Source organism: Cellulomonas sp. T2.31MG-18 (assembly GCF_964266755.1).
Taxonomy (GTDB): domain Bacteria; phylum Actinomycetota; class Actinomycetes; order Actinomycetales; family Cellulomonadaceae; genus Cellulomonas.
Genome location: NZ_CAXWGW010000001.1, coordinates 113428 through 227016, shown reverse-complemented (window position 1 = coordinate 227016; position 113589 = coordinate 113428). Strand labels below are relative to the sequence as shown.

At 73.9% G+C, this 113589-nt stretch carries 103 protein-coding genes, 1 pseudogene and 1 riboswitch (2 of these 105 cut by a window edge); of the genes and pseudogenes, 48 read left to right on the top strand and 56 right to left on the bottom strand.

Annotation, left to right across the window (positions count from 1 at the left end; translation table 11 throughout):
- Nucleotides 1–2123: the 5' portion of a DUF6049 family protein gene (locus ACFQTY_RS01025; protein WP_378096006.1), read on the bottom strand. 124 nt of this gene lie to the left of the window's left edge; the window shows 2123 of its 2247 coding nt (coding positions 1–2123); its start codon is at nucleotides 2121–2123; its stop codon lies off the left edge, out of view.
- Complete coding sequence (locus ACFQTY_RS01020) at nucleotides 2120–2674, bottom strand: NUDIX hydrolase (protein ID WP_378096003.1); 555 nt, start codon at nucleotides 2672–2674, stop codon at nucleotides 2120–2122. Before ACFQTY_RS01020 ends, ACFQTY_RS01025 begins: the two co-directional genes overlap by 4 nt.
- Before the next feature lie 71 nt (nucleotides 2675–2745).
- Between ACFQTY_RS01020 and ACFQTY_RS01015 the strand changes: the two genes are divergently transcribed.
- Nucleotides 2746–4221, top strand: coding sequence for a CCA tRNA nucleotidyltransferase (locus ACFQTY_RS01015; RefSeq protein ID WP_378095999.1), 1476 nt, complete (start codon nucleotides 2746–2748; stop codon nucleotides 4219–4221).
- On the opposite strand, the gene ACFQTY_RS01010 is transcribed toward ACFQTY_RS01015, so the two are convergent.
- From ACFQTY_RS01010 to ACFQTY_RS00995, 4 genes are all read right to left on the bottom strand, one after another.
- On the bottom strand, nucleotides 4212–5975 hold the full coding sequence (locus tag ACFQTY_RS01010) for a SpoIIE family protein phosphatase (RefSeq protein ID WP_378095996.1): 1764 nt from the start codon (nucleotides 5973–5975) through the stop codon (nucleotides 4212–4214). The genes ACFQTY_RS01015 and ACFQTY_RS01010 overlap by 10 nt on opposite strands.
- The gene (locus tag ACFQTY_RS01005; protein WP_378095993.1) at nucleotides 5972–7282 is read right to left on the bottom strand and encodes an MFS transporter; all 1311 of its coding nucleotides are present in this window, start codon (nucleotides 7280–7282) and stop codon (nucleotides 5972–5974) included. The genes ACFQTY_RS01010 and ACFQTY_RS01005 overlap by 4 nt, the downstream gene beginning before the upstream one ends.
- A 170-nt stretch (nucleotides 7283–7452) precedes the next feature.
- Nucleotides 7453–8547, bottom strand: coding sequence for an inositol-3-phosphate synthase (locus ACFQTY_RS01000; protein WP_378095990.1), 1095 nt, complete (start codon nucleotides 8545–8547; stop codon nucleotides 7453–7455).
- Complete coding sequence (locus ACFQTY_RS00995) at nucleotides 8544–9209, bottom strand: PadR family transcriptional regulator (RefSeq protein ID WP_378095987.1); 666 nt, start codon at nucleotides 9207–9209, stop codon at nucleotides 8544–8546. The genes ACFQTY_RS01000 and ACFQTY_RS00995 overlap by 4 nt, the downstream gene beginning before the upstream one ends.
- A 321-nt stretch (nucleotides 9210–9530) precedes the next feature.
- Between ACFQTY_RS00995 and ACFQTY_RS00990 the strand changes: the two genes are divergently transcribed.
- The 5 genes from ACFQTY_RS00990 to rplI all read left to right on the top strand — a co-directional run bounded on the left by ACFQTY_RS00990 (nucleotide 9531) and on the right by rplI (nucleotide 13823).
- Complete coding sequence (locus ACFQTY_RS00990; RefSeq protein WP_378095984.1) at nucleotides 9531–11948, top strand: transglycosylase domain-containing protein; 2418 nt, start codon at nucleotides 9531–9533, stop codon at nucleotides 11946–11948.
- Between the two features lie 214 nt (nucleotides 11949–12162).
- The gene (gene rpsF, locus ACFQTY_RS00985; protein ID WP_291760311.1) at nucleotides 12163–12456 is read left to right on the top strand and encodes a 30S ribosomal protein S6; all 294 of its coding nucleotides are present in this window, start codon (nucleotides 12163–12165) and stop codon (nucleotides 12454–12456) included.
- 66 nt (nucleotides 12457–12522) lie between these two features.
- Nucleotides 12523–13053: a single-stranded DNA-binding protein gene (locus ACFQTY_RS00980; protein WP_378095980.1), complete on the top strand. Its 531-nt coding sequence runs from the start codon at nucleotides 12523–12525 to the stop codon at nucleotides 13051–13053.
- A gap of 69 nt (nucleotides 13054–13122) precedes the next feature.
- A complete protein-coding gene (gene rpsR, locus ACFQTY_RS00975; protein ID WP_263731870.1) occupies nucleotides 13123–13359 on the top strand; it encodes a 30S ribosomal protein S18 in 237 nt (78 codons plus the stop codon).
- Between the two features lie 14 nt (nucleotides 13360–13373).
- A complete protein-coding gene (gene rplI / locus ACFQTY_RS00970; protein WP_378095977.1) occupies nucleotides 13374–13823 on the top strand; it encodes a 50S ribosomal protein L9 in 450 nt (149 codons plus the stop codon).
- A gap of 108 nt (nucleotides 13824–13931) precedes the next feature.
- On the opposite strand, the gene ACFQTY_RS00965 is transcribed toward rplI, so the two are convergent.
- From ACFQTY_RS00965 to ACFQTY_RS00945, 5 genes are all read right to left on the bottom strand, one after another.
- Nucleotides 13932–14651, bottom strand: coding sequence for an ABC transporter ATP-binding protein (locus ACFQTY_RS00965; RefSeq protein WP_291760320.1), 720 nt, complete (start codon nucleotides 14649–14651; stop codon nucleotides 13932–13934).
- On the bottom strand, nucleotides 14638–15642 hold the full coding sequence (locus ACFQTY_RS00960) for an ABC transporter ATP-binding protein (RefSeq protein WP_378095974.1): 1005 nt from the start codon (nucleotides 15640–15642) through the stop codon (nucleotides 14638–14640). The genes ACFQTY_RS00965 and ACFQTY_RS00960 overlap by 14 nt, the downstream gene beginning before the upstream one ends.
- The gene (locus ACFQTY_RS00955; RefSeq protein WP_378095971.1) at nucleotides 15639–16862 is read right to left on the bottom strand and encodes a branched-chain amino acid ABC transporter permease; all 1224 of its coding nucleotides are present in this window, start codon (nucleotides 16860–16862) and stop codon (nucleotides 15639–15641) included. The genes ACFQTY_RS00960 and ACFQTY_RS00955 overlap by 4 nt, the downstream gene beginning before the upstream one ends.
- Complete coding sequence (locus ACFQTY_RS00950; RefSeq protein WP_378095969.1) at nucleotides 16859–17902, bottom strand: branched-chain amino acid ABC transporter permease; 1044 nt, start codon at nucleotides 17900–17902, stop codon at nucleotides 16859–16861. Before ACFQTY_RS00950 ends, ACFQTY_RS00955 begins: the two co-directional genes overlap by 4 nt.
- Before the next feature lie 99 nt (nucleotides 17903–18001).
- Nucleotides 18002–19246 carry a branched-chain amino acid ABC transporter substrate-binding protein gene (locus ACFQTY_RS00945; RefSeq protein WP_378095966.1) on the bottom strand — a complete coding sequence of 415 codons (1245 nt, stop codon included), beginning with the start codon at nucleotides 19244–19246 and terminating at the stop codon, nucleotides 18002–18004.
- A gap of 653 nt (nucleotides 19247–19899) precedes the next feature.
- On the opposite strand from ACFQTY_RS00945, the gene ACFQTY_RS00940 reads away from it, so the two are divergent.
- A complete protein-coding gene (locus tag ACFQTY_RS00940) occupies nucleotides 19900–23799 on the top strand; it encodes a replicative DNA helicase (RefSeq protein ID WP_378095963.1) in 3900 nt (1299 codons plus the stop codon).
- A 75-nt stretch (nucleotides 23800–23874) separates the two neighbouring features.
- Here ACFQTY_RS00940 and ACFQTY_RS00935 read toward each other — a convergent pair whose 3' ends face one another.
- On the bottom strand, nucleotides 23875–24231 hold the full coding sequence (locus ACFQTY_RS00935) for a YciI family protein (RefSeq protein WP_378095960.1): 357 nt from the start codon (nucleotides 24229–24231) through the stop codon (nucleotides 23875–23877).
- A 206-nt stretch (nucleotides 24232–24437) separates the two neighbouring features.
- On the opposite strand from ACFQTY_RS00935, the gene ACFQTY_RS00930 reads away from it, so the two are divergent.
- Both ACFQTY_RS00930 and ACFQTY_RS00925 read left to right on the top strand, forming a co-directional pair.
- Nucleotides 24438–25520, top strand: coding sequence for a cytochrome c oxidase assembly protein (locus ACFQTY_RS00930; protein WP_378095957.1), 1083 nt, complete (start codon nucleotides 24438–24440; stop codon nucleotides 25518–25520).
- Between the two features lie 72 nt (nucleotides 25521–25592).
- On the top strand, nucleotides 25593–27725 hold the full coding sequence (locus tag ACFQTY_RS00925; protein WP_378095954.1) for a penicillin-binding transpeptidase domain-containing protein: 2133 nt from the start codon (nucleotides 25593–25595) through the stop codon (nucleotides 27723–27725).
- Nucleotides 27726–27819: 94 nt separating this feature from the next.
- Here ACFQTY_RS00925 and ACFQTY_RS00920 read toward each other — a convergent pair whose 3' ends face one another.
- The 5 genes from ACFQTY_RS00920 to ACFQTY_RS00900 all read right to left on the bottom strand — a co-directional run bounded on the left by ACFQTY_RS00920 (nucleotide 27820) and on the right by ACFQTY_RS00900 (nucleotide 30541).
- Nucleotides 27820–28137, bottom strand: a complete 318-nt coding sequence (locus ACFQTY_RS00920) for a hypothetical protein (protein ID WP_378095951.1) — start codon at nucleotides 28135–28137, stop codon at nucleotides 27820–27822.
- A gap of 6 nt (nucleotides 28138–28143) precedes the next feature.
- The gene (locus ACFQTY_RS00915) at nucleotides 28144–28641 is read right to left on the bottom strand and encodes a hypothetical protein (RefSeq protein WP_378095949.1); all 498 of its coding nucleotides are present in this window, start codon (nucleotides 28639–28641) and stop codon (nucleotides 28144–28146) included.
- Nucleotides 28642–28714: 73 nt separating this feature from the next.
- On the bottom strand, nucleotides 28715–29248 hold the full coding sequence (locus tag ACFQTY_RS00910) for a GNAT family N-acetyltransferase (protein ID WP_378095946.1): 534 nt from the start codon (nucleotides 29246–29248) through the stop codon (nucleotides 28715–28717).
- A 131-nt stretch (nucleotides 29249–29379) separates the two neighbouring features.
- Entirely contained in the window at nucleotides 29380–30003 is a 624-nt protein-coding gene (locus ACFQTY_RS00905) for a YbhB/YbcL family Raf kinase inhibitor-like protein (protein WP_378095943.1), read from the bottom strand.
- A 64-nt stretch (nucleotides 30004–30067) separates the two neighbouring features.
- Nucleotides 30068–30541, bottom strand: coding sequence for a MarR family winged helix-turn-helix transcriptional regulator (locus ACFQTY_RS00900; protein ID WP_378095940.1), 474 nt, complete (start codon nucleotides 30539–30541; stop codon nucleotides 30068–30070).
- A gap of 86 nt (nucleotides 30542–30627) precedes the next feature.
- Here ACFQTY_RS00900 and ACFQTY_RS00895 point away from each other — a divergent pair, with 86 nt between their 5' ends.
- The 3 genes from ACFQTY_RS00895 to ACFQTY_RS00885 all read left to right on the top strand — a co-directional run bounded on the left by ACFQTY_RS00895 (nucleotide 30628) and on the right by ACFQTY_RS00885 (nucleotide 34892).
- Nucleotides 30628–32145, top strand: a complete 1518-nt coding sequence (locus tag ACFQTY_RS00895; protein WP_378095937.1) for an MFS transporter — start codon at nucleotides 30628–30630, stop codon at nucleotides 32143–32145.
- Between the two features lie 106 nt (nucleotides 32146–32251).
- Complete coding sequence (locus tag ACFQTY_RS00890) at nucleotides 32252–33388, top strand: 6-phosphofructokinase (RefSeq protein WP_337974098.1); 1137 nt, start codon at nucleotides 32252–32254, stop codon at nucleotides 33386–33388.
- Nucleotides 33389–33626: 238 nt separating this feature from the next.
- Nucleotides 33627–34892, top strand: a complete 1266-nt coding sequence (locus tag ACFQTY_RS00885) for a hypothetical protein (protein WP_378095933.1) — start codon at nucleotides 33627–33629, stop codon at nucleotides 34890–34892.
- On the opposite strand, the gene ACFQTY_RS00880 is transcribed toward ACFQTY_RS00885, so the two are convergent.
- The gene (locus ACFQTY_RS00880; protein WP_378095931.1) at nucleotides 34805–36571 is read right to left on the bottom strand and encodes a cation:proton antiporter; all 1767 of its coding nucleotides are present in this window, start codon (nucleotides 36569–36571) and stop codon (nucleotides 34805–34807) included. The two genes, ACFQTY_RS00885 and ACFQTY_RS00880, sit on opposite strands and share 88 nt — an antisense overlap.
- A 125-nt stretch (nucleotides 36572–36696) precedes the next feature.
- Here ACFQTY_RS00880 and ACFQTY_RS00875 point away from each other — a divergent pair, with 125 nt between their 5' ends.
- A complete protein-coding gene (locus ACFQTY_RS00875; protein ID WP_378095928.1) occupies nucleotides 36697–37512 on the top strand; it encodes a putative protein N(5)-glutamine methyltransferase in 816 nt (271 codons plus the stop codon).
- Between the two features lie 97 nt (nucleotides 37513–37609).
- Nucleotides 37610–38104, top strand: a complete 495-nt coding sequence (locus ACFQTY_RS00870) for an ATP-binding protein (protein ID WP_378095925.1) — start codon at nucleotides 37610–37612, stop codon at nucleotides 38102–38104.
- Here ACFQTY_RS00870 and ACFQTY_RS00865 read toward each other — a convergent pair.
- Nucleotides 38101–38970, bottom strand: a complete 870-nt coding sequence (locus tag ACFQTY_RS00865; protein WP_378095922.1) for a hypothetical protein — start codon at nucleotides 38968–38970, stop codon at nucleotides 38101–38103. The genes ACFQTY_RS00870 and ACFQTY_RS00865 overlap by 4 nt on opposite strands.
- Nucleotides 38971–39174: 204 nt before the next feature.
- On the opposite strand from ACFQTY_RS00865, the gene ACFQTY_RS00860 reads away from it, so the two are divergent.
- The gene (locus ACFQTY_RS00860) at nucleotides 39175–39996 is read left to right on the top strand and encodes an SDR family NAD(P)-dependent oxidoreductase (protein WP_378095919.1); all 822 of its coding nucleotides are present in this window, start codon (nucleotides 39175–39177) and stop codon (nucleotides 39994–39996) included.
- Between the two features lie 51 nt (nucleotides 39997–40047).
- Here the strand turns inward: ACFQTY_RS00860 and ACFQTY_RS00855 are convergent, their stop codons facing one another.
- The 3 genes from ACFQTY_RS00855 to ACFQTY_RS00845 form a co-directional block, all read right to left on the bottom strand.
- Nucleotides 40048–40977: an NAD(P)-dependent oxidoreductase gene (locus ACFQTY_RS00855; RefSeq protein ID WP_378095916.1), complete on the bottom strand. Its 930-nt coding sequence runs from the start codon at nucleotides 40975–40977 to the stop codon at nucleotides 40048–40050.
- 42 nt (nucleotides 40978–41019) lie between these two features.
- The gene (locus ACFQTY_RS00850) at nucleotides 41020–41862 is read right to left on the bottom strand and encodes an aldo/keto reductase (protein WP_378095913.1); all 843 of its coding nucleotides are present in this window, start codon (nucleotides 41860–41862) and stop codon (nucleotides 41020–41022) included.
- Nucleotides 41863–42016: 154 nt separating this feature from the next.
- Nucleotides 42017–42709, bottom strand: coding sequence for a GNAT family N-acetyltransferase (locus ACFQTY_RS00845; protein WP_337974107.1), 693 nt, complete (start codon nucleotides 42707–42709; stop codon nucleotides 42017–42019).
- 163 nt (nucleotides 42710–42872) lie between these two features.
- Here ACFQTY_RS00845 and ACFQTY_RS00840 point away from each other — a divergent pair, with 163 nt between their 5' ends.
- Nucleotides 42873–43565 carry a 1-acyl-sn-glycerol-3-phosphate acyltransferase gene (locus ACFQTY_RS00840; protein WP_378095909.1) on the top strand — a complete coding sequence of 231 codons (693 nt, stop codon included), beginning with the start codon at nucleotides 42873–42875 and terminating at the stop codon, nucleotides 43563–43565.
- 52 nt (nucleotides 43566–43617) lie between these two features.
- Complete coding sequence (locus ACFQTY_RS00835) at nucleotides 43618–43788, top strand: CsbD family protein (RefSeq protein ID WP_378095906.1); 171 nt, start codon at nucleotides 43618–43620, stop codon at nucleotides 43786–43788.
- Between the two features lie 275 nt (nucleotides 43789–44063).
- A riboswitch (cyclic di-GMP riboswitch) is annotated at nucleotides 44064–44138 on the top strand.
- 294 nt (nucleotides 44139–44432) lie between these two features.
- Here the strand turns inward: ACFQTY_RS00835 and ACFQTY_RS00830 are convergent.
- The 7 genes from ACFQTY_RS00830 to ACFQTY_RS00800 form a co-directional block, all read right to left on the bottom strand.
- Nucleotides 44433–46997: a flippase-like domain-containing protein gene (locus tag ACFQTY_RS00830; RefSeq protein WP_378095903.1), complete on the bottom strand. Its 2565-nt coding sequence runs from the start codon at nucleotides 46995–46997 to the stop codon at nucleotides 44433–44435.
- Nucleotides 46998–47068: 71 nt separating this feature from the next.
- Entirely contained in the window at nucleotides 47069–47983 is a 915-nt protein-coding gene (locus tag ACFQTY_RS00825) for a CPBP family intramembrane glutamic endopeptidase (protein ID WP_378095900.1), read from the bottom strand.
- A 225-nt stretch (nucleotides 47984–48208) separates the two neighbouring features.
- Complete coding sequence (locus ACFQTY_RS00820; protein ID WP_291760432.1) at nucleotides 48209–48427, bottom strand: hypothetical protein; 219 nt, start codon at nucleotides 48425–48427, stop codon at nucleotides 48209–48211.
- Nucleotides 48424–49386, bottom strand: coding sequence for an SPFH domain-containing protein (locus ACFQTY_RS00815; RefSeq protein ID WP_378095897.1), 963 nt, complete (start codon nucleotides 49384–49386; stop codon nucleotides 48424–48426). Before ACFQTY_RS00815 ends, ACFQTY_RS00820 begins: the two co-directional genes overlap by 4 nt.
- Nucleotides 49387–49593: 207 nt before the next feature.
- A complete protein-coding gene (locus ACFQTY_RS00810; RefSeq protein WP_378095894.1) occupies nucleotides 49594–51951 on the bottom strand; it encodes a heavy metal translocating P-type ATPase in 2358 nt (785 codons plus the stop codon).
- Nucleotides 51948–52181 (bottom strand): heavy-metal-associated domain-containing protein, encoded by a 234-nt coding sequence (locus ACFQTY_RS00805; protein WP_378095891.1) that lies wholly within the window; start codon nucleotides 52179–52181, stop codon nucleotides 51948–51950. The genes ACFQTY_RS00810 and ACFQTY_RS00805 overlap by 4 nt, the downstream gene beginning before the upstream one ends.
- Nucleotides 52182–52211: 30 nt before the next feature.
- On the bottom strand, nucleotides 52212–52493 hold the full coding sequence (locus ACFQTY_RS00800; RefSeq protein WP_263731903.1) for a metal-sensitive transcriptional regulator: 282 nt from the start codon (nucleotides 52491–52493) through the stop codon (nucleotides 52212–52214).
- Nucleotides 52494–52675: 182 nt separating this feature from the next.
- Here ACFQTY_RS00800 and ACFQTY_RS00795 point away from each other — a divergent pair, with 182 nt between their 5' ends.
- Nucleotides 52676–53107 carry an SRPBCC domain-containing protein gene (locus ACFQTY_RS00795; RefSeq protein WP_378095886.1) on the top strand — a complete coding sequence of 144 codons (432 nt, stop codon included), beginning with the start codon at nucleotides 52676–52678 and terminating at the stop codon, nucleotides 53105–53107.
- Nucleotides 53108–53177: 70 nt separating this feature from the next.
- On the opposite strand, the gene hemL is transcribed toward ACFQTY_RS00795, so the two are convergent.
- From hemL to hemE, 6 genes are all read right to left on the bottom strand, one after another.
- Nucleotides 53178–54521 (bottom strand): glutamate-1-semialdehyde 2,1-aminomutase, encoded by a 1344-nt coding sequence (gene hemL, locus ACFQTY_RS00790; protein WP_378095883.1) that lies wholly within the window; start codon nucleotides 54519–54521, stop codon nucleotides 53178–53180.
- Nucleotides 54518–55564, bottom strand: a complete 1047-nt coding sequence (gene hemB, locus ACFQTY_RS00785; RefSeq protein ID WP_378095881.1) for a porphobilinogen synthase — start codon at nucleotides 55562–55564, stop codon at nucleotides 54518–54520. The genes hemL and hemB overlap by 4 nt, the downstream gene beginning before the upstream one ends.
- Nucleotides 55561–56358: a uroporphyrinogen-III synthase gene (locus tag ACFQTY_RS00780; protein ID WP_378095878.1), complete on the bottom strand. Its 798-nt coding sequence runs from the start codon at nucleotides 56356–56358 to the stop codon at nucleotides 55561–55563. The genes hemB and ACFQTY_RS00780 overlap by 4 nt, the downstream gene beginning before the upstream one ends.
- Entirely contained in the window at nucleotides 56355–57314 is a 960-nt protein-coding gene (hemC, locus tag ACFQTY_RS00775; RefSeq protein ID WP_378095874.1) for a hydroxymethylbilane synthase, read from the bottom strand. The genes ACFQTY_RS00780 and hemC overlap by 4 nt, the downstream gene beginning before the upstream one ends.
- Nucleotides 57315–57491: 177 nt before the next feature.
- Nucleotides 57492–58946, bottom strand: a complete 1455-nt coding sequence (locus ACFQTY_RS00770; RefSeq protein ID WP_378095872.1) for a protoporphyrinogen/coproporphyrinogen oxidase — start codon at nucleotides 58944–58946, stop codon at nucleotides 57492–57494.
- A complete protein-coding gene (hemE, locus tag ACFQTY_RS00765; protein ID WP_378095869.1) occupies nucleotides 58943–60007 on the bottom strand; it encodes a uroporphyrinogen decarboxylase in 1065 nt (354 codons plus the stop codon). Before hemE ends, ACFQTY_RS00770 begins: the two co-directional genes overlap by 4 nt.
- 45 nt (nucleotides 60008–60052) lie before the next feature.
- Here hemE and ACFQTY_RS00760 point away from each other — a divergent pair, with 45 nt between their 5' ends.
- Nucleotides 60053–61306, top strand: a complete 1254-nt coding sequence (locus ACFQTY_RS00760; RefSeq protein ID WP_378095866.1) for a glutamyl-tRNA reductase — start codon at nucleotides 60053–60055, stop codon at nucleotides 61304–61306.
- A gap of 147 nt (nucleotides 61307–61453) precedes the next feature.
- Here the strand turns inward: ACFQTY_RS00760 and ACFQTY_RS00755 are convergent, their stop codons facing one another.
- Together ACFQTY_RS00755 and purB are read right to left on the bottom strand one after the other, a co-directional pair.
- A complete protein-coding gene (locus tag ACFQTY_RS00755; RefSeq protein WP_378099062.1) occupies nucleotides 61454–62329 on the bottom strand; it encodes a hypothetical protein in 876 nt (291 codons plus the stop codon).
- Between the two features lie 162 nt (nucleotides 62330–62491).
- Complete coding sequence (gene purB / locus ACFQTY_RS00750; protein WP_378095864.1) at nucleotides 62492–63922, bottom strand: adenylosuccinate lyase; 1431 nt, start codon at nucleotides 63920–63922, stop codon at nucleotides 62492–62494.
- A 193-nt stretch (nucleotides 63923–64115) separates the two neighbouring features.
- Here purB and ACFQTY_RS00745 point away from each other — a divergent pair, with 193 nt between their 5' ends.
- A complete protein-coding gene (locus tag ACFQTY_RS00745; protein ID WP_378095861.1) occupies nucleotides 64116–65816 on the top strand; it encodes a hypothetical protein in 1701 nt (566 codons plus the stop codon).
- Between the two features lie 4 nt (nucleotides 65817–65820).
- On the opposite strand, the gene ACFQTY_RS00740 is transcribed toward ACFQTY_RS00745, so the two are convergent.
- Complete coding sequence (locus ACFQTY_RS00740; protein ID WP_291760475.1) at nucleotides 65821–66210, bottom strand: phage holin family protein; 390 nt, start codon at nucleotides 66208–66210, stop codon at nucleotides 65821–65823.
- A 90-nt stretch (nucleotides 66211–66300) separates the two neighbouring features.
- The gene (locus ACFQTY_RS00735; protein WP_378095857.1) at nucleotides 66301–66744 is read right to left on the bottom strand and encodes a VOC family protein; all 444 of its coding nucleotides are present in this window, start codon (nucleotides 66742–66744) and stop codon (nucleotides 66301–66303) included.
- A 59-nt stretch (nucleotides 66745–66803) separates the two neighbouring features.
- Between ACFQTY_RS00735 and ACFQTY_RS00730 the strand changes: the two genes are divergently transcribed.
- The 5 genes from ACFQTY_RS00730 to ACFQTY_RS00710 all read left to right on the top strand — a co-directional run bounded on the left by ACFQTY_RS00730 (nucleotide 66804) and on the right by ACFQTY_RS00710 (nucleotide 72932).
- Complete coding sequence (locus ACFQTY_RS00730; RefSeq protein WP_378095854.1) at nucleotides 66804–67796, top strand: helix-turn-helix transcriptional regulator; 993 nt, start codon at nucleotides 66804–66806, stop codon at nucleotides 67794–67796.
- Nucleotides 67797–67808: 12 nt separating this feature from the next.
- Entirely contained in the window at nucleotides 67809–68897 is a 1089-nt protein-coding gene (gene hisC, locus ACFQTY_RS00725; protein WP_378095851.1) for a histidinol-phosphate transaminase, read from the top strand.
- A 169-nt stretch (nucleotides 68898–69066) separates the two neighbouring features.
- A complete protein-coding gene (pdhA, locus tag ACFQTY_RS00720; RefSeq protein WP_378095848.1) occupies nucleotides 69067–70218 on the top strand; it encodes a pyruvate dehydrogenase (acetyl-transferring) E1 component subunit alpha in 1152 nt (383 codons plus the stop codon).
- Entirely contained in the window at nucleotides 70215–71273 is a 1059-nt protein-coding gene (locus ACFQTY_RS00715) for an alpha-ketoacid dehydrogenase subunit beta (protein WP_378095845.1), read from the top strand. Before pdhA ends, ACFQTY_RS00715 begins: the two co-directional genes overlap by 4 nt.
- A gap of 57 nt (nucleotides 71274–71330) precedes the next feature.
- Entirely contained in the window at nucleotides 71331–72932 is a 1602-nt protein-coding gene (locus ACFQTY_RS00710; protein ID WP_378095842.1) for a dihydrolipoamide acetyltransferase family protein, read from the top strand.
- 122 nt (nucleotides 72933–73054) lie between these two features.
- Here ACFQTY_RS00710 and ACFQTY_RS00705 read toward each other — a convergent pair.
- From ACFQTY_RS00705 to ACFQTY_RS00675, 7 genes and pseudogenes are all read right to left on the bottom strand, one after another.
- Nucleotides 73055–73102 (bottom strand): annotated as a pseudogene (locus ACFQTY_RS00705) (phage DNA packaging protein J); the annotation flags it as partial.
- A 62-nt stretch (nucleotides 73103–73164) separates the two neighbouring features.
- Nucleotides 73165–73569 carry a VOC family protein gene (locus ACFQTY_RS00700; RefSeq protein ID WP_263731924.1) on the bottom strand — a complete coding sequence of 135 codons (405 nt, stop codon included), beginning with the start codon at nucleotides 73567–73569 and terminating at the stop codon, nucleotides 73165–73167.
- A 10-nt stretch (nucleotides 73570–73579) separates the two neighbouring features.
- The gene (locus ACFQTY_RS00695) at nucleotides 73580–74086 is read right to left on the bottom strand and encodes a helix-turn-helix transcriptional regulator (RefSeq protein ID WP_378095838.1); all 507 of its coding nucleotides are present in this window, start codon (nucleotides 74084–74086) and stop codon (nucleotides 73580–73582) included.
- A 68-nt stretch (nucleotides 74087–74154) separates the two neighbouring features.
- Nucleotides 74155–74835: a response regulator transcription factor gene (locus ACFQTY_RS00690; protein ID WP_337974132.1), complete on the bottom strand. Its 681-nt coding sequence runs from the start codon at nucleotides 74833–74835 to the stop codon at nucleotides 74155–74157.
- A complete protein-coding gene (locus tag ACFQTY_RS00685; protein ID WP_378095834.1) occupies nucleotides 74832–76070 on the bottom strand; it encodes a sensor histidine kinase in 1239 nt (412 codons plus the stop codon). The genes ACFQTY_RS00690 and ACFQTY_RS00685 overlap by 4 nt, the downstream gene beginning before the upstream one ends.
- Nucleotides 76071–76293: 223 nt before the next feature.
- The gene (locus tag ACFQTY_RS00680; RefSeq protein WP_378095831.1) at nucleotides 76294–77142 is read right to left on the bottom strand and encodes a hypothetical protein; all 849 of its coding nucleotides are present in this window, start codon (nucleotides 77140–77142) and stop codon (nucleotides 76294–76296) included.
- A complete protein-coding gene (locus tag ACFQTY_RS00675; protein WP_378095828.1) occupies nucleotides 77142–78092 on the bottom strand; it encodes an ABC transporter ATP-binding protein in 951 nt (316 codons plus the stop codon). The genes ACFQTY_RS00680 and ACFQTY_RS00675 overlap by 1 nt, the downstream gene beginning before the upstream one ends.
- 222 nt (nucleotides 78093–78314) lie before the next feature.
- Between ACFQTY_RS00675 and ACFQTY_RS00670 the strand changes: the two genes are divergently transcribed.
- A complete protein-coding gene (locus ACFQTY_RS00670) occupies nucleotides 78315–78686 on the top strand; it encodes an antibiotic biosynthesis monooxygenase family protein (RefSeq protein WP_378095825.1) in 372 nt (123 codons plus the stop codon).
- Nucleotides 78687–78737: 51 nt separating this feature from the next.
- Nucleotides 78738–79127: a hypothetical protein gene (locus tag ACFQTY_RS00665; protein WP_378095822.1), complete on the top strand. Its 390-nt coding sequence runs from the start codon at nucleotides 78738–78740 to the stop codon at nucleotides 79125–79127.
- 59 nt (nucleotides 79128–79186) lie between these two features.
- Here the strand turns inward: ACFQTY_RS00665 and ACFQTY_RS00660 are convergent, their stop codons facing one another.
- From ACFQTY_RS00660 to ACFQTY_RS00650, 3 genes are read right to left on the bottom strand one after another with little or no spacing between them, the layout of a single operon-like run.
- A complete protein-coding gene (locus tag ACFQTY_RS00660; protein WP_378095819.1) occupies nucleotides 79187–79621 on the bottom strand; it encodes a hypothetical protein in 435 nt (144 codons plus the stop codon).
- 3 nt (nucleotides 79622–79624) lie between these two features.
- Nucleotides 79625–80107: a ubiquinol-cytochrome c reductase iron-sulfur subunit gene (locus ACFQTY_RS00655; RefSeq protein WP_378095816.1), complete on the bottom strand. Its 483-nt coding sequence runs from the start codon at nucleotides 80105–80107 to the stop codon at nucleotides 79625–79627.
- Nucleotides 80108–80158: 51 nt separating this feature from the next.
- On the bottom strand, nucleotides 80159–82006 hold the full coding sequence (locus tag ACFQTY_RS00650; RefSeq protein WP_378095813.1) for an MDR family MFS transporter: 1848 nt from the start codon (nucleotides 82004–82006) through the stop codon (nucleotides 80159–80161).
- A gap of 487 nt (nucleotides 82007–82493) precedes the next feature.
- On the opposite strand from ACFQTY_RS00650, the gene ACFQTY_RS00645 reads away from it, so the two are divergent.
- From ACFQTY_RS00645 to ACFQTY_RS00605, 9 genes are all read left to right on the top strand, one after another.
- On the top strand, nucleotides 82494–83930 hold the full coding sequence (locus tag ACFQTY_RS00645; RefSeq protein WP_378095810.1) for a DUF222 domain-containing protein: 1437 nt from the start codon (nucleotides 82494–82496) through the stop codon (nucleotides 83928–83930).
- A 59-nt stretch (nucleotides 83931–83989) separates the two neighbouring features.
- A complete protein-coding gene (locus tag ACFQTY_RS00640; protein ID WP_378095807.1) occupies nucleotides 83990–84787 on the top strand; it encodes a copper resistance protein CopC in 798 nt (265 codons plus the stop codon).
- A 117-nt stretch (nucleotides 84788–84904) separates the two neighbouring features.
- Nucleotides 84905–86443 carry an ABC transporter substrate-binding protein gene (locus ACFQTY_RS00635; RefSeq protein ID WP_378095805.1) on the top strand — a complete coding sequence of 513 codons (1539 nt, stop codon included), beginning with the start codon at nucleotides 84905–84907 and terminating at the stop codon, nucleotides 86441–86443.
- Between the two features lie 21 nt (nucleotides 86444–86464).
- Complete coding sequence (locus ACFQTY_RS00630; RefSeq protein WP_378095803.1) at nucleotides 86465–87412, top strand: ABC transporter permease; 948 nt, start codon at nucleotides 86465–86467, stop codon at nucleotides 87410–87412.
- Nucleotides 87409–88353: an ABC transporter permease gene (locus ACFQTY_RS00625; RefSeq protein WP_378095800.1), complete on the top strand. Its 945-nt coding sequence runs from the start codon at nucleotides 87409–87411 to the stop codon at nucleotides 88351–88353. The genes ACFQTY_RS00630 and ACFQTY_RS00625 overlap by 4 nt, the downstream gene beginning before the upstream one ends.
- Nucleotides 88350–90179 carry a dipeptide ABC transporter ATP-binding protein gene (locus ACFQTY_RS00620; protein WP_378095797.1) on the top strand — a complete coding sequence of 610 codons (1830 nt, stop codon included), beginning with the start codon at nucleotides 88350–88352 and terminating at the stop codon, nucleotides 90177–90179. Before ACFQTY_RS00625 ends, ACFQTY_RS00620 begins: the two co-directional genes overlap by 4 nt.
- Before the next feature lie 236 nt (nucleotides 90180–90415).
- A complete protein-coding gene (locus ACFQTY_RS00615; RefSeq protein ID WP_378099060.1) occupies nucleotides 90416–91438 on the top strand; it encodes an iron-containing redox enzyme family protein in 1023 nt (340 codons plus the stop codon).
- Nucleotides 91435–91674 carry a CDGSH iron-sulfur domain-containing protein gene (locus ACFQTY_RS00610; protein ID WP_378095794.1) on the top strand — a complete coding sequence of 80 codons (240 nt, stop codon included), beginning with the start codon at nucleotides 91435–91437 and terminating at the stop codon, nucleotides 91672–91674. Before ACFQTY_RS00615 ends, ACFQTY_RS00610 begins: the two co-directional genes overlap by 4 nt.
- A gap of 58 nt (nucleotides 91675–91732) precedes the next feature.
- The gene (locus ACFQTY_RS00605) at nucleotides 91733–92170 is read left to right on the top strand and encodes an SRPBCC family protein (protein WP_378095791.1); all 438 of its coding nucleotides are present in this window, start codon (nucleotides 91733–91735) and stop codon (nucleotides 92168–92170) included.
- A 34-nt stretch (nucleotides 92171–92204) separates the two neighbouring features.
- Here the strand turns inward: ACFQTY_RS00605 and ACFQTY_RS00600 are convergent, their stop codons facing one another.
- Both ACFQTY_RS00600 and ACFQTY_RS00595 read right to left on the bottom strand, forming a co-directional pair.
- The gene (locus ACFQTY_RS00600) at nucleotides 92205–93800 is read right to left on the bottom strand and encodes a phytoene desaturase family protein (RefSeq protein ID WP_378095788.1); all 1596 of its coding nucleotides are present in this window, start codon (nucleotides 93798–93800) and stop codon (nucleotides 92205–92207) included.
- A gap of 90 nt (nucleotides 93801–93890) precedes the next feature.
- Nucleotides 93891–94112 carry a hypothetical protein gene (locus ACFQTY_RS00595; RefSeq protein ID WP_378095786.1) on the bottom strand — a complete coding sequence of 74 codons (222 nt, stop codon included), beginning with the start codon at nucleotides 94110–94112 and terminating at the stop codon, nucleotides 93891–93893.
- Between the two features lie 301 nt (nucleotides 94113–94413).
- Here ACFQTY_RS00595 and ACFQTY_RS00590 point away from each other — a divergent pair, with 301 nt between their 5' ends.
- The 8 genes from ACFQTY_RS00590 (at nucleotide 94414) to ACFQTY_RS00555 (ending at nucleotide 103202) form a co-directional block, all read left to right on the top strand.
- Nucleotides 94414–94605 (top strand): hypothetical protein, encoded by a 192-nt coding sequence (locus ACFQTY_RS00590; RefSeq protein ID WP_378095783.1) that lies wholly within the window; start codon nucleotides 94414–94416, stop codon nucleotides 94603–94605.
- Between the two features lie 216 nt (nucleotides 94606–94821).
- A complete protein-coding gene (locus tag ACFQTY_RS00585; RefSeq protein ID WP_378095781.1) occupies nucleotides 94822–95556 on the top strand; it encodes an ABC transporter ATP-binding protein in 735 nt (244 codons plus the stop codon).
- Complete coding sequence (locus ACFQTY_RS00580; protein WP_378095778.1) at nucleotides 95553–96287, top strand: hypothetical protein; 735 nt, start codon at nucleotides 95553–95555, stop codon at nucleotides 96285–96287. The genes ACFQTY_RS00585 and ACFQTY_RS00580 overlap by 4 nt, the downstream gene beginning before the upstream one ends.
- Before the next feature lie 22 nt (nucleotides 96288–96309).
- Nucleotides 96310–96975 carry a TetR/AcrR family transcriptional regulator gene (locus ACFQTY_RS00575; protein WP_378095776.1) on the top strand — a complete coding sequence of 222 codons (666 nt, stop codon included), beginning with the start codon at nucleotides 96310–96312 and terminating at the stop codon, nucleotides 96973–96975.
- A gap of 121 nt (nucleotides 96976–97096) precedes the next feature.
- The gene (locus ACFQTY_RS00570) at nucleotides 97097–99166 is read left to right on the top strand and encodes a cytochrome c oxidase assembly protein (RefSeq protein ID WP_378095773.1); all 2070 of its coding nucleotides are present in this window, start codon (nucleotides 97097–97099) and stop codon (nucleotides 99164–99166) included.
- On the top strand, nucleotides 99163–101259 hold the full coding sequence (locus ACFQTY_RS00565) for a S9 family peptidase (RefSeq protein WP_378095771.1): 2097 nt from the start codon (nucleotides 99163–99165) through the stop codon (nucleotides 101257–101259). Before ACFQTY_RS00570 ends, ACFQTY_RS00565 begins: the two co-directional genes overlap by 4 nt.
- 108 nt (nucleotides 101260–101367) lie before the next feature.
- Nucleotides 101368–101592: a DUF6458 family protein gene (locus tag ACFQTY_RS00560; protein WP_263731948.1), complete on the top strand. Its 225-nt coding sequence runs from the start codon at nucleotides 101368–101370 to the stop codon at nucleotides 101590–101592.
- 188 nt (nucleotides 101593–101780) lie between these two features.
- Nucleotides 101781–103202: a diguanylate cyclase domain-containing protein gene (locus tag ACFQTY_RS00555; protein WP_378095767.1), complete on the top strand. Its 1422-nt coding sequence runs from the start codon at nucleotides 101781–101783 to the stop codon at nucleotides 103200–103202.
- A 63-nt stretch (nucleotides 103203–103265) separates the two neighbouring features.
- Here ACFQTY_RS00555 and ACFQTY_RS00550 read toward each other — a convergent pair whose 3' ends face one another.
- A complete protein-coding gene (locus ACFQTY_RS00550; RefSeq protein ID WP_378095764.1) occupies nucleotides 103266–105167 on the bottom strand; it encodes an NHL domain-containing thioredoxin family protein in 1902 nt (633 codons plus the stop codon).
- A 141-nt stretch (nucleotides 105168–105308) separates the two neighbouring features.
- Nucleotides 105309–106883, bottom strand: a complete 1575-nt coding sequence (locus ACFQTY_RS00545) for an MFS transporter (RefSeq protein ID WP_378095760.1) — start codon at nucleotides 106881–106883, stop codon at nucleotides 105309–105311.
- Nucleotides 106884–106954: 71 nt separating this feature from the next.
- Here ACFQTY_RS00545 and ACFQTY_RS00540 point away from each other — a divergent pair, with 71 nt between their 5' ends.
- The 4 genes from ACFQTY_RS00540 (at nucleotide 106955) to ACFQTY_RS00525 (ending at nucleotide 111357) form a co-directional block, all read left to right on the top strand.
- On the top strand, nucleotides 106955–107587 hold the full coding sequence (locus ACFQTY_RS00540) for a TetR family transcriptional regulator (RefSeq protein ID WP_378099058.1): 633 nt from the start codon (nucleotides 106955–106957) through the stop codon (nucleotides 107585–107587).
- A gap of 60 nt (nucleotides 107588–107647) precedes the next feature.
- Complete coding sequence (locus tag ACFQTY_RS00535; protein ID WP_378095757.1) at nucleotides 107648–108997, top strand: GAF domain-containing protein; 1350 nt, start codon at nucleotides 107648–107650, stop codon at nucleotides 108995–108997.
- Nucleotides 108998–109159: 162 nt separating this feature from the next.
- A complete protein-coding gene (gene adh, locus ACFQTY_RS00530) occupies nucleotides 109160–110683 on the top strand; it encodes an aldehyde dehydrogenase (protein WP_378095753.1) in 1524 nt (507 codons plus the stop codon).
- Between the two features lie 179 nt (nucleotides 110684–110862).
- Nucleotides 110863–111357 carry a DUF779 domain-containing protein gene (locus tag ACFQTY_RS00525; RefSeq protein ID WP_378095751.1) on the top strand — a complete coding sequence of 165 codons (495 nt, stop codon included), beginning with the start codon at nucleotides 110863–110865 and terminating at the stop codon, nucleotides 111355–111357.
- Between the two features lie 52 nt (nucleotides 111358–111409).
- Here the strand turns inward: ACFQTY_RS00525 and ACFQTY_RS00520 are convergent, their stop codons facing one another.
- The 3 genes in view from ACFQTY_RS00520 to ACFQTY_RS00510 are tightly spaced (at most 25 nt apart) and all read right to left on the bottom strand, a layout consistent with a single transcriptional unit that may run on beyond the window.
- Nucleotides 111410–112306: an alpha/beta hydrolase gene (locus tag ACFQTY_RS00520; RefSeq protein WP_378095748.1), complete on the bottom strand. Its 897-nt coding sequence runs from the start codon at nucleotides 112304–112306 to the stop codon at nucleotides 111410–111412.
- A 25-nt stretch (nucleotides 112307–112331) separates the two neighbouring features.
- On the bottom strand, nucleotides 112332–113501 hold the full coding sequence (locus ACFQTY_RS00515) for a TRM11 family SAM-dependent methyltransferase (protein ID WP_378095745.1): 1170 nt from the start codon (nucleotides 113499–113501) through the stop codon (nucleotides 112332–112334).
- 4 nt (nucleotides 113502–113505) lie between these two features.
- Nucleotides 113506–113589 carry the 3' end of a TetR/AcrR family transcriptional regulator gene (locus ACFQTY_RS00510; RefSeq protein ID WP_337974173.1) on the bottom strand. The gene runs 519 nt beyond the window's last position, so 84 of the gene's 603 nt are visible here — the last part of the coding sequence; its start codon lies off the right edge, out of view; the stop codon is at nucleotides 113506–113508.

Sequence of the window (113589 nt, the reverse complement as noted above, 5' to 3'; positions counted from 1 at the left end):
AGCACCAGGCCGATCGCCAGCAGCGCACCGACCACGGCGGTGCCGACGTTCTCGACGGTGGGTGCCACCCGTGCCGTGAACTGGGCGCCGGTGCCGACCGGCTGCCCGGCGAGGTCCGTCACCTGCGCGTCGACGATCACCTCGCAGTTGGCCGCCGCGTGCAGCACGACGGGGACGCTCGCCTCGGCGCCCGCCGAGACGGTGACCGCATCGCTGGTGGCGGCACCCAGGCAGCTCTTGCGCGGGTGCACCGCCACCCGGACGGTCACCGGGACGGGCAGCCCGTTGCGGACGGCGAAGCGGTAGGGCACCGACGCGCTGATCACGTTGAGGTTGCTGACCGGGGCCAGGGACAGGCCGCTGCGGCGGTCGTCGATCGCCTGGACCAGCCGTGCGGCCAGCGCGTCACGGTCGCCCGGTGAGGAGCGCCAGGCGACGGAGAGGGGGGTCAGCGCCTCGTCGTCCACCCCGGCGAGCAGCGTGTCCGGCTCCTGCGTGATGCTCGCGAACGCCCGGGTGGTGGCGCGTGCGGTGGCCAGCGCCTGCACGGTGGCGGGTGCGAGCTCGTCCGGCGCCGACGCGCTGGCCGGCAGCGAGGTGCGCTTGCTGCGGTCGTCGGGGTTGCCGAGCGCCGTGCTGACCGGCTCGAGACGGCTCCACGGCGAGCTGGACAGGGCGGCCAGCACCGCCTGGGCGGTGGTGGGGTCGGGGCTCCAGTCGCGGGACGGGGCGACGAGCACGTCGCGCGGCTCGCTGGAGCCGGTGCGGGTCAGCAGCGCCAGCTCCGCGAGCGTGCGCTGGACGGCGGTGGCCGCCGTGCTGCCCGGCTCCACCGACTCCGGGTCGGTCAGCAGGGAGGTCAGCACGTCGTCGGGCACCAGCGCCGTCACCGTGCCGGCCGCCGTCTTCACGTCGGCACGGGCTGTGGTCGCGACGCCGCCGACGCTCTGCAGCGACTGCGGGCCGACGACGACGGCCGCGGCGTCCACCGTGCGCGCCAGCCCGAGCGTGCTGGTGTCCACCGCACCGGGACCCGCCCACAGCACGTCGGTACGGGCGGTCTGCCCACCGATCCCCACGTCGGAGGACAGCTGCTGCGCGGTCCGGAGCAGGTCGGCGCCGTTCCCGTGCGCGACCGTCGCGAGGTCGGGGTCCGACCAGGGCAGCGCGAACGTCTCCCGCCCGGACAGCGCCGTCCCGAGGTCACTGGCCCAGGCACGCGCGTGCGCGCCCGAGACCTGCGCGTCCGCGACCAGCGCGGGGTCGACGGCCAGGCCCAGGTCGGGGGAGCTGCGGGCGAGGTCGAGCACCGCCCGCAGCCGGCCGCCGGCGGTGGTCAGCCGCTCCAGGGCGGCCTGCTCGGCCGCGCTCGGCGCCACCGCCGCCGAGCCGGGGGTCGACGCGGTCCCGCTCGGGCTCGGCTGCGGGGTCGCGCCGGCCGTGGCACCACTCGTCGACGTCCCGGTCGGCCCCGGTGTCGCACCGGCGTTGGCGCCGCCCGCGACCGTCGGCGTGCGCGCCGGGCCGGTCAGCGGCAGCAGCACGGACACCCGCGCCTGCGGCACCGTGCCGTCCGGCAGCCACAGCGCGAACGTGCGCGCCGTACCCGCCCGGTCACCGCCGTCGTCGGTGACGTCCACGGACAGGCCCCGGGGACCCCAGCCGCTCGAGACGTTGGTCAGCCCGATCGCGGACGCCGGGACGGTCAGGTCGACGTTCAGCGGCGCGCCGGGCGCCAACGGCCCGGGGTGCACCGTGGTCAGCCGGAAGCCGACGACGCCGCTGGAGCGGTCGATCCAGGACGACAGCTCGGCGCGGGTCGTCGGCCGCAGCCGGTTGATCCGCAGCGCGACCGTGGGGTCGGCGATGGCGGCCGAGCCGGTGTTCCGCAGCGTCACGCTGACGGTGAGGTCGTCGCCCGGCCGCAGCACCGTCGGCATCACCCGCTGGATCGAGACCGACACCGGCAGGTCCGTGTCGAGCGCCGACGCGCTCGGGCTGGGCGAGCCGCTCGCGGCGACAGCCGGCGCACCCCCGAAGGCGCAGGTCAACGCGATGAGCAGCACCGCGAGCAGCACGACGGGCGTGGCGCGGGCGGGTGCGCGCCGGACGGGCCGGCTCATGCCTCGTCGGCGAGCACCGCGCAGGCCGCCTCGGCGAGCCGGCGCTCGTTCGGGTACGCCAGCCGGGCCGGCAGCGCCCCGACGGCCACCCAGGCGACGTCCTCGGCCTCGCCGTCGGGGTCGCCCTCGACGGACAGCTCCCCGCTGATCGCGCCGAGCAGGAAGTGGTGCACCACCTTGTGCACGCGACGGTCCTCGCCGCTGAACCAGTAGTCGATCACGCCGAGCCGCCGCAGCACCCGGCCGGTGATGCCCGTCTCCTCGGCGATCTCCCGGACGGCGGCCTGCTCCGGCGTCTCGTCACCTTCGAGGTGGCCCTTCGGCAGGCACCACTCGAGCCGTCCGGCACGGTTGCGGCGCGCGATGACGGCCGCGTGGAACAGGCCGTTGCGGCGCAGCACCACCAAGCCGCCCGCGGAGGTCTCGTCCACCACCGGGAGCGGGGTGCTCACCGCTCGGACCGGGGTGGTGGTGGGATCGATGCGCAGCCGGTGCCCGCCGGGCGGGGCCGGCACCCGCCCCGAGGCGTGACCTTCGGCGGCGGCGGACATGCCGACACTGTAACGACTCGGGCACGGCGCCCCGGTCCGGGCGGTCCGCCCCGGTCTGGCAGGCTTGCCGGGTGCCGATCGACCGCCCGAACCCCGACGAGGCCGCCCTGCAGCGGCGTGCCCTGGCGTCGCTCGCGCAGCTGGCGCCCGACGCCGTGGCCCTGGGCCGGCGGTTCGCGGACGCGGGTCACGAGCTGGCGCTGGTCGGCGGCCCCGTGCGCGACGCGTTCCTCGGGCGCGTCAGCGCCGACCTGGACTTCGCCACGTCGGCACGGCCCGACGAGTCCGAGCGGATCCTGTCCGGCTGGGGCGACGCGCACTGGGACATCGGCAAGCGGTTCGGCACGCTGGGTGCGCGCCGGTTCGGTCGCGGCGGCTCGTCGGACGTCGTCGTCGAGGTGACCACCTACCGCACGGACGCCTACGACCCGACGTCCCGCAAGCCCGCCGTCGAGTTCGGCGACACCCTCGAGGGCGACCTGTCGCGCCGGGACTTCACCGTGAACGCGATGGCGGTGCGGGTGCCGGACCTGCAGTTCGTCGACCCGTTCGACGGGCTGGGCGACCTGGCGCGGCGCGTGCTGCGGACCCCGGTCGACCCCGAGCAGTCGTTCGACGACGACCCGCTCCGCATGATGCGAGCCGCGCGCTTCGTCGCCCAGCTCGGGTTCGGCGTCGACGACGCGGCGCTGGCTGCGACCGTCGCGATGGCCGAGCGGCTGTCGATCGTCTCCGCGGAGCGGGTGCGCGACGAGCTGGTCAAGCTGCTGCTGTCCGACCACCCGCGTGAGGGTCTGCAGGTGCTGGTCGGCACCGGCCTGGCCGACCAGGTGCTGCCCGAGCTGTCTGCCCTGCGCCTGGAGATCGACGAGCACCACCGCCACAAGGACGTGTACGAGCACTCGCTGACCGTCCTGGAGAAGGCGATCGCCCTGGAGACCGGCCCGGACGGCGCCGTACCCGGTCCCGACCTGGTGCTGCGGCTCGCCGCGCTGCTGCACGACGTGGGCAAGCCGCGCACCCGCCGGTTCGAGCCGGGCGGCGGCGTCAGCTTCCACCACCACGAGGTGGTCGGCGCCAAGCTGGTCGCCAAGCGGCTCGCCGCCCTGCACTTCGACAAGCAGACGGTGCACGACGTCGCCCGGCTGACGGAGCTGCACCTGCGGTTCCACGGCTACGGGGACGCGGGCTGGACCGACTCGGCCGTGCGCCGCTACGTCACGGACGCCGGCCCGCTGCTCGAGCGCCTGCACCGCCTGACCCGGTCGGACTGCACCACGCGGAACGTGCGCAAGGCGGCACGCCTCTCCGCCGCGTACGACGACCTCGAGGAACGGATCGGCCGCCTGGCCGAGGCGGAGGAGCTCGCCTCGATCCGGCCCGACCTGGACGGCACGCAGATCATGCAGGCGCTGGGCATCGGACCGGGCCGGGACGTCGGTGAGGCGTACCGCTACCTGCTCGAGCTGCGGATGGACCGCGGTCCGCTCGGTGCCGACGCGGCGCGCGAGGAGCTGCTGCGCTGGTGGGCGGCCCGTCAGGGCTGAGGCACGACGGGGTGCCCGAACTCGGGCACCCGCACGACGAGGAGGCACAGGTCGTCCTCCTGGGACGTCGCCGCCAGCCGCTGCACCAACCGGTCCCGCACGGCGGTGGCGTCGGCGTCGTCGGGCACCGCCCGCAGCTCGGCCTCGAGCTGGGCGACTCCCTCGCGCAGCCCACGGTCCCGCCGCTCCACCAGCCCGTCGGTGTAGACCACCAGCGTCGAGCCGGCGGGGAGGTCGACCGTGTCCTGCTCGCGGCCGGCGGTGTGGGACGTCAGGCCGATGGGGGTGCTGTTCGCCTGGTCCAGGCGGAGCACCTCACCACCGGGCAGCCGCACCATCGGCGGCGGATGACCGGCACGGGCGTACGTCACCCGGGCGTGGTCGCCCGCCGGCACCCAGTGCAGGTAGACGCACGTGGCGACCTCCGCCATGCCGAGGCCCTGCACCAGCTCGTCGAGCCGGTCGAGCACCTCGCGGGGCGGCAGGCCGGCCCAGGCGTGGGACCGCATCAGCGACGCCAGCTGACCCATCGACGCGGCGGCGCGCAGGTCGTGGCCGACCACGTCGCCGACGGCCAGGCCGATGGCGCCGTCGCGCAGCGGCAGCACGTCGAACCAGTCGCCGCCCACCTGCGCGTAGCGGGAGGACGGGACGTAGGCGGTCGCGAGGTCGAGGCCGGCGACGGGTTCGACGTGCGGGAGCAGCCGCTGCTGCAGCGTCAGGGCGGCCTCGCGCTGCGCGAGGTACAGCTGCACGTTGTCGAGCGCCAGGCCGGCACGGCGGCCGAGGTGGGCCGCGGTGATGGCGGTCTCCGGGCCGAAGCCGTCCGGTTCGTGGTGCAGCAGGACGAGCACGCCGAGCACGCGGTCGCGCGCGCGCAGCTGCACGATCAGCGACGAGCCGAGGCCGAGCCGTTCCAGCAGCTTCAGCTCGCTGGGGGTGCTGCGCGACGGCAGGTCCGCGCGGTCCACCGGCATCGGCTCGGGCACCAGCTCGATGCTGCTGTCGAGGGCGCCCCGCACCCGGGGTGAGCGCTCGAGCCACCACCCGGCCTCGGCCTCCAGCCGGGCGGCGGTCGCGGCCAGGCGGGGGTCGGTGGCGACGACGTGCACCCGCTCGAACCGTCCGCGCTCGCCGACGACGGCGACGAAGCCCCAGGTGGCGAGGGCGGGGACCACCACGTCGGCCAGCGCGTCGACCGCCGTCTCGTAGTCCAGGTGCCGCGACAGCTCGTCGCTGACCGCGCGCAGCAGGTCCAGCCGGGAGCTCGTCTGACGGGCCAGCTCCAGCTCCAGGTCCCGCGCGTCGTCGACGCCGACCTGCGCCGTGACGTCCAGCTGGGCGCCGACCAGGTGCGTCACCTGCCCGTCGGCGTCGTGCACCGGGCTGATCACGACGCGGTTCCAGAACACGGACCCGTCGCGGCGGTAGTTCAGCAGCACCTCGCTGACCGGCTTCCCGGCGCGCACCGCCTCCCGGAGGCGCCGCGCGGCGGCCCGGTCCGTCGCCGGACCCTGCAGGAACCGGCAGTTGCGGCCCAGCGCCTCCTCCCGGCTGTAACCCGTCAGGCGCGTGAAGGCGTCGTTCACCCACACCAGCGGCTGGTCCGGGGCCTGGGCGTCGGCGAGGGTGAGCGGCAGGTCGCCGACCGTGACGGCCAGCGCGAGCAGCCGCTCGTCGGGCGCCTGCGCCAGCAGCTCACCAGGCAGCGGTGTCCCGCGGGGCGGTGTGCGGCGCCCCGCCGTGGCCGTCATGACCGCACGCTCTCAGCGGGGAGCTGGCCGACGGCGTGGGCACGGTTCGACGCCCGCCCGTACACCACGGCCGAGCCGAGGTAGCCGACGGCCAGCGCGAGGAACAGGCCGCGGGACCAGCCGGTGTCCGGCAGCGTGACCGCGCCGAGCGCGGCGGCGCCGACGAAGGCGGCGTTGTAGAGGACGTCGTAGAGGGCGAACGCACGGCCGCGGTACGCGTCCGCGGTGTCCCGCTGCACGATCGTGTCGACCGCGATCTTGGCCGACTGCGCCGCCAGACCGAGCGTCGCGGCGGCGACCAGCACCACGGGCAGCGCCATGCTGACCACCAGCATCAGCTGGCTGACGGTGGCCACCACCAGGCAGACGACGATCCACCGCTGCGGACCCAGGCGCGGGCTCAGCACCGGCGTGACCACCACGGCGAGCGCGAAGCCGATCGCGGAGGCGCCGAGCACGGTCGCGAACGTGCGCAGACCGGCGTCGACGTCCGACGGCGAGCTGAGCAGGTTGCGCGAGATGAGGATGCTCGCCATGAAGACGACGCCGTAGCAGAAGCGGTGCCACGCCATGATCGCGAGCGCCTCGGCGGGGGTCCGCCGGGCCGCCAGGTACCGGGCACCCGCGCCGAGCTCCCGCGCCACGACGCCCAGCGCACGGCGCACCGGCATCGCCACCGGCTCGTCCGGCCCCAGCTGGTCCCGCGCGATGCGGCCGGCGAGGGCGGACGCCGTCCCCATCACCAGGGCCGCGACCACCAGCGCGATCGCGTCCCTCTCCCGCCCGGCGGGCATCAGCCGGCCGAGCACGAAGCCGAGCAGCGCGCCCACCCCTGCCGAGGCCGCCCCCAGCGTCGGGGTCAACGAGTTGGCGGTGAGCAGCAACGGGCCGTCGACCACCTTGGGCAAGGACGCCGACAGGGCCGCCAGCAGGAACCGGTTGACGGAGAGCGTGACCAGCGCGAGGACGTAGACCAGTGGACTGACGCCGTGCACCAGCATCACCACGGCGATCGTCAGCGTCAGCGCGACGCGGACCAGGTTGCCGTACAGCAGCACCTGCCGCCGACGCCACCGGTCCAGCAGCACCCCCGCCCACGGACCCACCACGGTGAACGGCAGCAGCAGCACGGCGAAGGCCGCCGCGACCCCGGTGGCGGTGCTGGCCGTCTCCGGCGAGAAGAAGAACAGCGTCGCCAGGCCGACCTGGAACATGCCGTCCGCGCACTGGCTGACCAGGCGCACCGTGAACAGGCGCCTGAAGCCCACCAGGGGCCACAGCCGTCGGAGGTCCTCGGTCACCTGCACGGACTCAGGCTAAGCGCAGGTGCTGCTCACGCCACGCCGAGGCGCCCACCTCACCCACTCGGCGGAGCCACCGTCGGGTCGTGCGGGATCGCAGGCCGGACGCAGAAGGGCCCCGCCACCCTCTCGGGTGCGGGGCCCTTCCGGCGTCAGCTCAGAGCACGAGGCTCAGGTCAGCGCTCGTTCTCGCCGCGGATGAACGCCTCGAGCGCGGCGCGCCCGGCGGTGTCCTCCATCTGGACGGGCGGGGACTTCATCAGGTAGGTCGCCGCGGACAGGATCGGGCCACCGATCCCACGGTCCTTGGCGATCTTCGCGGCGCGGATCGCGTCGATGATGATGCCGGCCGAGTTCGGGGAGTCCCACACCTCGAGCTTGTACTCGAGGTTCAGGGGCACCTCGCCGAACGCGCGGCCCTCGAGGCGGACGTACGCCCACTTGCGGTCGTCGAGCCACGCGACGTAGTCGGACGGGCCGATGTGGACGTTGCGGTCCTCCTTCTTGCCCGACAGCGGACCGTCGTTCAGGTTGGACGTGACCGACTGGGTCTTGGAGAGCTTCTTGGACTGCAGGCGCTCGCGCTCCAGCATGTTCTTGAAGTCCATGTTGCCGCCGACGTTCAGCTGGTACGTGCGGTCCAGGATGACGCCGCGGTCCTCGAACAGGCGGGCCAGCACGCGGTGCGTGATGGTGGCGCCGACCTGCGACTTGATGTCGTCGCCGACGATCGGCACGCCGGCGTCCTCGAACTTCTTGGCCCACACCGGGTCGGACGCGATGAACACGGGCAGGGCGTTGACGAACGCCACACCGGCGTCGATGCAGCACTGCGCGTAGTACTTGTCGGCGATCTCGGAGCCGACGGGCAGGTAGGAGACCAGCACGTCGACCTTGGCGTCCTTGAGCGCCTGGACGATGTCGACCGGCTCGGCGTCCGACTCCTCGATGGTCTCGGAGTAGTACTTGCCGAGGCCGTCGTTGGTCACGCCACGCTGCACCGGCACGCCCAGCGGGGGCACGTCGGAGATCTTGATGGTGTTGTTCTCCGACGCGAAGATCGCCTCGGACAGGTCGAAGCCGACCTTCTTCGCGTCGACGTCGAACGCCGCCACGAACTCGACGTCACGGACGTGGTACGGGCCGAACTGCACGTGCATCAGGCCCGGCACCTTGGTGTCGACCTCGGCGTCGCGGTAGTACTGGACGCCCTGGACCAGCGACGAGGCGCAGTTGCCCACGCCGACGATGGCCACGCGGATGGAGGTCATCCTCGCTCCTTCTCAGTGTGCGCCGGGGCGGGGTTGCTCTCGGCGTGGATCTCGGGACGGGCCGGACGGCCCGTCCCCTTGGTCGGTGCGACGGCGCGCGCGGGACGCACGCTCCGCTCGTTGTCGATGAGGCCGTCGAGCCAGCGGACCTCGCGCTCGACCTGCTCGAGGCCGTGCCGCTGCAGCTCGAGGGTGTACTCGTCCATGCGCTCGCGGGTGCGGTTCAGCGACTGCCGGACCACCTCGAGGCGCTCGGTCAGCCGCGTGCGGCGTCCCTCGAGGATGCGCAGCCGCGTCTCGGCGTCCGTCTGCGCGAAGAACGCGAAGCGGACGTCGAAGTTCTCGTCCTCCCACGTCGCGGGACCCGACGAGGCCAGCACCTGCTGCAGGTGCTCCTTGCCCTCGGCCGTCAGCTCGTAGACGATGCGGGCCCGCTTGCTGGCCACGGCGCGCTCGACCCCGACCGTGGCGGTGGACTCGGCGCCGACGATCAGCCCGCGCTCGGCGAGCGACCGCAGCGCCGGGTACAGGGAGCCGTAGGACAGGGCGCGGAAGCTGCCGAGCACCAGGTTGAGCCGCTTGCGCAGCTCGTACCCGTGCATCGGCGACTCGGCGAGCAGGCCCAGGATGGCCGGCTCGAGGACGTCGGTCCGTCCGTGCACGGCTCACCCCCTCGGCGTACTGTCGGACGACGCCGCAGCGCCGATGTATCAACTCGATACATCCGCACACTACGTCGAGCCGATGTGTCGGCACAAGCCGCCCGTGCACGGAGACCGGCCCGGGCCGGCGCTCCGGCGCCTGCGGAGGCGCGGCGGTCGGCGCGCGGAGCCTTCGCGCCGATCCGGTGAAAGTTGGCCGGTGACGGCGGCTGAGCGGCCCTCGCAGGGGGTGGTCCCCCATACTGCTGTGAGTCCTGGGCGCCCGTTCAGCCCTACCTGGCGCGTCGGGACCGTCCCCGTCGTCGTCCGGAAGGTCCTGCGTTGTCAGCGAGCAGTCGGCGCTCCGCGCCTCCCCGGTCCCGCCGGGGATCCACCCGTCGTCCCGCAGCCGGCCGGTCCGGCCGCGGCGCGGCCACGGGTCGCCGCCGCTTCTTCGACTACCCCCGCTCCACCGTCACCGGCTTCCGGCGCTGGCTGCCGTCCTGGCGCGTCGTGCTCGGCACGCTCCTCGGCCTGGTGTTCGTCGGGCTGGGTGCCGCGGTCGCCGCCTACGCGACGCTCAAGGTCCCGTCCCCGTCCGCCCAGGTGAAGTTCCAGACCTCCACGGTGTACTTCGCCAACAACGCCGACGGGTCGCGCGGCCCGGTGATGGGCACGTTCGCCGACCAGAAGCGCGACATCGTCGACTACTCGACGCTGCCGTCGTACGTCGGCAAGGCCGTGGTCGCCTCGGAGGACCAGACCTTCTACCAGAACGCCGGGGTCGACCCGAAGGGCATCGCCCGCGCCCTGTGGAACAACCTGCGGGGCAACGCGCAGCAGGGCGCCTCGACGCTGACCGAGCAGTACGTGAAGACGTACTACAAGAACCGGACGACGACGAACTACATCGGCAAGGCCGAAGAGGCGATGCTCGCCATCAAGATCGGCCGGACCGAGTCCAAGGACCAGATCCTCGGCCGGTACCTCAACACGATCTACCTCGGCCGCGACTCCTACGGCATCCAGGCCGCCGCCCAGTCGTACTTCGGCGTCGACGCCAAGGACCTCACCGTCTCGCAGGCCGCGCTGCTGGCCGGCATCATCCCGTCGCCCAACAACTGGGACCCGGCCAACGCCCCCGACAAGGCGAAGGCCCGCTGGAACCGCGTGCTGGACTACATGGTCAAGGGCGGGTTCCTCTCCCAGGCCGACCGGGACAAGCAGGAGTTCCCGCAGACGGTCCAGTACAAGCAGTCGAACGCCATGGCGGGCACCAACGGGTACCTGCTGCAGATGGTGCTGGACGAGCTGCAGACGTCGATGAACCTCTCCGTCGGCGACATCAAGACCGGCGGCTACACGATCATCACGACGATCGACCCGGCCGTGCAGAACGAGGCGGTCCGCTCGGCGAACGACCTGTACTCGGGCGCGCTCACCAAGGGTGCGACGCCGAACCCGCGCACCCGGTTGGCGATCGCCTCGGTCAACCAGGCAGACGGCTCGATCGTCGCCCTCTACGGCGGTGCCGACTACTTGAAGGACCAGCGCAACACGGCCACCTACGACGCGATCCAGGCGGGCTCGACGTTCAAGCCCTTCACCCTCATCGCTGCCCTCCAGCAGGGGATAGGGCTCAAGACGACGTTCAACGGCGCGACGCCTCAGGTCATCCCGGGCTGGGACACCCCGGACCACAAGGTCACCAACTTCGGCAACGAGCAGTTCGGTCGGATCGACCTGATCACGGCGACGGCACACTCCGTCAACACTGTCTACGCGCAGCTCAACCTCAAGGTGGGGCCCGCCAAGTCCGCGGACGTCGCCACGCAGGCCGGTGTGACGACCCCCCCGCCGGTGGTCGGCTCCAACGTGCTCGGATCCGGTGACGTCCATCCGCTCGACATGGCAGCGGCGTACTCGACGATCGCCGCCCAGGGGGTCAAGCACACGCCCTTCATCGTCCGGGAGGTGCTGGACCCGACCGGCAAGACGGTCAGCAAGGGCGGCAGCGCCGGGCAGCAGGTCTTCGCGGCCGACGTCACGGCGGACGCCACGTACGCGATGCAGCACGTGGTCACGGACAACGGCGCCACCGGGCACCAGTGGATCAGCCCGCTGAACATCCCGGTCGCAGGCAAGACCGGTACCTCGACGGACAACAAGTCGGCCTGGTTCGACGGCTTCACGACGAGCCTGACGACCGCTGTGGCGATGAGCCAGATCGGCGAGGACAACAAGTCGCAGGAGACCATCACGGCGTTCGGCGGGATCAAGCAGGTCACCGGTGGCGACTGGCCCGCCAAGGTCTGGGCCGACTACATGAAGCCGGTCCTCGCGATGCCGCAGTGGACGCCGAAGTCCGACTTCCCGCAGCCGGCGTGGGTCGGAAACAAGCCGACCGCGACGCCGACGACCGCCCCGACCGACACCGCGACGCCGACGACCGCTCCGACCACCCAGGCGCCCACGACCGTGCAGGTCCCCGGCGGCCTGGTCGGCCACACCGAGGCCGACGCCTCGGGGGCGCTGCAGAACGCCGGCCTCTCCCCGGTGATCGTCACGGCGGCGTCGGACACGGTCCCGTCCGGCCGGGTGATCTCGGCCGCGCCGGGATCCGGCGCGACGGTGCCGGCCGGGTCCTCCGTGACCCTCACGGTGTCCACGGGTCCGGCGGCGCCGCCACCCACGACACCGGCACCGGTGCCGAGCACGTCTGCGACGGCGGGCGGGCCGGCGCCAGCCAAGACGCCGTAGCAGGAGCCACGGCCCGTCGGCTGCGCGGCATACCGAGCCGTCGATACGCGGCAGAGGCGTCGTCCACAGCCCCGGCCCGGGGGCTGCGTGCCGCACGCTACGATGGACCGCTGCCCCGCGTGCTCGTCGTCGTCCTGACGCCTGCCCGGGGGGCGGACGCACAGACCCTCCTGCCACGGACCGACCGTGGCCGCGAAGACCAGAGGAGGTGGGTATGAGCCTGCGTCAGTACGAGATCATGATCATCCTCGACCCCGAGATCGAGGAGCGCACCGTCGCCCCGTCGCTCGACAAGTACCTGACCGTCGTGAAGTCCGACGGCGGCAGCGTCGACAAGGTGGACATCTGGGGCCGCCGTCGTCTCGCGTACGACATCAAGAAGAAGGCCGAGGGCATCTACGCCGTCGTCAACTTCACCGCGAGCGCCGCGACCGCCAAGGAGCTCGACCGCCAGCTGGGCCTCAACGAGGTCGTGCTGCGCACCAAGGTGCTCCGCACCGACGCCTGACCCGTTGTGGGTGCCCGCCGCTAGCGTGCGCCGAAGTCAGTCGACACGAACCTGCGAGGAGCTGGCATGGCCGGTGAGACCACCATCACGGTGATCGGGAACCTGACCGGGGACCCGGAGCTGCGCTTCACCCCGTCCGGGGCCGCGGTCGCGAACTTCACGGTCGCGTCCACCCCCCGCACGTTCGACCGCCAGTCGAACGAGTGGAAGGACGGCGAGACGCTGTTCATGCGCTGCTCGATCTGGCGGGAGGCGGCCGAGTCGGTCGCCGAGTCGCTGACCAAGGGCACGCGCGTCATCGTCGTCGGCCGGCTCGTCCAGCGCTCCTACGAGACCCGTGAGGGCGAGAAGCGCACGGTGGTCGAGCTGCAGGTGGACGAGGTCGGTCCGTCGCTGCGCTACGCCACGGCCAAGGTCACCCGGACCCAGCGGTCCGGCGGTGGCGGAGGCTTCGGTGGTGGTGGTGGTGGCGGTGGCTTCGGCGGCGGCGGCGGCTTCGGCGGTCAGGGTGGTTCCGGTGGCAGCCAGCAGGACGACCCGTGGGCGACGCCCGCGGGCGGGTCGGCCGGCGGCTACTCCGACGAGCCCCCCTTCTGACAGACAACTGATTGATTCCCATCCCCGGGCCGGGCAAGCCCGGGGCTCCGACAGACGAGGAGCACCACGATGGCCAAGCCCGTCGTTCGCAAGCCCAAGAAGAAGCAGAACCCGCTGAAGGCGTCGAAGATCGACGTCGTCGACTACAAGGACACCGCGCTGCTGCGCAAGTTCATCTCCGACCGCGGGAAGATCCGCGCTCGCCGGGTGACCGGGGTGTCCGTCCAGGAGCAGCGGGCGATCGCCCGCGCCGTCAAGAACGCCCGCGAGATGGCCCTGCTGCCGTACTCGTCGTCGGCACGCTGAGGAAGGGGACCGACATGGCGAAGATCATCCTGACCCACGAGGTCACCGGCCTCGGCGCCCCGGGCGACGTGGTCGAGGTCAAGGACGGGTACGCCCGCAACTACCTGATCCCGCGCAGCCTGGCCACGCCGTGGACCACGGGTGCCGAGAAGGACGTCGCGGCCATCCGCAAGGCTCGTAAGGCGCGCGAGATCGCGACGCTGGACGAGGCGAAGGCCACGCGCGACTCGCTGCAGTCCAAGCCGGTGACGGTGGCCGCCAAGGCCGGCGACAGCGGTCGGCTGTTCGGCGCGGTCACCACCGCCGAGATCGCCGCGGCGCTCGTCGCCGCCGGTGCCCCGGCCGTGGACAAGCGCAAGATCGAGATCGCCCAGGCGATCAAGTCGGTCGGCGACTACTCGGTGCAGGTCCGCCTGCACCCGGAGGTGTCCGCCAAGGTGACCGTCAAGGTCGTCAAGGCCTGACGCTCCGCAACGACGCAGAACGCCCCGCCCCCGGGATCCGGGTGGCGGGGCGTTCTGCGTACGTGGCCGGGTGCGGCGGGCTGCCGCCGGGCCGGGCTCAGGCCGAGGTCAGGCGACGCCGAGGTAGGCCTGCTTGACCGCCGGGTCCGCAAGCAGCTCCTTGCCGGCGCCGGACGTCACCACCTCACCGGTCTCCAGGATGTACGCGCGGTGCGACCGGGACAGCGCCTGCTGGGCGTTCTGCTCGACGAGCAGGATCGTCGTCCCGGCCTGGTTGATCTCGGTGACGATCCGGAAGATCTGCTGGATCACCATGGGCGCCAGCCCCATGGACGGCTCGTCGAGCAGCAGCAGCCGGGGGCGGGCCATCAGCGCGCGGCCGATGGCCAGCATCTGCTGCTCACCACCGGACAGCGTGCCGCCCACCTGGTCACGGCGCTCGTGCAGGCGCGGGAACAGCTCGTACACCCGCGCCAGCGTCTCGTCGTGCTCCGCCTTCGTGGGGAACACCCGGGCGTAGGCGCCCATCTCGAGGTTCTCCACCACGGTCATGCCGGGGAACACGCCACGGCCCTCGGGCGCCTGGACGATGCCGGCCAGCACCCGCTCGTGCGCCTTCATCCGGCTGATGTCCTTGCCGTCGAACCACACGGAGCCGCGGGACAGCTGCCGGATGCCGGAGATCGCGCGCATCGTGGTCGTCTTGCCCGCGCCGTTGGCGCCGATCAGCGTGACCAGCTCGCCCTCCTCGACCGTGAGCGAGATGCCGCGCACGGCCTCGATCCGGCCGTAGGAGACCGTGAGGTCCTTCAGCTCAAGCAGTGGCATCGTCGGGAACCCCCAGGTAGGCAGCGATCACGGCCGGGTCGGCGGACACGTCCGCGGGCAGACCGTCGGCGATCTTGCGGCCGAACTCCAGCACCACCACGCGGTCGGTCACGCCCATCACCAGGCGCATGTCGTGCTCGATCAGCAGCACGGTGTAGCCGTCGTCGCGGATCTTGCGGATCAGGTCCATCAGCTGCTGCTTCTCGGCCGGGTTGAAGCCGGCGGCCGGCTCGTCCAGGCAGAGCAGCTTGGGCTCGGTGGCCAGGGCCCGCGCGATCTCCAGCCGGCGCTGGTCGCCGTAGGGGAGGTTGCGGGCCTGCTGCGTGGCGCGCTTGCCGATGCCGACGAACTCCAGCAGCGCCATGCCGCGCTCCAGCGCGTCGCGCTCCTCGGCCCGGTGCCGCTTGGACCGGAACACCGCCCCGGGCACCGAGGTGCGGTGCCGGGCATCGGTGCCGACGATCACGTTCTCCAGCGCCGTCATGTCGGAGAACAGCCGGATGTTCTGGAACGTGCGGGCGATGCCGAGCCGGGTGATCTGGTTCCGCTTGATGGCGCCGATCGGCCGGCCGTCGAACACCACCTGGCCGGAGGTCGGCCGGTAGACACCGGTCATCGTGTTGAAGCAGGTCGTCTTGCCGGCACCGTTGGGGCCGATCAGGCCGAGGATCTCGCCGCGCTTGATCTCGAAGCTCACGGCGTCGAGCGCCGTCAGGCCGCCGAACCGGACGGTGACGGCGTCCATCTGCAGCAGGGAGCCGCCGACCTCGGTGCGGATGGACCGGTCCGGGGCGACCAGCTCGGCGACCAGCTCGGGGTTGGCCAGGTCGGGGTTGACCTCGGCGACGTCGACCGGCACCTCGTCGATCACACCGCCGTCGGGCAGGAACTCCTCGGCGACCGAGTCCTCGGTGACGTACCGGGACTCGGTGCCGCGGTGCTGCTCGGAGTGCTCGGACCCGGCCTCCGGCATCTGCGGGTTGATGCTCATCGGGCCTCCCCCACGGTCTCCTCGGTTCGGTGCGTCAGCGCGGTGGCCGCGCGGCGCGCCGCGGCGTACACGTCACGGCCGTACGTCAGCAGCTTCTGCCGGGCGGGGAACAGACCTTGTGGTCGGAAGATCATCAGCACCATCAGGGCGACGCCGAAGAACAGGTACTTGTAGTTGGCGATCTCGTTGCCGTTGATCGGGATGCCGAACAGGTTGGTGCGCCCGATGAAGAAGTTGGGCAGGTAGACGACGATGAACGCCCCGAGGATCACGCCGAGCTTGTTGCCCTGACCGCCGAGCACCACGGCGCACAGGAAGAGCATCGAGTTGATCACGTTGAACGTGGTCGGCACGACGAACTGCACCTGGCCCGCGTACAGGGCACCGGACAGGCCGCCGATCGAGGCGCCGATCAGGAACGCCCACAGCTTGAACTTGAAGGTGGGTACCCCCATGATCTCGGCCGCGTCCTCGTCCTCCCGGATGGCCACCCAGGCACGGCCGACGCGGGAGCGCTCGAGGTTCCCGACGAGCACCAGCACGACGACGATCAGCACCAGGGAGAGCCAGAACCACGCCGTGCCGGAGTTCACCGGGTGGGCGGTGTTGCCGGCGGAGAACACGCCGGTGGGGCGGGTGCTGCTGGTCCCGACGACGGGGTAGGCGATCCGGGACAGGCCCCGGCCGCCGCCCGTGATGTTCGACAGGTTGTCCGCGAGCAGCCGCACGATCTCGCCGAAGCCCAGGGTGACGATCGCCAGGTAGTCGCCGCGCAGCCGCAGCGTCGGCGAGCCGAGGATCAGGCCGGAGATGGCGGTCAGCGCGACGGCGACCGGCAGCGCGGCGAGCCACGCCCAGTGCGGGTCGAGGCCGTGCACGCGCCACGGGCTGTCCGGGCTGGTGATCAGGCCGACCGTGTAGGCGCCCACGGCGTAGAAGCCGACGTAGCCGAGGTCGAGGAGGCCGGCCTGGCCGACGACGACGTTGAGGCCGATCGCCAGGAGCGCGTACATGCCGAACTGGGCGAGCACCCCGCCGAAGTCGGTCCCGACGGTGGTGAGCACCGGCGGGCGCAGCACGGGCAGCAGGGCGATCAGCACGATCGCCGGGATGCCGACCAGCCACTGGGTCTGCCGCGGCAGGGTGTCCCACCACAGCCGGATGCGGTCGCCGACGCCGAGGTGGGGTGCGGCGGGGGCTGTGACTGTCTCGGTGCTCATGCTCGGGCCCTCCCCAACGACTCACCCAGGATGCCGGTCGGCCGGAACATGAGCACCAGGATCAGCAGCACGAAGGCGACGACGTCGCGCCACTCGGTGCCGAACAGCGCCTGCCCGTACAGCTCCATCACGCCGAGCAGCAGACCGCCGAGCAGTGCGCCGCGCAGGTTGCCGATGCCACCGAGCACGGCGGCGGCGAAGGCCTTGATACCGAGGATGAACCCGCCGGAGTAGAGGATGCCGCTGGGCACCCGCAGCGTGTACAGCAGGCCGGCGGCACCGGCGAGGATGCCGCCCACCAGGAACGTCAGCATGATCACGCGCTCGCGCGAGACGCCCATCAGCGTGGCGGTGACCGGGTCCTGCGCGACGGCACGGATGCCACGGCCGAACTTGGTGGCGTTGATGAACCGGTCGGTGGCGAAGGCCAGCGCGAGGGCGGAGGCGACGATCACCAGCTCGACGTTGTTCACGGTCGCGTTGCCGAAGTGGAACTGGGCGGTCGCCTGGACCAGCCGGATGGGCTGCTGCGCGTTCACGCCGCCGAGGTTGCCGCCGGTCAGCTTGGGCAGCACGAAGTGCACGAACTCCTGCAGCACGAACGACGCGCCGATGGCGGTGATGAGGAAGACGAGCGCCGGGGCCCCGCGTCGGCGCAACGGCCGGTACGCCACGCGCTCGAGGCCCACCGCGGCACCGCCGGCGACCGCCATGCCGCCGACCATCGCGACCAGCAGGTAGACGATCGTCATCAGCGTGCCCTGCTGGTAGGCGTTGCCGCTGGGACTGAAGCCGAGCAGCATCAGCGTCGCGTACTGGCCGAACATGCCGAACATGAAGATCTCGGAGTGCGCGAAGTTGATCAGCCGCAGCACCCCGTAGACCAGCGTGTACCCGACCGCGACCAGGGCGTAGATGGACCCGTAGGTCAGGCCGTCGACGGTGAGGGCCCAGAAGTTGCGGCCCAGGGCTCCGATGTCGAAGGCGCTGACCATGCTTCCGTCGAGGACGTGTCCGCCGGCGAGCAGGAGGACGCTCATGTTGCTCCTAACGAGAACCGCCACGGCACGCGGCCATGACGGGGCGAGCGGGACTGACGACGACGGCCGGGCCCTGGTGGGCCCGGCCGTCGTCCGGGGTCACTTCACCTGGTAGACCCAGGTGCTGGCCGAGGCCAGCTCACCCGTGGAGTCCCACTTGTAGTTCTTGGCCAGCCCGGCGCCGTCGTACGACGAGACGAACTTGACCAGGTCGCCGCGGGCGGTGATGCCCTTGTCGATGCCCTTCAGCATGATCGTGCCGAGGTCGTACGCCTCGACCGAGTAGACGCCGGGGGCGACGGAGAACATCGCCTTGTAGTCGGCCGCGAACTTGTCCGGGGCCGGGCCGCACGGGCAGGTGAGGTAGGCGCCCTTCGACGCGTCACCTGCCTGCTTGACGAACTCGGGGTCGTTGGTGCCGTCACCGGAGGCGAAGGCCGCCGTCACACCGCCCTGACGCAGCTGCGACAGGAGCGGCGCCGCCTCGGCGTAGTAGCCGCCGTAGTACACGGCGTCGGGGGACGCGTCCTTCACCAGCTGCACCGCGGCCGAGAAGTCCTTGTCACCCGTCTTGACCTTGGCGTTGCAGGAGGAGACGGCGACGGAGCCGAGCGTCTTCGCGACGACGGTGGCCAGGCCGATGCCGTAGTCGGAGTCGTCCTGGATCACGCAGACCTTCTTGTAGCCCAGCGTGTCCTTCATGTAGCTGGCGATCGCGCCGCCCTGGGAGTTGTCGTTGCCCAGGCCACGGAAGAAGTTGTTCCAGCCGTTGGTGGTCAGACCGGGGTTGGTCGCGGACGCCGTCAGCGACAGGAGGCCGGCCTGGTTGAAGATGCTGCCGGTCGCCTTGGTCTCGCCGGAGAACGCCGGGCCGAGCAGGCCGATCACCGAGGTGTCCGAGACGATCTGCGGCGCGACCTGGGTGGCCTTCTGCGGGTCGCCCTCGGTGTCGAACTGCTTGACGGTGACCTGGCAGCCGGCGTTCGCCTTGTTGTGCTGGTCGACCGCGAGCTTGAGCCCGTTGAGGATGTTGGTGCCGAGGGCCGCGTTGGGACCCGTCAGGGCGCCGGCCATGCCGATCGAGATGTTGCTGCACTTGGCGCTGCCGTCACCCGCCGGGTCCGCGGGTGTCGAGCCGCCCGCTGCGGCGACCTTCTTGCCGGTCGCGTCCACCTGCACGAGGGGCTGGATGGACAGGCTGCTGGAGGCGGAGCTGCCGCCAGTTGCGCCCGAGGTGCTGCCCCCGCCGCCGCCGCCCGTGCTCTTCGAGGAACAGCCGGCCAGCACGAGGCCGGCGGTCATGACGAGCGCCACGCCCGCGAGCCGCGGTGTCGATCTGCGCATGTGTGCTACCTCCTGGTTGGTCGAGGCACGGCCTCCGTCCCGACCCCTGAGCGTCGGGTTGGCACGCAAGGTAGGCCCGTTGCGTTTCGGTGGAGTTTCCACTTCACACGCAAACGGATCACGAGTCGAGATCCGGAGGGCCACGATGCGATCACGCCCTCGACTCGGGTGACGACGATGGTAGGGGTCAACCGGCCGGGATGCGATGCCTGTTACCGACGCGTCACATCGGACCGCCGCGGCGTCGCAGGTACGTCGGTGCTGGGGACCGGGCTGGGGACGAACCGGACACCCCGCGTCGGTAGGTGTCCGCAGGCTGTCCGCGGTGTGAATCCGAGACCAATTCGTGATGATGGAGATGCGCTCCACAGCCCGTGCACAGCGCTGTCGCAGGTCGCTGACGTGCCGGAAGACCTTCCGGACGGTTGTCCACAAGGCTGTCCACCAACTGTGCACAGCCGCGCCGCCGTGGCTCCACAGGGGGTGTGGACGGCGGTCGTTGAGCGGTCCGTCGGCGGCCGCCTACTCTCGCCCTGGCCCCTCGTGGACGGGGCGTACGTGCGGTCGCAGGGGGCGGTGTCCGTGAGGATGTCGGTGGCGTCCGGTAGAACACACGTTCGAGAGTGCAGGACGACGAGCGGGGTGGAGGACCGGTGACCATCGAGGACCTGGAGTACGGCGTGCCGTCCGCGCGGTCCCACGGCGACTCCGGCGAGCGACGGTACGACCCGGCCGACCGGCTCCCGCCCCAGGACCTGGACGCGGAGCGTTCGGTGCTCGGCGGCATGATGATCAGCAAGGACGCGATCGCCGACGTCATCGAGCAGCTGCGCGGCACCGACTTCTACCGGCCCGCCCACGAGATCGTGTACGAGGCGATCCTCGACCTGTACGGCCGCGGCGAGCCGGCCGACGCCGTTACGGTCGCCGACGAGCTGACCAAGCGCGGCGAGATCGGCCGCATCGGCGGTGCGCCGTACCTGCACACGCTGATCGCCACCGTCCCGACCGCCGCCAACGCGGGCTACTACGCCCGCATCGTGCGGGAGCGGGCCATCCTGCGCCGACTGGTCGAGGCCGGTACCCGGATCACCCAGCTCGGCTACGCCACCGACGGCGGCGACGTCGACGAGCTGGTGAACTCGGCCCAGGCCGAGGTGTACGCCGTCACCGAGCGGCGGGCCAGCGAGGACTTCCTGCCGCTGTCGCAGATCATCGGCGGCACCGTCGACGAGATCGAGGCGGCCGGGCACCGGGGCGAGGGCATGCAGGGGGTGCCGACCGGGTTCGCGGACCTGGACCGGCTGACCAACGGTCTGCACGCCGGCCAGATGATCGTGATCGCCGCTCGGCCGGCAATCGGGAAGGCGCTCGCTCTCGACACCTCGCTTCCCACGCCGACCGGCTGGACGACGATGGGCGACGTGCAGGTCGGCGACCTGCTGCTCGCAGCGGACGGCGCGCCGACGCGGGTGGTGGCCGCCACGGAGGTGATGAGCGGCCGGCCGTGCTACCGCGTGACGTTCGACGACGGATCGACGATCGTCGCGGACGCCTGGCACCAGTGGGCCACGCGCACCCGCGCGGACCGGCGCCGCAGCGACCGCGGCCAACCGGGCATCCGGACGACGGAGGAGCTGGCGGCGACGCTGCGGTGCGCAGTCGCGGACGGCCGGACGAACCACAGCGTGGACACCACGGCGCCGCTGCACCTGCCGGAGGCGGAGCTGCTCGTCGACCCGTACGTGCTGGGGGTGTGGCTGGGGGACGGCAGCGCGGACGGTGCCCGGTTCGTGTCAGCGGACCCCGAGATCGCGATGGAGATCGAGTCGCGCGGGTATGTGGCGACCGCGACAGAGTGGTCGCGGGGTGCGGCGGGGACGCGGGGCTACGGGATCGCGCTGCCTGCCGCTGAGCCGTTCGCGGAGCGGGAGTGCGAGGTCTGCGGCGCGCCGTTCGTCCCGCGGCGGAGCCAGGTGCGCACGTGCGGGCAGTCGTGCGGCGGCCGGGTCAAGGCGCTCTCCGGACCGGTCCCGGTACCCACGTGCCCTGACTGCGGCCAGCCGACGACAGGACTCGTTCGGTGCCAGGTGTGCCGCGACGCGTTCGGCACCGTTCAGGGCCGGCTCCGGACCCTGGGCGTGCTGGGGTCGAAGCACATCCCGGTGCAGTACCTACGTGGCAGCGAGCGGCAGCGCCGGGATCTGCTGGCCGGCCTGCTCGACACCGACGGAACGGTCAACCCGACGGGCAGCGTGCAGCTGACCTTCACGGACGAGCGCCTGGCGGCCGACGCCCGGGAGCTCGTCCACACGCTGGGATACCGCAGCGGACTGTCCATGCGGAGGGTGGCGGGAAGCCGCGAGTCCCGATCGACGGCGTACACGATCACCTTCACCACCGACGACGACGTGTTCCTGCTCGAGCGCAAGCGGCTGGTGCACAAGGACCGGCGGCGGCCCTCGACCCCGCGGCTGACGCAGCGCATGGTCGTCGCGGTCGACCGCGTCGACTCGGTGCCGGTGCGGTGCGTCGAGGTCGAGCACACGGACCACCTGTACCTCGCGGGACCGGCGATGATCCCGACGCACAACTCGACGCTCGGCATCGACATCGCGCGGTCGGCGTCGATTAAGCACAACATGGCGTCGGTCGTGTTCTCGCTCGAGATGAGCCGCAACGAGATCACCATGCGACTGCTGTCGGCAGAGGCGCGTGTTCACCTGCAGAAGATGCGCACCGGTCAGATGGGCGAGGACGACTGGGCCAAGGTCGCGCAGACCATGGGCAAGATCTCCGAGGCGCCGCTGTTCATCGACGACTCCCCCAACATGTCGCTGATGGAGATCCGCGCGAAGTGCCGTCGGCTCAAGCAGCGGCACGACCTCAAGCTGGTGATCATCGACTACCTGCAGCTGATGAGCTCCGGCAAGCGCGTGGAGTCCCGGCAGCAGGAGGTGTCCGAGTTCTCGCGTGCGCTGAAGCTGCTCGCCAAGGAGCTCGAGGTGCCGGTGATCGCCATCTCGCAGCTGAACCGTGGGCCGGAGCAGCGCACCGACAAGAAGCCGCAGATGAGCGACCTACGCGAGTCTGGCTGCCTGACGGAGGACACCCGGATCCTGCGAGCGGACACCGGCGCGGAGACGACCTTGGGCGAGCTCTACGCCCTCGGTTCGCGGGACGTCCCCGTCTGGGCGCTGGACGATCGCCTGCAGTACGTGCGGCGCCACCTGACCCACGTCTTCCCGACCGGGGTCAAGCCCGTGTTCCGGCTCACCCTGGCCTCAGGCAAGCGCGTCACGGCCACCGCGAACCATCCCTTCTTGACCTACGAGGGCTGGACGCCGCTCGAGGAGCTGAGCGTCGGGTCGCGACTCGGCGTGCCCCGTCACGTGCCAGGTCCGGAGCGCACGGCGCACTGGGACGACCGCAAGGTCGTGATGCTGGCGCACCTCCTGGGTGACGGGTCGTTCGTGCGACGCCAGCCGATCCGGTACGCGTCGATCGACGAGGCGAACCTCGCGGCCGTCAGCGATGCCGCTGCAGCCTTCGGCATCACTGCGATCCGCGACGACTACGCGGCGGCGCGCGTGACGACCCTGCGGCTGCCCGCTCCGTACCGGCTCACTCACGGGAAGCGGAACCCGATCGCGGAATGGCTCGACGACTTCGGTCTGTTCGGCGCCCGGAGCCACGAGAAGTTCGTGCCGACCGAGGTCTTCCACCTGCCCAAGCAGCAGATCGCGCTGTTCCTCCGGCACATCTGGGCGACGGATGGGTCCGTCACCGTGAATGCCACCGGTCGCGGTGGCCGGATCTACTACGCGTCGACGTCTCGTCGGCTCGCGGAACAGCTCGGGGTGCTTCTGCTGCGGTTCGGCATCTCGACTCGGTTGCGGACCGTCCGCAAGGCGGGCTACCGCGACGGCTACACCCTCGACGTCTCGGGAGTCGACGACCAGCGACGGTTCCTGCAGGAGATCGGCGTGCACGGCGCCCGCGGACTCCAGGCGCAGCGACTGCTCGAGATCGTCCGGGAGCTGTCCGGCAACCCGAACGTCGACACGGTGCCGCGCGAGGTGTGGGACGACGTGCGCGACATCCTGGTCGAACGCGGGATGACCCACCGGGAGTTCGCCGCGGCGATGGGCACCCAGTTCTGCGGCTCGACCCTGTGGAAGCACGCACCGTCCAGGGCGCGGCTGGGACGGGTGGCCGAGGTGCTGCAGTCGGAGGACCTCGAGATCCTCGCGGTCAACGACCTGCTCTGGGACCAGGTGGTGGCGATCGAACCGCTCGGCGAGCAGCAGGTGTTCGACGCCACGGTGGTCGGTACCCACAACTTCGTCGCCAACGGCATCGCGGTCCACAACAGCATCGAGCAGGACGCCGACATGGTGATCCTGCTGCACCGCGAGGACGCCTATGAGAAGGAGTCACCCCGGGCGGGCGAGGCGGACCTCATCGTCGCGAAGCACCGAAACGGTCCGACGGACACGATCACGGTGGCGTTCCAGGGGCACTACTCGCGCTTCGTCGACATGCAGATGTAGCGGCGGCGGCTCGTCGACATCAAGAAGTAGCGGCGGCGGTCGCGTTGCCGCCGGGCTGACAGCGGGCGGGCTGGCTCAGTCCGCGCGTCCGATCACCTCGGCGATGGACCGAGGCGGGATGCCGGATCCCGGGACGATCATGCTGCGCGGTGCGCGCCACACCGCGTACTCGTGGACGTACTTGCCGGCGACGACAGCGGGGTCGCGGTCGCCGAGCTCCCGCGCCCGGTCGAGCGAGCACACGAAGATGCTGACGCCGTGCAGTCCCTCAGGGCCGGACGCCGGACCTGCCGCGATCAGGTTCCCGGACGCCCACAGGTCGGCGATGTGCGCCAGGTGGGCGTCCTGCAGCTCGCTCTCGCCGTCCTCCGTCAGGACCGGTGGGTTGGGACCCTCCAGGAGCCGGGCCACCACGAACGTGTCGAACTGCATGGGGTCTCCTCCGCGGCACGTATGCACAGAAGCTGCCGGGGGGTGACTCGGCGCCGCATCGACGACGCCGGATCGAGGTCCCGCCCGGACGTGGACCGAGTCTATGAACGCCGGGCGGCGAGGACCCGGCTCGAATTGACCAGGGGTGGGCGGCACCGCACCCTGGGGCACGTGGAGGGTCTCCTCACCGTCGCCGCCACCGCGGCATGAACCCCGGCCCGCTGACCACTGCGTCGGCGCTCAGCTCGTGGCAGGTCGACGCGCCGGCGCTCGTCCTGGTCGTGCTGGCCGGCGCCGGGTACCTCGTCGGCGTCCGGGCCGTTCGGCGCGCAGGCGCGGTGTGGTCGCCGATGCGCTCCATCGCCTTCCTGTCCGGCCTGGTGCTGGTGATCGCCTCGACCTGCTGGTTCGTGGGCGTGTACGCGCACCTGCTGTTCTGGGTGTTCACGCTGCAGGTCTGCCTGCTGCTGCTCGTCGCGCCCCTCCTGCTCGGCGTCGGTGCCCCGGTCGCGCTGGTCGCGGCCGTCCGCGGGCGCGGGCGGGGTGCGCCGGTCGACGACGACGAGCCGCGAGAGTCGCGGCGGCCTCGGGTGCTGCGCGTGCTCGGTGCGCCGGGCGTCGGGCCGCTGCTGCTGATCCTGGTCACGGTGCTGGTGTTCTTCACGCCGCTGCTGGGTGCCGCGCTGCGGCATCCGCCCGTCTTCCACTCCGTCCACCTGATGCTGCTGGCGGCGGGCCTGGTGCTGGCGCTCCCCGTGACGGACGAGGGGATGACGCTCAGCTCCCTCGGCTACGCGGCGCTGATCGGCCTGGGCTTCCTGGAGTTCCTGCTCGATGCCATCCCGGGCATCGCGCTCCGGCTGCACGGCAGCCTGCTGGCCCCGGAGTACTGGTCGGTGCTGCACCGGGGGTGGGGGCCGGCACCGCTGGACGACCAGCACCTGGCCGGCGGCATGCTGTGGTTCTTCGGCGAGGCGGGTGACCTGCCGTTCCTGGTGATCGCGATGATCGCCTGGATCCGCGCCGACGCCCGCGAGGCGGACCGCATCGACCGCGCCCTCGACCTGGTGTCGGCAGAGCCGGCCTCAGCCAGCGCCGGCACGCCTGCCACCGGCACGCCTGCGAGCGGCATCCCGTCGGGCGAGGGCGGCGGTCCGGTCGCCACGGCGGCCCCGGTGCTCGATCGGCCATGGTGGGAGACCGATGCCGGCGTGTTCGGCGAGGAGCGCGCCAGACGGTACGGCTGGACGACGCGGGAGGGGCAGGGCGGCGCCCAGGGCCCGTCCTGAGAACGGGCCGGGTGACGCCGACGGGGCCCGTACCGTCCTGCTGCCCTGGGGTTCCCCAGCTCGTTCCGTGCCGTGACCAGGGATCGACGTGGCAGGCTCGTCGCGGGTCAGGGGGACCGCGAGGGGGCGATGGTGATGGCGGCGTCGGGTCGCACTGCTGGACGGGGTCGTGAGGTTCGGTCGGGCCGTCGGGCCGGGACCACGACGGCGGCTGCGCTGGCCGTCCTCGGGCTCGTCGTCGTCGGGCTCGCCGGGTGCTCGCCGCACCGCCCGACCCCGAAGGCCGAGGCCGACGCGCTCGCCGCTGCGCTGACGTCCGGCGACTTCACGCACGTCGCGCTCGCAGCCGGCGCACCGGACGCCGCCGCGCTGACCGCGGCACGGACCGCCGCGTTCACCGGCCTCGACGGCGCCGACCCCGCCGTGTCGGTCACCTCGGTGTCCGTCGACCCGAAGGACAGCACGAAGGCGACGGCGGGTCTGCACTGGGAGTGGGGCCTGGGCACCGCGAAGCCGTGGACGTACGACGTGACGACGCAGCTGGACCTGGTCGAGGCCGGCGGGACGTCGGCGTGGAAGGCGCAGTGGCGCACCTCCCTGCTCGCCCCGGACCTGGCGGACGGCGAGGTGCTCACGGAGCAGCGGGTGGCGGCCGAGCGCGGCACGGTGCTCGCGGGCAACGGCGACGTGATCATCGCGCAGCGGCCGGTGTGGCGGGTCGGCATCGACAAGACCCACGTGGACGCGTCGGGCCAGGACGCCGCCGCCCGAGCGCTGGCCACGGCCCTCGGCATGGACCCCGCGGCGTACGCCGCGCAGGTCGCGGCGGCCGGCCCCAAGGCGTTCGTCGAGGCGATCACCGTGCGGCAGGGGGATGCGACGTACGACATCGGCGCGCTGCGCAAGCTCGCGGGCGTCAACACCGTGAACGACTCCCTGCCGCTGGCACCGACCCGCCTGTTCGCGCGGCCGATCCTCGGGCAGGTGGGCCAGGCGACCAAGGAGATCGTGGACGGGTCGCACGGCGCGATCGTCGCCGGCGACCTGGCGGGTCTCTCGGGGCTCGAGCGGCAGTACGACGAGCAGCTGCGCGGCAGGCCGGGGCTGACTGTCCTGGCCACGGCCGGTGCGGTGAAGCGACAGCTGTTCCACACCGACGCCGTGGCCGGGGTCCCGCTGCAGACCACGCTCGACGTGCAGCTGCAGACGGTGGCGGAGCAGATCCTCGCGCCGGTGCAGGGCAACGCCGCGCTCGTCGTCCTCCGCCCGTCGACAGGCGAGATCCTGGCGGCGGCCAGCGGACCCAACGGCGACGGGACGTCGACCGCGACCGTCGGTCAGTACGCGCCGGGGTCGACGTTCAAGGTGGCCGGTGCCCTGGCGCTGCTGCGGGCGGGCCTGACCCCGGACAGCACCGTGCCGTGCCCCGGCAAGGCCGTGGTCGACGGCTACACCTTCAACAACGTCTCGGACTACCCGGCGTCGGCCCTCGGTGACATCCCGCTGCGCACCGCCTTCGCGCACTCGTGCAACACCGCCTTCGTCGGCCAGGCCGGGACCGTCGACGCGAACGCCCTGCTCGCGGCGGCGCGCTCCCTGGGCCTCGACCCCGCCCCATCGCTCGGGTTCCCGGCGTTCCTCGCCTCCGTGCCGACGGACTCGACCGGGACGGACCACGCGGCGTCGATGATCGGTCAGGGTCGGGTGCTCGCCTCTCCGTTCGGCATGGCGACGGTGGCGGCGTCGGTCGCGGCCGGCCACACGGTGACGCCGGTGCTGGTCAAGGCCTCGGCGGGCACGGCGACAGCCGGCGCGAACGGTGCAGCCTCGGGTGGGACGAGCCCCTCGGCCTCGGCGTCGTCGTCCGGCGCCGCGGGCGCAGCGGCGCCCAGCCCGTCCTCGTCGGCCACCGAACCCGCGACCCCCGCCAAGCCCCTGACCCAGGAGGAGGCGACCACGTTGCGCACCCTGATGCGCGGGGTGGTCACCGACGGGACGGCGACGATTTTGCGTGACATCCCGGGACCCGAGGTGGACGCCAAGACCGGCACCGCGCAGTTCCAGGGTCCGCAGGGGCTGGCGAACCACGCGTGGATGATCGCGATCCACGGCGACCTCGCCGTCGCCGCCTTCGTCGAGACGGGTGACCTCGGTGCGACGACCGCGGGGCCGCTGGTGCACCAGCTGCTCGTCGCGGCGGGCTGACCGGCGGCCGGACCCTGCAGTTCCGGCAGGGACAGCCGACCCCGGGCCGTCCCTGACCGCCGGCCCGCCGCCGTCGCGGGCTGCGCCGCGGCGGCTACGGGCGGTTGTAGCTGCAGCTTGAGAGGGGCAGCCGCAAGGCGCTGCGCAGCCGTGAGCTGGCGAGGGCCCGCGCGTCGTTCAGCGTCCGGTCCTGCTCGTGGTTCGCCGACAGGTAGCCGGGGTTCTGCGACGCCGTCTCGACGAACGCGTCGTACTGCTCGATCGACGTGATCAGCCCGTCCGCGGCCGGCCGCTGGGACGCGGAGAACGGGATGGTCTTGAGCGCCGCGAGGAACTTCTCGTCACCCTGCAGCTGCAGCACCATCTGGTCCGGCCGGACCTTCATGCCCTGGGACTGGATCGTGTTGCTCATGGCGGACTAGTCGGGGTAGGACGCGTTGACCGCGCGGACGTACGCCGTGGCGGCGGCGGAGGCGCCGAACGGCGCACGCTCCGAACCGCAGGCGGCGTGCTGCTGCCGGACGACGGGCAGCGCGATGGCGCCCATGACGACGACGAAGAGCAGCACGCCGAGCCCGACGAGCCACGGCAGCGCCCGCGAGGAGCGGCGTGGGGGCGGGGACAGGTACGGCCGGTAGGGCTGCCCGTAGCCCTGCGGGTACGGCTGCTGGTACGGCGAACCGTAGGGCGGGTAGCCGGGCTGCGCGGGCGGCTGGTAGGGCTGCTGGGCCGGCGGCTGGTACGGCGAGCCGTACGGCTGCTGCGGCGGCTGGCCGTAGGGCTGGGCGCTCGGCGGCGCGTACGGCTGGGAGCCGGGCGGCGTGAACGGCTGGGAGCTGGGCGGCGTGAACGGCGGCGGGGCCGGCTGGCCGTAGGGCTGCTGGTCAGGGGGCTGGGGCTCGTACGGCCACGTCACGGCGTCACGGTAGGACGGTGGCTGCCGCGGGGGGGCGCGTTCGGCTGTGCAGGCCCCGTCGCGCGGCCTGATTTCATCCGGCGTCGGCGGGCGCCAGGTCCAGACGGAAGTACGCGCTGTGCGGATCGGGCCGGTAGTCGCCGAACGGTCCGCACGGGACGAACCCGGCTCGCGTGTACAGGCGATGGGCCGGTGCGAAGAAGTCGTGCGTACCGGTCTCGAGGTGCACCGTCCGGTAGCCGCGGGCGGTCGCCTCCGCCAGGGCGGTGTCCAGCAGGACGGTGCCGATGCCGCGGCCCCGGGCCGCCGGGGCGGTCCGCATCGACTTCAGCTCGCCGCCGGTCGGGTGCAGCTCCTTGAGGGCGACGGTGCCGAGCAGCGTCCCGTCCGACGTGCGGGCGGTCCAGAACGTCAGCGCCGGCGCCGTCAGCGCCGACGGGTCGAGGGCGTGCACCGACTCGGCCGGTGAGGTGGCGTGCATGTCGTTCAGGTGGTCCTGCAGCAGGGCGACGACGTCGGGGCGCAGCGGGTCGTCCGTCGAGACCGTCACGGAGGTCGGCTGCGCGGTCGGCTCGGCGGTCCGGTCGTCGTGCTGGGCGAGATCCATCCGACCATCCTGCAGGGCACCAGTGGCCCATCCGCAACCGGGCAGACGGCTGACCGGACGAGCCGGTCTGGTCCGGACGAGCGGGCCGGTCCGGCTGTCGTCCGACCCGGCGAGACGGGTCCGCCTCGCGCTCAGCCGCGCTGCCGGCCCTCGAGGAACCCGCGCGCCAGCACGTGCCCGGCCAAGTGCGGCACCAGGTGCCGGACGGCGGTGGCGTGCGAGTCACCCGCCGCACGCTCGCCCTCCGTCCGGACGGTGGCGGCCGCCAGCAGCTCCTCGGGCACGGCCGTGTCCAGGGCGAACAGGTGGAAGCCGTACCGGTGGTCGCCGTGACCGGGCAGCGGGCGCGGGCCGTGGTAGCCGGTGCGGCCACGCCGGTCCGGCAGCCAGCGGATGCCCGGCCGGCCCGGCACCAGCTCGCCCTCGGTCACTCCGGTCAGCTCGGCAGGGAGCAGGGCGGCGAGGTGGATCCCCGGCTCGGTGAAGGGGACGTCGACGTCCTCCATCACCAGCAGCAGCTCCGCGGTGCCCGCGGGGACCGGCGCCCAGCGCAGCTCCGGCGAGAGGTTGGCTCCGCGTCCGAGGCCGGAGTGCCGGCGGTCGATCACGCCGCCGTGCGGGAACGCCGGGCTGGTCAGCTCGATCGTCGTCGTGCTGGCGAGCTCCGGGGTGTGGCGCAGGCTGCGAGTGGGTCCTGGCCGGCGGCCGCGCAGCGCGATGCCGAGCGGCCATAGCCAGAGGTCGCGATGGGGCACAGGGTCCTCCGGTGGGGGGCGGGGCTGCTGGGCAGGCTGTGGGCGGGTCGGACGCGTGCAGCGGTCAGGAGTCGGCGATGCGTTCCAGCACCGCGGCGGCGCGAGAGAGCACGGCCCGCTCGTCGTCGGTCAGCTCGGCGAGGCGGCCGTTGAGCCAACCGACCCGCTGGGCGCGGACCTCGCTGGCCAGGCGGTCACCCTCGGCGGTCAGGGAGAACAGGACGCGCCGGCCGTCGTGCGGGTCGCGCCCCCGGACCGCGAGGCCGCCCGCCGTGAGGCGGTTCACCGTCTGGCTCATGGAACCGGGCGTGACGTGCGCCCGGTCGCTGAGCTCGGACAGGGAGAGCGGACCGGCCTTGAGCAGCTGCGTCAGCGCGAAGACCGCCGCGTCGCCGATCTCGCCGTGCGCCCGTTCGGAGCGGAACCGGCTGTAGAGGTGGGCGACCGCGGCGCGCACGCGCCCGCTGAGCTCGGAGATCGCCTCGGGGGCGGGCTCGGGGGTCATCTCGGGGACGGCGTCGGTCGCTCGGTCTCGCACAATCGCTTAGTATACCGAAAGAGATGCTGAGTAGTACGAAACATCGGTCCGTGCGCATGCCGGGACCGCGAGCACCTGGGGGTGTGATGACCAGGACGGACGAGCCGCACGGGCCCGACCAGCGCCAGCCCCGTGACCAGCGCCAGCCCCGTGACCAGCGCCAGCCCGACGAGCAGCGCCAGCCTGACGAGGAGCGCCGGCCGGACCGGCCGGTCACGCCCGCGCAGCGGTCGAACCCGTTCGGCTGGCGGTTCAGCCTGCCGCTGCTGCTCGGCTCGACGCTGAACCCGATCAACAGCTCGATGATCGCCGTCGGCCTGGTCTCGATCGCTGCCGACTTCCGCACCGGCCCCGCCGCGACGGCGTCGCTGGTCTCGGTGCTCTACCTGTGCAGCGCCGTGATGCAGCCGACCATGGGCAAGCTGTCCACCCTGTTCGGCCCTCGGCGGGTGTTCCAGGCCGGGGTCGCGGTGCTGCTGATCGGCGGGACCGTCGGAGGCCTGGCCCCGAACCTGGGCGTGCTGCTCCTCTCGCGCGCGCTGATCGGCGTCGGCACCTCGGCGTGCTACCCGACGGCGATGGCTCTGGTCCGCCGTCGCGCGAGGACGACCGGTGCCGGGGTGCCGAGCCGGGTGCTCGGCAGCTTCTCGATCGCGGCGCAGATCACCGTGGTGATCGGCCTGCCGCTCGGGGGTGTGCTGGCCGGCTCGTTCGGGTGGCGGGCGCTGTTCTGGGTCAACGTGCCGCTCGCGGCGCTGGTGATCGCGTTCGCGGCGGTCGCGGTGGAGCGGGACGACCAGCTGCCGCGACGCGGTGCGGCGGCGACCGTGGCGGCGCTGGACCTGCCCGGCATCGCGCTCTTCGCCGGCACGGTGGTGGCGCTGCTCGTCTTCCTCGGCGACCTGTCCCGGCCGCGGTGGTGGCTGCTCGCCGTGGCCGTCGTGCTCGGGGTCCTGCTCGTCGTCCGCGAGCGCCGCACCGCCACGCCCCTGCTCGACGTGGTGCTGCTGGCCCGCGACCGGCCGCTGCAGCGGACCTACGGCCGGCAGCTGCTCGCCGGGCTCGGCATGTACACGGCGCTGTACGGAGCCAGCCAGTGGCTCGAGGCCGCCGGCGGGTACGCGCCGGCGCAGGTGGGGCTGATCATGCTGCCGCTGTCCCTCGCCAGCATCGGCGCCGCACGGCTGGTGTCCACCCGCGGCTGGGTGCGCGGCCCGCTGGTGGTCGGCGCCGTGATGCTGATCGCCAGCGGGGCGGTGATGCAGGTGGTGCGCGGGCGCTCGCCGATCGTCCTGCTGGTCGCCATGTCGGTGCTGTTCGGCCTGTCCAGCGGCTTCAGCAACGTGTCGAACCAGACGGCGCTGTACGTCCAGACGGCCGACGCCGATATCGCCACCGCGTCGGGCCTGTCCCGCACGTTCGCCTACGTCGGCGCCATCTTCAGCTCCAGCCTGATCGGGCTGACCTTCGGCCCCCGGGTGTCCGACCACGGCTTCCACCTGCTCGGCTGGGCGGTGGTGGGCATCGGCACCGCATCGCTCCTGCTCACGGGCCTGGACCGGGCGATCCCCGGCCGGGTCGCGGTGCGCCGGCCCACCGCCTGACCGGCGGTTGTCCCGGTCCGTCGACCCCGACAGACTTGCCGTACCGGGCCCGCACGGACCCGGTGGGCGGCCCGCCGCGAGCGGGTGCGGACGAGGGACGACGACGATGGCACGCAGCAGCAAGCCCAAGCGGGTCGGCATCCTCACCGCCGGTGGCGACAGCCCCGGCCTCAACGCGGCGATCCGCGGGTTCGGCAAGACCGCCATCGGCCACTACGGCATGGAGCTGATCGGGTTCCGCGACGGCATCACCGGCCTGGTGGAGAACCACTGGGTGGACCTGGACGCCCATGCGCTGTCCGGCATCCTCACCGTCGGCGGCACCATCCTGGGCACCAGCCGCGACAAGGTGCACCGGATGGTGGTCGACGGCGAGACGCGGGACATGGTGCCGACCGTCGTGGAGAACTACGCGGCGCTGGGCCTCGACGCCCTGATCATGCTGGGCGGCGGCGGCACGGCGAAGAACGCGATGCGCCTGGTCGACGCGGGGCTCAACGTGCTGCACCTGCCGAAGACCATCGACAACGACATCGCCTGCACCGACACCTCGTTCGGGTTCGCCACCGCGATGGAGATCGCCACGGACGCCCTGGACCGGGTGCACAGCACGGCCCACAGCCACCACCGGATCATCCTCACGGAGATCATGGGCCACCGCGCCGGCTGGCTGACCCTCGGTGCCGGGCTGGCGGGCGGCGCCGACGTGATCCTGATCCCGGAGATCCCGTACACGGTCGACGCGATCGCGCAGACGATCAAGACGAGGACGGCGCGCGGCTCCAACTTCTCGGTGGTGGCCGTCGCGGAGGGTGCTCGGGACGTCGACGACACCGCCGACTACCAGGCGGCGCTGCTGCTGGCGCGGTCCGCCAAGACCGGCGAGGCGCAGCGCGCCGCCCAGGCTCATCTGGCCCACGTCGAGGACGCCCAGCGTGAGCACACCTTCCGGCTGGCCCGCGAGCTGGAGGCCGCCACCGGCCTGGAGTCGCGCGTGACGATCCTCGGCTACGTGCAGCGTGGCGGCACGCCGTGCGCCGCGGACCGCCTGCTGGCCACCCGGCTGGGGGCGGCCGCAGCCGACCTGGTGGCCAACGGGGAGTTCGGCGTGATGGTGGCCGCACGCGGCGAGGGGACCGAGGCGGTGCCGCTCTCCGAGGTGGCCGGCAAGGTCAAGCTGGTGCCGACGGACCACGCGTGGATCGCGGCGGCGAGGCAGGTGGGGACGGGGCTCGGGGACTGACGAGGGACTGACTGGGGACCGACTGGGGACTGACGCCGGTCACGGCACTCCCCTCGGACCTGGCGGAGTTGTCCCGGCAACATCCGCAGGACCTGCACATCTGCTGTCCTACGGTGGTCGGTGGCGCTGTCTCCAGGGGCCTCCGGTGGGGGCCGGTGCAGGTTCCGGCCCCGGGGTGAGACGGCGTGCCCCGCGCCTCGGTCCTGAGGTGCTCCCGAGCACGTGAGGCCCCGCCACGGTGACCATCGTCGAGACGTTCGTACCGATCCGTGCCGTGCAGCGGCACGCCCCCGCCGTCGGCACGTGGATCGAGCGACCGTGGTTCCTCTGGGCCTGGATGGCCCTGTGGTCGGCGGTGCACGCGGGTACCGCCCTCGTCTCCTGGCACTACGTGATGACCGGCGCGAGCCTGCTGCGGTCGTCCGCGCGGGACGGCGGCCTGCACCTGTACGCGGCGCACCCTGAGCTGCAGATGGGTCCGCTGACCTTCCTGGTGGTCTCGCCGTTCCGGGCCGTGCCGGAGGTGCTGACCGGTGCGGTGGTCGCGCTGCTGATCGCCGCGACCGGGCCCGCGCTGCTGCTGGTGCTGCCCCGCCTGGTGGACGCGCCCGTCAGCAACCGGCAGCGTGCGCTCGCGGCGGTGGTGCTGCTGCCGGTGTGGGCCGAGCTCGGCGTGCACTACGTGCACCTCGACGACGCGCTCGCGCTGGTGCTGCTGGTCGCGGCGATGCTGGCCGTCACGCGGCAGCGACCGGTGGTGGCGGCCCTGCTGCTGGCGGCGTCGGCGGACGCCAAGCCGTGGGCCGTCGCCTTCGTCCCGCTGCTGCTCGCGCTGCCGCGCGAACGGTGGGCCCGCACGCTCGGCACGTGGGCCGGCGGCCTGGCCGTCGCGTGGCTGCCGTTCCTGCTCGCCGACCCCGGCACGGTGCACGCCGGTCGGTTCGCCATCCCCAACGACGCGTCGTCGTCGCTGCGGGCGCTCGGCATCACCGCGTCCGGGACGCCGATGTGGGACCGACCCGTGCAGGTGCTGCTCGGCGTGGCGCTGGCCGTGGTCGCCGCGCGCCGTGGCCGGTGGCTGGCGGTGCCGGCCGTGGTGCTGAGCGTGCGGATGCTGCTGGACCCGGCGACGTACCCGTACTACGGCGCCGGTCTGGTGCTGGCCACGGTGCTGGTGGACCTCGGTGTGCGGCGGACCCGCTGGCCCTGGCTGAGCACGGTCGTGGTGGCCGGCACGTACGTGGTGCGGCACCTGGGACCGCTGACGCCGACGGACCCGCAGCTCGGCGTGCTGCGCGCGGTGGTCACGGTGGCGGTGCTGGCGGTGGCTCTCGGACCGGACCCGGGGGCGGTGGTTCGTCGGCTGGTCGCCGTGGTGCAGACCCGTCGGCTGATCGCCGTCGTCCGTCGTCGGCCTCAGCCCGCCGAAGCGCCCCGCATCTCCACCCCGATCTGCTCGGCGTCGAGCACCCGCAGCGCCTGGTCCAGGGACTGGGAGGAGTAGGCGCCCTCGTCGCGCAGCCGCAGCAGGCGCGCCCGACGAGCCTGCAGGATCTCCAGCCGCAGGTCGCGGAACTGCGCGCGCGTCTGCTCGGAGGCCTCCAGCGCCTCGTCCTCCGGCAGGTCCGGGTCCGCCACGGTCGCCTCCTCGCGCTGCCGGGCGCGGTCCAGCATGTCGTCCGGGTAGGGGCTGCCGTCCGGGCGCCGCAGGTCGGGCTTGTCCAGCCGCGCCCGGACCGCCGCGACCAGCTCGACGTGCAGGGCCATCCGCTCGGACGCCAGCTCCGCGTGCGGGTCGCGGCTCAGGCCCAGCACCCGCACCAGCCACGGCAGCGTGCCGCCCTGCAGCAGCAGCGTGCCGCCGGCGACGACGAAGCCGATCAGCACCAGCGTCGACCGCGAGGGCGTGGACGCCGGGAGCGACTGCACCGCCGCGACGGTCACCGCCCCCCGCATGCCGGCCCACACGAGCAGCACCCCCTCGCGCCACCCGAACGACTCCGCCGCCAGGTAGTCGATGTCGGAGATCAGCCGCCGCACGCGGGTCAGCCGGCTGCGCCGCGCGGCGCGCACCTGTGCCAGCTGCTCGGTGTCCATCCCGGGCGGTCGCGGCTGCGCGCGCTCGGCGGCGCGGCGGGCGGTGAGCGCGCCCTCGGCCTCCGACAGCCGGTCGCGCACCTGCGCGCCGCGCCGCACCCGACGGCGCTGCAGCCACAGCGAAGGGACGACGAACAGCGAGCGCACGACGAGCACCAGCGTCCCTGCCAGCACACCGACCACCAGCGCCCGCACCAGCGACCCGTGCTCGCCCCGCACGTCCCGCACCAGGCCGAACAGCTGCAGCCCCATCACCAGGAACACGGCGCTCTCGATCAGCAGCTCGAGCGTCCGCCACACCGCCTGCTCGTTCAGCCGGTCCTGCGCGCGCAGCCGCTTCGGCGCGTCGTGGCCGGTGACCAGGCCGGCGGTCACGGCCGCCACCAGCCCGGAGCCGCCCAGGTGCTCGGTCGGCAGGTACGCCACGAACGGCACCACCAGCGAGATCGCCACGTTGACGGTCGGGTGGTGGATCCGCGCCCGGACCGACAGGTTCACGCGGCCCACCAGCCAGCCGATGCCGACGGCGCTGACCACCGCCCACAGGAAGCGGCCGGTGACGCTCCAGAGCGTGACGGTGGCGGCCGTCGCGGCGATCGCCGAGCGCAGCAGCACCAGCGCCGTGGCGTCGTTGAGCATGCTCTCGCCCTCGAGCACCGTGACCAGGCGGGGCGACACGCGGGCGCGCCGGACGATGGTGGTGGCGACCGCGTCGGTGGGGCTGATCACGGCGCCGACGGCCAGGCCGGTGGCGAGCCCGATGCCGGGCACCAAGTGGGTCAGCGCGATGCCGACCACCGCGGTGGACAGCAGCACCAGGCCGACGGACAGCTCCGAGATGGTGGTCAGGTCGCGGCGGAAGTCCATCGTCGGCATCGCGACCGCCGCGGAGTACAGCAGCGGCGGCAGCACGGTGCCGAGCACCCACCGGGGGTCGACCGTGATGGCCGGCACGGCGGGCAGGAAGCTGACACCCACGCCGACCAGCACCAGCAGCAGCGGGGCGGACACGTGCACCCGCGGCGCGAGCTCCGTCACGGCGACCACCACGAGGACGCCCAGCACCACCCAGCCGACCGGTTCCATGCGGCGAGCCTCCTCGTCGGGCGAGCGCGGGACGCGAGCCCCGGGCCGCGGGGACGCGCCGACGCGTTCCGAGTCTGCCCTGCGCGCGCCGATCCGGCCGGGGTGCGGCTGCTATACACGGCGGGATGAGCAGCGCGGGACGGGCGGCCGAGGACGACGTCGTGCGGCGGCTGCGTGCCGCGGGCTGCGTGTTCGCGGAGGAGGAGGCCCGGCTGCTGCTGGCGGAGGCGCCACCGGACCGGCTGAACGCCTGGGTGGACCGCCGGGTGGCCGGTGAGCCGCTGGAGCACGTGCTGGGCTGGGTGCTGTTCGACGGGCTGCGGGTGGGCGTCGGCCCTGGCGTGTTCGTGCCGCGCCGGCGCTCGGAGCTGCTGGTGCGGCAGGCGGTCGCCGCACTGCGGTCGCACGACGAGGGCCACCGGCCTGTCGTCGTCGAGCTGTGCTGCGGTGCCGCGGCGGTCGCCGCCGCCGTCGGCCACCGGGTCCCGGGCGTCGAGCTGCACGCCGCTGACGTCGACCCCGCCGCCGTCGCCTTCGCCCGTCGCAACCTGGCGCCGGCGGGCGGCACCGCCTGGCTGGGCGACCTCGACGAGCCGCTGCCCGAGCACCTGCGCGGCCGCGTCGACGTGCTGGTGGCCAACGCCCCGTACGTGCCGACCGACGAGGTCGCCTTCATGCCGACCGAGGCGCGCGACCACGAGCCGCTGCGGGCGCTGGACGGTGGACCGGACGGCGTGGACGTGCAGCGGCGGGTGGTCGACGCCGCGCAGCGGTGGCTCGCGCCGGACGGGGTGCTCGTCGTGGAGACCAGCCGCCGCCAGGCTCCGGTCACCGCCGCCGCGTTCCGCGCCGCCGGGCTCACCGCCCGGGTGGTGCGCAGCGAACGCCTGGACGGCACCGCCGTGGTGGGAGGTCCGGATCGCCGACGCGGGCAGCGGTAGCGCCGGGATCGGTAGCCCATGCGCGCCGCACGGGTTACCGTCGTCCGGGTCCGCGACAGGTTCGGGTGCGTATCTGACGCCGCACGGGGAGGCGATGGTGAGCGAGGTGTCGAGCGAGATGCAGGCAGCGCTCCAGGCCGCCGGCATCCCCGACTCCGAGGCCGACCAGCCGCTGGCCCGTTCGACACCACCGCCGACGTTCCAGCTGGTGCTCACCTGGGTGCTCGACACCACCGCCGAGCTCCGCGCGCTGCGTGCCGAGATCCACGAGGCGGTCACCGGTCACGTCGGCGAGATCCTCAGCGGCGGCGTCCCCGAGCGGGTGGTGCTGGTCGCGTCGGAGCTGGCCACCAACGCGCTGCGCTACGGCATCCCCCCGACGCAGGTCTCGTTGCTGGCCGACGGCACCACCTACCTGCTGGACGTCGAGGACCGTGCGGTCGACCGGCAGCCGGTGCTGGCGGCGGCGCGGCAGCACGGCGAGGGCGGGTTCGGGCTCTACCTGGCGCGTCGCCTGGCGTTGCAGGTCGGCTGGTACACGGACGGCACCAGCAAGCACGTGTGGGCGACGTTCCTGGCCGACGAGGTCTAGCCGGCCGACGAGGTCTGGCCGGGGACGACCACCGCCCAGAGCCGGTCCCAGCTGCCCAGCACGGTCCGGCCCGCCACCAGCTCGGCGCTCGGCACCTGCACCACGTCGCCCGATCCTGGCTCGTACACCGCCAGCACCGGCCCCTCCGCTCCGACGGCGAGGGTGACGTGCCGAGGGGTCGCACCGTCACCGACGAAAAGTGCCGCCACCCGTCCGCCGGCCACGGCCGCGGCGACCGCCTCGGTGGCGGTGCGCCGCGAGCCCTCGTCGTCGGGGTCCACCAGCCGGGTCCGGAACCGCGCCACGGGCCCGGCGCCCCCGTCGACCGGCACCCCGCCACCCCGCACCCCGGCCCAGATCCGCGTCAGCTCCGTCGCCACCGCCCACGGCGGGGTGCCGAGCGCTCGCGGCCACGGCACCTGCCACCGGCCGTCGGGCAGCACCAGCGCCGTGGTGCGCGCGTGCACCACCCGCTCGGCGGCCGCGAACCGCTCGCCCAGGTCCACGGCGGCGTGCCGACCGGTCCGGGCGTCGAACCCCTCGAGCAGCCACAGGGCGTAGACGGGGTCGGCCAGGGCGCGGGCGGTCACCAGGCACGCGGAGCCGCACGTCGTGCCGCTGCGCTGCCGCAGCTGCCGGGACAGCGGGTCGAGCAGGGCGGACAGCTGCTCGGGCGGCGTCGTGCGGAGGTGGTCCTCGAGCCGGTGCAGCGTCGGCTCGCGGTGACCGGCGGCCGCCGCCGCGAGCAGCACCGCCCCACGGTCCACCGACCGCAGCGGCGAGCGTGGCGCCGTCGGACCGCCGCCCGGCCGCTGCGCCCGAGCGGCGCACGCCCACGCGACCCTGCCGAGCGCCGCCCACTCCACCCGACGGACGCTACCGGCGACCCGGCAGGCCCGCCGCGGCACCCCGGCCGGTCTGCCGCGGCGCGCACCGCCGTCCGGACCCAGGCTCCCGGCGCACGCGCCGCACATCGACCGCCGCAGCCGCGCCCTGACGCCGCAACAGGCAGGAGGATGAGAGCCGGGAGCGGGCCGGGACGCAGGGGCCGGCGCAGGAGGGGAGCAGACGTGGCGCGCAAGACGATCGTCATCACCGGTGCGAGCGACGGGATCGGCGCGGCCGCCGCCCGGGAGCTGGCCGCGGCGGGCCACGAGGTGGTGGTGGTCGGTCGTGATCCGGACCGCACCCGGTCGGTCGCCGAGGAGCTGGACGCCGAGCACCACGTCGCCGACTTCACGCGGCTGGACGACGTCCGCTCGCTCGCCGCGGCGCTCGCCGCCGGCCACCGGCGGATCGACGTGCTGGCCAACAACGCCGGCGGGTTCAACGACCGCCGCCACGTCACGCCCGACGGTCACGAGCGCACGTTCCAGGTGAACCACCTCGCGCCGTTCCTGCTCACCACGCTGCTCATGGACACCCTCGTCGAGTCGGTGGCCAGCGTGATCACCACGTCCAGCGTCGCCGCCCGGCGGGCCCGCGTGGACCTGGACGACCTCGACAGCGGCCACGGCTACTCGGCGCACGGTGCCTACGGCGCCAGCAAGCTGGAGAACATCCTGTTCACCCGCGAGCTGCACCGCCGCTACCACCGCCGCGGCATCTCCACGGCGACCTTCCACCCGGGCGGGGTGGCGACGAGCTTCGCCACGGACGCCGACCACCTGTGGGGCCGGGTGTACCGGTCGCCGCTCGGTCGGCGGGTGATGATCGGTCCGGAGCGGGGCGCCGACACGCTCGTCTGGCTCGCCGAGGGCACCGCCGGCGAGGACTGGGTGTCCGGTCAGTACTGGGTCAAGCGCCGGATCGCCCGCACCAACCCGCTCGCGGCCGACCGCGACCTGGCGCGCGGCCTCTGGGAGGCCAGCGCCGCCATGGTGGAGGGGTAGGCCAGCACCCGAGCTCTGGGGTGGTGGACCTCAGGGGTGGTGGACGACGACCTACGGCTGCGCGTGCCGCCCGCGCGGCGCCGCATCGCTCTCGGTCCCCCCGGCACCCCCCGACCGCACGCGGAACGCCTCCACCACCGCGGCGATGTCCCGCGGCGTGCCGTGCTCGTCCACCGCCGCGGCGTACGCGTGCTCGAGGGTCTCGACGAGTGCGGTCGGCGCCCCGGCCCGCCGGGCCTCCGCCGCGACCAGCTCGAGGTCCTTGCGCAGACCGGCCAGCTCGAACTGCGGCTCGTAGTCGCCGGACAGCATCGCCGCGCCCTTGACGTGGGCGTACGGGCTGTCCGGCTGGCCGCCGTCGATCGCGTCGAGGAACAGCTGCGGGTCCAGGCCCCACACCTGCGCCAGCGCCACCGACTGCGCCACCCCGGCGGTCAGCGTGGCGATCCAGGCGTTGGTCACCAGCTTCAGCTGGGATGCCGGTCCGGGACGGTCGGCCACCCAGACGGTCCTCGTCCCGATGGCGTCCAGCACGGGCTGCACGCGAGGGCGCAGCTCCTCCGGGCCGGACGCGAGCACCACGAGCTTGCCGGCCAGCGCCGGCTTGCGGGTGCCCAGCACCGGAGCGTCGACGAACGCCACGCCGTGCTGCTCGGCCAGCCCCGCCAGCCGGGCCGTGCCCTCGCTGCCGACGGTGCTCGACTGCACCCACACCGCACCGGCGGGCATCGCCTCGATCGCCTCACCCATCACGGCCACCACCGCGTCGGTGTCGAACAGCATGGTCAGCACCACGTCGGCGTCGCGCACCGCCTCCGCCGGGGAGTCGGCCACCTTGGCGCCGAGCTCGCCCAGCGGCTCGGCCTTCTCCCGGCTGCGGTTCCACACCGTGGTGGACACCCCCGCGCGCAGCAGAGAGACGGCGAACCCGTATCCCATCGTGCCCGTGCCGAGCACGGTCACCCGCAGGTCGTCACTCATGGCACACACGGTCGCACCGACACGCCGTGCGCGCGCGTCGACTCAGTCCTGCGGCACCCAGTTGAACTCGTCGGGGTCCGGTCCGGTGCGCATGCCCCGGTCCAGGGCCTCGATCGCCGCCATCTCCTCCTCGGCGAGCTCGAAGTCGAACAGGGCCAGGTTCTCGTCCATGCGCTCGCGGTGCGTCGTCTTGGGGAACACCACGTCACCGCGCTGCAGGTGCCAGCGCAGCGCCACCTGGGCGGGCGTGCGGCCGTGCGCGCCGCCGATCCGCACCAGCTCCGGGTCGCCGAGCACCTTGCCCTGGGCGATGGGCGACCAGGCCTCGGTGACGATGCGGTGCTCGCGACCGTAGGCGCGGAGGGGGTTCTGGGACAGGTACGGGTGCACCTCGATCTGGTTGACCGCCGGGGTGACCGTGGACGTCTCGGCCAGCCGGCGCAGGTGGTGCTCGTGGAAGTTCGAGACGCCGATCGCCCGGATGCGGCCCGTGGCGTAGAGCGCCTCGAGGGCCTGCCAGGTGTCGACGAAGTCGCCGACCTTCGGCAGCGGCCAGTGGATGAGGAAGAGGTCGACGTACGGCGTGCCGAGCGCCTCCAGCGTCCGCTCGAACGCGTCGTGGGCCGCCTGCGGCTCGTGGAACCCGTTGTTCAGCTTGCTGGTGATGAAGACGTCGGCGCGGTCGAGGCCCGACCGTGCGAGCGCCTCCCCCACCCCGGCCTCGTTCTTGTACATCTGCGCGGTGTCGATGTGCCGGTAGCCGGCGTCGAACGCCTCCAGCACCACGTCCGCCGTCTGCGCGGGCTCCACCTGGAACACCCCGAAGCCCAGCTGGGGGATCTCCACCCCGTTGTTGAGGGTCAGGTTCGGCACGACGGCAGGCACGGTGGCTCCTTCACGAGCGGCGATGACGCAGGGGATCGGGTGCGTCCATCAGACCGCTGATCGGGCACGACCGCCAGGCAGCGGATGTCGACAGGACGTCGGACGCTGCCCGGACGCCGGCGTGGGCCGGACGTCGGACGCTGCCCGGCCGCGCTCAGGCCGCGCGGACCGCCGCCGCCTCGCGCGCCGGTCGCAGCATCGGCACGATCCACGGCCCGTCGGCCCCCGCCAGCGACACCTGTGCGCCCGTCTCCTCGTAGCCCATCTCGGCGTAGTAGGCGACGTTCTCCGGCTTGGTCGTCTCCAGGTACGACCGCTCCCCGGCCTCGTCCGCCAGCGCGAACGCCTGCTGGATCAGGCGGTAGCCGCGCCCCGCGCGCTGCAGGTCGGGCCGCACGCCCAGCGCCTCCACGTACCAGGCGTCCGTCGGCACGCCCCCCGCGGTCAGCGAGCCGAACCGGGCGATGCCCCGGCTGTGCTCGCGCGTGATGGTCGCCATCCGGGCGATGCGCAGTCCCTGCCGCAGCCAGCGGGCGGTGGTCATCGGGTAGGTGTGCGGCGGGTAGATGGCGATGGCCCCGGTCACCACCGAGCCGATGCGGGTGACGTAGGCGCGGCCGTGGTTGATCGCGTCGTCGAGCGTCATCCGGTAGAGCGCCTGCAGCTCCTGCTCGCGGCGCCTCGGGTCCGGGAACAGGTGCCGGTAGCCGGGGTCGTCGGCCAGTGCCGCCGCCAGCACCTGAGCGGCACCCCGCCGGTCGGCCTCCACCAGCGGGACCAGCACGTCCGGCGTCGTCCGGACCGTGTGCACCCGCGCGGGTCTGCGCTCGGCGCCGTCCGTGACCATAGGCGCATGATCACCCGGACGTTCGTCCAGTTGCAACACCGGGCTGTGACTCGGAGAGCCGTTCGGGTGACGCTCGGCGGCGGGGGTGCCGGGTTCGTCCTTCCAGGTCCGACGTGGTGGGATGTCCGCACGGCGACGGAGCCGACGACCAGCAGGAGGCCGGATGACGCCCGCACGGCAGACCCTGGGCACCCGGGTGCGCCGGGTGGCCGCCCGGACGTTCTGGCTGGTGAGCCGGTGGCGGCTGGTGACGGAGCGGGTGCCGGTGGACGGGACCGGCGTGCTGATCGGTGCCCCCCACACGTCCAACTGGGACTTCGTGCTGATGCTCGCGATCGCCTGGGAGGCGGGTCTGCCCCTGCGCTGGCTCGGCAAGCACACCCTGTTCCGGGGGGCTGCCGGCCCGCTGATGCGCGCTCTGGGCGGCATCCCGGTGGACCGGCGGGACCCCACCGGCCTGGTCGACGCCGTGGTGGCGCGGCTGCGGGCCGGTGAGCGGTTCTACCTCGTCGTGACCCCCGAGGGCACGCGCTCCGGCAACGGTTGGAAGTCGGGGTTCTACCGGATCGCCCGTGCCGCGGACCTGCCCGTCACCCTCGGCTACGTCGACCGCACCACCATGACCACCGGCCTGGGCCCGACCCTGCGGCTGACCGGGGACGTGCCGGCGGACATGGACCGCGTCCGGCGCTTCTACGCCGACAAGTCCGGACTGGTGCCGGCACGGCGCACGGAGCCCAGGCTGCGCGACGAGGGCGGCGCTGGTCCGGCCGTCGACCCTGCACCGGGCAACGCGGGCCCCGCCGGGCTGCGGCCGCCCGCCGCTCCGGATGCGGGTGGGCCCAACCCGACCTAGCGTCGACCGGGTCGGCCGTCGCACGACGGCAGCGAGCAGGAGGGAGCAGCCGATGGGACTCGACGACAAGATCCGTCACCAGGCCCAGGAGGCCAAGGGCAAGGCTGAGCAGGGCGTCGGTCGGGCGACCGACAACGAGCGCCTCGAGGCCGAGGGCAAGAAGGACGAGGCGGTGGGCGAGCTCAAGCAGGAGGGCGATCGCCTCAAGGACGAGCTGTCCTGATTTCCCGCAGCACGCCCCGGCACCGACGTCGGTGCCGGGGCGTCGTGGCGTTCCGGGACGGTCGGTAACGCGTTCCGCGGGCCGTCGTCACAAGGCGGTCGGATGCGGTCGGATTGTGCCGACTCGCCGTCACAATGCTGCCCGAAGTGTCCTTACACGCCCGATTGGATCTCCGACCAGGACTGACGTCCTGCGGGTGAAAAAGCACCAAGTGCCCGAATTGAGGAGTCTGAGGGCCTTCCGGGGCGAGTTGTCATCATCTATTGTCTGACCTGTCAGCGAATGGGCAAACCCTCCGCAAGGCGGGGACGCAAAGCCACGGGACCCTCGAGGTCAGCCGGGCTACCGAACAGGCAGGACGGTCACATGGACCAGCGAGGATCGGCAGCAGAACCGGTCAACACGCCCCTCCAGCCCCTCTCCACACCCGTTGCGCGTGTGCAGTCGTGGGCTGGCGTAGCGGCCAGGATCGGTGCGGGGACAGTGATCCCCCACCAGGACCTCGCCGCCTGAGGACCACCGCCTGGGCAACACCGTGCGCTGTCGGCGCGCTGCGACATCGTCGTTGCCGCACGCCGTCGGGTCGCCGGATGCCGTCTGGTCGCTGCGCGCCGTCCGATGAGGCGCTGCGCGCCGCGAGGTGACTAGAGCTCGCCGAGCTTCTGCAGCCGCCGCATGGCCACCCAGCCCAGCGGGATGCGCAGCCAGTACGTCAGCACCCGGAACAGCACCGCGACGGACAGGGCGACACCGGGGTTGAGCCCGACGACGGCGCCGAGGCTGGCCGTGAGCGCGGCCTCGACCGTGCCGACACCGCCCGGCGTCGGCACCAGGGAGCCCGCCGTCGTGCCCGCCAGGTACACGATCGCCACCTTGACCAGGCTGGCGTTCTGGCCGAGCGCCGCGAGGCTCGCGTCGAACGCGAGCACGTAGCCCATCGTCATCACGGTGCTGCCCAGGAGGCCCACGCCCAGGCGGGTCGGCTGGCCGATCACCTGGATGAACCGCGGCCACGTCTGCCGCAGCGTCGGCATCGCCTTGGCCAGCGCCCACTGCCGCACGCGCGGCACCAGCAGCGCGGCGGCCACCAGGCCGGCGACGGCGGCGACGGCGACGAGCACCACAGGGGACACGGGCAGCGCCGACTGCTGCTGCGTGCCGGAGAGCAGGGACAGCACCAGCAGCAGCAGCACGGTGACGACGAACTGCGTCACCTGCACCAGCGCCACGGTGGCCGCCGCGAGGGTGGCCGAGACGCCGCGCTTGGTCAGCGTGCGCAGGTTGAGCGCCGCGGGGCCGATGCCGGCGGGTGCCGCGAGGGCGACGAACGTGCCGGCCGTCTGCACCAGCGTGGCTCGCCACAGCGGCACCTTGACGGGGCTGAACGCGACCAGCGCCAGCGCTCCGCCGAGCAGCGTCATCAGGCCCAGCCCGTAGGCCAGGACCGAGTACCGCCAGTCGCTGGCGCGCAGGGCGGCCGCGATCTCGTTCACGTTGATCGTGGTGAGCACCACGAACACGGCCACCACCGTGACGATGATCGTCAGCAGCGTCCGGGCGCCGAACCGCACCAGCTGCTGCGGCTCCACGTCGGCCTGCGGCAGCCGGGCCACCAGCGCCTCGCGGACCTCCGTCAGCACCTCCTTGTGCGCGCGCATCGCCTCGCGCGTCTGCCGCGGCAGCGCGATGGTCTGCAGCAGCGGACCGATCGCCGCCACGTCGGCGGCGTCCAGCGCATCTGCTGCCGACCGGACGGCGCGCTCGGCGCCCACCCGCAGGGCCAGCAGCGCCAGCACCTGCATCAGGTCCATCCGTCGGGCCAGCTCGGACGACGCGACGTCGCCCTGCTCCCAGCCGGTGAGCCACACCCGCGGGACCCCGTGCGAGACGGGGCCGACGACGATGTTGTCGCTGGTCACGGCACGGTGGGCGATGCCGGCCGCGTGGGCGCGGCGCAGCTGGGCCCACACCGCGCGCAGCAGCTCGTCGGTCAGCCGGGCGTCCGGCAGGTCGGTCAGCGGGACGCCGCCGTGCGGGTGGTCCAGCAGCAGCAGCATCGAGTCGGCGTTCTCGCCGATCCGCAGCAGGCCGGGGGTGTCCACACCGGCGGCCTCGGCGGCGTAGGAGAGCAGGGCGGCGCGCTCGGCGGCCTGGCGCAGGGACACCACCGACCGGCCCTCGAGACCGCGCAGCCGCAGGCTGCGCCACAGGCGGGCCAACGAGCCCACCACCTGGCGGTCGCGGTCGAGGACCACCAGGTCGAGCACCTCGTCGTACGCCGTCTCGACGCGGTACACGCGGGTGCCGGACGAGCGGGCCAGCGCGGCGGAGGCCGGGTCGGGATCGGGCAGCGGCGGGTACCGGTCGCGGTGCGGTGCCGCGGCGGTCTCCTGGTCCGGCACCCGCACCAGCCGCCGCGGCGTGTAGCCGGCCCGGCGCACACCGACCGCGAGGTCCTCGCCGTACGCGCGCTGCGGGGCGACGCCGGACACGTACCGGACGGCCATCCCGACGATCCGGCCCAGCAGCACCGACACCGCCACGCCCGGCAGGGACACCTGCCCGGTGATCAGCGTGATGCCGACGGCGACCCACAGGGCGTTCCAGCCCCACCGCACGGAGGTGCTGACCCGGGACCCGGCGACGGTCAGCACCCCGGCCGCCAGTGCGGCGTACGCCGGCAGCGTCAGCTGCCAGCCGGTGCCGACGCGGATCGAGAGGTTCTGGGCCAGGTCGGTGGACGTCAGACCGCTGATCAGCCAGTGCACGCCGGCGTTCAGCGCGAGCGCCGCAGCACCGCCGACCATCGTCTCGAGCAGCAACCGTCCGCGCCGGCGCAGGGCCTGCTCGCCGAGCACCAGCAGCGGCACTGCCAGCGTGATCAGCCCCACCAGGGCGTTCACCGGGACGAACAGGATGCGTCGCAGCAGGGTGGCGAAGCCCTGGACGTCTTCCGCGACGCCGGAGGTGGTGTTGTGCGCGTACGACGCCAGCGCCAGCACCAGCGCCACGCCGAGCACCCCGAGCACCACGCCCAGCAGGTCGCTGGGATGCTGCACGCGCGACGTCGGGACGTCGATCACCTCGACGGGCGGAGGCGGCACCGCCGTGTGCAGCCGGAGGGTCGGCTGCTCGTGCGGGTCGGTGCCGGGCACGTTCCGCGCCGTGTCGTCCGCACGGGCGCCGGGCCCGGAGGACTGGGCGGTCATGCGGGCGAGTCTAGGCAGGGGACCCTCACCGGCGCGGTCGGTCGGCGCGGGTTCCGGGGTGCTCAGAGCGCTCAGGACAGGCCGAGCGCGGTGCGCCAGTGCTCCGGCACCAGCGCGTACCCGATGAACACGACCATGTCCATCACGGCGTGGGCGACCACCAGGGGCATCACCCGACGGCGTCGGCGGTAGTACTCGGCGAACACGACGCCCATGACGGCATTGCCGACGAACGGTCCCCAGCCCTGGTACAGGTGGTACGACCCGCGCAGCAGGGCGCTCGCGGCCACCACCAGCGGGCCGCGCCAGCGCAGCTCGCGCAGCCGTTCCGAGAGGTAGCCGACCGCCACGACCTCCTCGAGCAGCGCGTTCTGCACCGCGGAGAAGACGAGCACCGGCACGGTCCACCACGCCGCGTTCAGCGCGCTGGCCTGCACCTGCACGGTGATGCCGAGCGCCCGTCCGGCGGCGTACAGGCCGAGGCCGGGAATGCCGATGGCGGCCGCCAGCCCCACGCCGACGGCCAGGTCCTGCCACGGGCGGCGAGCATCGAGGCCGAGGCGACGCACCGCCGAGCGCCCGTTGGCCGACAGGAGGTACAGCGCGAGCGCGACGGGGACCAGGGCGAACGCGATGGAGAGCAGCTGGTAGGTCAGGTCCAGCAGCGGTCGTGGCGACTGGCTCTGGTTCAGCGCGGTGCTCTGGGACGCCAGCGGGGGCCCGGCGGTCAGGCTGGCGACCAGGCTGACGACGGCGTACACGCCGGAGCGGCCCAGGGACAGGCCGAGGACGATCCAGATCTCGGCGGTCAGCCGGCGGGAGAGCGCCCGCCGACCGGGTCGGGGGGTCCCGACGGGTCGTTCGCCCGACGTCGTCGGTTCGGCCGGTGCCGTCCGGGCTGCCGAGCCCGCAGGGCCCACCGGCTCCCGCTCGGCCGCTGTCAGAGCGGCGCCCGTGGCGTCCGGGGCTGCCTCGTCGGCCGACATGCCGCGAAGCGTACGACCGGCACCTACGTGCCGACGCGGCCCGGCGTGCCGCTCGGAGGCCCGGCGTGCCGCTCGGAGGTCTGGCATCGGTTCTCGGCGTGTACGCCCTCCGTACGTACATCATGCGTACACGCGAAAGACCAACCTCCCCTCAGCCCGCGACACGCGGTCGCGGTGGTGTGGGGACTTCGGACGGGGTCGGACGGGCTGCTGGCGCGGGTCGGGTCAGGTGGGCTCGGACGGGGGCCGGCCCGGACGGCGGGGCGGGCGCAGCCCGGGCGGGGTGCGTCCCGTCCGGGCCAGCGCCTCGCGGAGCAGCAGCTCGATCTGCGCGTTGACGCTGCGCAGGTCGTCGGCGGCCCACCGCGCGAGCGCGTCGTGCACCGCGGGGTCCAGCCGCAGGAGCACCGCCTTGCGCTCGCGCGGCTCGCCGCCGTCGCTCACGTGTACAGGGACCCGGTGTTGACGATCGGCGTGGCCCGGCTGTCGCCGCACAGCACGACGAGCAGGTTGGACACCATCGCCGCCTTGCGCTCCTCGTCCAGGGTGACCACGGCGTGGTCCTCGAGGCGCTTCAGCGCGTCCTCCACCATGGAGACGGCACCCTCGACGATGCGGCTGCGGGCCGCGATGATCGCGCCGGCCTGCTGGCGCTGCAGCATCGCCTGGGCGATCTCGGGGGCGTAGGCGAGGCTGGAGATGCGCGCCTCGACCACCTCGAGGCCGGCGATGGCGACGCGGGCCGCCACCTCCGCGGCGATCTCGCCGGACACCACGTCGGTGGCGCCCCGCAGGGTCTCCTCGCCGGTGTCCGGGCGGTCGTACGGGTGGGACATCGCGACGTGCCGCAGGGCCGACTCGGACTGCACGCGGACGAAGTCGACGTAGTCCTCGACGGCGAAGGTCGCCTTGGCGGTGTCCGCCACCTGCCAGACGACGATGGCGGCGATGTTCACCGGGTTGCCGTCGGCGTCGTTGACCTTGAGCTCGTTGGTCTCGAAGTTCCGCACCCGCACGGACAACCGGCGGCGGTTGCTCAGCGGGACGGTGGTGTACAGGCCGGTGCGGCGGACGGTGCCGATGTAGCGGCCGAACAGCTGCACCACACGGGTCGAGCCGGGGCTGATCACGCCGATGCCGGTGAAGGTGAGCACCGCCACGGCGATCAGCAGCACGCCGAGGCCGGCGTGGGAGTCGTCGTCGGTCGAGTCCGCCTGCGCGAACTGGTTGAACGCAGTGATGACCAGCGCGACGTCGATCAGGAGCAGCAGCACCGTGGCGGCGCTGCCGAGGGACCAGGCGGTCCGCTCGGACACGTCGACCCGCGTCCCTCCGCTGCCCACCGGGCGACCGGCGGGCTGACCGCCGACCGAAGCCTGCGGGGGTGAGGCGATGTCCGACATCTGGCTCGTGCTCCTTCGCTGACCGGCGCCCCCGGTGCGGGAGCGCGATAGCAAAGTGATATCAGGTTTCGCGGTCGCGCGGGAGAGATTTCGGTGGGAGGCGCTTCCGGGAACGGCTGGCCCGGGAGCATGCGCCCAGGGACGACGATGCCCGGGGCCGACGCGGTGGTCGGCGCCCGGGCATCGGGTGCTGCGCGAGGCCGTCGCTCAGGAGAAGCGGCGCAGCCGGAGCGAGTTGGTGACGACGAGCACCGACGAGAACGCCATCGCCGCGCCCGCGATCATCGGGTTGAGCAGCCCGGCCGCCGCCAGCGGGATCGCCGCCACGTTGTAGGCGAACGCCCAGAACAGGTTCTGCCGGATGATCCGCAACGTGGTGCGGGACAGCCGGATCGCCTGCGGCGCCGACTGCAGATCGCCGCGCACCAGCGTCAGGTCGGCCGCCTCGATCGCGACGTCCGTACCCGTGCCCATCGCCAGGCCCAGGTCGGCCGACGCCAGCGCCGCGGCGTCGTTTACGCCGTCGCCGACCATCGCGACGGTGGCGCCGCCGGCGCGCAGCCGCTCGACCACCGCCACCTTGTCCTCGGGGAGCACCTGCGCCACCACGTCGGCCTCGTCGATGCCGACCTCGCGCGCCGCCACCCGGGCTGCACGCGGGTTGTCGCCCGTGAGCAGCACCGGCCGCATGCCGAGCGCTCGCAGCTCGGCGATCGCCTGTGCCGAGGTCGGCTTCACCGGGTCGCGCAGCACCAGCACACCCCGAGCCGACCCGTCCCAGGCGGCCACCACGGCGGTGGCGCCGTCGGCCTCGGCGGCGTCGAACCGCTCGTCGAGCGAGGTGGTGTCCACGCCCTGGTCGTGCAGCCAGGCCGGGCGTCCCACAAGCACGCGGCGCGACAGCCCCACCCCCGCGTGCGCGGCGCGCACCACCCCGCCGACACCGCGCCCGGGGGTCTCGACGAAGTCGTGCACGTCGAGCTCCGGTGCCGCGGGGCGCTCGTCGGCCGCTGCCGCGATCGCCGCGGCGATGGGGTGCTGGGAGCCGCGCTCCACGGCACCGGCCACGGCCAGCACGTCGTCGGCGTCGGCACCGTCAGGCACCAGCACGTCGACCAGGCGCATCGCACCAGCGGTGATGGTGCCGGTCTTGTCCAGCACCACGGTGTCCACGGCACGGGTGCGCTCGAGGATCTCCGGGCCCTTGATCAGGATGCCGAGCTGCGCGCCGCGGCCGGATCCGACGAGCAGAGCCGTCGGCGTCGCGAGGCCGAGTGCGCACGGGCAGGCGATGATCATCACCGCGACGGCCGCGGTGAACGCGGCCTGTGCGGAGGCGCCGGACAGCAGCCAGACGACCAGGGTGGCCGCGGACAGCGCCAGCACCACCGGCACGAAGACGGCCGAGATCCGGTCCGCGAGCCGCTGCACCGGGGCCTTACCGGTCTGGGCGGTCGCCACGAGCCGGCCGATCTGCGCCAGCCGGGTCTGCTCGCCGACTCGGGTGGCCCGCACGACGAGGTGGCCGGACGTGTTGACGGTCGCGCCGGTCACGGCGTCGCCGGGGCCCACATCCACCGGCACCGGCTCACCGGTGAGCAGCGAGGCGTCCACCGCGGCCGTGCCGCGAAGCACCACGCCGTCGGTCGCGATCTTCTCGCCGGGGCGGACCACGAACTCGTCGTCCACCCGCAGCGCCGCCACCGGCACGCGCCGCTCCACGCCGCCGACCAGGACGGACACGTCCTTGGCGCCGAGGTCGAGCAGTGCCCGCAGGGCGTCACCGGCCCGGCGGCGCGAGCGGTGCTCGGCGTACCGGCCGGCAAGCAGGAAGGTGGTGACCACCGCGGCGGCCTCGAAGTACAGCTCCGGGGTGGACATCGCGTGGCCCCGGGACGGGATCAAGGTCGCCGTCATGTGCATGCCGAGGCGCCCGGCACCCCCGAGCAGCAGGGCCCACAGCGACCACGTGGTGGCCGCGATGATGCCGAGCGACACCAGGGTGTCCATGGTCGACGACCCGTGCCGGCCGGCAGCCAGGGCCGCGCGGTGGAACGGCAGCGCCGCCCACGTCGCCACCGGCAGCGCCAGGACCGCCACGACCCACTGCCACCCGCGGAACTGCAGCACCGGCACCATCGAGATCAGCACCACGGGCACCGTCAGCACCGCGGCGAGCCGCAGCCGCCGGCGCAGGTCGGTACCGCGGGCATCGGTGGGGGCGGAGGTGTCCTCCTCGCCCATGTCCATGCCCATGCCGCCGGTGACCGCGGCGATCTCCTCGTCGGTCATCGGCGCGGTCGGCGTGATCGGGTGCGCGTCGTAACCGGCCGCCTGCACGGCCGCGACCAGGGCATCGACGTCGGCCGGGGAACCCCCCTCGGGGACCTCGACCCGCACGTGCGCCTGCTCCAGCGCGAGGTTCACCGTCGCCTGCACCCCGGGCACGCGGTTGAGCCGCTTCTCCACGCGGGCGACGCAGGAGGCGCAGGTCATCCCCTCGACGGCGAGGTCGAGCTCGACCACCCCGGTCGCGTCCGGGGTGCCGGCGACGGAGGTGCTCACAGCAGCGAGCCCCGCGGGGTCACGGCGTAGCCGGCCTCGTCGATCGCGGCGGCGATCGCCTCGTCGGAGATCGGGGCGTCGGAGGTGACCTTCACGGGCGACGAGCCGCCGGCGACCAGGTCGATCGCGACGTCCGTGACACCGGGGATGGCCGTCAGCTCGGACGTGACGTGCTGCACGCAGTGGCCGCAGGTCATGCCGTCGACGGAGAACTGGGTGGTGGTGCTCATGACTTCTCCTTGGATGGTTGTGCTGGGTTCTCAGCTGCGGACGAGCCGGGCGATCGCGTCGGCCGCCTCGCGGACCTTCTCGTGGCCGGCCTCGTGCGACTGGCGGGCGGCGTCGACGACGCAGTGGTCGAGGTGGTCCTCGAGGAGCCCGAGGCCGACGGCCTGCAGCGCCTTGGTCACCGCCGCGATCTGGGTGAGGACGTCGATGCAGTACGTGTCCTCGTCCACCATGCGCGCGATGCCGCGCACCTGCCCCTCCACGCGGCGCAGCCGCTTGAGGTAGGCGTCCTTGTCGTCGCTGTAACCGGGCACCGGGGTCCTCCTCGTCGGGCCGCCGTCGACCCGTCGCTCGTGACTATATACCCCTACCGGGTATTGGTACGAGGGACCGACGACCCGGGTGACGACGGGGTTGGCCCGGTCCCCTAGGCGAGCGGCTATGGGAGGGCTGAGGATGACCACGACCAGAGCGCCGGACCAGCGAGGGGGCTGCCATGGACCACGTCGCACGAGCAGAGGTGCTGATCGGCGCACCGGCGGAACGTGTCTGGGAGGTGCTGACAAGCCCGGAGCCACGTCCCGAGATCATGTTCGGCGCCCGGACGGTCAGCGACTGGCAGCCCGGCCACCGGATCACGTGGAGCGGGCAGTGGCAGGGTCGCCCCTTCGAAGACAAGGGCGAGGTGCTCGAGGTCGAGCGTCCGCACCGGCTGGTGGTGACGCACTTCAGCGCCCTGTCGGGCCAGCCCGACGTGGCCGAGAGCTACCACCGCCTGCAGTACGTGCTCGAACCGGTCGAGGGCGGGACCAGGGTCGTGCTCGAGCAGGACAACAACGCGACGGCGGAGTCGGCCGAGCACAACGCCGCCAACTGGCGCGCGATGCTCGACGGGCTGAAGACGGTGTCGGAGGCACCATCGGCGTAGCGCCGGTACTCGGCACCGCGGGCTCAGTGCGCTGCGAGGTGCCGCGTCGACTTCCGCCCGTGGCTGGCTGTCAGGCGGTCGGGCGCTCCGCACCGGCCGCCGCGGTGGCCGCGGCCGGCAGGGCCGCCTCGATCCGGCCGATCGCCTCCTCGTCGTGCGCGGCGGAGACGAACCACGCCTCGAACGGCGACGGCGGCGCGTACACCCCCTGCTCGAGCAGGGCATGGAAGAAGGGCGTGTACCGCCAGTGCTCGCTGGCCAGCACGGCGTCGTAGTCGCGGGCGCCTGCGGCGGCCGGCCCGGGCCCGAACATGGTGCTGAACAGCGACCCGGCCCACTGCATCGCGTGCGGCACCCCGGCCTCGCCGAGCGCCCGGGACAGGGAGGTGCGCAGCCGGGCCGACGTGGCGTCGACCCGCGCGTAGACGTCGTCGTCGGCCAGCCGGAGCGTCGCCAGGCCGGCCGCCACGGCCACCGGGTTCCCGGACAAGGTCCCGGCCTGGTACACCGGCCCGAGCGGCGCCAGCGACGCCATCACGTCCGCCCGCCCGCCGACCGCCGCGACCGGCAGGCCGCCGCCGATCACCTTGCCGAACGTCAGCAGGTCCGGCGTCCAGCCCTCGGCCTGGCCCTCCAGCCCCCACCAGCCCGCCGGTGACACCCGGAAGCCGGTCAGCACCTCGTCCTGGATCAGCAGCGCACCCGCCTCGGCCGTGATCCGGCGCAGCTCGGCGTTGAAGCCGGGCAGCGGCGGGACCACGCCCATGTTGGCCGGCGCGGCCTCCATGATCAGCGCGGCGATGCGGGGGCCGTGCGCCTCGAAGGCGGTCCGGACGGCGTCGAGGTCGTTGTAGGGGAGCACCAGCGTCTCGGCCGCCACCTCGGCGGTGACGCCCGCCGACCCCGGCAGCGCCAGCGTGGCGACGCCCGAGCCGGCCGCCGCCAGCAGGGCGTCGACGTGGCCGTGGTAGCAGCCGGCGAACTTCACGACGAGGTCCCGGCCGGTGAACCCGCGCGCCAGGCGCAGCGCCGTCATCGTCGCCTCGGTCCCCGTCGACACCAGGCGCAGCCGCTCGGCCGCGGGGACCCGGCGGCGGATCTCCTCCGCCAGCTCCACCTCAGCGATCGTCGGGGCGCCGAAGCTGAGCCCTCGGGCTGCCGCCTCCTGCACCGCCGCGACCACCTCGGGGTGCGCGTGCCCCAGCAGAGCGGGCCCCCACGAGCCGACCAGGTCCACGTACTCCGCGCCGTCGACGTCCCGCACGTACGCGCCGTGCGCCGAGGCGATGAACCGCGGCGTCCCACCCACCGAGCCGTACGCGCGCACCGGCGAGTTCACCCCGCCCGGGATCACCTCCAGCGCGCGGTCGAAGGCGTCCGCGCTCGCGGACTGCTCGGTACGGGCGTGGGTCATCGGGTCCCCTCGGAGAGCCAGTGGGCCAGCTCGACGGCCCAGTAGGTGAGCACGGCATCGGCGCCGGCGCGGCGGATCGACAGCACGGACTCGGTGATGGCACGACGGCGGTCGATCCAGCCGTTCGCGGCGGCGGCCTCGATCATGGCGTACTCGCCGGACACCTGGTACGCCCAGACCGGCACGGGAGACGTGGCGGCCACGTCGGCCAGCACGTCCAGGTAGGACATCGCCGGCTTCACCATGACGACGTCGGCCCCCTCGGCCACGTCGGCCTCAACCTCCCGCGCCGCCTCGCGGCGGTTGGCGGGGTCCATCTGGTACGTGCGGCGGTCGCCCTGCAGCTCGCTCTCGACGGCCTCGCGGAACGGGCCGTAGAACGCCGACGCGTACTTGGCGGCGTAGGCGAGCAGCGCGGTGCCGGTGAACCCGGCCGCGTCGAGCGCGTCGCGGCAGGCCGCCGTCTGGCCGTCCATCATCCCGGACAGCCCGATCAGGTCGACCCCGGCCTCCGCCTGCGCCAGCGCCATGTCGGCGTACCGCACCAGGGTCGCGTCGTTGTCCACGGTGCCGTCCGGCGCCAGCACGCCGCAGTGGCCGTGGTCGGTGAACTCGTCCAGGCACAGGTCCGCCTGCACGACGAGCGCGTCGCCCACCTCGGCCACCACGTCGGCGATCGCCAGGTTGAGGATGCCGTCCGGCTCGGTCGCGCAGCTGCCGACCGCGTCCCGGCGCAGCGGGATGCCGAACAGCATCACGCCGCCGATGCCGGCCTCGGCCGCATCGACGGCCGCACGGCGCAGGGAGTCGCGGGTGTGCTGCAGCACTCCGGGCATCGAGCCGAGGGGCCGGGGGTCGGTCAGCCCCTCCTTGACGAACATCGGCAGGATCAGCTGCTCGGCGTGCACCCGCGTCTGGGCGGCGAGGCGGCGGCGGGCGGGGGTGGCGCGCATCCGGCGTAGGCGGACGCGGCCCGGGGTGGGCACGTCACGGGGTGCAGCGGTCGACGCAGCGCTCGGCACAGAGGTCGGGACCGTGGTCATGGGGTCTCCTTCGGTTCGAGGTCTGCGGCCGCCACCGCGTCGGCCAGGGCGCCGACCAGGGCGGTCATCGTGCGTTCGGGGGCGACGACGGCCACCGGCAGGCCCGCGTCTCGGGCCGCGTCTGCCGTCGTCGGCCCGATGCAGGCGAGCAGCGTCCCTGCCGGCGCAGGGCCCAAGCGTGCCGCGAGGGCCCGCACGGTGCTCGGCGAGGTGAGCAGTGCCGCGGAGATCGACCCGTCGCGCCACGCGGCGACCACGTCGTCCGGCGCCGGGCCGGCGGGCACCGTGCGGTAGGCGACCACGTCGTCGACCGCCCAGCCACCGGCGCGCAGCCCGTCCACCAGCTCGGGACCGGCCAGGTCGCCACGCGTGAAGAGCACCCGGGCGCCGGCGACCTCGGGCGTCGGCCACACGTCGGCCAGCGCACGCGCGCCGGAGGTGCCGACGAGGTCCGCGGTGACCCCCACCGTCGCGAGCGCGCGCGCCGTCGCCGGCCCCACGGCGGCCACCTTGGTCCGGCCCACGACGTCGCCCAGCGCCTCGGCGGTCTCCAGCGCGCGTCCGACGAGCGCACCGACCGCCGCCGCACTGGTCACGGCCAGCCACGCGTACCGGCCGGCCCGCAGGTCGGCCAGCGCCGAGTCGAGCACCGTCGGGTCGTCGACCGCCTCGGTGCGCACCAGCGGCACCACCACGGGCTCGGCACCGACGGCTCGCAGCGCCGCCTCGGCATCGGCGCTCCCGGAAGCCGGCCGGGGCACCAGCACCCGCAGACCCGCCAACGGACCGGTCATCCGCGCACGTCCTGCTGCTCCGGGACGACCGGCGCCAGCTCCGCCGCGCCGTCCTCCAGCAGCAGGTCTGCCACCCGGGTCCCCAGGTCGGCGGCGGCAGCCACGTCGGCGGCGGTCGCTGCCAGAGTGCGGCGCAGCGCCCGGCTACCGTCGACCCCGGCCACCACGGCCTGCAGCTCCAGCTGGTCGCCGACCAGCTGCGCGAGCGCACCGACCGGCGCCGCGCAGCCCGCCTCGAGCCGCGCCAGCAGCGCCCGCTCCGCGGTGACCGCCAGCCGGGTGGCGGGATCGTCCAGCGTGCGCAGCGCTGCCGCCAGGGCGCCGTCCCCCGAGGCGTCCTCGGCCCGTACCTCCACCGCCAGCGCCCCCTGCCCGGGCGCCGGCAGCATCAGGTCGGCGTCGAACACCTCGGTCACCGCGTCGAGCCGGCCCAGCCGGGCCAGCCCCGCGCGCGCCAGCACCACCGCGTCGAGGTCACCGGGGCCGGACCCGCCGGCAACCCGGCCGAGCCGGGTGTCGACGTTTCCGCGCAGGTCCACCACATCCAGGTCCGGCCGTGCGGCGCGCAGCTGCGCGGCGCGCCGCGGCGAGCCCGTGCCGACGCGCGCACCGCGCGGCAGCCCGGCCAGCGTCAGCCCGTCCCGGGCGCACAGGGCGTCGCGGGGGTCCTGGCGCACCGGCACCGCCGCGACCACCAGCCCCGGCGCCGCACCGGTCGGCAGGTCCTTGAAGGAGTGGACTGCCACGTCGCAGCGTCCCTCGAGCAGGGCGTCGCGCAGGGCCGTGACGAAGACGCCGGTACCGCCCAGCGCCGCGAGGGACGCCCGGCTGCGGTCGCCCTCCGTGCGCACGCGCACCGTCTCCACGTCGAGCCCGGCCGCCGTGAGGTCGGCGGCGACGTGTCCGGTCTGGGTCAGCGCGAGCGCACTCGCGCGCGTGCCGATGCGCACCTGCATGGGCGTCAGTGTCCCTCCGGCTGCTGTGGCGTCGAAATTCGGGGCGATCGAGGCGCTTTCCGCCCGTGGTGCCGGACGGCATTGCGACCCACGTCACACCCGGCCCCAGAAATCATCGACCGCACATTTATGACAGCCCGTCAGAAAAATGGCGGCCGGTCGGCTCGCGAAGCCGGTTCAGCCCCGCGGCGCGAGCGCCGTCAGCAGCTCCGCGGCGGCCGAGCGCGCCTGCGGCACCACGGACGCCAGCCCGTTGCCGGACACCCACGCGCCCGTCAGCGCGAGACCCGGCACGCGGGAGACCGCGTCGCGGACCGCCGCCACCGCGTCCCGGTGCGAGGCGCTCGGCCGGGGCAGCGCCTGCGTCCACCGCACCACGTCGTGACCCACCAGCTGCTCGGCCGGCAGCGCGACGCCCAGCAGCACCGCGGCGTCCGCCAGGGCCAGCCGCACCAGCTCGTCACCGGACGGCAGCGCCGCGGCGTCGCCCTCGGCGCGGCCGAACGACAGCCGCACCACGTGGCGGCCCGGTCCGGCCGCGGCGGCCAGCCACTCCCACTTCGCGGTGGCGTGGGTGAGCGCCTTGGCGGTCACGTCGGTGACGTCCGGGGCCACCAGCACCCCGGTGCCGCGGGGCGCCGCGTCGAGCGCGGTGACGCCGTCGAGCACCAGCGTGACGAGGGTGACCGGCGTCCCGTCGTCGGTCTGCATCGAGCCGGGGTCGGCACCGGTGAGCTCGGCGACCAGCGGGACAGCAGCGGCCGTGGCCAGCAGCACGCGGTCGGCGTGGAGCTCCTCGTCCGCGGTCCGCACGACGAAGCCGTGGACCGGGTCGGCCGCGCCTCCGGCCGCCGTCCCGGCCCCGGCCCCAGCGCCGTCGTCGTCCACCGCAAGACCGGTCACGGCGGACCGCACGCGCACCTCGCCGCCGTGCGCCCGCACGTCCGCGACCAGGGCGTCGACCAGCCGCCACACCCCGCCGGACAGCCCTTGCACCGCCGACCCGGCCGGTGCCGCCGCCCGCAGCGCGCCCACCGCCTTGCCGAGCGTCCCGTGCTGCGCCAGTGCCGCCCGCAGACCCGGCGCGACGACGTCCACCGCCAGCTGGTCCGGGTCGGCCGCGTGCACACCGCCGACCAACGGCCGCACCAGCCGGTCCAGCGCCCGGGCGCCCATCCGGGTCCGCACCAGGGCGCCGAGCGTGGTGGCATCGGCACCGACCCGAGCGGGGAGCAGCCCGTCCAGCCGCGCCCGCCACGAACCGAGCGTGCCGAGCGTGCGGCGCACGTCCGCGGCACCGGGGTCGGTCGGGATGCCGAGCAGCCCGGTCGCCGGCAGCGGTCCGTCGCCGCTGACCAGGTGCACCCAGGAGCCGCGCGGCGCCGGTGTGCACAGGTCGTCGGCCATCCCCAGCTCGCCGACCAGGGCCGCGACCGCCCCGCCGCGCGTCGCGAACGACTCCGCTCCCGCGTCCAGCCGCAGCCCGGCCACGTCGTGCGACCGCACGGCGCCGCCCGGTGCGTCCCGGCCGTCCAGCACCAGCAACCGCAGGCCCGCCCGGGCGAGGTCACGCGCCGCGACCAGCCCACCGAGACCGGCGCCGACGACGACGGCGTCCCAGCGCTCGGTCACAGGGAGTGCACCAGCTCGACCACGCGGGTCAGCACGTCCGGGTCGGTGTCCGGCGGTACGCCGTGCCCGAGGTTGACCACGTGGGCCGGTGCCACGGACCCCCGCTCCACCACGTCGCGCACGTGCGCCTCGAGCACCTCCCAGGGTGCCGCCAGCATCGCGGGGTCCACGTTGCCCTGCAGCGGCGTGCGGCCGCCCAGCCGCCAGCTCGCCTCGTCCAGCGGCACCCGGTAGTCCACGCCCATCACGTCGGCACCGGCGTCCCGCATGGCCACCAGCAGCTCGCCGGTGGCGACCCCGAAGTGCACGGCACGCACGCCGAGCTCCCGCACGCCGGCCAGCACCCGTGCCGAGGCGGGCACCACGTGCTGCGTGTAGTCGGTCAGCGACAGCGACCCTGCCCAGGAGTCGAACAGCTGCGCCGCCGACGCCCCGGCACGCACCTGCGCCTGCAGGAACGCCCCTGTCACGTCCGCCGCCCAGCTCATCAGCGCGTGCCACGCGGCCGGGTCGGAGTGCATCAGCCGGCGGGCGCCCAGGTGGTCGCGGGACGCCCGGCCCTCGACCAGGTACGCGGCCAGCGTGAAGGGTGCGCCGGCGAACCCGATCAGCGGGGTGTCGCCCAGGGCGGCCACCGCGGCGCGCACCCCGGCGGTGACCGGGGCGGCCCGCTCGTCGTCCAGCGGACCCAGGTCGCGCAGCCGGGCGACGTCGTCGAGCGTCCGCACGGGCGAGGCGAACACGGGGCCCACCCCGGGCTCGATCTTCACGTCGACGCCGAGCAGCGCCATGGGCACGACGATGTCCGAGAAGAAGATCGCCGCGTCGACCCCGTGCCGGCGCACCGGCTGCAGCGTCAGCTCCGCCGCAAGGTCCGGGTCCAGGCACGAGTCGAGCATCGCGACGCCCGCGCGGGAGGCCCGGTACTCCGGCAGCGACCGTCCCGCCTGGCGCATGAACCACACCGGCAACCGCCGTGGCCGGTGCCCGGAATACGCGCTGACCAGGGGAGAATTGGCGGTGCGGCCGGTACGCAGAGGGTGGTCCTCGGGAAGGGTCACACCGCGATTGTGCCGGACAAATGTTCGGGTGATTCAATCGGCCGCGTGGCGCTGCTCAGCTGTGCCGCCAGCCACCACGACCTCGAGCTGTCCGCCCTGGAACGTCTGTCCACCGACTGGGCCGGCGTCGGCCCCGAGCTCGTGGCGGCGGCGGGTCCCGTCCGGGGTGCCGTGGTCCTCGCCACGTGCAACCGCTTCGAGCTGTACCTGGACGTGGACGACGAGCGGCTCGCCGAGGCCTGTGCCGCGGCCTCCGAGGCCGTGGCCGCGCGGTCCGGCCTGGCGCCGGCGACCGTCCGCGGCCACCTGCGCCACCGCACCGAGGCCGACGCCGCCCAGCACCTGTTCGCCGTCGCCGCCGGGCTGGAGTCGATGGTGGTCGGCGAGCGCGAGATCGCCGGACAGGTGCGGCGCGCGCTGACCCACGCGCGGCGCGAGGGGACCACCACGTCGGTGCTGGAGCAGCTGTTCCAGCGGGCGTCGCGGGTGTCCCGTGCTGTCGAGGCGGCGACCGGGCTCGGCGGCACGGGCCGGTCCGTGGTCGGGGTCGCGCTGGACCTCGCGGCGGGCACGCTGCCCCGGCACGTGCACGACGGGGCGGCCGCCGCGGACGAGCACGTGGACTGGTCAGGGCTCCGCGTGGTGCTGGTCGGCACCGGCTCCTACGCCGGCGCCAGCCTCGCGGCGCTGCGCAGCCGGGGATGCCGGGACGTGCGGGTGTGGTCGGCCAGCGGCCGGGCGGCAGCCTTCGCCGCGGCCCGCGGTGCGCACGTCGCCGATCCGGACCTGCTGTCCGAGCTCGCCCACGCCGACCTCGTCGTCGCCTGCAGCGGCACCGGCGGACCCGTGCTGCACGGCTCGGCGCTCGCGGCCGTCCGGTCCGCCGCGGGGAACGCGGAGCCGCTGACCGTCGTGGACCTCGCGCTGCGGCACGACGTGGACCCGAGCGTGGGTGCGCTGCCCCAGGTGCACCTCGTGTCGCTGCACTCGGTCGCGGAGCACGCCCCGGCCAGCTCGGCGGCCGTCACCGAGGGCGCGGAGATGGTGGCTGCCGCCGCGGCGGAGTTCGTCGCCGAGCGCCGGGTCCGTGCCTGGGACCCCGCCGTCGTGGCCGAGCGCACGCGGGTGCTCACGGCGACCGAGGACGACCAGGCTGCTCGCCGGCGCGCCCGTGCGGCGCTGCACGGCCCGACCGTCCGTGCTCGGGAGGCTGCTCGGCGCGGCGACGTCGACGCGTACCGTCAGGCGCTCGCGGAGCTGGCCGCCGTCCAACCCGTCGTCGGCGACTCGATCGCCTGAGCCTGACGCGCCACCGCATCGGCCCTGGTCGCTGCGCCCGCAGCGCCCGCCCCCGACGACGGACGTGCCGGGCCTGGACGGGGGGAGCGCCAGGCCCGGCACGCGTCCGGGGTGCTGCGCGGACCGCAGACCGCGCCGCCGGGTCCGTCAGTAGTGCGCGTGGTGCTGGTAAGGGGCGCCGTAGGTGCGCTGGGGCGTCGTCGTCGGACCGGGCGCCCACGTGAGGGGCACCACCTGGTTGGTCTGCAGGTCGGTGAGCTCGGCGGCGTAGACCACCGCCTCGTACACGCCGGCCTCCACCTGCTGCAGGTGCAGCCGCTCGGCACGGTCCATGTCGTCGCCCAGGTGGGAGATGCGGGCGACCACGTACCGCTGCGCGTCCTGCCACTGGTCGACCACGCGCACCGCCAGACCGTTCCAGCGTGCCGTCAGGTCCAGCTCGAACAGCTCGGAGACCTCGGTGCGGGCGACGTGGCGGTACCAGCGGCCGCTCGGCGACTGGTCGAACCCGGTCTCGGCCAGGGGCGGATTGGCGAGGGCGAGCACCACGGTGTCGTCGTCCAGCACGTCCGCCTCGAGGTACGCCGAGTGCCACTTGGCCACCGGCCCGACGCAGCGCGAGAGCGAGGACAGCCCGGGCTGGCCGGGGATGCCGGGCGCCGAGGTCCAGCCGGTGCCGACGTCGCCGTACCAGGCCAGCAGCCGCGAGCTGCCGTCGGAGTACACCCGCACCAGCTCGGTGCGCGGCGGGATGCGGGAGTGCCGCAGCCACCACAACGGGACGATGTAGCCCGGCACGTCGCGGTACTGCAGCTGCGGTGACGACTCGAAGCGGAGCAGGTCCACGTGGTCGTCGGTGGGCCGGAACGGCGAGCCGGGGTAGCCGAGCCCGTGCACCTCGAACAGCTGCGCCGGGGTGGTGGCGAACGACACGTCCGCGGCGCGCACGACGTAGCCGGCCATCCGGTCGTGACCGTTGACCAGGTGCGCGTACGACGACGCGGGTGTGACCACCTTCTGCATGAGCGTCACGGGAGAACCCTGCTGCGAGATGGGGAGGAACCGGGTGAACCGGACGAGCCGTGGGCATTCTTGCCTTAACTGGCACACGTGTCCAGGTTGCGGCGCGTCGCCGCGGGAGCGCTCACACGGTCGGGCGACGGCGCCGTCGCCCTCCCCCGGCCGTCAGTCCGTGAGGTGGTCCACCAGGTCCGCGGCGATGCCGGTGTACGACGCGGGGGTCATCCCCTGCAGCCGGGCGGCCACGTCGTCGGGCAGGCCCAGGCTGCCGATGAACTCGCGCATGTCCGCCGCCGTCAGCCGGTGCCCGCGGGTCAGCTCCTTGAGCCGCTCGTACGGGTTCTCCATCCCGGTGACGCCGGCGACCGAGGCGGCCCGCATCGCCGACTGCACCGGCTCCGCGAGCACCTCCCAGTTCTGGTCGAGCTCCGCGGCCAGCAGCGCCGGGTCGACGGCCAGCCCGCCCAGCCCGCGGCGCACGTTGTCGATCGCCAGCAGGCTGTGCCCGAACGCCGGGCCGATGTTGCGCTGCGTGGTCGAGTCGGTCAGGTCGCGCTGCAGCCGGCTGCTGACCAGCGTGGCCGCGAGCGTGTCGAGCAGGGCCGACGAGATCTCGAGGTTGGCCTCGGCGTTCTCGAACCGGATCGGGTTGACCTTGTGCGGCATCGTCGAGCTGCCGGTGGCGCCCGGGACGGGGATCTGCGTGAAGACGCCGCGGGAGATGTAGGTCCACACGTCCGTCGCCAGGTTGTGCAGCACGCGGTTGAACCGGGCGACGTCCCCGTACAGCTCCGACTGCCAGTCGTGCGACTCGATCTGCGTGGTGAGCGGGTTCCAGGTGAGGCCGAGGTGCTCGACGAACGTGCGGGAGACAAGCTGCCAGTCGGCGCCCGGCACCGCCGCGGTGTGCGCGCCGTACGTTCCCGTGGCGCCGTTGAGCTTGCCCAGGTACTCGTCGGACTCGATGCGGCGCAGCTGCCGCCGCAGGCGGTGCGCCAGCACGGCGAGCTCCTTGCCGAGCGTGGTCGGCGTGGCCGGCTGGCCGTGCGTGAGGGCCAGCATCGGCAGCGCGCGGTGCTCGGCTGCCAGGGCGGCCACCTGGTCGACGAGGTCGACGGCCGCGGGGAACCACACCTGCTGCACGGCCCCGCGCACCATCAGCGCGTAGGACAGGTTGTTCACGTCCTCGCTGGTCAGCGCGAAGTGCACCAGCTCACCGACCGACGGCAGCACGGTGTCGGTGCCCAGCGCCTCGGGCGCAGCCGCCAGCCGCCGCTTGAGGAAGTACTCGACCGCCTTCACGTCGTGCACCGTGGTCCGCTCGATCGCGGCCAGCTCGGCGATCTCCTCGGCGCCGAAGCTGTCCACCACCCCGCGCAGGTACTCCTCCTCCGCCGGGCTCAGCGACGGGGCGCCGGGCACCACCGCGTGCGCGCACAGGTGGATCACCCACTCGACCTCGACGGCGATGCGGGCGCGGTTCAGCGCGGCCTCGGAGAGGTGGTCCACCAGGTCGGCGACGGCCGGACGGTAGCGGCCGTCAAGCGGGCCGAGGGCGATGGCAGGGGTGATGTCGGCCAGGCGCACGCGGGGCATGGCAGCAGTGTCCCAGAGCGGCGGACGACGACGGCGGGGGGTGCAGACGTCGAGACGGTGCGGCCCGTCGGACGGCTACGACGGGGTCGTCGCCGGCGTGTCGTGCACCCACAGCCCGGACGGCGCGCTCGTCGTCCGTGGCCTCGATGCTCGGGCGCCCGCCGCGCCCCCGGGCGTCCCTAGCGTCCCGGCCGTGGACATCCGAGGGGCGCAGGTGGTGCTGACGGCGGCGCAGCAGGACGTGGGGTGGGTGCGGGCCCAGGTGGCCGCCTGCCAGGGGCTGCCGTGGAGGTCCCCGGCGGCGGTCGCGTACGAGGACCAGATGGCGGCGGCCGCCGGGGACCTCGGCCTGTGTGCCCGGGGACTCATGACGTCGGGAGACCTCGTGGCGGCGGGAATCAACGGGGGACCCACGTGGTGCACCTCGGACCACGGACCGGTGCCGCCGGTGCCGGGCGGGGCGACACCGGCGCCGCGATCGACCGTGGGCGGCACCTCGGTCCGGGTGGGAGCGAACGGGGTGACCAGCGTCGACCCGCAGGCGCTGCAGGCCGCCGCCGCCACGCTCACCTCGTGCGCCGACCGCCTCGACCACGTCCACGCGTCGCTGTCCGCGCTGACGGTCGCGCTGCCCACGCCGGTGCTCGTCGACAACTCCCAACGCGCCTCGATCAGCCTCCTGCTCACCGCCCGCTGGTCGCCGCACCACCTGGCGGACCACGTGCGGGAGCTGGCCAAGCGGCTGCGCGCCGCGGCGGCGGTGCACGCGGCCGGCGAGGGCACCGTGTCGGGGGTGGTGCGCGGGGCGGGCGCCGTCTGGGGCGGCCTCCTCGGGCTGCTGCCCGCACCGGTGCTGGCCGTCGAGGGCGTGCTGGCAGCGGGTACCGCCGGGCTCGCCGGCCTCGCCCTGCTCGGCGAGACCGCACGCGTCGTGGGGCCTGCGAAGGCTGCGCAGCTGGCGGAGGCGACCGGGGCGGCCGCGGGGAAGGCGGCCGTGCGCTCGGGGGCGGTTGAGGTGGCGACGACGGCTGTCTCGGCGGTCGCACGGGGGCAGGCCGGCGGGCTCCCGACGCTGCACCCGGTGCCCGGCGGTGCTGCGGCGATCGCCGGGCTGATCACCGGGCCCGCGGGCACGGCCGTGGTGACGCCCGTGCTGGCGCCCGTGCAGCAGCCGGCACCGCACGGCCTGGCCGATGTGATGCAGGTGGTCGCCACCAGCTACGGCGGCTCGGCAGCGCCGGGCACCGAACCGGGCACGGTGACCATCCAGCGCCTGGACCGGCCCGACGGCACGCGCTCCTGGGTGGTCGCCGTGCCCGGCACGCAGACCATGGCGATGTCCGGGACGGTCCCCACGGACATGGGCACCAACCTGCGCCTCGAGGCGGGTCTCGCCGACACGATGACGGCCGGCGTCCTGGCCGCGATGCGGCAGGCCGGCATCCCCGCCGGTCAGCCCGTGACGCTGGTCGGCCACAGCCAGGGCGGCATGGTGGCGATGAACGTCGCCGCCCGGGCCGGCAAGGAGTTCACGGTCGGCGCGGTGGTGACGGCCGGCTCACCGGACGTGCCGGCGCAGCTGCCGCCCGGCGTCCCGGTGATCCGCATGGAGCACGTGGAGGACGGCACAGCGCGGCTCGACGGAGCGCCGACCCGGGTGACGCCGCAGGTCACGGCGATCACCAGGGAGCTGGCCGAGGACGGCGAGGGCACGCCGGGCTGGGGCGGCGCGCACGGGATCCAGAACTACGTGGAGACCGGGCGCCGGGTCGACGAGGCGGTGGCGGAGGCGCCGGGCTCGATCCCGGGAGTCGGCGCGCTCGACGGCGTGCTCGGTGGTCCGGGGACCGTCGCGACGACGTCGCAGTACGTGATCCGGCGGGAGGTGGGCTGAGGAGTCAGTGGACGCGGCGGCGGCCGACCACCAGGGACAGCACCCAGCTGACGATGCTGATGATCAGCGCGCCGACCACGGCCGTGCCGAAGTTGTCGACCTGCAGGCCCCACTCGGCGTGGCTGGTGATCCAGGCGGTGAGCATGAGCATCAGCGCGTTGACGACCAGCGTGAACAGGCCGAGCGTCAGCACGTACAGCGGCAGGGAGAGCATGGCCACGATCGGCTTGACGATCGCGTTGACCAGGCCGAAGACGAAGGCCACCAGCAGCAGCACGCCGACGGTGCTGCCGGTGAACCCGCCACCGGCCACCTTGACGTGCATACCGCTGAGCAGCTGCGTGGCCAGCCAGATCGCCACGCCGTTGATGAGGACCCGCAGCACGAAGCGCACGGTTCGATCCTGCCAGCCGAACCGGCCCGCCGACCAGGCCTGACGTGCATCGATGCCTGGTCAGCGGGTCGGACGGTCGGCCCGGCGGCGTCAACGTCCGAACCTGGCCCTCGCCTCGGGGCTCACCGGTGTGAAGCAGTTGACCAGGGTGCCGTCGGGGTCGCGCAGCAGCAGGGAGCGGTTGCCCCAGGGCATCGTCGTCGGCTCGTTGACGAAGGTGCCACCGGCGTCGGTCAGCCCGTCGTGCAGCCGGGTGTAGACGGCGTCCACGTCGTCCACCAGGAACTCGACGATCGCGGTGCGGTTGTCGGCGGCGTGGACGGAACCCGGCGCGAATGCGGCGACGGTGCGTGTGCTGCCGATCGCCAGCGTGCCGGCGGGCGTGGGCAGCTCGGCGAAGTCGGGGGTCGCCCAGCGGGCGGGGGTGTCGGTGACGAGCTCGTAGAAGGCGGCAAGGCCGGAGACGTCGTCCGTGATCAGGCGGACGGAGACGAGCGAGGCGGGACGGTGGACAGCGGGGTCGGTCGAGGTCATGCGGTGACGGTAGGAGGGATACCGGACAGGATCGGCCCGGTTTCGGCGAGGATGTCGGGGTGACCCGTCCGACCGCCCGCGTGCTGGCGCTGCTCGAGATCCTGCAGGCCGGTGGGACGCGCACCGCGGCCGACCTGGCGCAGCGGCTCGGGGTCGACGAGCGCACCGTCCGTCGGTACGTCGAGCACCTGGTGGACCTCGGTGTTCCGGTCGAGTCGGTACGCGGCCGCTACGGCGGCATCCACCTGGTGCCGGGCTACCGGATGCCCCCGCTGATGCTGACGGAGGACGAGGCGCTCGCGGTGGTCCTGGGCCTCGTCGGCTCGCGTCGCTCCGGGTCCGCGGGAACCGGCGGCGTGCCCGGCGCGAGCACCGTCGCCCTGGAGAGCGCCACCGCCAAGGTGCTGCGTGTGCTGCCGAAGACGCTCGCGCACCGGCTGGACGCCCTGCTGACCGGCGTGCGGTTCACGGCGCCGACCGGCGACCCGGCAACGGTGCAGGCCGACCACCTGCTGGTGGTGGTCGAGGCGGCGCGGGACCGTCGGCCGGTCGCGCTCGAGTACACCGACTCGCAGGGCCGCCGCAGCAGCCGGACGGTCCACCCGTACGGCATCGTCGCCCACGCCGGCCGGTGGTACGTGACCGCCGCCGACCCGGCGGCACCAGGCGTCCGGACGTTCCGGGTGGACCGGATCGAGGCCCTCAGCACGCTGCCGGGCTCGTTCGAGGTGCCGGAGGGGTTCGACCCCGCCGGTGCGCTGCTGCGGGCGGTGGCCGGTGCACCACGTCGGCACGCGGTCCGGCTGCGCGTCCAGGCGCCGGTGGACGCGGTGCGCGGCATGTTCCCGGCGGGCATCGCCACGCTGGACGACGCGGACGACGAGGGCTGGACGCGCGTGGTGATCCAGGTGGAGCGGCTCGACTGGGTGCCGACGGTCCTCGGGGGCGTCCCGGTGCCGTTCGTCGTCGACGGACCCGTGGAGCTCCGGCCGCTGCTGCGCGACCTGGCGGATCGGCTGACCGCAGCCGCCACCCCGGCCGCGGAGGGCTGACGGCGCGGTGGCATGCTGTCCGGCGTGACCCGCGCCCCCCGCGTCCCTCTTCGCCGTGCCCTCGCCGACCTCCCGCCGTACGTGCCGGGCGCCCGCGCCGGCGGCGGGGCGATGGCGTACAAGCTGTCGTCCAACGAGAACCCGTTCCCGCCCCTGCCCTCGGTGATGGCGGCGATCGCCGACGGTGCCGTGGACGTGAACCGGTACCCGGACATGTACGCCACCGAGCTGACGGAGGCGATCGCGCGGCACCTGGACGTGCCGGTCGAGTCGGTGGTGACCGGCGGTGGGTCGGTGGCGCTGCTCGGCCACGTGCTGGCCGCCGTGTGCGAGGCCGGCGACGAGGTGGTGCTGCCGTGGCGCTCGTTCGAGGCGTACCCGATCTACATCACGCTGGCCGGTGCCGTCGGAGTGCCGGTGCCGGTGGGTGCCGACGGTCGCCTGGACCTGGCCGCCATGGCGGCCGCCGTCACGCCGCGCACGCGCGTGCTGCTGATCTGCACGCCGAACAACCCGACGGGCCCGGCGGTGCGCGCCGACGAGCTGGCGGTGCTGCTCGACGCCGTGCCGAAGGACGTGCTGGTGCTGCTGGACGAGGCGTACGTCGAGTTCGTCCGCGACCCGGAGGCGGCCGACGGCCTTGCCGTCTTCGCCGAGCACCCCAACGTCGTGCTGCTGCACACGTTCTCCAAGGCGTACGGGCTGGCCGGTCTGCGCGTCGGCTACGCCGTCGCCCGCCCCCGTCTGGCCGCGGCGATCCGCGCCGCCTCGACGCCGTTCGGGGTGTCGCACATCGGCCAGCTCGCGGCGCTGGCGTCCCTGGCGGCGCAGCAGGAGATGCGGACGCGGGTCGACGCGATCGTCGCCGAGCGCGCGCGCATGCTGACCGGCCTGCGCACCCAGGGCTGGGACGTGCCGGACAGCCAGGCGAACTTCGTCTGGCTGGCGCTCGGGGAGCACGCGACGTCGTTCGCGGACCGGTCGGCCCGTGCCGGGGTGCTGGTGCGGCCGTTCGCCGGCGACGGCGTGCGGATCAGCGTCGGCGAGACCGAGGCGACGGACCTGCTGCTCGAGGTGACCGCGGAGCTCGTGCGGCGCTGAGCGCGTCCCACTGGCCCTCCGCCGCCGTGCGCGGCACGCTGTGGGGAGCCGACAAACCGGCCCCGGAAGGCTTGTCGGCACCCCGGCCGGGAAACCTACGGTTGCGTAGCCTACGCTGACGTAGGTTCGGCGCCGGGAGCGGGCGCACCGCCGCACACGAGGAGCACGCGTGACCACTCTTCCCACGTCTCTCCCCCCGCACGAGGGCCCTCTGACGGAGGACGGCCTCGTCCAACTGCTCACCCCCGCCGGCGAGCGCGTGGCGCACTCCGACCCCTATGCGGACGCGCTGGACGCCGACCGGCTCCGCGCGATGTACCGCGACATGGTGCTGGCCCGCCGGTTCGACACCGAGGCGACCAGCCTGCAGCGGCAGGGCGAGCTGGCGCTGTGGGCCCAGGCGCTGGGTCAGGAGGCGGCGCAGGTCGGTTCCGGGCACGCCGTGCGCGACCAGGACCAGGTGTTCCCGTCGTACCGGGAGCACGGCGTCGGCATGGTGCGCGGGGTCGACCCGGTGGACATCCTGCGGCTGTTCCGCGGGGTGGACCACGGCGGCTGGGACTCCGAGGCGGTCAGCTTCCACCTGTACACGCTGGTGGTGGGCGCCCATCCGCTGCACGCCGTCGGCTACGGCATGGGGCTGCAGCGCGACGGGCTGGTCGGCACCGGCGACGCGGCGCGGGACGCCGCGGTGATCACGTACTTCGGTGACGGGTCCACGTCCCAGGGCGACGTCAACGAGGCACTCGTCTTCGCCGCCGTGAACCAGGCGCCCGTCGTCCTGTTCTGCCAGAACAACCAGTGGGCGATCAGCGAGCCCACCACCCGGCAGGCGCTGGTGCCGATCGCCGACCGCGCGCCCGGCTTCGGCATCCCGAGCGTCCGGGTGGACGGCAACGACGTCATCGCCACCTACGCCGTCACGGCCGCGGCGCTGGACCGGGCCCGCAACGGCGGCGGTCCCACCTTCATCGAGGCGTTCACCTACCGGATGGGCGCCCACACCACCTCCGACGACCCGACGCGCTACCGCACGCACCAGCAGGAGGAGCACTGGCGGCGTCGTGACCCGATCGACCGCCTGAAGGCCTACCTCGAGACCGCCGGTGAGCTGCCGGAGGTCTTCCAGGCCGAGCTGGCCGGCGAGGCCGACGCCCTCGGCGAGCGGGTCCGCACCCAGGTGCGCGCGATGCCGAAACCGCCCGCGGACAGCATGTTCGAGCACGTGTACGCCACCCCGCACGCGGTGGTGGACGGCGAGCGCGAGGCGTTCGCGCGGTACGAGGCGTCGTTCCTGGACACCGAGGAGGCCCACCGATGACCACCACCACCGAGCGGCGCACCGCGGCCGCCCCGGCCGGCGTGCAGAAGCTGACCTTCGCCAAGGCGATCACGCTGGGACTGCGTCGGGCGATGGCCGACGATCCCAAGGTGCTGCTGATGGGCGAGGACATCGGCAAGCTCGGCGGCGTGTTCCGCGTGACGGACGGGCTGTACGACGAGTTCGGCGCGCAGCGCGTGGTGGACACCCCGCTGGCCGAGTCGGGCATCGTCGGGACCGCCATCGGGTTGGCGCTCCGCGGCTACCGACCGGTGTGCGAGATCCAGTTCGACGGGTTCATCTTCCCGGCGTTCGACCAGATCACCACCCAGCTGGCCAAGCTGCACTACCGCTCCCGCGGTCGGCTGACCGTCCCCGTCGTCATCCGGGTGCCCTACGGCGGCGGCATTGGCGCGGTGGAGCACCACAGCGAGTCGCCGGAGGTGCTGTTCGCGCACACGCCCGGGCTGCGCGTGGTCAGCCCGTCGAGCCCGGCCGAGGCGTACACGATGATCCGGGCGGCGATCGCGTCGCCGGACCCCGTGCTCTTCTTCGAGCCGAAGGTGCGGTACTGGGAGAAGGGCGAGGTGGACCTGGGCCCGGCCGACGACGAGCGGGTCCCCGGTTCCGTCCCCGCGCCCGACGACGCCGTGCTGAACCGGGCGCGCATCGTCCGCCCCGGCACCGACGTCACCGTGGTGACCTATGGCGGGAGCGTGGCGACCGTGCTGAAGGCGGCCGACGCCGCCGCCGCCGAGGGCACCAGCCTCGAGGTGATCGACCTGCGTGCCATCTCCCCGCTGGACACCGCGACGGTCGCCGAGTCGGTCCGCCGCACCGGCCGCTGCGTCGTGGTGCACGAGGCGCCGGTGCTGTACGGCTCCGGTGCCGAGGTCGCGGCGCGGATCACCGAGGAGTGCTTCTACCACCTGCAGGCTCCGGTGCTGCGGGTCGGTGGCTTCCACACCCCCTACCCGGTGGCCAAGCTCGAGCACGAGTACCTGCCGAGCCTGGACCGCGTGCTCGACGCCGTGGACCGCACGCTCGCGTTCTGACCGGCCGACCCACCCGCCGTTCCGCGGCCTTCCCCCTGACGTACCGAGGAGACACCGGTGCCGACCTACCAGCAGTTCCCGCTGCCCGATGCGGGTGAGGGCCTGACCGAGGCCGAGATCGTCGAGTGGCGCGTCGCGCCCGGCGACGTGGTGAGCGTCAACCAGACGATCGTGGAGATCGAGACCGCCAAGTCGCTGGTCGAGCTGCCGTCGCCCTGGTCGGGGGTGGTCAGCCGGATCCTGGTCGAGGTGGGCACCACGGTGGACGTGGGGACGCCGATCATCGAGATCGACACCGACCCCTCGGGGACGGCGGCGCCCGCTGCCGGTGGCGGCGCGGTGAGCGGGGCCCAGTCGCCGCACGGCCACCACGAGCACCCGTCCCGCGCGTCCGAGGAGCCGGGAGGTGCGGAGGAGATCGGGGCCGCCCGTGACGAACGGGCGGAGACCTCCGGGTCCGTGCTGGTCGGGTACGGGCTGGGGTCGGGTGGGTCCGGTCGGCGTCCGCGCGCGGGCGTCGCGGGCGCCGCGGCCGCGGCGACGAGTCCGAGCGCCCCCGCCTCCAGAGGCGCAGCGGTCAGCACGTCGCCGGCCACCGTGTCTGCGCCGGCCACCGCGTCTGCGGCGCCTGCCGCCACGGCCGCACCCGTGGCGGCATCCGTCCCCCCGGCGGCACGTCCGGCCGGCGCGGGGAACGGCAGTGCCGGCGCGGTGCCGAGCACCGCGTCGTCGGGATCGTCGTCGTCCGGCGCCTTCCACGCGCTCGCCAAGCCGCCCGTGCGCAAGCTCGCCAAGGACCTGGGTGTCGACCTGGAGATCGTCACGGCGACCGGTCCCGGGGGGATCGTGACCAGGGAGGACGTGCTCGAGCAGGCCAACCGGGCGGAGGGCCGCACGCTGGCCACCTACCCGGGCGACGACGCGCCGTGGCTGGCCAGCGGCACGGTGTCCGCCGAGGGCCGCCAGACGCGGGTCCCCGTCAAGTCGGTCCGCAAGCGGACCGCCGAGGCGATGGTCGCCAGCGCGTTCACCGCCCCGCACGTCACGGTGTTCCACACGATCGACGTCACGCGCACCATGCACCTGGTGCAACGGCTGCGCGCCGACCGCGAGTTCGCCGACGTCCGGGTCACGCCGCTGCTGATCGCCGCCAAGGCCCTGCTGCTCGCGGTGCACCGGCACCCCGAGGTCAACGCCTCGTGGGACGACCAGACGCAGGAGATCGTCTACAAGCACTACGTGAACCTCGGCATCGCCGCGGCCACGCCGCGCGGTCTTGTGGTGCCCAACATCAAGGACGCCCACCGGATGAACCTGCTGCAGCTGGCGCAGGCGCTCGGCGAGCTGACCGCGACCGCACGGGCCGGCAAGACGTCCCCGACGGGGATGTCCGACGGCACCATCACCATCACCAACGTCGGGGTGTTCGGCATCGACACCGGGACGCCGATCCTCAACCCGGGCGAGGCCGCGATCCTGGCGTTCGGCGCCATCCGTGAGCAGCCCTGGGTGCACAAGGGGAAGATCAAGATCCGCCACGTGACCCAGCTGGCGCTGTCCGTCGACCACCGGCTGGTGGACGGGGAGCTCGGCTCGCGGGTGCTCGCCGACATCGCGACGATCCTGGCCGACCCGGCGCAGGCCCTCGTCTGGGGCTGACCCCCGCGGGCGTGCGCCGGCTCCTCCGGCGCCCGTGAGCCGCGCGTCCGGGCGGGAACGACCTTCCCTTTCGCGCTGTACGCCCTGTATACGTACACCAGGCGTACAGCGCGAAAGGGCACCAGGGGTTGAGGGCGGCCCGGGCGGGCGCCACATGGTCGGCGGCCCCGAGCGGCTCGTCAGGCCGAGCGGCTCGGCCGGTCCCACCAGGGAGGTCGGCCGTGGGCTCGGGTCAGGCCTGCTCGATGCGGACCATGTTGCCGGCCGGGTCGCGGAACGCCGCGTCGCGCACGCCCCAGGGCTGGCTGACGGGCTCCTGCAGCACCTCGGCGCCTGCCGCGGCGGCGACCTTCTCGAACGTCGCGTCGAGGTTGTCGGTGCGCAGCTGCAGCATGCCGAGCGCGCCCTTGGCCAGCAGGGCGGCCAGCGCGTCGCCGTCCTCCTGGGAACGGCCGGCGTGCGCCTCGGACAGGACGATGTTGATCTCCGGCTGGCTCTCGTTCACCAGGGTGATCCAGTGGAAGCCGCCCTGGGCGACCTCGTTGCGCACGGTCATGCCGAGCGTGTCGCGGTAGAACGCGAGGGCGGTGTCGATGTCGTCGACGGCGACGTGGACGCCGCTGAGGGAAACGGTCATGACGACGACGCTAGGCGGGCGCCGTGGCGGGTGCTTCTTCGAAACTGCTCGATTCGAAGCTGCTCGATGGCACGGTGTCCGGCGTGGCGCCGGGGCCGGCCCCCGCCGAGGTGCTGGAGCGTCGGCGCTGCGGCCGGGTGACGGCCATCACCTGGCAGACGGGCACGTCGTGCAGGTGGGAGTGGTCAGCGGCGCGGTACTCGCTGGGGGTCTGGCCCACCAGCTCGGTGAACCGGGAGCTGAACGAGCCGAGGCTGGTGCAGCCCACCTCGAAGCAGACCTCGGTGACGCTGAGGTCGCCTCGCCGCAGCAGGGCCTTGGCCCGCTCGATCCGCCGGGTCATCAGGTAGGCGTACGGCGTCTCGCCGTAGGCCTCGCGGAACCGGCGGCTGAAGTGTGCCGTCGACATGAACGCGGTGCCGGCCAGCGCGGGGACGTCCAGCGGCTCGGCGTACTCGCGGTCGATCCGGTCACGTGCACGGCGCAGCCGTCGCAGCTCGTCGAGGTCCGCCGCCATGCACCGATTGTGCACATGGCCGCGGCTCGACCGCTGCTCCCTGCTCGCGCCCCCGGTGGCTGGCGTCGTCAGGTCTCGGCGGGACCGACGCGGACGAGCCCCGTCTGGTAGGCGACCACCACCAGCTGGGCGCGGTCGCGCAGGTCGAGCTTCACCATCGAGCGGTTGACGTGCGTCTTCACCGTGGCGGGGGAGATCACCAGGCGTTCGGCGATCTCGTCGTTGGTCAGCCCCTCGGCCACCAGGGCGACGATCTCGCGCTCGCGGTCGGTCAGCTGCTCCAGCCGCGCCGGGACGCCGGCGGCGGCCACCCGGTTGGGCTGGGAGAGGAACGTGGTGATCAGGCTGCGGGTGGCGGCGGGGGACAGCAGCGCCTCACCGGCGGCGACCAGGCGGATCGCGTCGAGCAGGTCGTCCGGGTCGACGCTCTTGCCGAGGAACCCGCTGGCACCGGCGCGCAGCGCGAGGAACACGTAGTCGTCCAGCTCGAAGGTAGTGAGCACCAGCACCTTCACGCCGGCCAGGTCCTCGTCCGAGCAGATGCGGCGGGTGGCCTCGAGGCCGTCCACGCCTGGCATCCGGATGTCCATCAGCACCACGTCGGCGCGGGCGCTGCGGGCCAGCTCGACGGCCTGGGCGCCGTCGGCCGCCTCGCCCACCACCTCCAGGTCGTCGGCGCCGTCCACCAGCACCCGGAACCCGGCACGGATCAGCGCCTGGTCGTCGGCGATCACCACGCGGGTGGTCATCGATCCGCCCGCGGGGCCAGCGGCAGCTGCGCGGCGACCCGGTAGCCGCCGTCCGTGGTCGGGCCCGTCTGGAGCTGCCCACCGGCCGCCGCGACCCGTTCCCTCATGCCCACCAGCCCGAGGCCCGAGCCGATCGGTCCGTCCTCGGAGGGCGTCGGGCCGTCGCCGGGACCGCGCGGCACCGCACGGGCCGGCGGCCGGTCGTTGGTGACCGTCACCTCCAGACGATCGCCGCGCGTGGACAGCAGCACGGTGGCGTGCGCCCCCGCAGCGTGCTTCTGCACGTTCGTCAGCGCCTCCTGCACCAGGCGGAACGCCGTCAGGTCGACCGCGGGCGTCAGCTGCCACGGCGGTCCGGAGCGTTCGACGGTCACCGGTGTGCCGATCGCGCGGGACGACGCCACCAGCTCCCCGACGCGGTCAAGGCCCGGTGTCGGGGCGGTCGGCAGGTCGGCCTCGTCCTGCCGGAGCACGCCCAGCACCGACTGCAGCTCGGTCAGCACCGCCTTCGCGGACTCGCGCACGTGGTGCAATGCCTCGCGTGCGGCGGCGGGATCGCGCTCGACGACGTGCTCGGCGACGCCCGCCTGCACGCTGATCACCGCGGCGTGGTGCGCGATCGCGTCGTGCAGCTCGCGCGCGATGCGCACCCTGTCCTCGGCCACCCGGCGCAGCGCGGTCTCCTCGCGGGTCTCCTCCGCGCGCCGGGCCCGGTCCTGCAGCGCCGCGAGGCTGGCCCGCCGTCCCTGCACGGCCATGCCGAGCGCCGCGGCCGTCCACAGCCAGAGGATCAGGTTGTGCCGTCCCCACACCTGGTCGGCCACGGTCAGCCCGAGGGCCCAGGTGGCTCCGAGCACCACGGAGGTGGTCGCAGCGGCCACCAGCGCGTGCGCGCGAGAGGCGCGGCTGGCGTAGACGTAGAGGGCGATCACGAGGGCGAGCTGGGCCAGGTTGACCGACCACTCGCCGAGGAGCGCGGCGAGAGCGGCGGTGCCGGTGGCGAGCAGGGTGACCAACGGCAGTCGCCTGACCTGGGTCAGGGCGGCGGCGCTCACCAGTGTCAGGACGACGTCCGGCCGGGTGATCCTCAGGTCGAAGCCGCCGCCGTAGCGTCCGGACTGCGCCATCAGGGTGGGCACCCGCAGGAACACCACGGCCAGGGCGACGGCCACCAGCAGGTCGACCAGAGCCGGGCGCGCACGCAGCTCCCCGACGACCGTCCTGACCCTCACCATGCGCGCCACCCTAGGTCCGCCCTCATCTGGAGCTCGCCCGGACTGCCGCCGGTCCCGGGCGGTCGAGCGTCGCCGCGTGTCGGCGGGGAGATCCGCCAGCCCTTTCGGGCTGTACGCCTGGTGTACGTACACCGGGCGTACAGCGCCGGAAGGGGATGGTGGTGCCGAGCCGAGCCGAGCCGAGCCGAGCCGTGCCGTGCCGAGCCGTCGGTGCACCGTCTGGTCAGACGTCGCGCCGGCTGATCGCCCACACCGCGCCGCCCACGACCGCGAGCACCCACACGACCAGCACCGCGGCGCCCGCACCGGAGCTCAGCACGTCCGTCCCGGCGCGGTCGATCGTGGTGAACGCCGCCGCGGACGAGCTCGGCAGGTACTTCAGCGCCGGGTCCCAGCTGGCGGGCAGCAGCGCGCCGGCCAGCTGCGGCAGCACCAGCAGACCGGCGATCAGCACGCCGATGCTCCCGGCGACGCTGCGCAGCAGGACGCCGAGACCCATGCCGAGCAGGCCGGCGGCCGTCAGGTAGCCCGCCATGCCGACCACCTGGCGCAGCACCCCGGGGTCGCCGAGCGCCGCCGTGTGGTTGCCGCCGGAGTGCAGCACGGACATGCCGAGGAAGAACGCCCCGAACACCCCGACCAGCGTGCTGACCAGCAGCACGGCGGTCAGCACCACCGCCTTGCTCAGCACCACCTGCCAGCGCCGCGGCACAGCTGCCACGGTCGAGGCGATCATCCGCGAGCCGTACTCGCGGGCTCCGAGGATGCAGCCGAGCACGCCGACCACCAGCACGCCGAGGTTGGCGCCGGTCAGCACGGTGGCCACGGGCCCCATCTCGGCGAACCGGCCCGCACGGCCCGTGTCCCCCATGCGGTTGTTGGACATCGCGGCGGCCAGTGCGGAGAAGCCGATGAGCAGCGCGACCAGCAGGGCCTGGCCGACCCAGCTGGCGCGCAGCGTGCGGAACTTGATCCACTCGAAGCGGATCACCCGCCCGAAGCTCTGCCGGTAGTGCCTGATCAGCCGCCGGTCGGGCAGGACGGTGGTCGGGGACGGGATCGTGGTGGTCATCAGGCGGCGCTCCTCTGGGCGGTTCCGGCGTGCGGGGCGTGGTGCTCGACGGCACCGGCGTACTCGACCTCGTCGCGAGTGAGGGCCATGTAGGCGGACTCGAGCGAGCCGGTGCGGGTGGCCAGCTGGTGCAGGCGCAGGCCGTGCGCGGCGGCGATGTCGCCGATCTCGTCGGCCGCACGTCCTCGCACCTCGAACGTCCCGGCCTCCGTGGAGGTGAGGGTCACGCCGTCGCCGGCGAGCAGCGGGGCGAGCGTGGCGGCGTCCGGCGAGGCGACGACGACCGTGCCGACCGACGCGTTCGCGATGAACTCGGCGATCGGCATGTCCGCGAGGATCCGGCCCCGGCCGATCACCAGCAGGTGGTCCGCCACCAGCTCCAGCTCGCTCATCAGGTGCGACGACAGCAGCACCGTGCGGCCCTCCGCGGCGAGCTCGGCCAGCAGCGCGCGGATCCACTGGATGCCGTCGAGGTCCAGGCCGTTCACGGGCTCGTCGAGCAGCAGCACCGTCGGGTCGGCCAGCAGCGCCGCGGCGATCCCCAGCCGCTGTCCCATGCCCAGCGAGAACTCCCGCGTCCGCTTGCCCGCCACGTGGCTGAGCCCCACGGTGCCGAGCACCTCGTCGACCCGACGCGGTCCCACGCCGACCGTGGCGCCCAGCGCCAGCAGGTGGTTGCGCGCCGTCCGCCCACCGTCCGTCCCCTTGGCGTCGAGCAGCGCGCCGACCTCCGCGAGGGGAGCCCGCGAGTCGACGTACGGCCGCCCGTTGACCAGGGCGACGCCGGAGGTCGGCCGGTCCAGGCCGAGCACCACCCGCATGGTGGTGGACTTCCCGGCGCCGTTGGGTCCGAGGAAGCCGGTGACCACCCCCGGGGGGATGGTGGCGGTGATGCCGTCGACGGCGACCTTGTCGCCGTACCTCTTGGTCAGCTGATGGAGCTCGATCATCGTTCCGCCTGTCTGTGGGCTGGTGGCGGACGGGCCGTGTCACGGGCGTGGTCCGGTGGAGTGCGGCACCAGCGTCACCCGGCGGGGGCCTCGTCGTCGTCCTCCGACCGGACCGTCGTCCGCGTACGACGAGCGCGGTACGCGACGTCGCGCGCCTCTGGCGGAGGGGCGCACCGGTGCGGCACGGTGGGCTGCCGCCGCCCGTCGACCCCGGAGCACCCCGTGAGCCAGCACGAGCCGACCCCGTCCTCCCCGCCGACCGCGCCCTGTCTGCCGACCCCGCCGCCCCAACCGCCCTACTACGCCGTCGTCTTCACGTCGCTGCGCACACCGGGCGACCAGGGCTACGCGGAGCGCTCCGACGAGATGGAGCGGCTGGCCGCCGGCATGCCGGGGTTCCTCGGGCTGGACTCGGCGCGCGACGCCGACGGGTTCGGCATCACGGTGTCGTACTGGCGGGACGAGGAGTCGATCGCCGCCTGGCGGGACCAGGCGGACCACGCCGCGACGCGCGCGGACGGGCGCGCGCACTGGTACGAGTCCTTCGCGGAGCACGTCGCCAAGGTCGAGAGGTCGTACGACTTCCACCGCTGACCTGGTGCGGCGGACCTCGCGGTGCCAAGGTCGGCACCGAGGGGGCGTCCGATGCGCGTGCTTCGGTGGGTGGCGTGGGCGGCGGTGGCCGCATGGGTCGGGCTGTTCGTCGCGTGGATGATCCAGGGCCGGGAGCTGCCGATCCCGTTCGTCGCAGCGCCGTACGTCGCGTTCGGCGTGCTGCTCGTGGTCGCGGCGGTGCGGAACGTGCTCCGGCCGCGGCGCGGCGGTGCGGCGCGGGCGACGCTGGGCCCCGTGGTGCGGGGGTTCGACGACGTGCAGGACATCTACTTCGGGCGGACGCCCGGCATCACCCCGCGCTACGGCAGCGACGAGCCGGACGTCGCGTCGCTCGTCGAGCCGCACCCGGACCCACTGGACGACGTGCACTGGACGCTTCCGTCCACCCCACGCTCGGAAGGCCGCTCAGGCGTCAGCTGAGCAGGTCGAGGTAGACGCACGACCGGCCGACCGGACCGACGGACCGCAGATGCCCTCGGTCAGGCGCGGCGGGGGCGTTCGACGACGAGCAGGACGAGCGCGAGCACGATGGCGGCCGTCTCCGTGATGGCGGACGTCCAGATGGGGACGCCCGTCCACTGCTCGTGCACGCCGAACAGCCCGCCCGCGGTGGTCGAGACCAGGAAGGCGCCGAACGTCGCGACGCCGAAGCCGAGGGCGCCGAGCAGCGGCAGCCAGTGGCGCCAGACGAGCAGCAGCACGCCGATCAGCAGGCCGCCGACGGCGTTGAGCAGGAACGCGGGACCGACCACCGTGAACTGACGGAAGCCCGAGAACCACAGCTCGAGGTGCACCACGGCGGACAGCAGCACGCACGCGGCGAGCAGGCCGCGCAGCACGTCGGAGGCCGCCTGGCGTCCGGTGTGCCAGGTGCCGAGGTTCGAGCGGGACGTCGTCGTCCCCGGCTCGGACACGGCTCAGCCCTTGCCCGCCACGACGGTGCCGTTCACCACGTGCACGTCGACCGGGGGGAGCGGGGACGGCGCCGGGCCCTGCTTCACCGAGCCGTCCAGGCCGAACACCGAGCCGTGGCACGGGCACTCGAGGTCGGTCTTGGCGGCCATCACCGTGCAGCCCTGGTGCGTGCAGATCGCCGAGAGGGCGGTGACGGTACCGGCCGTCTGCTGCACCAGCAGCACCGGCTTGCCGTCCACCTTGGTGGCCAGCGCGCCGCCCACCGGGATGTCCGAGACCTTCGCCAGACCGCCGGCGGCACCGCCGCCGGAACCGGAGCCGCCGGCAGCGCCCGACCCGCCCGAGCCGCCCGACGACGAGGCGCCGCACGCCGCGAGGACGCCGACGGCCGCCACGCCGAGCCCCACGGCGCCGCCGCGCACCAGCAGGTCACGCCTGCTCAGGCCGGATGCCTCCGCGGTGTCGGTCTGATCGGTCGAGCTCATGCACGCCTCCGGGGTGAGCGCAAGGGTCAGACGTCCTGACCTGCACCGACGCTAGTCGGTCGGGGCGCCCGCCTGCCCGTCGGTCGCCGGATTCACAGCAACCTTTACGTCCGCGGCTGCGGTGCGCTCGTCGGACGTGCCCTCGTCGGACGCGCGCTCGTCGGCTGCCGCAGCGCGCTCGTCGTGCGCCCGCTCGTCCGCCTGCCGGCTCTGGATGCCCGACACGTTGCGCAGCGGCAGCTCGGGCACCAGAAGGGTCAGCACGATGCCGGCCACCATCACGATCGCCGCGAGCAGCAGCACCTTGTCCACCGACTGGCTGAAGCCGACCAGGAACGGCTGCGCCAGGCGCGGGTCGAGAGCGTTGATGAAGGCGGAGTCGTCCAGCGACGGGGCAGGACCACCCTTGAGCATGCCGATCACGGCGGCGTTGGCCGGGTTGGACGCCACCGCCGGGTCCGCGACGGCCGCGAGGAACGACGGGGTCTTGACGGCGGCCCGGAACGCCGTGGCGATGTTGTCGCCCACCGTCGAGAACAGCACGGACAGGAACACCGCGGTGCCGAGGGTGCCGCCCATCTGCCGGAAGAACAGGGACGACGACGTGGCCACCCCCATGTCCTTGGCGGGCACGGCGTTCTGCACGGCGAGCACCAGCGGCTGCATGACGAAGCCGAGACCGAGGCCGAAGACCACCGAGTACGTGAAGAACTGCGCCATCGGCGTGGTCGGGGACAGCCGGGAGAACAGCAAGGCGCCGATGCCCATCAGCACCGTGCCGCCCACCGGGAACGCCTTGTAGCGACCGGTGCGCGCCGTCGTCTGCCCGGACGCGATGGACGCCGTCATGATCCCGACCGTGAAGGGGATCAGGACCAGGCCGGCCTTCGTCGGGCTCAGGCCCCGCACGATCTGCAGGTACAGCGGCAGGGTCGCCAGGCCGCCGAACATGCCCAGGCCGATGACGGCGTTGGCGCCCGCGCCGACCGAGAAGGTCCGGTTGCGGAACATGTAGAGCGGCAGGATCGCGTCGGCCCCCGCGCGGGTCTCGGCCGCGAGGAACAGGCCGATGCCGACCACGCCGATCGTGTAGCTGAGCAGCGCGCGGCCCGAGCCCCAGCCCCACGCGCGGCCCTGCTCGGCGACCAGCAGCAGCGGCACCAGCGCGACGATCAGGGCCAGCGCGCCCGGCCAGTCGATGCGGTGCTGCACCTTGCGCAGCGGGGGCAGGTGCAGCACCCGCCAGATCACCGCGATGCCGACCAGGCCGAGCGGCACGTTGACCAGGAACACCCACCTCCAGCCGGTGATGCCCAGGATGTGCGGGGTGCCGGCGAAGAACCCGCCGATCACAGGGCCGAGCACGGACGACGTGCCCCACACGGCCAGGAAGTACGCCTGGTAGCGGGCGCGCTCCCGGGGTGCGACGAGGTCGCCGAGGATGGTGATCGCCAGGCTCATCAGGCCACCGGCGCCGAGGCCCTGCAGGCCGCGGGCGAGCGCCAGCTGGTACATCGACCCGGCCATGCCGCTGAGGATCGATCCGATGATGAACAGGCCGATCGCCGTCATGTAGAACGGCTTGCGGCCGTAGATGTCGGACAGCTTGCCGTACAGCGGCGTGGCGATCGTCGACGTCAGCAGGTACGCGGTGGTGACCCACGCCTGCAGCGACAGGCCGTGCAGGTCGTCGCCGATGGTGCGGATCGCCGTGGCGACCACCGTCTGGTCGAGCGCGGCGAGGAACATGCCGATCATCAGGCCGCCGATGATCGTGAGGATCTCGCGGTGGCTCGGGGCGTGCAGGCCGGCGGCCTGTGGCGACGCCGGGGACGCGGCCCCTGAGGCGGCGGGAGGCGAGGCCTCCGGGGTGCTCTGCTGGTCGGTGCGAGAGGACATCGGACCTTCTCGGGCTCTGGGCGGTCGCTGGGACGGTGCGTGTCGCTGGGACGGTGCGTCGTCGCCGGGGCGGTGCGGTTCGGTCGGGTGCTTGTTGCGGCGCGCGGGTGGCACCGCGGTTCGAGGACCGAGCGAAGGCGTCACGGGACGCCCGTCGGCAGCTTTCCGGCACAACACCGTCCACAGCGAGATGTGTTCCCGCTGTGGACGGTGTTGTGCCGGGCTTTCGACCAGCACGGCACGACGTGCTCGAGGTTGCGTGCAGCAGGACGGGGTCTCGCCGAACCGTCCACAGCCCCGCTGATTGGCAATGTTCTATCAACGGATGAGCGCATTTCTCCGCGCAATTCCCGCGCGGGTGTATGGACCCTCGTCGGTGCGCTGACCTGGACATATGGACCTGCTCGCGTGTCAGCGGTCGTCGGTAGTGTCGTTCAGGTCGGCAGCCGGTGCGGCGGCGAAGGAATGTGCAGAGGGAGGTGACGGCGTGGGTGGGATCTCGGCGGTTCGGAGTCCGGGCGGACCGGCGGAGGTGACCGGTGCTGCGTCGGCCCTTCGCGCGCTGATTGCCGCGGTGGACGAGGTCGTCGGCCTCGTGCGCGCCGTCGAGGCGGACCTCTGCGGCGGCCAGGACTCGGTCGACCTCCTCCTCGGCGTCCGGGCGCAGCTCGACAGGTTGGTGGTCGCGTCCTCCTGCCTCGCCGTGACGGTGGACGCCGGCGGGTGGTGGGCACTGGAGGGTGCGCGGTCGTTCTCCCACTGGCTGGCGGCCGCGTCGGGGATGTCGTTCCCCCGGGCCCGTGAGGTCCTGGCGACCGGCCGGGCGCTGCGGGACCACCTCCCGGCCACGGCGCGTGGGGCCCTCGACGGTGAGATCGGCGCGGAGCAGGCCGTCGTCGTCGCCAGGCTGGCGCCCACGTCCGACGCCCGACGCGCTGCTCTCGCCGCTCCGGCGGTGGAGTGCGGCGAAGGGTTCCTGGCGGCTCAGGCGACGGTGCTTCCCGTCGGCTCCTTCCGACGGCTCGTCCAGCGATGGGCTGCGGCGGCCGATCCGGAGGCGGACGAGCGCGGTTACCGGGACGCCTGCGATCGGGAGCACGTCACCCTGTCCGCGACGACGGGCGGCGTGCAGCTCGCCGGCTTCCTCACCACCGAGCACGGTGCGCTGCTGAGCTGCGCCCTCGACTCCGTGATGACGCCGCCGGCACCGGACGACCATCGCTCCACTCCCCAGCGCCGTGCGCAGGCCATCGCCGACGTGGCGCGGCTCTGCCTGGACCACGGCGTCGTCGGGACAGGTGCGGCCGTCCGCCCGCACCTGTCCTGCGTCGTGGACTTCGAGACCCTCCGCCGCGCCGTGGGCACGGACGGGGCCGGGACGGGCGGGGCCGGGACGGGCGGGGCCGGGACGGGCGGGGCCGGGAGGGGCGGGGCCGACGGGGCTGGGACGGCCGGCGTCGGCCGGTTCGGTGGCTCCCGTCGAACGTTCCGGCTCCCGGCCCTGGCCGACGTCGAGCGGTTCGCCGTCGCGGAGGTCCTGGGCTCCGGACCTGTGCCGCCCTCCGCGCTGGCACGGCTGGCCTGTGACAGCGAGATCAGCCGAGTGGTCTTCGGACCGGACTCGCAGGTGATCAACGCGGGCCGCGCCGAGCGGACCTTCTCCGGACCACGGCGGCGAGCGGTGATCGCCCGGGACGGAACCTGTCGATATCCCGGGTGCAGTGCGCCCCCGGCGCTGTGCGAGGTGCACCACGTGGACGGGTGGGCCGCCCGGCGCGGAGAGACGGATGTGAACCGAGGCGTGCTGCTCTGCTGGCACCACCACGACGTGGTGCACCGGCGGAGCGTGCGGATCGAGCCGACGCCCGGCGGCGGGTTCGGGTTCCGCACGCGTCACGGCACGCCCGTGGCCGGCGCACCATGACGGCGGGCGGAGGGCTCCCGGATCGGCTTTGTGGGGTGCGGCGCACTAGCGTGCCGTCCGTGCCGAGTGGGAGCAGCAGCCTGCAGACGAGGACGGGGACCGGCCCGATGGACGGGGAGGCGATGCGCTCCGTCCGGGTGGGTGGCGCGACGAACGACCACCGAGCACTGCACCGTTCGGTGCTGGCCGTCCTGGTGGCGGCTCTGGTGGGCGTCCTCGGGCTGGTCGGTGCTGGTCCGGCCGCCGCCCACGACGAGCTGGTGTCCACCGACCCCGCGGACGGTGCCACCGTCGCGACGGCCCCCGACCAGGTGACGCTCACGTTCACCGACAAGGCGATCGCACTCGGCACCGAGGTGAAGGTGACGGCTCCGGACGGATCGGTGGTCAGCACCGGCGACCCGCAGCTAGGGCCGACCACGGTCGCACAGCCCCTGGCGCCGGCGCGTCCGGCGGGCACGTACACGGTGGTGTGGAGGGTGACCTCCGCCGACGGACACCCGGTCTCCGGCACCTTCCATTTTGCCGCCACGTCGGCGATCGGCGTCGCGGCCCCGACACCGTCGGCCGTGCCGTCGCAGGTGCCCAGCGCCACGCCAGGTGTCTCCGTCGCCAGCCCGTCCGCCGCCAGCCCCTCTCCGACACCGACCGCCTCGGCCGACCCGGTGCCGTCCGCGTCGACCGGCCGCCCGTCGTACTGGCTGGTGGTCGGCGCGGTGCTGGTGCTCGCGGCCGCGGCGGCCGCTCTCGGCCGGCGTCGGCGCCAGGCGCTCGGCGCCGGGACCGAGGCCGGAGCCGGCTCCGGGACCGACGCCGAGCGCGGTACCGGGAACCCACCGGAGCAGCCGCAGCCCTGAGCCCACGTCCCCCTCGGCCGCCGCCGCGACCGGGGACGGAACCGAACCCTCCGCACGTTGACCCGGACAGCGGCGATCGCGCCCGTGCGTCCCGCCTCCCGCCCGAAAGGACCTCCGATGAGCACCAGACGTGGGCGTCACGCCCTCGCCGCGATCGGGCTTCTCGTCGCCACGGCCCTGGCGGTCACGGGGTGCACCGCGGGTGCGTCACCGAAGCCGACCGCCTCGTCGTCCACCGCCGCCACCCGCACCGACGCGACGCTCCGCCTGGGCCTGGCTGCCGCGCCGGCCAACCTCGACTTCACCAGCACGGGAGGCGCCGCGATCTTCCAGGCGCTGCTCGGCAACGTGTACGAGGGGCTGCTGCGCCTGGACCAGGACGGCAAGGTGGTGCCGCTGCTGGCCACCGGGTACACGGTCAGCCGGGACGGGCTGACCTACGACTTCACGCTGCGGGACGGCGTGAAGTTCAGCAACGGGTCACCGTTCGACGCGGCCGCCGTGAAGTTCTCCCTCGAGCGCGTCAAGACGTGGAAGGCGAACACCCCCGGCAACCTCGCGGCGCTGGACCACGTGGAGGTGGTCTCCCCCACCGAGGCCAAGGTCGTGCTGACCAAGCCGGATGCGACGGTCCCGTTCTGGCTGGCCGGTCCGCTCGGTGCCATGTTCTCCCCCGACGCGGTGGACTCCCTGGCCACCAAGGCGGTGGGCACGGGACCGTTCACCGTCGCCTCGTACCAGACCGGCGTGAAGCTGGTGCTGACCCGCAACGACGCCTACTGGGGCGCGAAGGCCCTGGTCAAGCAGGTGGACCTGGACTACTTCGCCGATGCGAGCGCCGCGGCGAACGCCATGCGGTCCGGCGGTGTCGACGCCCTGTACCAGGCGGAGGCGTACGACCAGCTGGCATCGTTCAAGGCCGACCCGCGGTTCACGGTGACCGCGGGCAGCTCGCAAGGCGTGGTGGTGCTGTCGATGAACGAGGCCAACCCGGCGCTCGCCGACGTGCGGGTGCGGCAGGCGATCAGCCAGGCGATCGACAAGAAGGCGGTGGTCGCGGCAGCCACGGGCGGCGTCGCGACGGAGCTGCACGGACCGGCGGTGCCGACCGACCCGTACTTCGTCAGGTCGGACGAGCCGTACCCGTACGACCCGGCCGCGGCGAAGCAGCTGCTGGCCGACGCGGGCGTCACGGGGCTGAACCTCACCTTCACGGTGCCGAACCGGCCGTACGCGCAGGCGATCAGCCAGGTGGTGCAGTCCGACCTGGCCGCCGTCGGCATCACCGCCACCCTGCAGACGCAGGAGTTCCCGGCCGTGTGGGTGGACAAGACCCTCACGCAGCACCAGTTCGACCTGACCGTCGTCAACCACGTCGAGCCCCGCAACGTCACCAACTACGGCAACCCCACCTACTACTGGAGCTACTCCAACCCGGCGGTGGGCAAGGACTTCGCGGCGGCGAAGGCCGCCACCGACGAGGACTCGTACATCACGCACATGACCGACGCGGTGCAGGCGATCATCAAGGACGCCGCCGGCGTGTGGCTGTACAACCCGCCGAACGTGGTGGTGGCCACCGCGGCCGTGCACGGGATGCCGACCAACGACCTGGGCGTGGGGATCGGCCTGGCCGGCGTCTCCGTCACGGGCTGACGCCCGACCGGTGGGCCGTCGATGCTGCTGACCGTGCTGCGGCGCCTCGGGGTGTTCGCCCTGACGGCGCTGGTGGCGTCGGTGGTCGTCTTCGTGCTGCTGGCGGTGCTCCCCGGCGACCCGGCACGCGCGCAGCTCGGCCTCGACGCGACGCCCGACCAGGTCGCGGCGCTGCGCCACCAGCTGGGTCTCGACCGGTCGCTGCCGGCGCAGTACGTCCACTGGCTCGGTCAGCTGGCGACCGGCAGCCTCGGCATCTCCTACTCCACGCGCGCGCCGGTGGGTCCGGAGGTGCTGAACGCCATGCAGGTGTCGCTGCTCCTGGTGCTGGCCGGCATGGTGGTGGCGGCGCTGATCGCCCTGCCGACCGGCCTGCTGGCGGCGGTGCGGCAGGGGCGCGCCGACGGCGCGGCGCTCTCGGCGGCCACCCAGGTGGGCATCTCGGTGCCGAGCTTCCTGGCCGGGCTGCTGCTGGTGACGGTGTTCGCCGTGCGGCTGCACTGGCTGCCGTCCGGCGGCTGGGTGGCGCCAGTGGACGGCGTCGGCGGGTTCCTGCGGCACCTGGTGCTGCCGGCGCTCGCGCTGGGCCTGGTCAGGGGCGCGATCCTGTCCCGCTACCTGCGCTCGGCGCTGCTCGACGTGCAGCGCGAGGACTTCATGCGGACGGCTCGGGCCAAGGGGATGACCCGGTGGCAGGCGCTGCGGCGCCACGGGCTGCGCAACGCCCTGGTGCCCGTCGTGACGGTGACCGGGGTCGAGCTCGCGGGGCTGCTGGTGGGGGCCGTGGTGATCGAGACGGTGTTCGTCATCCCCGGGCTGGGGTCGCTGCTGCTGCGGTCGGTGGCCAATCGCGACCTGGTCGAGGTGCAGGCCGTCGTGATGGTGGTGGTGCTGCTGGTGCTGGCGCTGAACCTGCTGGTGGACCTGCTGTACGTGCTGGTGGACCCGCGGCTGCGGCGGGCGCGATGAGCGCGACGACGAGCGGGCGCGGGCGGACGAGCGGGCGCGGGACGACGAGCGGGCGCGGGACGACGAGCGGGCGGGGGACGACGAGCGGGCGGGGGACGACGAGCGGCGGGCGGCCGACGACGCGACGGTGGAACGCACCGCTGCTGGTCGGGGCCGTGATGGTCGCCGCGGTGGTGGTCGTCGGGCTGGTGTCCCTCGTCTGGACCCCGGACGACCCGCTGGTCACCGACCCGCTGCACCGGCTCCAGGGGCCGAGCGCGGCGCACTGGTTGGGGACCGATGGCCTCGGTCGGGACGCGGCGAGCATGCTGATCGTCGGCACCCGCGTGCCCCTGCTGGTCGGGCTGGTCGCGGTGCTGATCTCGTTGGTGCTCGGCGTGCCGTTCGGCATCGCGGCGGCGATGACACGGCAGGGCGGCGCGGGCCTGTGGCTGATGCGGTGGAACGACGTGGTGCAGGCGTTCCCCGCGCTGCTGCTGGCGATCGTGCTCGCGGCGGTCCGCGGGCCGTCGACCTGGACGGCCATGGTGGCGCTGGGGATCGGCGCAGCGCCGGGGTTCGTGCGCGTGACGCGCGCCGGGACGCTGCAGGTGCTCAGCCGGGAGTACGCGCTCGCAGCCCGGGCCGCCGGACGCGGGCCGCTCTACACGGCCGTGCGGCACGTGCTGCCGAACGTGCGCAGCATGCTGATCGTGCAGGCGTCGGTCGGCTTCGCGCTGGCCGTGCTGGCCGAGGCCGCCCTGTCCTACCTCGGCCTCGGGACGCCGCCGCCCACTCCGTCGTGGGGCCGCATGCTGCAGGACGCGCAGGCCTTCCTCTACGTGCAGCCGCTGCTGATCGTCTGGCCCGGCGTCGCCATCGCTTGGACCGTGCTCGGCTTCAACCTGCTGGGCGACGGTCTGCGGGACCGCCTCGACCCTCGGCTGGAGGCGGCGTCGTGAGCCCGTTGCTCCAGGTCAGCGACCTGCGCGTGCAGTCCGGACCCCGCGAGCTGCTGCACGGGATCGACCTGCGCGTGGAGCGCGGCGAGCGGGTGGGTCTGATCGGCGAGTCGGGCTCGGGCAAGACGCTGACGCTGCTGGCGCTGATGGGCCTGCTCCCCGAGACGCTGCGCGCGACGGGCGCCGCGCGGCTGGACGGCGAGGACCGGGACCTGCTGACGCTGGGGGACCGGGCGTCGGCACGGCTGCGCGGGCGGCGGGTGTCGATGGTGTTCCAGGAGCCGATGACCGCGCTGGACCCGCTGCTGCCGGTGGGCCGCCAGGTGTCCGAGATCCTCACGCTGCACGGGTTCGTCGGCGGTGCGCGGGCGGCGCGGGGGCGGTCGGTTGAGCTGCTCGACGGTGTGGGGCTGCCGGACCCGGCCGCGGCGGCGCGGGCCTACCCGCACCAGCTGTCCGGCGGTCAGCGGCAGCGCGTGATGCTGGCGATGGCGATGGCCAACACCCCGGACCTGCTGCTGGCCGACGAGCCGACCACAGCCCTGGACGTCACGGTGCAGCGGCGGGTGCTCGAGCTGATGCGCGAGCAGGTCGCGCGGTCCGGCACGTCGCTGGTGTTCGTCACGCACGACCTGGGGATCGTCGCCGACCTGTGCGACCGGGTGGTGATCCTGCGCGACGGGGCCGTGGTGGAGGAGGGCCCGCTGGACCGGGTGTTCTCGGCGCCGCAGCACCCGTACACGCGCTCGCTGCTGGCGGTGTCCGCCCTGGCGACGGACGCCCGGGGTCGGTTGGTGACGGTGGTGGACCTCGGCGCGGGGACGACGGGTGCGGTGTCGACGGGCGCGGGGACGACGGGCGCGGCGACGGCTGCTGACGGGACGCAGGCGACCGGCGCGGTGCCGACGGCCGCGCCTCTGGACCGCGGCGGCGACGCTGTCGTCGTCCCCCCGCCTCCTCGCACCGCCGCACCGCAGCCCGGCCCGCACGAGGTGCTGCCCGACGAGGGCGCCCCGCACGTCTTCAACCACGTCCCCGGCGAGGCGCCGCTGCTCGCCGTCGCGGACCTGCGCCGCACCTACGTCCGCCCGCACCGCATCGGCCGCGCCACCCACGTGCAGGCCGTCCGCGACGTGTCGTTCGAGGTGCGCGAGGGGCAGCGGTTCGGCGTGGTCGGGGAGTCCGGCAGCGGCAAGTCGACGCTGCTGCGCCTGGTCACGGGCCTGGACCAGGCGACCGCCGGCTCGGTGCGGATCGCCGGGCGCGAGGTGGTCGGTACGCCGGAGCGGGCGCTCGGCTGGCTGCGGCGGACCGCGCAGATCGTCTTCCAGGACCCGATGGGGTCGCTGGACCCGCGGATGCGGATCGCCGAGGTGGTCACCGAACCGCTGCGCGGCGTGGGTGCCGACGAGCGGCGGGCGCGGGCGGCGGAGGTTCTCGACGCGGTCGGGCTGCCGGCGACGGCTCTCGACCGCTACCCGCACCAGTTCTCCGGCGGCCAGCGGCAGCGCATCGCGATCGCGCGGGCCGTCGTCACCCGCCCCCAGCTCCTGGTGGCGGACGAGGCCGTGTCCTCCCTCGACGTGTCCGTGCGCGCGCAGGTGCTCAACCTGCTGTCCGACCTGGCGGACGAGTACGGGCTGACGCTGCTGTTCGTCTCGCACGACCTGGCGGTGGTGCGGCGCACCTGCGACACCGTCGCGGTGATGAACGAGGGCCGGATCGTCGAGTGCGGCCCGACCGACCAGGTGTACGAGCACCCGCTGCACCCGTACACCGCCGAGCTGGTCGCCGCCGCGCCGCTGCTGCGGGCCGCCGGCGCCTGAGGTCCGCAGGGTCGCTCCCGGCGCGGTCGCGGCTCGTCCGGGCCGCGCGCACGATGGACGGCATGCCACCCGTCGAGGCTCCGACGACGACGCCGTCCACCGGCGTCGCCACCGCCGTCGAGCCCTCCTCGGGGATGGCGCCCTCCGTCGAGCCGTCGTCGGGCGCCGCACCCACACCCGCTGGCGAGGCCTCGTCGAGTGCCACACCCACGCTGCCGCCGCGGGCTGCCGTGCCTCTGCGCAAGCCGGCGCCGCGCGGCCCGATCAGCACCGCCCTGCTCGCCGCGCTGCGCCGCTCGCCCGGGGCCGTCGACCTGGGCCCGCTGCGCGCCGCCGTCGCCGCCCGACTCGGCGATCCCGCCGAGTGGCGCACCGACGAGGACGTGCAGCTCGCCCTGCTGTGCCTCTACGAGCTGCACTACCGCGGCATCGCCGGCGTCGACGACGACTGGGAGTGGGACCCGGACCTGCTGGCCGTCCGCGCCGAGCTCGAGGTGCCGTTCGAGGCCGAGCTGCGCCGCGCCGTCCCGGTGCCGGAGTGCGACCGCCGGGACCGGACCGGCGTCGCCGAGCGGCTGTTCGCCCTGACCGCCGCCGACGGCGGCCCGAGCCTGTCCCGCTACGTCGCCCGCAAGGCCACCGGGCCGCAGCTGCGCGAGCTGCTGGTGCACCGGTCGATCTACCAGCTCAAGGAGGCCGACCCGCACACCTGGGCGATCCCGCGGCTGGCCGGCGGACCCAAGGCGGCGCTGGTGGAGATCCAGGCCGACGAGTACGGCGACGGCGACCCGCACCGCATGCACGCGGAGCTGTTCGCCCTGGCCATGCGGGCGTTCGGGCTTGACGACACCTACGGCGCCTACGTGGACCACGTGCCGGCGGTGACGCTCGCCTCCCTGAACGCGATGTCGCTGTTCGGGCTGCACCGGCGGTTGCGCGGGGCGATCGTCGGGCACCTGGCGGCGTTCGAGATGACGTCGTCGCTGCCGAACCGGCTGTACGGCAACGGGGTGCGGCGGCTGGGTCACGACGACGTGGCCGCGACCTGGTACTTCGACGAGCACGTCGCGGCCGACGCGGTGCACGAGCAGATCGCCGGCCGGGACCTCGCCGGCGCGCTGGCCGAGCAGGAGCCGGAGCTGGTGGACGACATCCTGTTCGGCGCCGCCTGCTGCCTCGCGCTCGACGGCGCGACCGCCGCCCGGATGATGCGCGCCTGGGACGCCGACGGGACGTCGCTGCTGCGGCCGCTGCCATGACGGACCACGGCCGGACGACGGACGAGCACCCGGCGACGCCTCCGCGTCCGGGGAGCATCGTCGCGTGCCCGGACGGGCCGCTGCTGGTGCGTGGTGACGTCGAGGTCCTCGACGCCGACGGTCGTCCGGTGGACAAGGGTCGACGCACCGTGGCGCTGTGCCGCTGCGGGGGCTCGTCGATCAAGCCGTGGTGCGACGGGACCCATAAGGTCAACGGGTTCTCGTCGTCCACCTGACGGGCCGGGTGCCGCCTCCTGCCCGCGCGCGCCCGCGTGCCCGATGCGACGCTGGAGCATGGCCGTCGTCTCCCGTGACCTGCCCTGTCCGCCCGAGGACGTGCTCCGCGTGCTCGCCGACGGCTGGAACTACGCCACGTGGGTGGTCGGCACCAGCCGCATCCGCGGTGTCGACGCCGAGTGGCCGGCGCCGGGCTCGCGCATCGCGCACTCGGCCGGCCTGTGGCCGATGGTGCTCCAGGACGTGAGCGTCAGCCGCCGCTGGGACCCCGAGCGCGGCATCGAGCTGGAGGCGAAGGGCTCGTTCGTCGGTGATGCGAACGTCGCGATCTCCGTGGTCCCGACGGCCGGTGGCTGCCGCGTGCGCATCGCGGAGGACGCGGTGCGCGGGCCCGCCCGGCTGGTGCCCGAGCCGCTGCGCGACGCGCTGATCAGCTGGCGCAACCGCGAGACGCTCTACCGCCTCGGCGCACTGGCCTGCCGCCCGTCGACCTGACCGGCCGAAGCGGCCGCCCGGCGGAGACCTGCGCTCAGCGCTCGGGGAGCACCCGGTCCCACGCGGTGCGCACCAGCGCCCGCCGCAGGGCGCCCGTCGGACCTGCCTGACCGAGCGCCGCGCGCGCAGCGTTCCAGCCGCAGGCGCCGTGCACGCCGCCGCCCGGATGCGCACCGGCGCTCGCCAGGTACAGGCCGGTGACCGGCGTCTCCGGCCGACCCAGCCCGGTGGTGGGCCGGAACACCAGCTGCTGGTGGATCGACGCGGTGCCGCCGTTGGTGGCGCCGTCCACCAGGTTGGCATCGGCCGCCTCGATGTCCGTCGGGCTCTGCACGTACCGGCCCACGATGCGCGACCGGAATCCGGGAGCGGCCCGCTCGACGGCCGCCTCGACCCGCTGCACCTGCGCGTCGACCGCCTCGCTGTCCCACGTGATGCCGTGCGGCACGTGGGTGTACGCCCACGCCGACTCGGTGCCGGTCGGTGAGCGGCTGGGGTCGGACGTGGTCATCTGGCCGAACAGCAGGAAGGGTCGCTCCGGGATCCGGTCCATCGACAGGTCGGCGGCCATCTGCACGAACCCGTGGTCGTCGACCCCGAGGTGCACCGTGCCGGCGCCGCGTGCGCCGTCGGCTGTCCACGGCACCGGCTCGTCCAGCGCCCAGTCCAGCTTGAACGTCGAGTAGTCCCACTGGAACGTCTCCATGCGGCGGCGCAGCGCCGCGGGCACGTCCCGCTGGTGCAGCAGCCGGCCGAACAGCGCGGGCGCCGAGACGTCGGCGAGCACGGCCCGCCGGACGCCGACCTCGAGCCCGCCGGCGGTCCGCACCCCGACGGCCCGGCCGGCCCGCACCTCGACGTGGGTCACCTCGGCGCCCGTCAGCACCTCGCCGCCGGCCGCCTCGAACCGTCGCCGCATCGCCTCGGCGAGCTCACCGGCACCGCCCTCCGGCACCGGGAAGCCGACGTCCTGACCGAGCATCGCCAGCAGCCATCCGTACAGGCCGCTGCCGGCGGCGTCCGGCGGGATGTCCGCGTGCAGCGCGTTGCCGGTCAGCAGCAGCCCGCCGCCCTCGCCCCGGAACGTCTCCTGGCCCAGCCGGCGCACCGGCAGCGCGGCCAGCCGGGCCACCTCGAGCGCACCGGCGGTCCGGGTGCGGGCCAGGATCCGAGCGAGCGCCCGCACCGGCGGGATCGGGGTGAACAGCGCGTCCAGCAGCGGGTCCCGCAACCGGCGGTAGCCGTCGACCATCCGGCGCCACGCGTCACCGTCGCCGGCCGCCCACTCGTCCAGCCCCGCGGCGGTGCGGTCCACGTCGTGGTGCAGCACCGCCGCGCGCCCGTCGTCCAGGGCGTGCGCCAGCACCGCGGGCGCGTGCAGCCAGCGCAGCCCGTACCGCTCCAGCTCCAGCGCACGGATCGCCGGCGACGCGGCGGCGAGCGGGTAGAAGGCGCTGAACAGGTCGCTACGGAAGCCCGGCACCGTCACCTCGGCGCTGCGGACCGCCCCGCCGACCTCGTCGTTCGCCTCGAGCAGCAGCACGTCCCAGCCTGCGTCGGCCAGTGCGTTGGCCGCGACCAGGCCGTTGGGACCGGCCCCGACGACGACGGCGTCCACGGTGCGGCGCATGGGACTCCCCGGGGTCGACGATGTCCGTTCGAGCATCGCAGCGACCGAGCGGCCCTGCCATCCGGGCCGGGTCGGTGGACGGCGAACGGCTCAGGCGCCGCGGCGCCGGCTGCGCAGGTCGGCAGCGAGCTGCTGGGCCTGCAGGCTGATCAGCGCCCGGTAGTACTCGAACAGGAGCGCGACCCGCTCCGCGGGCACGTCGACGGCGGCGTCCCGCGCGGCCAGCCAGTTGTACTTGGCTGCATGGATCTCGTCGTCCGAGATGCGTAGCCGTGGGTCCACCGCCATCGAGAACTCGTCCCGCTGCTCCATGACGGGGAGTCTTGCGGCGTGGGTCGGTGCGCGTGCCCGAACCGGAGTCTTCACCCCGTGTGACAGCACGTCGTGCCGGTCAGTGACCGTCGCCGGTTCAGGTGACCTCACTCCCGCGCGCACCGTGGTGGCCAGGGGCGACAGAGCTGGGGACCTTGTCATGGCCGGTCGCGCGACTTCACCCGGGGGAGAGCTGCAGAGCGCTGCATCGCAGGTGTGGCCCCGACGCCGACGTCGGGGGAATCCGCGCCGACACCCAGTTGTTCGGCCGGGTAGGTGTCGCAGGGAGGACGAGGAGCCGATGACGGACAGCGCGGTGCAGACGATCCGGTGGCAGGACCCCCGCGAGCTGACGGACGTCGGCGTGCTGCTGGCCAGCGGCCGCCTCGCGCCCCGGCGGTTCGCGAGCAGGGCCGAGGCGGAGGCGTGGGCCCGCCCGGAGGACGGCGACGAGGTCGTCGACCTGAACACCGTCTGCCAGTGCGACCTGTGACCGCCGAGGGTCCCGCTCTCACCACGCACCGGACAGCCGCCGCCTCCTAGCCGGACGGCTGCTGCCTCCCAGCCGGACGGCCGCGCGTCGCGTCGGGTGCCGTGCCGGCCGGCAGCGCTGCTCCTCGCGCGTCCCGACCCGTTGACGCCCGCCTCCGTGCGCCCAATAATGAACGCATGTTCATGAACGTGCGTTCATAACGAGAGGACGGGTGCGATGTACGTCGAGCTTGTGGGTCTGACCAAGTGTTTCGGCTCGGTGGTTGCGGTGGACGACGTCACGGCCCGGGTGGTGCCCGGCCAGGTCACCGCCTTCCTCGGGCCCAACGGCGCGGGCAAGACGACGACGCTGCGGATGCTGCTCGGTCTGGTCCGGCCGACCGCCGGGCAGGCGCTGCTCGACGGTCGCCGGTACGACCAGCTCGAGTCCCCACGGCGGTCGGTGGGCGCGCTGCTCGGTCCCGACGGGTTCCACCGCGGCCGGACCGGGCGTGACCACCTGCGGGTGGTGGCCCTGGCGGCCGGTATCGGCACGGCCCGGGTCGACGAGGTGCTCGAGCTCGTGGAGCTGACCTCGGCGGCGGACCGGCGGGTCGGTGAGTACTCGCTCGGCATGCGGCAGCGGCTGGGGCTGGCGTGCGCCCTGCTCGGCGAGCCGGAGGTGCTGATCGCCGACGAGCCGGCCAACGGCCTGGACCCCGAGGGCATCGCCTGGGTGCGGGAGTTCTTCCGCCGCAGCGCTGCCGAGGGACGCACGGTGCTGGTCTCCAGCCACTTCCTGGCCGAGGTGACCCGCACCGCCGACCGTGTGCTGGTGATCGACCGGGGACGGCTCCGGTTCGACGGCTCGCTGGCGGCCCTGGCGGCGACCGCGGACGCGGCGGCCGGCCCGGACGACGCCGCGGCGATCGAGACGGCGTTCCTGCAGCTGACGGCGGAGGTGGCGGCATGAACGCCCTGGTCAGGGCCGAGCTGCTGAAGCTCACCACGGTCCGCACCCCCCGGTGGGTGCTGCTCGCCCAGGTGGTGCTCCTGGCGATGGCCGCCAGTGGCGCCGTCGTCTCCGGGGTGCTGTCGCCCGAGCGGATGGCGACGCAGGCCGGGATGCGGACCTTCCTCGCCCACGGCGGGGTCGTGGCGATCCTCTCCCTCGCCATCGGCATCACCATGAGTGCCGGGGAGTACCGGCACGGGACCGTCGTCGACACCTTCCTCACCACGCCCCGGCGCTCCCGGGTGGTCGTCGCGAAGCTCGTCGCCGGCGCGCTCGCCGGGCTGGTCGCCGGGGTCGTCGTCGCGGTGGCCGTCGTGGGCCTGGCGGTGGCCTGGTACCAGGCCAAGGGCGTGACGCTGGACTGGACGGTCGTCGCCCGCAGCACCGCCGGCGTGATCGTGTGGCAGGCGCTGTACGCGGTGCTCGGCGTGGCCGTCGGTGCGATGGTCCGAGCCCAGACGGCCGCCGTGGTCGGCGCCGTGGCGTGGCTGTTCGTCGCCGAGGGCGCGCTGTCGCAGCTGCTGAGCTCGGTCGGTCGGTGGCTGCCGGCCACCGCCGCGTCGGCGCTCGGGTACGCACCCGGTACGGGCTACCTGCCGCAGGCCGGCGGGGGCGCGGTGCTCGCCGGGTGGACCGTGCTGGCCGGGCTGGCCGCCGTGGTGCTCACCCGGCGGCGTGACGTGGCCTGAGACCGGATGGTTGGATCGCGCTGTGGCCCGCCAAGCTCGTGTCCTGCGTGACCAGCCGGGCCACCCGCAGGCGCTGCGCCAGCACCTGATCGACGCGACGCAGCGCCTGCTCGCCGCCCACGGGGTGACGGGGCTGACCACGCGCACCATCGCGCACGAGGCGCAGGTGGCGGACGGCGTGCTCTACAACCACTTCGCAGGCAAGGACGACCTGGTGGTCGTCGCCATGGTGGAGCGGTTCACCGAGCTGGGGCGGCAGTTCTCCGCCGGGTGCCCGAAGCCGGGCGCGCAGGACCTGCGCACCGGGCTGACGGTGCTGGTGCAGCAGTGCCGGACGTTCCAGGCGGACGCCTTCCCGATGCTGGCCGGCCTGCTGGGGCGGCCGGACCTGCTGCACGAGCTGTTCACCCGGCTGCACGGCGCGGGGGGCCGGACGCATCCGGTCGTCTGGAGCGACATCGTCGACTTCGTCGAGGCCGAGCAGCGGCTCGGGACCGTCAGCCCCGACGTCTCGCCGGACACGATCGCCACCGTGATGTTCGGCGCCAGCCAGATGGACGCCCTGCGCGAGCCGCTGACCTGGGGCGCCACGCACACGGGCACGGAGGCGGTGACCGCCGACGGCGGTTCCCAGGAGTCGGTCGAGCGCCTGGTCGACGTGCTCGTACGGGCGTGCCGCGCCGACTGACGTCCCGGGCCGGGGCGAGGCGCGCGTCGAGCGCGGTCGTGCGGGGCGGTGGCCGTCGCCCGCACCTGGACGACGGCGGCAGGGCGGCCCTCCCCGCAGCACCGCCGCCTAGGGTGGGCAGATGCTGACGCGTCGCCCTGTCGTCGCCGTGCGTGGGCTCGCGGTGCTGGGGGCCGTCGCGGTGGTGGCCGTGCTGGTCGCGGTCTCGTTCAGCGGTGCCGCGGCGGCCACCGCGCTGGCAGACCCGGGTGCGGCGGTCCGCTGGGGGCTGCCGGTGGTGGACGTGCTGACCGACCTGGCGGTGGCGGTGACGCTCGGGGCGCTCGCGCTGGTGATCGGCATCGTGCCGCGGCGGGCGGCGGTGGAGGCGCACCCGGAACGCCGCTCGACGGCGCCCGGCGGCACGTCGGCGGTCGGTGCCGCGTGGCCGGCCGGGACCACCGTGACGGCCGTCGCCGCCGGCGTGTGGACGGTGCTGGCCGTGGTGCGCGTCGTGCTGACGTACGCGCAGGTGTCCGGCAGCCCGGTGGACCTCGGCTCCTCAGGCGCGCAGCTGTGGCTGTTCGTCACGCAGGTGGACCTGGGACGGGCGTACGCGGGCATCGTGCTGGTCGCCGCCGCGGTCACCGCCCTGGCCCTGGTGGTCGGCACCCCGACCGGCGCCGGCTGGACCGGTGCCCTGGCGCTCGTGGCGCTGTGGATGCAGTCCGGCACCGGCCACGCGTCCGGCGCCGCGCACCACGAGGTGGCCACCGAGGCGCTGCTGCTGCACCTCCTGGGTGCCGCCGTCTGGATCGGGGCGCTCGCCGCACTGGCCCTGCTCGCCCGCCGCCTCGGCACCGACCTGCCGGTGGCGGTGCGCCGCTACTCCGTCGTCGCGGGCTGGTGCCTGGCGGCGGTAGGCGTGTCCGGCCTGGTCAACGGGTTCATCCGGGTGGGCGGCTGGTCCGACCTGGGCACCCGGTACGGCCTGCTGCTGATCACCAAGGCGGTGCTGCTGGCCGCGCTCGGCGCGCTCGGGCTGGCGCACCGTCGGGCGACCATCCCGCAGCTGAGCACCGGTGCCGGTGCGGCGTTCGCCCGGCTGGTCCTCGTCGAGCTCGCGGTGATGGGGGCGGTCTCCGGCGTCGCGGTGGCGCTGTCGTCGTCCGCACCGCCCGTCCCCAACGTCCCGGTGGCGGACACGTCACCGGCGTTCCGGGTGATCGGCCACTCGCTGCCGCCGGAGCTGACCGGCGCCCGCTGGTTCACCGTGTGGAACTGGGACGTGGTGATGGCCGCCGCCGCGGCCGCCGGCCTGGTGGTCTACCTGCGCTGGGTGTGGCGGCTGCGCCGGCGCGGCGACCGCTGGCCCGTCGGACGGACCGCCGCCTGGGTCACCGCGATGGTCGTCTTCGTCTGGACGACGTCCGGCGGCCCCAACGCCTACGGGCACGTGCTGTTCAGCGCGCACATGGTCCAGCACATGGTCCTGGCGACGGTGGTGCCCGTGTTCCTGGCCCTGTCGGCGCCGGTGTCGCTCGCGCTGCGCGCCCTGCCGGCCCGGTCCACGCGGCTCGCCGGCGACACGTCCCGTGGTCCCCGCGAGTGGATCCTGGTGCTGGTGCACAGCCGCGTCGGCCGGTTCTTCGCCAACCCGGTGGTGGCGGCGGCCAACTTCGTCGCCTCGATGATCGTCTTCTACTACAGCGGCGTGTTCGAGTGGTCGCTGCGGACCACCGAGGGCCACCTGTTCATGGTGGTGCACTTCTCGCTGGTCGGGTACCTGTTCGCCAATGCGCTGATCGGCGTGGACCCCGGTCCGCAGCGTCCCGGCTACCCGCAGCGGCTGCTGCTGCTGTTCGCCACGATGGGGTTCCACGCCTTCTTCGGCATCTCGCTGATGAGCGGCGACGGGCTGCTGGTGGCCGACTGGTTCGGCCTGCTCGGCCGGCCGTGGGGACCCAGTGCGATCGCCGACCAGCAGGCCGGTGGCGGCATCGCGTGGGGGATCGGCGAGCTGCCCACGCTGGCCCTGGCGGTGGCGGTGGCGGTCGCCTGGGCGCGGGACGACGAGCGGCTGGCCCGACGCCGGGACCGGCAGGTGGACCGGACCGGCGACACCGAGATGGACGAGTACAACGCGATGCTGGCGCGGCTGGCGGGCCGCGACGCACCACATGACGAACCGCAGGGGGAGACGGACCGATGACCTCGCAGACCGGCAGCCAGCTCGGCGATCTCGACCAGTACGTGGCGCTGCCGCGCCTGTCCGGCCTGCGCCTCTCCCCGGACGGCACGCGCCTGGTCACCGCCGTCGCCACCCTGGACACCAAGGGCACCCGGTACGTCACCGCCCTGTGGGAGGTCGACCCGAGCGGTGTCCGGCCGGCCCGGCGCCTGACCCGCAGCGGCCGCGGCGAGTCGAGCGCGGCGTTCACGCCCGACGGCGACCTGCTGTTCACCTCCGCCCGCCCGGACCCGGACGGCGACTCCGGCAAGGACGGGTCCGACGACGACGTCGCGGCGCTGTGGCTGCTCCCGCGCGACGGTGCCGAGGCCCGCGTGGTGGCCCACCGGCACTCCGGCCTGGGCGACGTGCACGTCGCCGCCGACGCCGGGGTGCTGCTGGTCGCGTCCGACGTGCTGCCGACGGCGCAGGACGCCGCCGACGACGAGAAGCTGCGCACCGAGCGCAAGGACGCCAAGGTGGCGGCGATCCTGCACGACTCGTACCCGGTCCGGTACTGGGACCACGACCTCGGACCGCAGTCGCCGCACTGGTTCGTCGGACGCGTCACGCCCGGGCTGGTCGCGCCCGCCGCGGGCGTCGCCGAGCCGCGCGTGGAGCTGACCGACGTCACGCCGGGCGCCCGGGCGGCGCTCGTCGAGCAGCACGGCGACGTGACGCCGGACGGCGGCACCGTGATCACCACCTGGGCGGTGCCGGGACGCGCGGCGGAGGTGCGCACGCAGCTGGTCGCGATCGACGTCGCCTCCGGTGAGCGGCGGGTGCTGGTGGCCGACCAGGGCTTCGACGTCCTCGACCCGGTGGTGTCCCCGGACGGCCGGTGGGTGGCGTTCGGCCGCGAGACGATCTCGACGCCGCAGCGGGCGCCGCGGGTGGACCTCGCCGTGGTGCCGGTGGCGGGTGGTCCGGTGCGGCCGCTCACGGCGGACTGGGACCGCTGGCCGTCGGGTGCGGTGTGGCTGCCGGGCTCCGACGGGCTGCTGGTGGTGGCCGACGACGACGGCCGCGCGCCGGTGTTCTGCGTCGACCTGGAGTCCGGTGCGGTGCGCCGCGTGACGTCCGACGACGCGGCGTTCAGGGACCTGCAGGTGGCCCCCGACGGTGCGACGGCCTACGCGCTGCGCTCGTCGTACACGGCCCCGCCGCACGCCGTCCGCATCGACCTGGCGCGGGCGGCCGCCACCGGCGCCCCGGTCGCCGCCGAACCGCTCCCCGGCCCGGCGCCGCTGCCCGAGCTGCCGGGCCGCCTCGAGGAGCTCCGGGTCACCGCCGCCGACGGCACCCCGCTGCGGGCCTGGCTGGCGCTGCCGCACACTGCCGGCCCCGACCGCCCCGCGCCCCTGCTGCTGTGGATCCACGGCGGTCCGCTCGGCACGTGGAACGCCTGGTCGTGGCGCTGGAACCCGTGGCTGCTGGTCGCGCGCGGGTACGCGGTGGTGCTGCCCGACCCCGGGCTGTCCACCGGCTACGGGCAGGAGTTCGTGCAGCGCGGGTGGGGTGCCTGGGGTGCCGAGCCGTTCACCGACCTGATGACCGTCACCGACGCGGTGGTGGCACGGGCGGACGTGGACGCATCACGGACGGCCGCGATGGGCGGCTCGTTCGGCGGGTACATGGCCAACTGGGTGGCCGGCCACACCGACCGGTTCCGGGCGATCGTCAGCCACGCGGGGCTGTGGGCGCTCGACCAGTTCGGCCCCACCACGGACGCCGCGTACTACTGGCAGCGCGAGATGACCCCGCAGATGGCGGCGGACAACTCCCCGCACGCGTCCGTCGGCGCGATCACCACCCCGATGCTGGTGATCCACGGCGACAAGGACTACCGCGTTCCGGTCGGCGAGGCGCTGCGCCTCTGGTACCAGCTGCTGTCGTCGTCGGCCCTCGCCGCGGACGACGACGGCCGCACGCCCCACCGGTTCCTCTACTTCCCGGACGAGAACCACTGGGTGCTGTCGCCGCGCAACGCGACCGTCTGGTACGGCACCGTGCTGGCGTTCCTCTCCGAGCACGTGCTCGGAGAACCCCTCCCGTACCCTCGCCTGCTCGGCTGACCTCTGCCACCGTCCCGCACAACCGCCTGCGCTCGGCGTGCGGGCCTTCCGACCTCGGGTGACACTGGCAGCGCCCGGGCCAGACCCGGACGAGGAGAAGGAGCGCACATGTACATCGGAGGCGGCATCACGCTGCTGGTGATCGGCGCGATCCTGTCGTTCGGCGTCCGGGACAGCATCTCCGGCGTGAACCTCACGGTGATCGGCTACATCCTGATGGCGGCGGGCGTCCTGGCGATCATCCTGTCGATCATCTTCAACGCCCAGCGCACCAACACCACGCACCGCGAGGTGATCGAGCGGCACGACGACCGTCCGCTGCCGCCCGTCTGACCAACGCCCCGTCTGGCCAAGGCACGGACCAGCGTCCCGTCTGACCAACGCACGGACCGGCGGCCCGTCGATATGCCCCCGCTCGGGGCATTCGACGGTTCCGCCGAGCCGCCGGGGCGGGTGACATCGGCCGGACCTCACCCGGTGGCCCCTCGTGAGCGGTCTTCGGCACCCGCGATCATGGACACGTGGTCCAGTGGCTCACCGCCGAGGACGCGCGCGAGCAGGGTCCGCCCGCGGCGCGTTCCGCCGGCGTGCCCGAGCTGGCCACGGCCGCGAAGCGGCTGGGCTACGCCGCGAGCCTGGACGAGGTCGGCACCGTCGCGACGGTGTGCGCCAAGGAGGTCCTCGCCGCCCAGCACGCCGCGCTGCTGCGCATCGAGCAGCAGACCTGCCGCGTGCTGGCGGTCGCGCCCGGTCTGCGGGACACCCGCGAGATCGACATGTCCCGTGCCGAGTTCCGGGCCGAGGACCGGCCCGCGCTGAACAGCCTGATCCGCGACCGCCTCCCATGGGTGGCCAGCGCGTACGACGAGGACGGCACCCCGTTCCCGCCCGGTGACCCGCGTGCGGGCGACGAGGTGGAGGTGGAGACGCTGCTCGCGCTCGGCGCCGCCGCCGCGATGGCCGTCCCCGTCGAGGTGAACGGCACGGTGTGGGGCGAGGTGTACGTCACCCGCAACGCCCCCGGCGAACAGTTCGGGCCCACCGAGCTGGCGGCGGCGACCGTGCTGGCCGGCCTGGTCGGGGGTGCCGTGGCCCGGGTGGACCTCGAGGCGCAGGTGCGGCACCTGGTCGCCGACGACCCGCTGACGGGTCTGGTGAACCGGCGGATCGCCGATGCCGCCGCCGAGCACGCCCTGGCCTCCGGCGGCGAGACGTGCATCGTCATGTGCGACGTCGACGGTCTCAAGCGCGTCAACGACGAGCTGGGCCACGACGCCGGCGACGACCTGCTCCGAGCGGTGGCCGACGTGCTTCGCCGCATCTCCGAGGGGCTGCCCGGCGCGACCGCCGCCCGGCTCGGTGGCGACGAGTTCTGCGTGATCACGTCCGGCCACCCGCTGGCGACGGTGCGCGAGGTCACCGCCCGCACGGTCGACACGTTCCCGCTGCCGCACGCCGCCACCCTGTCGTTCGGCATCTCCTCGACCGCGATCGCGGGCGCGGTGCCGGCCAGCCAGCTGTTCCGGCGCGCCGACCAGGCGCAGTACCGCGCCAAGCGGGCACACGCGCGGCTGCGGGCGGCCGCCGGGCCGGTGACCGCCGACCCTGCGGTGACGGCGGAGCGCCTGGTGGTGACCGTGTCGGCGGCTCTGGCCGACGTGCGGGGCGGGCCGGTGGCCCGGCTGTGCGCGCTGGCGGCCGCGGCGGCGGACACGCTCGGCGCCGGCGAGTGGGCCGTGCTGCGGCGGCGGGACGACGACGAGTCGGCCGACACGGTGGCCCGCGGTGGCGACGACGGCAGCAGGGGCGAGCACGTCCGCCTCGAGGCGGCGTACGGCACGTGGCTGATCGAGGTGTCGGCGTCGGCGACCGCCGCGATCGCCGAGCCGGTGCCGACCACGCTCGGGGCGCTGACGGCGCTCGCGGTGGTCGGCGCCGCCTGACGGCGGTCCGCGCCCGACCGCGGCGTCGTCGACCCGCTTCCGCGACCGGTTCCGAGCGGGGGCTCAGCCCAGCAGCGGCAGCGTCAGCACCTCGGGCGCACCCGCCTCGAGCCGCACCGGAACGCCCCAGTCCTGGCTCGCCAGGTGGCACGCCGGGTACTCGATCGCGGGGTCGGCGTCGCACGACGCGGCCTGCGCGGTCACGTGCAGCACCCCCTCCCCGACGGCCGGGTCGAGCGTGAGCACCCTGGTCAGCGGCACGTCGTCGCCCGCGCCGTCGAGCAGCAGACCGGCGGGTGACGACGAGACGCGCAGCCGCGTCGACGGCCCGTACCGGTCGTCCTGCTTCTGACCAGGGGCGGGGGTGAAGACGACGTCCAGCCGCACCTGTCCTCGCGCGAGGACGGTGACGGGCCGCTGGGTGCGGTGCGCACCGTCGTCGACCCGCCGGCCGACCCCCGCCGGCAGCGGCACGCGGACCAGCCGGTGGGCGGCGGACTCGACGACCAGCAGCTGCGGTGCCGAGGCGTCGTCGGCCAGCACGACGAGCCCGCTCGGCTCGGCCAGCCCCGTGGCGACGGTGCTGACCTCCTCGGTGACGGGGTCGTACCGGCGGATCGCGCCGTTGTAGGTGTCGGCGACCAGCACCGTGCCGTCCGGCAGCGTGGCGACGCCGAGCGGGTGCTGCAGCCGGGCCTGTGCGGCAGGACCGTCCACGTGACCGAAGTCGAACAGCCCCTCGCCGACCAGCGTCCGCACCGTGCCGCCGGTCTCCACCACGCGCAGCGCCGAGGTCTCGGAGTCCGCGACCCAGAGCCGGCCGCCCTCGTCCACCGCCAGCCCCGACGGCTGCGCGAACCACGCCTCCCGCGCGGGCCCGTCCAGCAGCCCCTCGGTCATGGTGCCGGCGGCGTGCCGCACGGTCCCGGCCACCGGGTCGAACGCCCACAGGGTGTGGTGCCCGGCCATCGCCACGGCGAACGCCTGCCACGGCTCGAACCACACGACGTCCCACGGCGACGACAGCCGCACGCCGACCGCCGGCCCGTCGTACCCGACACCCCGGCGGTCGCCGGTCTCGACGCCCTCCAGCACGTTGTCCGGCGCGCCGACCAGGAACTGCGTCCCCGTACCGGCCACCGTCGTCACCGTCCCGTCGGACAGCCGCACGCCGCGCAGCACGTGGTTCGCGGTGTCGGCCACGAGCACGTCCCAGCCCGCCGCCGCCCGCAGGCCCTCCGGCAGCAGGGCCAGCCCGTTCGGCTCCGCGAACCGCGCCTCGTCGGGACCGCCGTCCACCAGCCCGCGGGTCCCGACGCCGATCCGCCGCACCAACGTCTCGCCGTCCGCCTCCAGCTCCGCGAGCCCGTGGTGCCCGGCGTCCGCCACCAGCAGGTGTCCGTCGGGCAGCACGATCGCTCGCGCCGGGAACCGCAGCGTCCCGGGCTCCGGCTCCGGGATCACCACCGGCCCGTCGCCCCGCCGCAGCGTGCCCTTCGCCTCGTGCTCCGTCACCAGCTCGCCGACCAGCGCCTCGAGGTTGTGCGCATGCCCCTCGCCGGCCAGCTGCGCGACGACGTACCCCTCGGGGTCGATCACCACCAGCGTCGGCCAGGCGCGTGCCGTGTACGCCTGCCACGTGACCAGCTCGGGGTCGTCCAGCACCGGGTGGTGCACCTCGTACCGCTGCACAGCGGCCGCGAGGGCGACCGGATCGGCCTCGTGCACGAACTTCGGCGAGTGCACCCCGACGACCACCAGCACGTCGGAGAACCGCGCCTCGAGGTCCCGCAGCTCGTCCAGGACGTGCAGGCAGTTGATGCAGCAGAACGTCCAGAAGTCGAGCACCACCACCTTCCCCCGCAGGTCGGCGAGGGTGACCGTCCGCCCGCCGGTGTTCAGCCACCCGCGCCCGACGAGCTCGGACGCACGGACACGGGGCAGACGGGCGGTGCTGGTGCTCACGGCACAAGTCAACAGGACGCCGCCAGGTGCTCATCCCGGGCGCCGTCGGCGCGGGCGGCCACCTTCGTTCTCGGCTGTGCGCCCGGTGGACGCACATGAGGCGTACAGGCCGAGATGGCTCCGGGGCGCCCTCGGAGGGCGCTAGCGGTGCGATGCTGCGCGGCCGGTCTTTGGGCCGCGCAGCAGCCACGTGACCACCAGCGCCGCGAGCAGTGCCACGCCCGCGGCGGCCAGCAGCGCCACGTGCAGACCGTCGACGAAGGCGGTGCGCGCCGGTCCGACGACCGCCCCACCGACCATCGTCGCGGCGGCGAGCGAGGAGTGCGCCGCCTCGGCGGCCCGCGCCGGCACGCCCGCCGGCAGGTGCAGCGAGGCGCGGTAGGTGCCGTCCAGCAGGCTGGCCAGCACCGCGATGCCGAGCGCACCGCCGAGCTCGCGCCCGAGGTCGTTCACCGCCGAGCCGACGTTCTGCAGGTGCTGGGGCAGCGCATCGGTGATCGCCGTGGTGGCGGGTGGCATCGCCAGGCCCAGGCCCGCGCCGAGCGGCACGAGCCCGGTGGCGACCATCGCGTACGAGCTGCCCGTGTCGAGGCGCGCGAGCAGCGCCAGCCCGGTGGCGACCCCGAGGAGCCCCAGCGTCCAGGGTCCGCGTGCCCCGAACCGCGCGGTCAGCGCCGGGCTGAGCCGGGACATGGGCACCATGCCGAGCGGCATGGCCAGCAGGCTCAGCGCCGCGTGCAACGCGCTGTCGCCCCGCACCAGCTGCAGGTACTGCATGAGCACGAACATGAACCCGAACAGGGCGAAGAACTGCAGCGTGATCGACACCGACCCTGCGGCGAACCGCCGGTTGCGGAACAGCCGCGGGTCCAGCAGCGGGTGCTCACGGCGGAGCTCCCAGCCGACGAACCCGACGAGCAGCAGGGCGCCGGCGCCGAGCCCGATGAGGGTGGTCGGAGCGCCCCAGCCGTCCACCGGCGCCTGGATCACCGCGTGCACGAGCACGGCCACGCCGACCGCGGCGAGGACGGCACCGACGAGGTCGAGCCGCGGCGCACCGCGCTCCGCGGACTCGGGGACGACCACGAGGGTGCCGACGAGCGCCACGACGACGAGCGCCGCGCTGAACCAGAACACCGCCGGCCAGGTCCACGCCTGCAGGAGCAGCCCGGACGCGAGAAGCCCCAGCACGCCGGCCGCTCCGGCGACGGCCGCCCAGATGCTCACGGCGCGGGCGCGCTGCTCCCGGGGGAAGGTGCCGGTGATGGTCGACAGGGTGGCCGGCATCACCAGGGCCGCCCCGGCGCCGGCCACGGCTCGCAGGCCGATGAGCACCTCGGGGGTAGCCGTCAGGGCGCCACCGACGGACGCGACGCCGTAGACCAGCAGGCCGACGACGAGGGCGCGGCGCCGGCCGAACCGGTCGCCGAGCGCTCCGGCGGGCAGCAGCAGGGAGGCGAACACCAGGCTGTACGCGTCGACGATCCACGACTGCTGGGTCTGGTCGGCGTGGGTCTGCACCGCGATGTCCGGCAGCGCCACGTTGAGCGAGGCCATCGCCGAGACGACCACGGCCAGCGCGAGGCAGGTGACGGCCAGCACGAGCCCGGGACGGGCGGGGCGGCCGCCGGCGCGTGCGGACGGTCCGGTGCGCGTGCGTGTGCGCGGGCCGACGCCGGCGGTGGTGACGACGGCGGTGGTGGGCGAGTCGGGCATCGGGGACGCTCCGTGGTCGGCTGGACGGACCCCGACAGGCTGCGGGACGCACGTCTAGGATCTCAACCGTGATGAATAAATCCGATCCTCGGGGCCGACGGTCCGGGAGGCCGGACACCCGTGGGCAGATCCTCGAGGTGGCCCGGCGGCTGTTCCTCGCCGACGGCTACCAGCTGGTGACCATGCGGGGCGTGGCGGCGCAGGCCGGTGTGGACGCCGCCCTGGTCAGCTACTACTTCGGGTCGAAGAAGAACCTGTTCGCGGCGGCCGTGACGGCCTCGGCCAACCCCGCGGACACGATCGCGCGTGCCGTCGAGGGCGACCTGGTGGGTCTGCCTGAGCGGGTGCTGCACGACCTCGTCGCGCTGTGGGACGACCCGGTGGCCGGCGCGCCGCTGCTCGCCATGCTCGGCAGCATCCACGGCGACGCCGACGTCGCCGACCTGTTCCGGGACATGCTCGAGCGGGAGCTGCTGACGCGCATCGCCGCACGGCTGCGCGGGCCGGACGCGACCCTGCGCGCGGCGGCGTTCTGCACGCAGGTCGCCGGCATCGTCGTCACCCGGTACGTGCTGCGGCTGCGCGCCGTCGCGGCGATGTCGCCCGACGACGTGGTGCGCACCTTCGCGCCCGCGCTGCGCGCGACGCTCGCGCCCCCACGACGCCACGCCACGACGTCCGGAGGCCGCCTGGTCGGGGTGTGACCCGCGACACACGGTGTGCCTACACTCGCCCCCTGCCGACGACGAGGTCGAGGAGGCGGTGTGGCGCGACGCGAGGCGCGTGCCGAGCCGAGCCGGTCCGTGCCTGAGGCCCGGTCCGCGACCAGCGGTCCGACGACGACAGCCGTCGGGCCGACGTCCCCCGAGCCGGCGTCCCGCCTGCGCGACGCGCACGAGCGGTTCGTCAGCACCGGCAGCGCACCGGCCCGGCTGGTCCGACGGGTCGTCGTCGATTCGTGGCGGCGCAGCGCACGCATCGGCATCGACCCGGACCGGGTCAGCGCGCCGGTGGACCTGTCCGACCCCGAGCTGGCGGCGGTCCGCCGGTCCCATCCGCTGGCGGCCGGCATCCCGACGGCTCGACGGCTGCTGCTGCAGCCGGACGCCGGGTGGGTCGCGGCGCTGACCGACCACACGGGCCGGCTGCTGTGGGTCGAGGGTGACCGGTCGGTCCGGCGGTCCATCGAGCAGATCGGGTTCGTCGAGGGCGGGGTGTGGCGGGAGGACACCGCCGGCACCAACGCGCCCGGCACCGCCTTGGCCACGGACGCCGAGGTGCAGGTGGTCGGTGCCGAGCACTGGGCACGGTCGGTGCACCCGTGGAGCTGCGCGGCGGCGCCGGTGCACGCGCCCGACGGCCGCGTGGTCGGTGTGCTGGACGTCACCGGGGGACCGGCGGCGGGTACGCCGATGGCGATGTCCCTGGTCAGGGCGACCGCCGCGGTGCTCGAGGCGGGGCTCGCGATGCCGGCGGCGGACCCCCGGGCAGGCGTGGCCGGCGGCCACCCGGTGGACGTGCACGAGCCCCGGCTGCAGGTGCTCGGCGCCCACGCCGGGGTGCTGCACCTGCCCGTCGACGCCGGCGGTGGCCGGGTGCGGCTGTCCCGCCGGCACACCGAGATCCTGCTGCTGCTCGCCGAGCACCCCGCGGGGCTGTCCGGTGACGAGCTGGCGGTGCTGCTGTCCGACGACGAGCTCTCGGACGTCACCGTCCGGGCCGAGGTGTCGCGGCTGCGCCGTGCCGTCGGACCGCTGCTCTCCGAGTCGCGCCCGTACCGGCTGACCCGCGCCCTGCGCACCGACGCCGACACGGTGCGGGACGCGCTGGCGCTCGGCGACACCGCCGCCGCGCTCACCGCCTACGCCGGGCCGGTGCTGCCGCGGTCGGAGGCGCCGGGCGTCGACCGGGTGCGTGCCGACCTGTCCACCGACGTCCGGGCGGCGGTGCTCGCCTCGCGGGACGCCGAGCTGCTGTGCCGATGGGTCGCGTCCGACGAGGGCGCCGACGACTGGGCCGCCTGGCGCGCGCTGGCGGCGTGCACCGCGTCGGGGTCGGCGGCGCACCTGCGTGCCGTCGCGCGGCTGCACGCCGTCGAGCAGCGCCTCGGCTGACCTCGACGCCTCGATCCGCAGGCCGGGACCTTCGTCCTCCTAGGTGCAACCTTCCTGCAACGATGCGCGACCTAACGTCCTGCCTCGTCGCGACGAAGAGGTCGCGCCCCGCGCCCCGCCGCCCCGCGACGGCCCGCGGCCCCTGTCACAGGAGGGTGGACGATGACCGTCTACGCAGCCCCCGGTCAGCCCGGCAGCCCCGCCCGCTACCGCGACCGGTACGACCACTGGATCGGCGGCGAGTGGGTAGCCCCCGCGTCCGGCCGGTACTTCGAGAACCCCACGCCGATCACCGGCCGCACGTTCACCGAGGTGGCGCGCGGCGACGCGGACGACGTCGAGCGGGCGCTGGACGCCGCCCACGGTGCAGCCCGGTCCTGGGGCCGGACCACCGCCACCGAGCGGGCCCTGATCCTCAACAAGATCGCCGACCGCATGGAGCAGCACCTCGAGGAGATCGCGGTCGCCGAGTCGTGGGAGAACGGCAAGCCGGTGCGCGAGACGCTGGCTGCCGACATCCCCCTGGCGATCGACCACTTCCGGTACTTCGCCGGTGCGGTACGGGCCCAGGAGGGGTCCATCTCCGAGATCGACGCCGACACCATCGCGTACCACTTCCACGAGCCCCTGGGCGTCGTCGGGCAGATCATCCCGTGGAACTTCCCGCTGCTGATGGCGGTGTGGAAGCTCGCGCCGGCCCTGGCCGCCGGCAACACGGTGGTGCTCAAGCCGGCCGAGCAGACGCCGGCGTCGATCCTCTACCTGATGGAGCTGATCCACGACCTGCTGCCGGCGGGCGTCGTCAACATCGTCAACGGGTTCGGTGTCGAGGCCGGCAAGCCGCTCGCCTCGAGCAACCGCATCCGCAAGATCGCCTTCACCGGCGAGACCACCACGGGTCGGCTGATCATGCAGTACGCCAGCCAGAACATCATCCCGGTCACCCTGGAGCTGGGCGGCAAGAGCCCGAACATCTTCTTCGACGACGTCGCCCGGGCCAAGGACGACTACTACGACAAGGCGCTCGAGGGCTTCACGATGTTCGCCCTCAACCAGGGCGAGGTGTGCACCTGCCCGTCCCGCGCGCTGATCCAGGAGTCGATCTACGACGACTTCCTCACCGACGCCACCGCCCGCACGCAGGCGATCAAGCAGGGCAACCCCCTGGACACCGAGACGATGATCGGCGCCCAGGCCTCGCACGACCAGCTGGAGAAGATCCTCAGCTACATCGAGATCGGCAAGGCCGAGGGCGCCACCGTCCGCACCGGCGGCGAGCGCGCGCACCTCGACGGCGACCTGGCCGGCGGCTACTACGTGCAGCCGACGATCTTCGAGGGCAAGAACTCGATGCGGATCTTCCAGGAGGAGATCTTCGGGCCCGTCGTGGCCGTCACCAGCTTCGAGGACTACTCGGACGCGATCCACATCGCCAACGACACCCTCTACGGCCTCGGCGCCGGTGTGTGGTCCCGCGAGCAGAACACCGCCTACCGGGCGGGCCGCGACATCGAGGCCGGTCGCGTGTGGACCAACTGCTACCACGCCTACCCGGCAGCGGCGGCGTTCGGCGGCTACAAGGGCTCGGGCGTCGGCCGCGAGAACCACAAGATGATGCTCGACCACTACCAGCAGACCAAGAACCTCCTGGTCAGCTACTCGGGCACCAAGCTCGGCTTCTTCTGATCGAGGCGGCTCACGACGCGAGGGTGCCCGCCCCGGCCCGGCAGTCCGGGTGGGCACCCTCGCAGGCTCGACGACGCGGCGAGGCGACGACGGCGTGACGACGACGGGCCGTCGGCGAGGTCCGACGAGCGCGACGGTATGACGAGGACTGACGTGACGATGACGGACGAGGAGGTCCGATGACGACGACCACGGTGCAGCGGGTGGCCGCGACCGATGCGGCCCTCGACGAGCTGCGGTCGCTCCGCGACCGCCACGGGCCGCTGATGATCCACCAGTCCGGCGGCTGCTGCGACGGCTCGTCGCCCATGTGCTACCCGGCCGGTGACCTGCTGCTCGGCGACGCCGACGTGCACCTCGGCGACCTGCGGCTGTCCCGCACCGAACCGGATCAGGGCGAGCTCGGGGGCCCTGCCGACGTGGTGCCCGTCTGGATGGGCAAGGCGCAGTACGCCTACTGGCAGCACACCCATCTGACCATCGACCTGGTGACGGGCCGCGGCGCCGGCTTCTCCCTCGAGGCGCCGGACGGTGTCCGCTTCATGATCCGCTCCCGCCTGCTGACCGACGACGAGCTCACCACCCTCCGCACCGCCGGCCTGCTGCTCGACCCCCCGGTCGGCCCGCCGCCTGACCCGCTGCACACCGTTCTGCAGGCTGCGCCGGCCAGATGAGCAGAACGCACCCAGATGGGCACGACGAAGTGCTCCTCTCGGTGCAAAGTGCTCATCTCGCGCGGTGGCGGGCGCGGTGGCTGTCCAGGAGGGCGCCGACCATCGGGACCAGGGCGCGCGAGGCGTCCATCGTCAGTGGCTGCCGCCAGAACGAGTGGACCTGGCCCATGGTCTCGAAGCCGACCACCTCGACCCCCGCCTCCGCGAGCGCGGCGACGTAGGTCCGGCCCTGGGCGGCGAGCGCGTCGTGCTCGGCGGTGACGACGAGTGTCGGCGGCGTGGCGGACAGGTCCGGTGCACGCAGCACGGACACGTCGGGGCTGTCGCCCAGCGCACCGGGGGCGTAGTGCTCCCAGAACCAGTCCATGTCGGTGGCGCCGAGCGCGGCCGTGCCGGCGTCCGGCTCGAGCCGCCACCGCCGGTCGGTCGGCGGGTACATCAGAACCTGGAAGTCCAGAGCCGCAGGCTCGCGGACCGTCAGCCCGGCCAGCAGGTTCGCGCCCGAGGAGTCCCCGATGCCGGGCAGCCAGGTCGCGTCGACGTCGTGCTCCGCGGCGTGCGACCGGAGCCAGCGGGCGGCCGTCTGCACGTCGTCGAGCGGCGCCGGGTACGGGTGCTCGGGCGCGCGGCGGTAGTCGACGGACAGCAGCGCCCACCCGGTGGCGTCGGCCAGGTAGCGGCAGAACGGGTCGTGCGTCTCCACGTCGTGGAACACCCAGCCGCCGCCGTGCACGTACAGCGCGACGGGTGCGCCGCGCCGCGGTCGGTACAGCCGCACGGGGACGCCGTCGGCCTCCAGGTCGACGACGAGCTCGAGGGGCACCCGGTTCGGCTCTGCCAACGCGGCGGCCCGCGCCTCCGCTCGGTCCGTGGCCAGCGTCGTGAGGTCCGGCGGCTCGGCCGGGCCCAGCCGGTCGAGCAGCGCGCGCGCCTGCGGGTGCAACGTCATCCCGGGAGAGTACGTGGCGCCACGGTCAGCGGCGGCGGAGGAGCCAGATGCGGGGGTGGTGGCCCTTGGCGTAGACGCGCAGCGGGTCGCCGATCGGGGTCCACAGGTCGGCGGCGGCCGCGACGGCGTGCTGCATCACCGTCACCTCGTGGGTGAGCACCGCGAGGCGGGCACCGCGTGCGGCCACTGCGTGCGCGGCGGCGAGCAGGCCTGCGTGGACGGCCGGCGCGTCGGCATGGTTGCCGACCAGGCCGCCCCACGGCGGGTCGGCCAGCACCACGTCGAACCGCTCGTCGGGGAGCAGCGACCGCAGGGCGACGGGATCGGCGGCATCGCCCCTGGCCAGACGGGCGGAGCGGCCGAGGCCGGCCGCCTGCAGGTTCTGCTGCGCCCCGGTCAGCACGTCGGCATCCAGGTCGACGCCGACCGCCGTCGCCGCCGGACCCGCCAGCAGCCGCTCGATCAACAAGGTGCCCGACCCGCACATCAGGTTGAGCACGCGGTCCTCGGCCCGGACACCGGCCAGCCGGCTCATCGCCGCGGCGATGGTGGCGTTCGCGGCACCCGGCAGGTCCACCACCCGCCACCGCCGGGCGGACAGCGGCCGCGGACCGATCCGCACCAGCACGTCCCAGCCCGGGTCCGCCTCGCCGTGCCGTCGGCCGCGGCGCACCTTCACCACCAGCTCGCCGTCGTCGGGCCGGTGCTGCAGCCCGGTCGCCTGGTGCAGCAGCTCGGCCAGCCGGCCGAACACCGCCGAGTCGGCCCCGGCGGCCTCGAAGCGGAAGGACGACGAGCCCGCCACGCGCAGCGACGCGTACACCGCGTCGACGATGCGGGACAGGTGGTCGCCGCTGGTCAGCGACCTGGGGCGCGGCACGTCGAAGTGCAGGTGGATCCACGCGGCGACCGCCGTGCGCAGCTCCAGGACGTCTCGCAGCGGACCGGTGTGCCGCACGGCCAAGGCGTCGTCGCGTCCGGGGACCGCCACCGGCGGCTCGGCGGGTACCAGCCTCTCGGCCACCTCGGCAGCCAGCACGTCGCCGAGGCCGGGCAGGAAGGTCAGCTCGAGCGCGGTGCCGCGCGGCCCGCGTGGGGTCGCTGCCGCGGTGCGAGGGGCTCGAGCGCGGTCGGCCGTCCGGTCGCCGGGGTGCCTGTGCGGACGGCTGCCGCGGCGCGCGGGTGGCTGCGCCACGCCGTCAGGCCGAGACGGCGTCGAGCGCGCCGACCGCCCGCAGCACGAACTGCTCGGTCTGCTGGATCGCCCGTGCCCGCGCGGCGCC

Excerpts from the sequence above, each read along its gene's own strand:
- ACFQTY_RS00525 (WP_378095751.1), top strand. The coding sequence starts at position 110,863 with ATGACGACGACCACGGTGCAGCGGGTGGCCGCGACCGATGCGGCCCTC.
- ACFQTY_RS00590 (WP_378095783.1), top strand. The coding sequence starts at position 94,414 with ATGACGGACAGCGCGGTGCAGACGATCCGGTGGCAGGACCCCCGCGAG.
- rplI (WP_378095977.1), top strand. The coding sequence starts at position 13,374 with ATGGCGAAGATCATCCTGACCCACGAGGTCACCGGCCTCGGCGCCCCG.
- ACFQTY_RS00675 (WP_378095828.1), bottom strand. The coding sequence starts at position 78,092 with ATGATCGAGCTCCATCAGCTGACCAAGAGGTACGGCGACAAGGTCGCC.
- ACFQTY_RS00845 (WP_337974107.1), bottom strand. The coding sequence starts at position 42,709 with ATGGTCACGGACGGCGCCGAGCGCAGACCCGCGCGGGTGCACACGGTC.
- ACFQTY_RS00980 (WP_378095980.1), top strand. The coding sequence starts at position 12,523 with ATGGCCGGTGAGACCACCATCACGGTGATCGGGAACCTGACCGGGGAC.
- rpsF (WP_291760311.1), top strand. The coding sequence starts at position 12,163 with ATGAGCCTGCGTCAGTACGAGATCATGATCATCCTCGACCCCGAGATC.
- ACFQTY_RS00825 (WP_378095900.1), bottom strand. The coding sequence starts at position 47,983 with ATGTCGGCCGACGAGGCAGCCCCGGACGCCACGGGCGCCGCTCTGACA.
- ACFQTY_RS00945 (WP_378095966.1), bottom strand. The coding sequence starts at position 19,246 with ATGCGCAGATCGACACCGCGGCTCGCGGGCGTGGCGCTCGTCATGACC.
- hemL (WP_378095883.1), bottom strand. The coding sequence starts at position 54,521 with ATGACCCACGCCCGTACCGAGCAGTCCGCGAGCGCGGACGCCTTCGAC.
- ACFQTY_RS00540 (WP_378099058.1), top strand. The coding sequence starts at position 106,955 with ATGAATAAATCCGATCCTCGGGGCCGACGGTCCGGGAGGCCGGACACC.
- ACFQTY_RS00755 (WP_378099062.1), bottom strand. The coding sequence starts at position 62,329 with ATGCAGAAGGTGGTCACACCCGCGTCGTCGTACGCGCACCTGGTCAAC.
- ACFQTY_RS00610 (WP_378095794.1), top strand. The coding sequence starts at position 91,435 with ATGACGGACCACGGCCGGACGACGGACGAGCACCCGGCGACGCCTCCG.
- ACFQTY_RS00680 (WP_378095831.1), bottom strand. The coding sequence starts at position 77,142 with ATGACCACCACGATCCCGTCCCCGACCACCGTCCTGCCCGACCGGCGG.
- ACFQTY_RS00840 (WP_378095909.1), top strand. The coding sequence starts at position 42,873 with ATGACGCCCGCACGGCAGACCCTGGGCACCCGGGTGCGCCGGGTGGCC.
- ACFQTY_RS00855 (WP_378095916.1), bottom strand. The coding sequence starts at position 40,977 with ATGAGTGACGACCTGCGGGTGACCGTGCTCGGCACGGGCACGATGGGA.
- ACFQTY_RS00565 (WP_378095771.1), top strand. The coding sequence starts at position 99,163 with ATGACCTCGCAGACCGGCAGCCAGCTCGGCGATCTCGACCAGTACGTG.
- ACFQTY_RS00960 (WP_378095974.1), bottom strand. The coding sequence starts at position 15,642 with ATGAGCATCAACCCGCAGATGCCGGAGGCCGGGTCCGAGCACTCCGAG.
- ACFQTY_RS00910 (WP_378095946.1), bottom strand. The coding sequence starts at position 29,248 with ATGGATCTCGCCCAGCACGACGACCGGACCGCCGAGCCGACCGCGCAG.
- ACFQTY_RS00690 (WP_337974132.1), bottom strand. The coding sequence starts at position 74,835 with ATGACCACCCGCGTGGTGATCGCCGACGACCAGGCGCTGATCCGTGCC.
- ACFQTY_RS01000 (WP_378095990.1), bottom strand. The coding sequence starts at position 8,547 with ATGACCTCCATCCGCGTGGCCATCGTCGGCGTGGGCAACTGCGCCTCG.
- ACFQTY_RS00580 (WP_378095778.1), top strand. The coding sequence starts at position 95,553 with ATGAACGCCCTGGTCAGGGCCGAGCTGCTGAAGCTCACCACGGTCCGC.
- purB (WP_378095864.1), bottom strand. The coding sequence starts at position 63,922 with ATGCCCCGCGTGCGCCTGGCCGACATCACCCCTGCCATCGCCCTCGGC.
- hisC (WP_378095851.1), top strand. The coding sequence starts at position 67,809 with ATGCTGTCCGGCGTGACCCGCGCCCCCCGCGTCCCTCTTCGCCGTGCC.
- ACFQTY_RS00895 (WP_378095937.1), top strand. The coding sequence starts at position 30,628 with ATGACCAGGACGGACGAGCCGCACGGGCCCGACCAGCGCCAGCCCCGT.
- ACFQTY_RS00935 (WP_378095960.1), bottom strand. The coding sequence starts at position 24,231 with ATGCAGTTCGACACGTTCGTGGTGGCCCGGCTCCTGGAGGGTCCCAAC.
- ACFQTY_RS00830 (WP_378095903.1), bottom strand. The coding sequence starts at position 46,997 with ATGACCGCCCAGTCCTCCGGGCCCGGCGCCCGTGCGGACGACACGGCG.
- ACFQTY_RS00600 (WP_378095788.1), bottom strand. The coding sequence starts at position 93,800 with ATGCGCCGCACCGTGGACGCCGTCGTCGTCGGGGCCGGTCCCAACGGC.
- ACFQTY_RS00625 (WP_378095800.1), top strand. The coding sequence starts at position 87,409 with ATGAGCGCGACGACGAGCGGGCGCGGGCGGACGAGCGGGCGCGGGACG.
- adh (WP_378095753.1), top strand. The coding sequence starts at position 109,160 with ATGACCGTCTACGCAGCCCCCGGTCAGCCCGGCAGCCCCGCCCGCTAC.
- ACFQTY_RS00520 (WP_378095748.1), bottom strand. The coding sequence starts at position 112,306 with ATGACGTTGCACCCGCAGGCGCGCGCGCTGCTCGACCGGCTGGGCCCG.
- ACFQTY_RS00950 (WP_378095969.1), bottom strand. The coding sequence starts at position 17,902 with ATGAGCGTCCTCCTGCTCGCCGGCGGACACGTCCTCGACGGAAGCATG.
- ACFQTY_RS00695 (WP_378095838.1), bottom strand. The coding sequence starts at position 74,086 with ATGGCGGCGGACCTCGACGAGCTGCGACGGCTGCGCCGTGCACGTGAC.
- ACFQTY_RS00715 (WP_378095845.1), top strand. The coding sequence starts at position 70,215 with ATGACCACCACCACCGAGCGGCGCACCGCGGCCGCCCCGGCCGGCGTG.
- ACFQTY_RS00780 (WP_378095878.1), bottom strand. The coding sequence starts at position 56,358 with ATGACCGGTCCGTTGGCGGGTCTGCGGGTGCTGGTGCCCCGGCCGGCT.
- ACFQTY_RS00630 (WP_378095803.1), top strand. The coding sequence starts at position 86,465 with ATGCTGCTGACCGTGCTGCGGCGCCTCGGGGTGTTCGCCCTGACGGCG.
- ACFQTY_RS00875 (WP_378095928.1), top strand. The coding sequence starts at position 36,697 with ATGAGCAGCGCGGGACGGGCGGCCGAGGACGACGTCGTGCGGCGGCTG.
- ACFQTY_RS00890 (WP_337974098.1), top strand. The coding sequence starts at position 32,252 with ATGGCACGCAGCAGCAAGCCCAAGCGGGTCGGCATCCTCACCGCCGGT.
- ACFQTY_RS00655 (WP_378095816.1), bottom strand. The coding sequence starts at position 80,107 with ATGAGCTCGACCGATCAGACCGACACCGCGGAGGCATCCGGCCTGAGC.
- ACFQTY_RS00735 (WP_378095857.1), bottom strand. The coding sequence starts at position 66,744 with ATGACCTCGACCGACCCCGCTGTCCACCGTCCCGCCTCGCTCGTCTCC.
- ACFQTY_RS00665 (WP_378095822.1), top strand. The coding sequence starts at position 78,738 with ATGCGCGTGCTTCGGTGGGTGGCGTGGGCGGCGGTGGCCGCATGGGTC.
- ACFQTY_RS01020 (WP_378096003.1), bottom strand. The coding sequence starts at position 2,674 with ATGTCCGCCGCCGCCGAAGGTCACGCCTCGGGGCGGGTGCCGGCCCCG.
- ACFQTY_RS00560 (WP_263731948.1), top strand. The coding sequence starts at position 101,368 with ATGTACATCGGAGGCGGCATCACGCTGCTGGTGATCGGCGCGATCCTG.
- ACFQTY_RS00955 (WP_378095971.1), bottom strand. The coding sequence starts at position 16,862 with ATGAGCACCGAGACAGTCACAGCCCCCGCCGCACCCCACCTCGGCGTC.
- ACFQTY_RS00920 (WP_378095951.1), bottom strand. The coding sequence starts at position 28,137 with ATGAGCAACACGATCCAGTCCCAGGGCATGAAGGTCCGGCCGGACCAG.
- ACFQTY_RS00835 (WP_378095906.1), top strand. The coding sequence starts at position 43,618 with ATGGGACTCGACGACAAGATCCGTCACCAGGCCCAGGAGGCCAAGGGC.
- ACFQTY_RS00585 (WP_378095781.1), top strand. The coding sequence starts at position 94,822 with ATGTACGTCGAGCTTGTGGGTCTGACCAAGTGTTTCGGCTCGGTGGTT.
- ACFQTY_RS00700 (WP_263731924.1), bottom strand. The coding sequence starts at position 73,569 with ATGACCGTTTCCCTCAGCGGCGTCCACGTCGCCGTCGACGACATCGAC.
- ACFQTY_RS00965 (WP_291760320.1), bottom strand. The coding sequence starts at position 14,651 with ATGCCACTGCTTGAGCTGAAGGACCTCACGGTCTCCTACGGCCGGATC.
- ACFQTY_RS00635 (WP_378095805.1), top strand. The coding sequence starts at position 84,905 with ATGAGCACCAGACGTGGGCGTCACGCCCTCGCCGCGATCGGGCTTCTC.
- hemC (WP_378095874.1), bottom strand. The coding sequence starts at position 57,314 with ATGCAGGTGCGCATCGGCACGCGCGCGAGTGCGCTCGCGCTGACCCAG.
- ACFQTY_RS00595 (WP_378095786.1), bottom strand. The coding sequence starts at position 94,112 with ATGGAGCAGCGGGACGAGTTCTCGATGGCGGTGGACCCACGGCTACGC.
- ACFQTY_RS00605 (WP_378095791.1), top strand. The coding sequence starts at position 91,733 with ATGGCCGTCGTCTCCCGTGACCTGCCCTGTCCGCCCGAGGACGTGCTC.
- ACFQTY_RS00805 (WP_378095891.1), bottom strand. The coding sequence starts at position 52,181 with ATGAGCACCACCACCCAGTTCTCCGTCGACGGCATGACCTGCGGCCAC.
- ACFQTY_RS00795 (WP_378095886.1), top strand. The coding sequence starts at position 52,676 with ATGGACCACGTCGCACGAGCAGAGGTGCTGATCGGCGCACCGGCGGAA.
- ACFQTY_RS00570 (WP_378095773.1), top strand. The coding sequence starts at position 97,097 with ATGCTGACGCGTCGCCCTGTCGTCGCCGTGCGTGGGCTCGCGGTGCTG.
- rpsR (WP_263731870.1), top strand. The coding sequence starts at position 13,123 with ATGGCCAAGCCCGTCGTTCGCAAGCCCAAGAAGAAGCAGAACCCGCTG.
- hemB (WP_378095881.1), bottom strand. The coding sequence starts at position 55,564 with ATGACCACGGTCCCGACCTCTGTGCCGAGCGCTGCGTCGACCGCTGCA.
- ACFQTY_RS00930 (WP_378095957.1), top strand. The coding sequence starts at position 24,438 with ATGAACCCCGGCCCGCTGACCACTGCGTCGGCGCTCAGCTCGTGGCAG.
- ACFQTY_RS00685 (WP_378095834.1), bottom strand. The coding sequence starts at position 76,070 with ATGGTGAGGGTCAGGACGGTCGTCGGGGAGCTGCGTGCGCGCCCGGCT.
- ACFQTY_RS00650 (WP_378095813.1), bottom strand. The coding sequence starts at position 82,006 with ATGTCCTCTCGCACCGACCAGCAGAGCACCCCGGAGGCCTCGCCTCCC.
- ACFQTY_RS00545 (WP_378095760.1), bottom strand. The coding sequence starts at position 106,883 with ATGCCCGACTCGCCCACCACCGCCGTCGTCACCACCGCCGGCGTCGGC.
- ACFQTY_RS00815 (WP_378095897.1), bottom strand. The coding sequence starts at position 49,386 with ATGTCGGACATCGCCTCACCCCCGCAGGCTTCGGTCGGCGGTCAGCCC.
- ACFQTY_RS00880 (WP_378095931.1), bottom strand. The coding sequence starts at position 36,571 with ATGGAACCGGTCGGCTGGGTGGTGCTGGGCGTCCTCGTGGTGGTCGCC.
- ACFQTY_RS01010 (WP_378095996.1), bottom strand. The coding sequence starts at position 5,975 with ATGACGGCCACGGCGGGGCGCCGCACACCGCCCCGCGGGACACCGCTG.